Annotated in this window: 102 protein-coding genes, 2 tRNA genes, 3 pseudogenes and 2 riboswitches (1 of these 109 only partly in view); of the genes and pseudogenes, 66 read left to right on the top strand and 41 right to left on the bottom strand. The window is 65.4% G+C overall.

Features of this window, described 5'->3' with window-relative positions; genetic code table 11:
• The 4 genes in view from ACMHYJ_RS12590 to glyQ are tightly spaced (each overlapping or abutting the next) and all read right to left on the bottom strand, a layout consistent with a single transcriptional unit that may run on beyond the window.
• Window positions 1-391, bottom strand: the 5' portion of a protein-coding gene (locus ACMHYJ_RS12590) for a lysophospholipid acyltransferase family protein (protein ID WP_414246518.1). The gene continues 362 nt to the left of window position 1, outside the view; 391 of the gene's 753 nt are visible here — the first part of the coding sequence; the start codon lies at window positions 389-391; its stop codon lies off the left edge, out of view.
• On the bottom strand, window positions 388-942 hold the full coding sequence (gene gmhB, locus ACMHYJ_RS12585) for a D-glycero-beta-D-manno-heptose 1,7-bisphosphate 7-phosphatase (protein ID WP_414246517.1): 555 nt from the start codon (window positions 940-942) through the stop codon (window positions 388-390). Before gmhB ends, ACMHYJ_RS12590 begins: the two co-directional genes overlap by 4 nt.
• Window positions 939-3071, bottom strand: coding sequence for a glycine--tRNA ligase subunit beta (gene glyS / locus ACMHYJ_RS12580; RefSeq protein ID WP_414246516.1), 2133 nt, complete (start codon window positions 3069-3071; stop codon window positions 939-941). The genes gmhB and glyS overlap by 4 nt, the downstream gene beginning before the upstream one ends.
• Window positions 3068-3961, bottom strand: a complete 894-nt coding sequence (gene glyQ / locus ACMHYJ_RS12575; RefSeq protein WP_414246515.1) for a glycine--tRNA ligase subunit alpha — start codon at window positions 3959-3961, stop codon at window positions 3068-3070. Before glyQ ends, glyS begins: the two co-directional genes overlap by 4 nt.
• A gap of 103 nt (window positions 3962-4064) precedes the next feature.
• On the opposite strand from glyQ, the gene ACMHYJ_RS12570 reads away from it, so the two are divergent.
• The 3 genes from ACMHYJ_RS12570 to ACMHYJ_RS12560 are packed head-to-tail and all read left to right on the top strand — an operon-like array spanning window position 4065 to window position 6676.
• Complete coding sequence (locus ACMHYJ_RS12570; protein ID WP_414246514.1) at window positions 4065-4832, top strand: crotonase/enoyl-CoA hydratase family protein; 768 nt, start codon at window positions 4065-4067, stop codon at window positions 4830-4832.
• A gap of 10 nt (window positions 4833-4842) precedes the next feature.
• Window positions 4843-5661: an HpcH/HpaI aldolase/citrate lyase family protein gene (locus ACMHYJ_RS12565; protein ID WP_414246513.1), complete on the top strand. Its 819-nt coding sequence runs from the start codon at window positions 4843-4845 to the stop codon at window positions 5659-5661.
• A 43-nt stretch (window positions 5662-5704) separates the two neighbouring features.
• Window positions 5705-6676 (top strand): thymidylate synthase, encoded by a 972-nt coding sequence (locus tag ACMHYJ_RS12560; RefSeq protein ID WP_414246512.1) that lies wholly within the window; start codon window positions 5705-5707, stop codon window positions 6674-6676.
• An 85-nt stretch (window positions 6677-6761) separates the two neighbouring features.
• Here the strand turns inward: ACMHYJ_RS12560 and ACMHYJ_RS12555 are convergent, their stop codons facing one another.
• Window positions 6762-7184 (bottom strand): OsmC family protein, encoded by a 423-nt coding sequence (locus ACMHYJ_RS12555; protein ID WP_414246511.1) that lies wholly within the window; start codon window positions 7182-7184, stop codon window positions 6762-6764.
• A gap of 227 nt (window positions 7185-7411) precedes the next feature.
• Between ACMHYJ_RS12555 and ACMHYJ_RS12550 the strand changes: the two genes are divergently transcribed.
• The 14 genes and pseudogenes from ACMHYJ_RS12550 (at window position 7412) to ACMHYJ_RS12485 (ending at window position 22366) form a co-directional block, all read left to right on the top strand.
• The gene (locus ACMHYJ_RS12550; protein WP_414246510.1) at window positions 7412-9085 is read left to right on the top strand and encodes a cbb3-type cytochrome c oxidase subunit I; all 1674 of its coding nucleotides are present in this window, start codon (window positions 7412-7414) and stop codon (window positions 9083-9085) included.
• A 2-nt stretch (window positions 9086-9087) separates the two neighbouring features.
• A complete protein-coding gene (locus tag ACMHYJ_RS12545) occupies window positions 9088-9732 on the top strand; it encodes a cbb3-type cytochrome c oxidase subunit II (protein ID WP_414246509.1) in 645 nt (214 codons plus the stop codon).
• On the top strand, window positions 9725-10312 hold the full coding sequence (locus ACMHYJ_RS12540; protein ID WP_414246508.1) for a c-type cytochrome: 588 nt from the start codon (window positions 9725-9727) through the stop codon (window positions 10310-10312). The genes ACMHYJ_RS12545 and ACMHYJ_RS12540 overlap by 8 nt, the downstream gene beginning before the upstream one ends.
• A 15-nt stretch (window positions 10313-10327) precedes the next feature.
• On the top strand, window positions 10328-10972 hold the full coding sequence (locus ACMHYJ_RS12535; RefSeq protein ID WP_414246507.1) for an SCO family protein: 645 nt from the start codon (window positions 10328-10330) through the stop codon (window positions 10970-10972).
• Window positions 10969-11748: a hypothetical protein gene (locus ACMHYJ_RS12530; protein ID WP_414246506.1), complete on the top strand. Its 780-nt coding sequence runs from the start codon at window positions 10969-10971 to the stop codon at window positions 11746-11748. Before ACMHYJ_RS12535 ends, ACMHYJ_RS12530 begins: the two co-directional genes overlap by 4 nt.
• Window positions 11749-11758: 10 nt before the next feature.
• Window positions 11759-12436: a 2-polyprenyl-3-methyl-6-methoxy-1,4-benzoquinone monooxygenase gene (coq7, locus tag ACMHYJ_RS12525; RefSeq protein ID WP_414246505.1), complete on the top strand. Its 678-nt coding sequence runs from the start codon at window positions 11759-11761 to the stop codon at window positions 12434-12436.
• Window positions 12437-12843: 407 nt separating this feature from the next.
• Window positions 12844-13926, top strand: a complete 1083-nt coding sequence (locus ACMHYJ_RS12520; RefSeq protein WP_414246530.1) for an MraY family glycosyltransferase — start codon at window positions 12844-12846, stop codon at window positions 13924-13926.
• A 42-nt stretch (window positions 13927-13968) separates the two neighbouring features.
• Window positions 13969-15243: a Vi polysaccharide biosynthesis UDP-N-acetylglucosamine C-6 dehydrogenase TviB gene (gene tviB, locus ACMHYJ_RS12515; RefSeq protein WP_414246504.1), complete on the top strand. Its 1275-nt coding sequence runs from the start codon at window positions 13969-13971 to the stop codon at window positions 15241-15243.
• 9 nt (window positions 15244-15252) lie between these two features.
• Window positions 15253-16278 carry an SDR family oxidoreductase gene (locus ACMHYJ_RS12510; protein ID WP_414246503.1) on the top strand — a complete coding sequence of 342 codons (1026 nt, stop codon included), beginning with the start codon at window positions 15253-15255 and terminating at the stop codon, window positions 16276-16278.
• The gene (gene murJ, locus ACMHYJ_RS12505; protein WP_414246529.1) at window positions 16278-17636 is read left to right on the top strand and encodes a murein biosynthesis integral membrane protein MurJ; all 1359 of its coding nucleotides are present in this window, start codon (window positions 16278-16280) and stop codon (window positions 17634-17636) included. Before ACMHYJ_RS12510 ends, murJ begins: the two co-directional genes overlap by 1 nt.
• Complete coding sequence (locus ACMHYJ_RS12500; protein ID WP_414246502.1) at window positions 17636-18760, top strand: glycosyltransferase family 4 protein; 1125 nt, start codon at window positions 17636-17638, stop codon at window positions 18758-18760. The genes murJ and ACMHYJ_RS12500 overlap by 1 nt, the downstream gene beginning before the upstream one ends.
• Window positions 18761-19888: pseudogene (locus ACMHYJ_RS12495) on the top strand (glycosyltransferase family 4 protein); the annotation flags it as partial.
• 111 nt (window positions 19889-19999) lie between these two features.
• A pseudogene (locus ACMHYJ_RS12490) lies at window positions 20000-20992 on the top strand (glycosyltransferase); the annotation flags it as partial.
• A gap of 231 nt (window positions 20993-21223) precedes the next feature.
• Window positions 21224-22366: a glycosyltransferase family 4 protein gene (locus tag ACMHYJ_RS12485; RefSeq protein ID WP_414246528.1), complete on the top strand. Its 1143-nt coding sequence runs from the start codon at window positions 21224-21226 to the stop codon at window positions 22364-22366.
• A 78-nt stretch (window positions 22367-22444) separates the two neighbouring features.
• On the opposite strand, the gene ACMHYJ_RS12480 is transcribed toward ACMHYJ_RS12485, so the two are convergent.
• Window positions 22445-23830 (bottom strand): phosphomannomutase/phosphoglucomutase, encoded by a 1386-nt coding sequence (locus ACMHYJ_RS12480; protein ID WP_414246501.1) that lies wholly within the window; start codon window positions 23828-23830, stop codon window positions 22445-22447.
• Window positions 23831-24003: 173 nt separating this feature from the next.
• Here ACMHYJ_RS12480 and ACMHYJ_RS12475 point away from each other — a divergent pair, with 173 nt between their 5' ends.
• The gene (locus ACMHYJ_RS12475) at window positions 24004-25419 is read left to right on the top strand and encodes an FAD-binding oxidoreductase (protein ID WP_414246500.1); all 1416 of its coding nucleotides are present in this window, start codon (window positions 24004-24006) and stop codon (window positions 25417-25419) included.
• Window positions 25420-25972: 553 nt separating this feature from the next.
• On the opposite strand, the gene ACMHYJ_RS12470 is transcribed toward ACMHYJ_RS12475, so the two are convergent.
• Together ACMHYJ_RS12470 and mutM are read right to left on the bottom strand one after the other, a co-directional pair.
• The gene (locus ACMHYJ_RS12470) at window positions 25973-26317 is read right to left on the bottom strand and encodes a RidA family protein (protein WP_414246499.1); all 345 of its coding nucleotides are present in this window, start codon (window positions 26315-26317) and stop codon (window positions 25973-25975) included.
• A gap of 215 nt (window positions 26318-26532) precedes the next feature.
• Window positions 26533-27360, bottom strand: a complete 828-nt coding sequence (mutM, locus tag ACMHYJ_RS12465; RefSeq protein WP_414246498.1) for a bifunctional DNA-formamidopyrimidine glycosylase/DNA-(apurinic or apyrimidinic site) lyase — start codon at window positions 27358-27360, stop codon at window positions 26533-26535.
• 85 nt (window positions 27361-27445) lie between these two features.
• On the opposite strand from mutM, the gene ACMHYJ_RS12460 reads away from it, so the two are divergent.
• From ACMHYJ_RS12460 to ACMHYJ_RS12390, 15 genes and pseudogenes are all read left to right on the top strand, one after another.
• Window positions 27446-29221 carry a tetratricopeptide repeat protein gene (locus ACMHYJ_RS12460; protein ID WP_414246497.1) on the top strand — a complete coding sequence of 592 codons (1776 nt, stop codon included), beginning with the start codon at window positions 27446-27448 and terminating at the stop codon, window positions 29219-29221.
• A complete protein-coding gene (lolB, locus tag ACMHYJ_RS12455; protein WP_414246496.1) occupies window positions 29218-29799 on the top strand; it encodes a lipoprotein insertase outer membrane protein LolB in 582 nt (193 codons plus the stop codon). Before ACMHYJ_RS12460 ends, lolB begins: the two co-directional genes overlap by 4 nt.
• Complete coding sequence (gene ispE / locus ACMHYJ_RS12450; RefSeq protein WP_414246495.1) at window positions 29799-30776, top strand: 4-(cytidine 5'-diphospho)-2-C-methyl-D-erythritol kinase; 978 nt, start codon at window positions 29799-29801, stop codon at window positions 30774-30776. Before lolB ends, ispE begins: the two co-directional genes overlap by 1 nt.
• 1 nt (window position 30777) lies before the next feature.
• Window positions 30778-30854, top strand: a tRNA-Gln gene (locus ACMHYJ_RS12445).
• Between the two features lie 94 nt (window positions 30855-30948).
• On the top strand, window positions 30949-31899 hold the full coding sequence (locus ACMHYJ_RS12440) for a ribose-phosphate pyrophosphokinase (RefSeq protein WP_414246494.1): 951 nt from the start codon (window positions 30949-30951) through the stop codon (window positions 31897-31899).
• A 133-nt stretch (window positions 31900-32032) separates the two neighbouring features.
• Window positions 32033-32641, top strand: coding sequence for a 50S ribosomal protein L25/general stress protein Ctc (locus tag ACMHYJ_RS12435; RefSeq protein ID WP_414246493.1), 609 nt, complete (start codon window positions 32033-32035; stop codon window positions 32639-32641).
• 281 nt (window positions 32642-32922) lie between these two features.
• Window positions 32923-33525, top strand: a complete 603-nt coding sequence (gene pth / locus ACMHYJ_RS12430; RefSeq protein WP_414246492.1) for an aminoacyl-tRNA hydrolase — start codon at window positions 32923-32925, stop codon at window positions 33523-33525.
• A gap of 182 nt (window positions 33526-33707) precedes the next feature.
• Complete coding sequence (locus ACMHYJ_RS12425) at window positions 33708-34505, top strand: type II CAAX prenyl endopeptidase Rce1 family protein (protein WP_414246491.1); 798 nt, start codon at window positions 33708-33710, stop codon at window positions 34503-34505.
• A 78-nt stretch (window positions 34506-34583) separates the two neighbouring features.
• Window positions 34584-34814, top strand: a complete 231-nt coding sequence (locus ACMHYJ_RS12420; RefSeq protein ID WP_414246490.1) for a helix-turn-helix domain-containing protein — start codon at window positions 34584-34586, stop codon at window positions 34812-34814.
• Window positions 34771-35862, top strand: a complete 1092-nt coding sequence (gene ychF / locus ACMHYJ_RS12415) for a redox-regulated ATPase YchF (RefSeq protein ID WP_414246489.1) — start codon at window positions 34771-34773, stop codon at window positions 35860-35862. Before ACMHYJ_RS12420 ends, ychF begins: the two co-directional genes overlap by 44 nt.
• A 39-nt stretch (window positions 35863-35901) precedes the next feature.
• A pseudogene (locus ACMHYJ_RS12410) lies at window positions 35902-36039 on the top strand (group II intron reverse transcriptase/maturase); the annotation flags it as partial.
• Between the two features lie 123 nt (window positions 36040-36162).
• Window positions 36163-36552, top strand: coding sequence for a type II toxin-antitoxin system RelE/ParE family toxin (locus ACMHYJ_RS12405; RefSeq protein ID WP_414246488.1), 390 nt, complete (start codon window positions 36163-36165; stop codon window positions 36550-36552).
• Window positions 36530-36847, top strand: coding sequence for a helix-turn-helix domain-containing protein (locus ACMHYJ_RS12400; RefSeq protein WP_414246487.1), 318 nt, complete (start codon window positions 36530-36532; stop codon window positions 36845-36847). Before ACMHYJ_RS12405 ends, ACMHYJ_RS12400 begins: the two co-directional genes overlap by 23 nt.
• Window positions 36848-36885: 38 nt before the next feature.
• Window positions 36886-37149, top strand: coding sequence for a hypothetical protein (locus ACMHYJ_RS12395; protein WP_414246486.1), 264 nt, complete (start codon window positions 36886-36888; stop codon window positions 37147-37149).
• Between the two features lie 155 nt (window positions 37150-37304).
• Window positions 37305-37913, top strand: coding sequence for a GNAT family N-acetyltransferase (locus ACMHYJ_RS12390; protein ID WP_414246485.1), 609 nt, complete (start codon window positions 37305-37307; stop codon window positions 37911-37913).
• Window positions 37914-38009: 96 nt separating this feature from the next.
• Here ACMHYJ_RS12390 and ACMHYJ_RS12385 read toward each other — a convergent pair whose 3' ends face one another.
• The 5 genes from ACMHYJ_RS12385 to ACMHYJ_RS12365 all read right to left on the bottom strand — a co-directional run bounded on the left by ACMHYJ_RS12385 (window position 38010) and on the right by ACMHYJ_RS12365 (window position 44433).
• Window positions 38010-38651: a trimeric intracellular cation channel family protein gene (locus ACMHYJ_RS12385; protein ID WP_414246484.1), complete on the bottom strand. Its 642-nt coding sequence runs from the start codon at window positions 38649-38651 to the stop codon at window positions 38010-38012.
• 70 nt (window positions 38652-38721) lie between these two features.
• Complete coding sequence (locus tag ACMHYJ_RS12380; RefSeq protein WP_414246483.1) at window positions 38722-39744, bottom strand: ABC transporter ATP-binding protein; 1023 nt, start codon at window positions 39742-39744, stop codon at window positions 38722-38724.
• 13 nt (window positions 39745-39757) lie between these two features.
• Window positions 39758-41308 (bottom strand): ABC transporter permease, encoded by a 1551-nt coding sequence (locus ACMHYJ_RS12375; protein WP_414246482.1) that lies wholly within the window; start codon window positions 41306-41308, stop codon window positions 39758-39760.
• Complete coding sequence (locus ACMHYJ_RS12370) at window positions 41305-42336, bottom strand: extracellular solute-binding protein (protein ID WP_414246481.1); 1032 nt, start codon at window positions 42334-42336, stop codon at window positions 41305-41307. The genes ACMHYJ_RS12375 and ACMHYJ_RS12370 overlap by 4 nt, the downstream gene beginning before the upstream one ends.
• Window positions 42337-42420: 84 nt before the next feature.
• Entirely contained in the window at window positions 42421-44433 is a 2013-nt protein-coding gene (locus tag ACMHYJ_RS12365; protein WP_414246480.1) for a methyl-accepting chemotaxis protein, read from the bottom strand.
• A 289-nt stretch (window positions 44434-44722) separates the two neighbouring features.
• Here ACMHYJ_RS12365 and htpG point away from each other — a divergent pair, with 289 nt between their 5' ends.
• From htpG to fghA, 3 genes are all read left to right on the top strand, one after another.
• The gene (gene htpG / locus ACMHYJ_RS12360; protein WP_414246479.1) at window positions 44723-46627 is read left to right on the top strand and encodes a molecular chaperone HtpG; all 1905 of its coding nucleotides are present in this window, start codon (window positions 44723-44725) and stop codon (window positions 46625-46627) included.
• Window positions 46628-46781: 154 nt separating this feature from the next.
• Window positions 46782-47891 (top strand): S-(hydroxymethyl)glutathione dehydrogenase/class III alcohol dehydrogenase, encoded by a 1110-nt coding sequence (locus tag ACMHYJ_RS12355; protein ID WP_414246478.1) that lies wholly within the window; start codon window positions 46782-46784, stop codon window positions 47889-47891.
• Window positions 47892-47993: 102 nt separating this feature from the next.
• Window positions 47994-48830: an S-formylglutathione hydrolase gene (gene fghA, locus ACMHYJ_RS12350; RefSeq protein ID WP_414246527.1), complete on the top strand. Its 837-nt coding sequence runs from the start codon at window positions 47994-47996 to the stop codon at window positions 48828-48830.
• Window positions 48831-48900: 70 nt separating this feature from the next.
• Here fghA and ampD read toward each other — a convergent pair whose 3' ends face one another.
• Genes ampD through ACMHYJ_RS12335 form a run of 3 tightly spaced genes read right to left on the bottom strand, consistent with a single transcriptional unit; the run spans window position 48901 to window position 50622 of the window.
• Window positions 48901-49530: a 1,6-anhydro-N-acetylmuramyl-L-alanine amidase AmpD gene (gene ampD / locus ACMHYJ_RS12345; RefSeq protein ID WP_414246477.1), complete on the bottom strand. Its 630-nt coding sequence runs from the start codon at window positions 49528-49530 to the stop codon at window positions 48901-48903.
• A complete protein-coding gene (locus ACMHYJ_RS12340) occupies window positions 49530-49778 on the bottom strand; it encodes a PP0621 family protein (protein WP_414246476.1) in 249 nt (82 codons plus the stop codon). The genes ampD and ACMHYJ_RS12340 overlap by 1 nt, the downstream gene beginning before the upstream one ends.
• Window positions 49771-50622, bottom strand: a complete 852-nt coding sequence (locus ACMHYJ_RS12335; RefSeq protein WP_414246475.1) for an inner membrane protein YpjD — start codon at window positions 50620-50622, stop codon at window positions 49771-49773. Before ACMHYJ_RS12335 ends, ACMHYJ_RS12340 begins: the two co-directional genes overlap by 8 nt.
• Before the next feature lie 92 nt (window positions 50623-50714).
• On the opposite strand from ACMHYJ_RS12335, the gene ffh reads away from it, so the two are divergent.
• Window positions 50715-52130, top strand: coding sequence for a signal recognition particle protein (ffh, locus tag ACMHYJ_RS12330; RefSeq protein ID WP_414246474.1), 1416 nt, complete (start codon window positions 50715-50717; stop codon window positions 52128-52130).
• A gap of 27 nt (window positions 52131-52157) precedes the next feature.
• Here the strand turns inward: ffh and bfr are convergent, their stop codons facing one another.
• From bfr to trmB, 4 genes are all read right to left on the bottom strand, one after another.
• Entirely contained in the window at window positions 52158-52622 is a 465-nt protein-coding gene (gene bfr, locus ACMHYJ_RS12325; RefSeq protein ID WP_414246473.1) for a bacterioferritin, read from the bottom strand.
• Between the two features lie 388 nt (window positions 52623-53010).
• Window positions 53011-53211, bottom strand: coding sequence for a sulfur carrier protein ThiS (thiS, locus tag ACMHYJ_RS12320; RefSeq protein WP_414246526.1), 201 nt, complete (start codon window positions 53209-53211; stop codon window positions 53011-53013).
• An 18-nt stretch (window positions 53212-53229) separates the two neighbouring features.
• A complete protein-coding gene (gene pip, locus ACMHYJ_RS12315; RefSeq protein WP_414246472.1) occupies window positions 53230-54162 on the bottom strand; it encodes a prolyl aminopeptidase in 933 nt (310 codons plus the stop codon).
• Window positions 54162-54914 carry a tRNA (guanosine(46)-N7)-methyltransferase TrmB gene (trmB, locus tag ACMHYJ_RS12310; protein ID WP_414246471.1) on the bottom strand — a complete coding sequence of 251 codons (753 nt, stop codon included), beginning with the start codon at window positions 54912-54914 and terminating at the stop codon, window positions 54162-54164. Before trmB ends, pip begins: the two co-directional genes overlap by 1 nt.
• An 83-nt stretch (window positions 54915-54997) precedes the next feature.
• Between trmB and ACMHYJ_RS12305 the strand changes: the two genes are divergently transcribed.
• Window positions 54998-55071, top strand: a tRNA-Gly gene (locus ACMHYJ_RS12305).
• A gap of 105 nt (window positions 55072-55176) precedes the next feature.
• On the opposite strand, the gene ACMHYJ_RS12300 is transcribed toward ACMHYJ_RS12305, so the two are convergent.
• On the bottom strand, window positions 55177-55602 hold the full coding sequence (locus ACMHYJ_RS12300; RefSeq protein WP_414246470.1) for a hypothetical protein: 426 nt from the start codon (window positions 55600-55602) through the stop codon (window positions 55177-55179).
• Window positions 55603-56111: 509 nt separating this feature from the next.
• Here ACMHYJ_RS12300 and ACMHYJ_RS12295 point away from each other — a divergent pair.
• Both ACMHYJ_RS12295 and ACMHYJ_RS12290 read left to right on the top strand, forming a co-directional pair.
• Window positions 56112-56663, top strand: a complete 552-nt coding sequence (locus ACMHYJ_RS12295) for a GNAT family N-acetyltransferase (RefSeq protein WP_414246469.1) — start codon at window positions 56112-56114, stop codon at window positions 56661-56663.
• Between the two features lie 47 nt (window positions 56664-56710).
• Window positions 56711-57139 carry an Arm DNA-binding domain-containing protein gene (locus ACMHYJ_RS12290; RefSeq protein WP_414246468.1) on the top strand — a complete coding sequence of 143 codons (429 nt, stop codon included), beginning with the start codon at window positions 56711-56713 and terminating at the stop codon, window positions 57137-57139.
• Here the strand turns inward: ACMHYJ_RS12290 and wrbA are convergent.
• Window positions 57034-57627, bottom strand: coding sequence for an NAD(P)H:quinone oxidoreductase (wrbA, locus tag ACMHYJ_RS12285; RefSeq protein ID WP_414246467.1), 594 nt, complete (start codon window positions 57625-57627; stop codon window positions 57034-57036). The genes ACMHYJ_RS12290 and wrbA overlap by 106 nt on opposite strands.
• A 51-nt stretch (window positions 57628-57678) precedes the next feature.
• Window positions 57679-58683 carry a glutathione S-transferase family protein gene (locus ACMHYJ_RS12280; RefSeq protein ID WP_414246466.1) on the bottom strand — a complete coding sequence of 335 codons (1005 nt, stop codon included), beginning with the start codon at window positions 58681-58683 and terminating at the stop codon, window positions 57679-57681.
• Between the two features lie 165 nt (window positions 58684-58848).
• Here ACMHYJ_RS12280 and ACMHYJ_RS12275 point away from each other — a divergent pair, with 165 nt between their 5' ends.
• From ACMHYJ_RS12275 to ACMHYJ_RS12265, 3 genes are all read left to right on the top strand, one after another.
• Window positions 58849-59763 carry a LysR substrate-binding domain-containing protein gene (locus ACMHYJ_RS12275; RefSeq protein ID WP_414246465.1) on the top strand — a complete coding sequence of 305 codons (915 nt, stop codon included), beginning with the start codon at window positions 58849-58851 and terminating at the stop codon, window positions 59761-59763.
• A gap of 201 nt (window positions 59764-59964) precedes the next feature.
• Window positions 59965-62079, top strand: a complete 2115-nt coding sequence (locus tag ACMHYJ_RS12270) for a TonB-dependent siderophore receptor (RefSeq protein ID WP_414246464.1) — start codon at window positions 59965-59967, stop codon at window positions 62077-62079.
• A 4-nt stretch (window positions 62080-62083) separates the two neighbouring features.
• Window positions 62084-63385, top strand: a complete 1302-nt coding sequence (locus ACMHYJ_RS12265) for an MFS transporter (protein ID WP_414246463.1) — start codon at window positions 62084-62086, stop codon at window positions 63383-63385.
• Window positions 63386-63391: 6 nt separating this feature from the next.
• On the opposite strand, the gene ACMHYJ_RS12260 is transcribed toward ACMHYJ_RS12265, so the two are convergent.
• Complete coding sequence (locus ACMHYJ_RS12260; protein WP_414246462.1) at window positions 63392-65494, bottom strand: prolyl oligopeptidase family serine peptidase; 2103 nt, start codon at window positions 65492-65494, stop codon at window positions 63392-63394.
• A 41-nt stretch (window positions 65495-65535) separates the two neighbouring features.
• Here ACMHYJ_RS12260 and ACMHYJ_RS12255 point away from each other — a divergent pair, with 41 nt between their 5' ends.
• Window positions 65536-65994: a hypothetical protein gene (locus ACMHYJ_RS12255; protein ID WP_414246461.1), complete on the top strand. Its 459-nt coding sequence runs from the start codon at window positions 65536-65538 to the stop codon at window positions 65992-65994.
• 72 nt (window positions 65995-66066) lie between these two features.
• Window positions 66067-67131: a DUF72 domain-containing protein gene (locus ACMHYJ_RS12250; protein WP_414246460.1), complete on the top strand. Its 1065-nt coding sequence runs from the start codon at window positions 66067-66069 to the stop codon at window positions 67129-67131.
• A gap of 72 nt (window positions 67132-67203) precedes the next feature.
• Here the strand turns inward: ACMHYJ_RS12250 and ACMHYJ_RS12245 are convergent, their stop codons facing one another.
• Entirely contained in the window at window positions 67204-67824 is a 621-nt protein-coding gene (locus ACMHYJ_RS12245) for a DNA-3-methyladenine glycosylase I (RefSeq protein ID WP_414246459.1), read from the bottom strand.
• 237 nt (window positions 67825-68061) lie between these two features.
• On the opposite strand from ACMHYJ_RS12245, the gene ACMHYJ_RS12240 reads away from it, so the two are divergent.
• Complete coding sequence (locus ACMHYJ_RS12240; protein WP_414246458.1) at window positions 68062-68547, top strand: META domain-containing protein; 486 nt, start codon at window positions 68062-68064, stop codon at window positions 68545-68547.
• A gap of 28 nt (window positions 68548-68575) precedes the next feature.
• Here ACMHYJ_RS12240 and ACMHYJ_RS12235 read toward each other — a convergent pair whose 3' ends face one another.
• Window positions 68576-71173 (bottom strand): heavy metal translocating P-type ATPase, encoded by a 2598-nt coding sequence (locus tag ACMHYJ_RS12235; protein ID WP_414246457.1) that lies wholly within the window; start codon window positions 71171-71173, stop codon window positions 68576-68578.
• A 184-nt stretch (window positions 71174-71357) separates the two neighbouring features.
• On the opposite strand from ACMHYJ_RS12235, the gene cadR reads away from it, so the two are divergent.
• Complete coding sequence (gene cadR / locus ACMHYJ_RS12230) at window positions 71358-71786, top strand: Cd(II)/Pb(II)-responsive transcriptional regulator (protein ID WP_414246456.1); 429 nt, start codon at window positions 71358-71360, stop codon at window positions 71784-71786.
• 102 nt (window positions 71787-71888) lie between these two features.
• Here the strand turns inward: cadR and ACMHYJ_RS12225 are convergent, their stop codons facing one another.
• Window positions 71889-72776: a cation diffusion facilitator family transporter gene (locus ACMHYJ_RS12225; RefSeq protein WP_414246455.1), complete on the bottom strand. Its 888-nt coding sequence runs from the start codon at window positions 72774-72776 to the stop codon at window positions 71889-71891.
• Window positions 72777-72860: 84 nt separating this feature from the next.
• Between ACMHYJ_RS12225 and kch the strand changes: the two genes are divergently transcribed.
• Window positions 72861-74069, top strand: a complete 1209-nt coding sequence (kch, locus tag ACMHYJ_RS12220) for a voltage-gated potassium channel protein (RefSeq protein WP_414246454.1) — start codon at window positions 72861-72863, stop codon at window positions 74067-74069.
• On the opposite strand, the gene metG is transcribed toward kch, so the two are convergent.
• Both metG and ACMHYJ_RS12210 read right to left on the bottom strand, forming a co-directional pair.
• Complete coding sequence (metG, locus tag ACMHYJ_RS12215; RefSeq protein WP_414246453.1) at window positions 74063-76132, bottom strand: methionine--tRNA ligase; 2070 nt, start codon at window positions 76130-76132, stop codon at window positions 74063-74065. The genes kch and metG overlap by 7 nt on opposite strands.
• 188 nt (window positions 76133-76320) lie before the next feature.
• Window positions 76321-76593: a hypothetical protein gene (locus tag ACMHYJ_RS12210; RefSeq protein ID WP_414246452.1), complete on the bottom strand. Its 273-nt coding sequence runs from the start codon at window positions 76591-76593 to the stop codon at window positions 76321-76323.
• A gap of 127 nt (window positions 76594-76720) precedes the next feature.
• Between ACMHYJ_RS12210 and apbC the strand changes: the two genes are divergently transcribed.
• From apbC to ACMHYJ_RS12150, 12 genes are all read left to right on the top strand, one after another.
• The gene (gene apbC / locus ACMHYJ_RS12205) at window positions 76721-77806 is read left to right on the top strand and encodes an iron-sulfur cluster carrier protein ApbC (protein WP_414246451.1); all 1086 of its coding nucleotides are present in this window, start codon (window positions 76721-76723) and stop codon (window positions 77804-77806) included.
• Between the two features lie 101 nt (window positions 77807-77907).
• A complete protein-coding gene (locus ACMHYJ_RS12200; RefSeq protein ID WP_414246525.1) occupies window positions 77908-79650 on the top strand; it encodes an autotransporter assembly complex protein TamA in 1743 nt (580 codons plus the stop codon).
• The gene (locus ACMHYJ_RS12195; protein ID WP_414246450.1) at window positions 79647-83198 is read left to right on the top strand and encodes a translocation/assembly module TamB domain-containing protein; all 3552 of its coding nucleotides are present in this window, start codon (window positions 79647-79649) and stop codon (window positions 83196-83198) included. The genes ACMHYJ_RS12200 and ACMHYJ_RS12195 overlap by 4 nt, the downstream gene beginning before the upstream one ends.
• A gap of 95 nt (window positions 83199-83293) precedes the next feature.
• A complete protein-coding gene (gene dcd, locus ACMHYJ_RS12190) occupies window positions 83294-83860 on the top strand; it encodes a dCTP deaminase (protein WP_414246449.1) in 567 nt (188 codons plus the stop codon).
• 149 nt (window positions 83861-84009) lie between these two features.
• Window positions 84010-86274 carry an Orn/Lys/Arg decarboxylase N-terminal domain-containing protein gene (locus ACMHYJ_RS12185; protein ID WP_414246448.1) on the top strand — a complete coding sequence of 755 codons (2265 nt, stop codon included), beginning with the start codon at window positions 84010-84012 and terminating at the stop codon, window positions 86272-86274.
• 143 nt (window positions 86275-86417) lie between these two features.
• Complete coding sequence (locus ACMHYJ_RS12180; protein ID WP_414246447.1) at window positions 86418-87716, top strand: NAD(P)/FAD-dependent oxidoreductase; 1299 nt, start codon at window positions 86418-86420, stop codon at window positions 87714-87716.
• A gap of 157 nt (window positions 87717-87873) precedes the next feature.
• The gene (locus ACMHYJ_RS12175; protein WP_414246446.1) at window positions 87874-89883 is read left to right on the top strand and encodes a methyl-accepting chemotaxis protein; all 2010 of its coding nucleotides are present in this window, start codon (window positions 87874-87876) and stop codon (window positions 89881-89883) included.
• Window positions 89884-89932: 49 nt separating this feature from the next.
• Window positions 89933-91150 carry a CaiB/BaiF CoA transferase family protein gene (locus ACMHYJ_RS12170; RefSeq protein ID WP_414246445.1) on the top strand — a complete coding sequence of 406 codons (1218 nt, stop codon included), beginning with the start codon at window positions 89933-89935 and terminating at the stop codon, window positions 91148-91150.
• A gap of 46 nt (window positions 91151-91196) precedes the next feature.
• Window positions 91197-91295: riboswitch (glycine riboswitch) on the top strand.
• Between the two features lie 13 nt (window positions 91296-91308).
• A riboswitch (glycine riboswitch) is annotated at window positions 91309-91410 on the top strand.
• A gap of 37 nt (window positions 91411-91447) precedes the next feature.
• A complete protein-coding gene (gene gcvT, locus ACMHYJ_RS12165) occupies window positions 91448-92530 on the top strand; it encodes a glycine cleavage system aminomethyltransferase GcvT (protein ID WP_414246444.1) in 1083 nt (360 codons plus the stop codon).
• Between the two features lie 88 nt (window positions 92531-92618).
• Window positions 92619-92990 carry a glycine cleavage system protein GcvH gene (gene gcvH, locus ACMHYJ_RS12160; RefSeq protein WP_414246443.1) on the top strand — a complete coding sequence of 124 codons (372 nt, stop codon included), beginning with the start codon at window positions 92619-92621 and terminating at the stop codon, window positions 92988-92990.
• Window positions 92991-93077: 87 nt separating this feature from the next.
• On the top strand, window positions 93078-95939 hold the full coding sequence (gcvP, locus tag ACMHYJ_RS12155) for an aminomethyl-transferring glycine dehydrogenase (RefSeq protein WP_414246442.1): 2862 nt from the start codon (window positions 93078-93080) through the stop codon (window positions 95937-95939).
• A 385-nt stretch (window positions 95940-96324) separates the two neighbouring features.
• The gene (locus tag ACMHYJ_RS12150; RefSeq protein ID WP_414246441.1) at window positions 96325-96537 is read left to right on the top strand and encodes a tautomerase family protein; all 213 of its coding nucleotides are present in this window, start codon (window positions 96325-96327) and stop codon (window positions 96535-96537) included.
• Window positions 96538-96644: 107 nt separating this feature from the next.
• Here ACMHYJ_RS12150 and ACMHYJ_RS12145 read toward each other — a convergent pair whose 3' ends face one another.
• The 5 genes from ACMHYJ_RS12145 to hda form a co-directional block, all read right to left on the bottom strand.
• Entirely contained in the window at window positions 96645-97145 is a 501-nt protein-coding gene (locus ACMHYJ_RS12145; protein WP_414246440.1) for a dihydrofolate reductase, read from the bottom strand.
• Window positions 97142-97687, bottom strand: a complete 546-nt coding sequence (gene folK / locus ACMHYJ_RS12140) for a 2-amino-4-hydroxy-6-hydroxymethyldihydropteridine diphosphokinase (protein WP_414246439.1) — start codon at window positions 97685-97687, stop codon at window positions 97142-97144. The genes ACMHYJ_RS12145 and folK overlap by 4 nt, the downstream gene beginning before the upstream one ends.
• Window positions 97684-99063 (bottom strand): polynucleotide adenylyltransferase PcnB, encoded by a 1380-nt coding sequence (pcnB, locus tag ACMHYJ_RS12135; RefSeq protein ID WP_414246438.1) that lies wholly within the window; start codon window positions 99061-99063, stop codon window positions 97684-97686. Before pcnB ends, folK begins: the two co-directional genes overlap by 4 nt.
• Before the next feature lie 10 nt (window positions 99064-99073).
• Window positions 99074-99778: an HAD family hydrolase gene (locus tag ACMHYJ_RS12130; RefSeq protein ID WP_414246437.1), complete on the bottom strand. Its 705-nt coding sequence runs from the start codon at window positions 99776-99778 to the stop codon at window positions 99074-99076.
• 136 nt (window positions 99779-99914) lie between these two features.
• Window positions 99915-100598 carry a DnaA regulatory inactivator Hda gene (hda, locus tag ACMHYJ_RS12125; RefSeq protein ID WP_414246436.1) on the bottom strand — a complete coding sequence of 228 codons (684 nt, stop codon included), beginning with the start codon at window positions 100596-100598 and terminating at the stop codon, window positions 99915-99917.
• 91 nt (window positions 100599-100689) lie between these two features.
• Here hda and purM point away from each other — a divergent pair, with 91 nt between their 5' ends.
• A complete protein-coding gene (purM, locus tag ACMHYJ_RS12120; RefSeq protein WP_414246435.1) occupies window positions 100690-101739 on the top strand; it encodes a phosphoribosylformylglycinamidine cyclo-ligase in 1050 nt (349 codons plus the stop codon).
• A gap of 1 nt (window position 101740) precedes the next feature.
• On the opposite strand, the gene ACMHYJ_RS12115 is transcribed toward purM, so the two are convergent.
• The 4 genes from ACMHYJ_RS12115 to mutL are packed head-to-tail and all read right to left on the bottom strand — an operon-like array spanning window position 101741 to window position 105294.
• A complete protein-coding gene (locus tag ACMHYJ_RS12115; RefSeq protein WP_414246434.1) occupies window positions 101741-101920 on the bottom strand; it encodes a hypothetical protein in 180 nt (59 codons plus the stop codon).
• A gap of 5 nt (window positions 101921-101925) precedes the next feature.
• The gene (locus ACMHYJ_RS12110) at window positions 101926-102198 is read right to left on the bottom strand and encodes a hypothetical protein (RefSeq protein WP_414246433.1); all 273 of its coding nucleotides are present in this window, start codon (window positions 102196-102198) and stop codon (window positions 101926-101928) included.
• 28 nt (window positions 102199-102226) lie between these two features.
• A complete protein-coding gene (gene miaA / locus ACMHYJ_RS12105) occupies window positions 102227-103180 on the bottom strand; it encodes a tRNA (adenosine(37)-N6)-dimethylallyltransferase MiaA (RefSeq protein ID WP_414246432.1) in 954 nt (317 codons plus the stop codon).
• A 2-nt stretch (window positions 103181-103182) separates the two neighbouring features.
• On the bottom strand, window positions 103183-105294 hold the full coding sequence (gene mutL / locus ACMHYJ_RS12100; RefSeq protein ID WP_414246431.1) for a DNA mismatch repair endonuclease MutL: 2112 nt from the start codon (window positions 105292-105294) through the stop codon (window positions 103183-103185).
• A 261-nt stretch (window positions 105295-105555) separates the two neighbouring features.
• Between mutL and ACMHYJ_RS12095 the strand changes: the two genes are divergently transcribed.
• From ACMHYJ_RS12095 to ACMHYJ_RS12080, 4 genes are all read left to right on the top strand, one after another.
• The gene (locus ACMHYJ_RS12095; protein ID WP_414246430.1) at window positions 105556-106197 is read left to right on the top strand and encodes a VTT domain-containing protein; all 642 of its coding nucleotides are present in this window, start codon (window positions 105556-105558) and stop codon (window positions 106195-106197) included.
• Window positions 106198-106319: 122 nt separating this feature from the next.
• Window positions 106320-107210: an AEC family transporter gene (locus ACMHYJ_RS12090; RefSeq protein WP_414246429.1), complete on the top strand. Its 891-nt coding sequence runs from the start codon at window positions 106320-106322 to the stop codon at window positions 107208-107210.
• Between the two features lie 201 nt (window positions 107211-107411).
• Window positions 107412-107684, top strand: a complete 273-nt coding sequence (locus tag ACMHYJ_RS12085; RefSeq protein WP_414246428.1) for an antitoxin of toxin-antitoxin stability system — start codon at window positions 107412-107414, stop codon at window positions 107682-107684.
• A 2-nt stretch (window positions 107685-107686) separates the two neighbouring features.
• Entirely contained in the window at window positions 107687-108058 is a 372-nt protein-coding gene (locus ACMHYJ_RS12080; RefSeq protein WP_414246427.1) for a type II toxin-antitoxin system RelE/ParE family toxin, read from the top strand.
• A 19-nt stretch (window positions 108059-108077) separates the two neighbouring features.
• Here ACMHYJ_RS12080 and ACMHYJ_RS12075 read toward each other — a convergent pair whose 3' ends face one another.
• A complete protein-coding gene (locus ACMHYJ_RS12075) occupies window positions 108078-109439 on the bottom strand; it encodes an N-acetylmuramoyl-L-alanine amidase (RefSeq protein ID WP_414246426.1) in 1362 nt (453 codons plus the stop codon).
• Entirely contained in the window at window positions 109376-109912 is a 537-nt protein-coding gene (gene tsaE, locus ACMHYJ_RS12070) for a tRNA (adenosine(37)-N6)-threonylcarbamoyltransferase complex ATPase subunit type 1 TsaE (RefSeq protein ID WP_414246425.1), read from the bottom strand. The genes ACMHYJ_RS12075 and tsaE overlap by 64 nt, the downstream gene beginning before the upstream one ends.
• Window positions 109913-110225: 313 nt before the next feature.
• Between tsaE and ACMHYJ_RS12065 the strand changes: the two genes are divergently transcribed.
• The gene (locus ACMHYJ_RS12065; protein ID WP_414246424.1) at window positions 110226-111350 is read left to right on the top strand and encodes a porin; all 1125 of its coding nucleotides are present in this window, start codon (window positions 110226-110228) and stop codon (window positions 111348-111350) included.
• Between the two features lie 175 nt (window positions 111351-111525).
• Here the strand turns inward: ACMHYJ_RS12065 and ACMHYJ_RS12060 are convergent.
• The coding region (locus ACMHYJ_RS12060; protein WP_414246423.1) for a hypothetical protein at window positions 111526-112335 on the bottom strand (810 nt) is incomplete at its 5' end.

Raw genomic sequence — 112335 nt, 5'->3', positions numbered from 1 at the left:
GCTCGAAGGCTTCGCGGCCTTTGGCGCGGTCGATGGGGATCATGCTGAGTAGGGCCAGGCTCCAGCCGAAGAAGGGCACATGATGCAGTTCTTTTTTGTATACGAACACGACGTCGCGCGGCAGTTTGACGGCGAAATACAGGGTCTCCCAGGCGGACTGGTGCTTGGACAGAATGATGGCGGGCCCATTGGGCAGATGTTCGGTGCCGCGCGCCTGGTAGCGGATGCCCAGTATCCAGCGGGCGCCCCACAGGGCCAGGGCCGGCCAGCCCAGGGTCAGGCGGTAGCGCCAGGCCAGGGGCAGGGGGGCCCACAGCACGCAGCAGAAGGCATAGGGGATGATGGTCACGGTCAAGAAGACCATGTAGAGGGCGGAGCGCAAAAAGGTCATGGGGCGGCTTTCAAGAGGGCGTCGACGACGGCGGCCAGGTCGTCGCAGACGACCGTGCCGGCGGGCAGTTCTCCGCAGGTGCCGGAGGTTTCCCAGGTTTTGCGGCCTTTGCCCGTCAGCACCAGCCAGGGGCTGCAGCCCACGCTGGCGCCGGCCTGCAGGTCGCGCAGGCTGTCTCCCACCAGGGGGATGCCTTCCAGGCGGACGTCCAGGCGTCTGGCGATGTCCAACAGCATGCCGGGCTTGGGCTTGCGGCAGTCGCATTGCGCGCCGGGCCCGTGGGGGCAGAAAAAGATGGCGTCGATGCGCCCGCCCACCTCGCTGGCCGCTTGGCGCATGCGCTGATGGATGTCCCCCAGGGTTTCCATGGTGAACAGGCCGCGCGCCAGCCCGGACTGGTTGCTGGCCACGACCACGCGCCAACCGGCCTGGCTCAGGCGGCCGATGGCCTCCAGGCTGCCGGGGATGGGCACCCATTCGTCGGGCGATTTGATGTAGGCGTCGCTGTCTTCGTTGATAACGCCGTCGCGGTCCAGGATGATGAGTTTCACTGCGCCAGCCTGGAGAGATCGGCCACCTGGTTCATCAACTGGTGCAGCGATTGCAGCAGGGCCAGGCGATTGGTGCGGGTGGCGGGGTCGTCGGCCATGACCATGACCTCGGTGAAGAACGTATCCACGGCGGCGCGGGCCTGGGCCAGAATGGCCAGGCTGTGGGTGAAGTCGCCTGCCTGCAGGGCGGCCTGCGCCTGGGGCGCCAGTTGGGTGATGGCCTGGGCCAGTTGGCGTTCGGCGGGTTCGGCCAGCAGCGCCAGATCGAATGCCGGCAGGGTCTGGTCGGCCTTTTTCAGCAAGTTGCTGACGCGCTTGTTGGCGGCGGCCAGGGACTCCGCTTCGGGCAGGCGGGAGAATTCCTGGCAGGCCTGAACCCGGGCGGCCACTTGGTGCAGCGGTGGGCGCAGGGCCAGCACCGCGTCGATGGCCGCCCGCTCGTATTGCCCCGCCAATTGGTGGCGGTAGCGCTCGAAGATGAAGTCCTGGACTTGCGCCTGCGTGTCCTTGGCCAGGGATCCGGCCGGGAAGTTGGATTCTGCCTGGGCCAGCAGCGCGCCGAGATTGGCGGGGCTGTCCTGGCTGGCCTGCAGCCAGCCGCCGGCCGTCAATTGCTCGTAGGCGCTGATCAGGCCCAGGGCGGCCCGGCGCAGGCCGTAGGGGTCGCGTTCGCCGGTGGGGGCCAGGCCGATGCCCCAGATGCCCATCAGGGTTTCGGCGCGCTCGGCCATGAACAGGATGGCGGCCGTCAGGGTGTCGTCGGCGACGGGTTCGTCGAGGCGGATGCGGTATTGGTCGCGCAGGGCGCGCACCACGTCCGCGGGATAGCCGTCGTGCTGGGCATAGTAGGCCCCCATGATCCCTTGCAGCTCGGGGAATTCGCCCACCATCTGGGTGCCCAGGTCGGCGTGGGCCAGCATGCCCGCCTGGGCGGCCGTCTTGGCGTCGCCCCCCAGCAGGGGGGCCAGCCAGCGGGCCATCTTGCGCACGCGCTCGGTGCGCTGCAACTGGGTGCCCAGCTTGTTGTGATAGATGCTGTTGCTCAGGTCGGCCACGCGGTCGGCCAGCGGCGTCTTCAGGTCGGCCTGGTAGAAGAACTGTGCGTCCGCCAGGCGCGGGCGCACCACCCGCTGGTTGCCTTCGATGATCTGGCGGGGATCGTCGGGCTGCATATTGCTGACGATCAGGAAACGGTGCGTCAGGCGGCGGCTGGCCGGATCGAACAGGGGGAAGTATTTTTGGTTCAGCCGCATGGTCAGGATCAGGCATTCCGGCGGCACGGACAGGAATCCGGTGTCGAACTGCCCCACGTAGACCGTGGGCCATTCGACCAGGGCCGTGACCTCGTCCAGCAGGGCCTGGGTTTCGGGGTCGTGCCCGATCGTGGCCTGCAGGCCGTCGGCGGCATCGGCCAACTGCTGTGCAATGCGCGCGCGGCGCTGCTGGAAACTGGGCACGACATAGCCCTGTGCGCCCAGCACGCCGGCCCAGTCGTCGGCCGACGGGATGGACAGGGGCGCGGGGCACAGGAAGCGGTGGCCGCGGGTGAGGCGATCCGCCCGCAGGCCCAGCACCTGCACCGGCACCACGCGTTCGCCCCACAAAGCCAGCAGGTGGTGGGCGGGGCGCACGAATTTGACGCTGGTGCGGCCATCGGCCAGCTGATACTGCATGACCTTGGGGATGGGCAGGTGGGTCACGGCGTAGTCCAGGGCCTGCTGCAGGCCGTCGGCCAGGGCGGCGCCCGCCGCCGTGCCTTCGGCGTACAGCACGGTCTGCTTGCCGTCGTCCCGCCGGGAGAGATCCGCGGGCCGCAGGTGCGCCAGGCCTTTGGCCTGCAGTTTTTTCAGCAGCGCGGGGGTGGCGTTGCCGTCGGCGTCCAGCCCGATGCCGGCCGGCATGAGTTTTTCGGTATAGGGCTGGTCGGGAGCCTGATCCAGCACGGCGCTGAAATGCACCGCCAGCCGGCGCGGGGTCGCGTACACCGTATGCGCGCAGCCCTTGGCCAGCAGGTGCTGTTTGTCGAGCATCTGCCGGATGCCGTCGGCAAAGGCTTCACCCAGGGCCGGCAGGGCCTTGGGGGGCAGTTCTTCGGTCAGGAGTTCGACCAGCAGGGCTTGCGTGCTCATGCCTGGGCCTCCAGCATGGGAAAGCCGAGCTTTTCGCGTGAATCGTAATAAGCCTGGGCGACCGCGCGCGACAGGTTGCGGATGCGGCCGATGTAGGTGGCGCGTTCGGTGACGCTGATGGCGCCTCGGGCATCTAGCAGGTTGAAGGCGTGGGCCGCCTTCAGGGTGGCTTCGTAGGCGGGCAGGGCCAGGGGCACGTCGATCAGCCGCTTGGCTTCGGCCTCGTAGTCGTTGAAATGGGTCAGCAGCATGGGGGTGGCAGCGTATTCGAAGTTATAGGTGGACTGTTCGACCTCGTTCTGGTGGAACACGTCGCGGTAGTGAACCGTCCGGCCATCGGGGGCCTGTGTCCAGACCAGGTCGTAGACCGATTCGACCCCCTGAAGGTACATGGCCAGGCGTTCCAGGCCGTAGGTGATTTCGCCCATGGTGGGGTTGCAGTCCAGCCCGCCGACCTGCTGGAAATATGTGAACTGCGTGACTTCCATGCCGTTGAGCCAGACCTCCCAGCCCAGGCCCCAGGCGCCCAGAGTGGGGTTTTCCCAGTCGTCCTCGACAAAGCGGATGTCGTGTTGCATGGGGTCGATTCCCAGGGCTTTCAGCGAGCCAATGTACAGATCCAGGATGTCGGGCGGGGCGGGCTTGAGCACCACCTGGAACTGGTAATAGTGCTGCAGGCGGTTGGGGTTGTCGCCATAGCGCCCGTCCTTGGGGCGGCGCGAGGGCTGCACATACGCTGCGCGCCAGGGCTCGGGGCCGATGGCGCGCAGAAACGTGGCCGTGTGGGATGTGCCGGCCCCGACCTCCATGTCGTAGGGCTGCAGCAGGGTGCAGCCCTGGCGGTCCCAGTATTGCTGGAGCGATAAAATAAGCTGTTGGAATGTGAGCATGGCGTGGCGGGGTTTGGCAGGGGTTTTATCCGAATCTCGGGTACAGTGCAGGCTGTGCCCAAAACGGCCATTTTATCCACTTCTGTTTTTTGTCGGAGAAATCATGAGCGATTGCCTGGAAATTCAACGGCTGGACGGGGTTCTGGTCATGCGCCTCAACCGCCCGCAGGCGCGCAATGCCATCGACCTGGACACCGCCCAGGCTCTCGCGGCCGCACTGGACGAACTGGATGCCGATCCGCAATGGCGCTTGGGGATACTGACCGGCGCGGGCGGCAATTTTTGCGCCGGCATGGATCTGAAGGCCTTTGCGGCCACGGGCCAGCGCCCCTACGTGGGCGACCGGGGCTTTGCCGGCTTGTGCGAACGCCCCCCCGAGAAGCCCCTGATCGCCGCCATCGAAGGCTATGCGCTGGCCGGCGGTTGCGAGCTCGCCCTGGCCTGCGACCTGATCGTGGCCTCGCGCGAGGCGCGCTTCGGCCTGCCCGAGGTCAAGCGGGGTCTGGTGCCGGGGTCCGGCGGCCTGTTGCGCCTGCCGGCGCGCATTCCCTACCACATCGCCATGGAAGCCGTGCTGACCGGCGATTTTTTCCCGGCGGAGCGCTTGCACCAGCTGGGTTTCGTCAATCGCCTGGCCGAACCGGGGCAGGCCCTGGACGCCGCGCTGGAACTGGCGCGCGGCATCGCGGCCAATGGCCCGTTGGCCGTGCGCACGGCGAAAGCCGTCCTGGCCCAGTCGCGCAATTGGCGGCCGGACGACATGTTCGACCTGCAGCGCCCCCGTATCGCCCACATCTTCACCTCTGCCGATGCCCATGAGGGCGCCACCGCTTTTGCCGAGAAGCGGGCCCCCGTGTGGCAAGGCAAATAAGGAGCCCGTCATGCACAAGACCCTGATGCGCAGTGCCCTGTTCGTGCCGGCCAGCCGGCCGGATCGTTTCGCCAAGGCGGTGGCCAGTGGGGCGGACGCCGTCATCATCGACCTTGAAGACGCCGTCGCCCCGGAGGCCAAATCCGCAGGCCGCGATGCGCTGGCCAATTATGCCGCCGCCCACCCCGACGAAGCCTTGTGGGTGCGCATCAATGACGGCACCACGGCCTGGTTCGAGGACGACCTGGCGGTGTGCCGCGCCTTGCCTTCGGTGGCGGGCATCGTCCTGCCCAAGGCGCAGACGGCGGATCACGTCTATATCGTTTCGGGGGCGGGCAAGCCCCTGATGCCCGCCATCGAATCCGCCTCCGGCTTGCGGGTGCTGGATCGGATCGCGGCCGCCAACGGGGTGGTGCGCCTGACTTTCGGCATTCTGGATCTGATGGTCGAATTCGGCGCGCGGCCCCATACCGAAGGCGGGGGCCGCATCCTGGATCAGATCCGCTTTCAGATTTTGCAGGCCAGCCGCATGCATGGCCTGGCCGACCCGCTGGACACGGTTTACGCGGACTTTTCCGATACCGGCGGCCTGACCCGTTCGGCTGAATTGGCGCGCGACATGGGGTTTGGCGGCATGCTGTGCATTCATCCCAAGCAAGTGCCGGTGGTGCATCAGGTGTACCGGCCTTTGCCGGAAGAACTGGATTGGGCGCGGCGTGTGGTGGATCACGCCGATCAGACCGGCGAATACGCCTTCCGGCTGGATGGCCGGATGGTGGATCTGGCCCTGATCGAGCGCGCCCGCCGGGTGCTGGAGCGCGCCGCCTGAGCCCCGCCGCCCATTCTTTCTTCTTCAACTGGAAGCCATCGGCATGCAAGCCTACCTGGATCTCGTGCAGTCCATTTTCGACCAGGGCGCCTGGCAGGAGAACCGCACCGGCGTGCGCACGCTCAGTCTGCCGGGCGCAAGCCTGCGGTTCGATCTACAAGAGGGATTCCCCGCCGTCACCACCAAGCGTCTGGCGTTCAAGTCGGCCATCGGCGAACTCGTGGGGTTTTTGCGGGGGGCCGACAGCGCGGCGGATTTTCGCCGGCTGGGCTGCCGCGTATGGGATCAGAACGCCAACGAAAACCAGGCCTGGCTGGACAGCCCCTGGCGCGATGGGCTGGACGACCTGGGGCCGGTGTATGGCGTGCAGTGGCGCCAGTGGCCCGCCTACAAGTTGCTGCCGGCTGGCGGGGAGGCGCGTATCCAGGCCGCCCAGGCCGATGGGTATCGCTTGGTCGGGCCGGTGCAAGACCAGGGCCAGGCCTGCGTGCTGCTGTACAAACCCATCGACCAACTGCGCCGTTGCCTGGATGCCCTGATTCACGATCCCGGCAGCCGGCGCATCCTGTTTCATGGCTGGAACTGGGCGCAACTGGAAGAAATGGCCTTGCCGCCCTGCCACCTGCTGTACCAGTTTCTGGCCAACCCGGGGACGGGTGAAGTGTCTTTGTGCCTGTACGTGCGCAGCAACGACGTGGGCCTGGGCACCCCGTTCAACCTGGCGGAAGGCGCGGCGCTGTTGCATCTGGTGGCCCGTCTGACCGGCTACCGGCCGCGCTGGTTCACTTATTTCATCGGCGATGCGCACATCTACGAAACCCACGTCGAGATGTTGCGTGAACAACTGCGCCGGGCGCCGTACCCGGCCCCGCGGCTGCGGCTCTCTGAGCGTATCCCGGCTTATGCCGAAACCGGGGTGTTGCAGCCCGAATGGCTGGCGCGCGTCGAGCCGGCCGATTTTTCGCTGGAAGGCTACCAGCATCACCCGCCGCTGACCGCCCCGATGGCGGTGTAGGGCAGTCCCGGCCCGCGCCGGGTTTTTTCCGGGTGCGGCGCAGTTTTCCGGGTGCGGCGTGTTTTCTTGGTCCGCGCGGGAGGGGTCATGCGTCGATCAGGGTGATCGCATGCGTGATTTCGGCGGTTTTTTCCAGCATCGCCACGGCGGAACAATACTTGGTGTGCGACAGCTGCACGGCGCGCTCGACCGCTGCCGGGGGCAGGTTCTTGCCGGTGACCCGGAATTCGAAGTGGATACGGGTAAAGACCTTGGGGTCGGTGTCCGCGCGCTGGCCGGTCAGCTTGACCTGGCAGCCGGTAATGGCATGGCGCCCGCGCTTGAGGATCAGCACGACGTCATAGGCCGCGCAGCCGCCCGCCCCGGTCAGCAGGGTTTCCATGGGCCGGGGGGCCAGGTTCTGGCCGCCGCCGTCCGGCGCGCCGTCCATGGCCAGCACATGGCCGCTGCCGGTGCGGGAAACAAACAGCATGCCTTCCGGGCCTTGCCAATCCAGGGTGCATTCCATGGTGTCGTCCTTTTGTCTGTCAATCCGTCATATTAAGTGTTTTCCCTAGTCTTTTGCCAGGGGAAAGGAGAGGAGAATCCTGGAAAGGCCCCTGGTCGATGGGGGCTTTTCAGTCTGGTTTAAGGTGTCAGATTTATCATAGATCAAAACTAACGCTACAATTCCGGGTTACCACCGCATGGATTTTGCCTGTGCGTGGCCTTTGATTGTCCTTCACTGGAAGCGCTGTGGATACCGTCACCGTATTACTCATGACCTTCATATTGTCCGTCACCGGGCTGGGTATTTTTATCTGGTCTCTGCGGCGGAACCTGTTCGACGACAACCCCGCAGCGGCAGGGGTCATTTTTTCGACGGGCGAGATCGGCCACGTCGAAGACCCGTCCGCCACGCCCGAGCAGCGGGCCGGCCTGCAGCAGGTTGTCACCGATGGCGGCAAGGCCGTGATCGATCCCTCCCTGGCCGACAAGCTCAAAGTCGAACTCGCCGAGCGCATGGAGGCCGACCAATCCACGGCCTTCGTCACCTTCGTGTTCCTGAGCTGTGCGATTGTCTGGCTGGTGGCGGCCTCCACCTTTGGCCTGATCAGCTCCATCAAGCTGCACAACCCCGAATTCCTCACCGAATACGCCTGGCTGACGTTTGGCCGCACGCGCACGCTGCACCTGAACATGGTGGCCTACGGCTGGTGCCCCATGGCGGCTTTCGGGATCGCCATCTGGGTGCTGCCCCGCCTGCTCAAGACCCGCCTGTACGGCGGCCGCTATGCCCTGCTGGGCTGTGTGCTCTGGAACACCGGCCTGCTGGCGGGGCTGGGCGCGATCGCCATGGGGATCAACGATGGCCTCGAATGGCTCGAAGTCCCCTGGCAGATCAGCATCCTGATCGTCCTGGGCGGCGCCTGCATCGCGTTTCCGCTGGTGTTCACGCTGCGCAACCGCAAGGTCGATCACCTGTACGTGTCCATCTGGTACATGGGGGCCGCCCTGTTCTGGTTCCCGGTGCTGTACCTGGTGGGCAAGGTGCCCGGGGTGCACTTCGGGGTCGAACAGGCCGCCATGAACTGGTGGTTCGGCCACAACGTGCTGGGGCTGTACTACACCCCCATCGCCCTGGCCACGGTGTATTACTTCTTGCCGAAGATCATCGGCCGGCCCATCCAGTCCTATAACCTGTCGCTCATCGGTTTCTGGGCGCTGGCCTTTTTCTACGGCCAGGTCGGCGGCCACCACCTGGTGGGCGGTCCCGTGCCGCACTGGCTGATCTCCCTGTCCATCGTGCAGTCCATGATGATGATCATCCCGGTGCTGGCCTTCTCGGTCAACCAGCACCTCACCATGCGCGGCCACTTCAAGACCATGTATTATTCGCCCACGCTGCGCTTCATCGTCGTCGGGGCCATGATGTACACCCTCAGCTCCTTCGAAGGTTCCCTCGAAGCCCTGCGCTCGGTCAGCCAGGTGGCGCACTTCACGCACTTCACCGTGGCCCACGCCCACCTGGGGCTGTATGCCTTCTTCTCCATCGTCATGTTCGGCGCCATTTACTTCGTCATGCCGCGCGTCATGTCCTGGGAGTGGCCTTACCCCAAGCTCATCAGCCTGCACTTCTGGCTGGTGACGCTGGGCATCGGCGTGTATTTCGTCGGCCTGTCCATCGGCGGCTGGCTGCAGGGCCTGGCTATGCTGGATGCCACCAAGCCGTTCATGGATTCGGTGCTGGTCACCATGCCGTATCTTGAAGCCCGTTCCCTGGGCGGCACCATGATGACCCTGGGTCACCTGGTGTTCGCGGCGCACTTCGTTGCAATGGCCTTGCGCCACGGCGCCCATCGCGTGGGCCCCGCCCTGTTGCATACCCGTTCGTCTCAGCCTGAAGTTCAGGCGATTGCAGGTGCCTGATCATGGAAAGCGAATACAAACTCCTTAGCGGGGCGATGGTCACTCTCGCCCTGGCCACGGCCACCCTGGTGGTGGTGCCCTATTTGCAGCTCCAGACGGTTCAGCCGTCCCCGGGGCTCAAGCCCTACACCGAGCAGCAGCTGCGCGGCCGCCAGGTCTACATCGAAATGGGCTGTGTCTACTGCCATTCGCAGCAGCCGCGCAGCCAGTCCTTCGCCCCCGATTTCCAACGCGGGTGGGGACGCGCGCCCGTGGCGGGCGATTATTACTATGATCACCCGCATTTGCTGGGCACCATGCGCACCGGGCCCGATCTGTTCAACATCGGGGCGCGCCAGCCCAGCGTCGACTGGAACCTGGGCCACCTGTACCAGCCGCGGGCCTATACCCCGGGCAGCAATATGCCCGCCTTCCCCTTTATGTTCGAGCTCAAGGACAAAGCCGATCCAGGCGATAAGGTGGTGAATCTGCCGCCCAGCTATGCGCCGCCCAATGGTCAGGTCGTCGTCGCCACGCCGGATGCCCTGGCGCTGGTGGATTACCTGATCGGCCTGAATCACACGTATCCGGTTCATCCCGATGCGACCTTGCCCACGACGGTAAAAGATCAGCTGGAACCAGCCGCCGAAGGAGCCGCAAATGAGTAATAAGAAATTTACACAGCAGCGCCGCGAGCAGCCTGAACCCTACGAGGGCAATCACCCGATTCCCTGGGTCGTGCTGGGCATCATCGGCGCCCTGTTGCTGTGGGCCGTCTGGCATTTGTACAGCACGTATACGCCCATGCCGCCGTCGGTGGGCGACGATCGTATCGCCGCCGACTTCATGGTGCCGGTCAGCGCCGATGGCGGCCAGCTGTATACCGCCAATTGTGTCGCCTGTCACCAGGCCAATGGGGCGGGCGTGCCCGGGGTTTTCCCCCCGCTGTCCAAATCCGAATGGGTGGATGATGGCGATGGCAGTGTCATGGTGCGCATCGTGTTGCATGGCATCCATGGCCCGCTCACGGTCGAAGGCGCCCAGTACAACGGCGAAATGCCGCACTTCCAGGATAAGTTCTCCGATGAGGAAGTCGCCGCCATCGTGACCCATGTCCGCAGCAGTTTCGGCAATACCGCCTCGGCGGTCGATGCCCAGTTGGTGGCCCAGATTCGCGAGGCTTCCAAGGATCAGACCACGCCCTGGAAAGGCGACGAAGATCTGCGTCCCCTGCTGGGTCAGCAATAAGGCATTGCGGATGTCATGCGGTGGGTTTTCGCGCTGGTGCTTTCCCTGGTGGCGGGTGTCGGGGCACTGTATGGCCTGACCAGCGGCTTTACCGCCCTGACCGCCGAAACCGCCCGCCGCCAGGCCATCGCGGCGCGGCCCCAGGTCTTGCCGCCCGTCCGGGTGCTGGATGCGGCGGGCGGCGTTTTGCCGCTGCAACAAGACCTGCGGCGCGATGGCCGGGTCGCCATCGTCAATTTCTTCTATACGCGCTGCAATGCCCTGTGCCTTGCCCAGGGGTCGCTGACCGAACAGCTTCAGCAAGCCATCCGTGCGGAGGGCCTGCAAGACAAAATCCGCTTGATCAGCCTGAGCTTCGATGCGCGCGACCGGGCCGACGATCTGGCGCGCTATGGCGCGCGCATGGGGGCCGACCCGGGCATCTGGCAGTTTCTGACCCTGACTGAGGCCGATTCGCGCCAGGCCCTGCTGGATCAATTCGGTCTCGTCGTCGTGCCTGCGCCGCTGGGCGAATTCGAACACAATGCCGCCTTGCATCTGGTCACGCCGGATGGCCGGCTGGTGCGCATCTTCGATCTGGACGAGCCCGGCCTGGCCTTGAAGACCGCCCAGGCGCTGGCCGATTCGCCCCGTCCGGCGGTTTCCGAGGGGCCGTCATGAAGGCGCCGCATGTTGCGCCGGACGCGGGGCCCGCGCCGGACGCCACCGTCGGGATGCATGCGCCGGCTGGCCGTGTGCCGCCCCCCGCTTCGGCGCGGCCCGCGTGGCGCGGCCCGGCTGCCGTCGGCGTGGCCTCCCTGGCGCTGTCCCTGATCTGCCTGGCTGTGGCGCTGGGCCTGCGCGGGCCTTTGACCGCCTTGATGAGCCTGCACATGCTGGTGCAGATTCCCTTGTTGACGCTGGCCGGGGTATTGGCCGAGCAAGCCTGGCATGCCTGGTGCATCACCCGGCCCGCGCACCGGACTTCGGCGGCCATCAGCCGCCGCCGGGCGCAGCAAGGCCAGCCCGATCTGATGTGGCGGCCCACTTCCGGGCGGCGCATCCGCTGGTCCTATAACGCCTATGGCATCCCCGGCCTGCTGCTGGTCAGCCTGGTCGGGGCGGGCTGGATGATTCCCAAGGCACTGGACGATGCGCTGGTGGACTGGCGAGTGGCTGCGTTCAAGTATCTGGGCCTGCCCCTGTGCGGTTGGATATTGCGCTCGTCCGTGCGGCGGGCCAACGTGGTCATCAAGCTGTTTTTCCTGGGCAATTTCTGCTGGATGAGCGCGATTGTCGGCATGGTCTACCTGGATCAGCCCATCCGTCTGTGCAATGCCTATCTGCAGGACGACCAGGACTGGGCCGGCCGCGGGCTGGTCGTGCTGGCCATCGTGTTACCCTCATGCTGGTTGATTGCGTCAATCAAGCCGATCTGGCGTTTCTTGAACCGATAAGGGGGTCATCATGGATCATGCGGTCCAATCTCATCCGCAGTCGTGGCAACGTCGCTCAGGGCCTTTGGACGCCCTGCTGGCCGAGGTCGGACGCGCTCTGCAAGTGCTGGACGGCACGGTGGCGCACGACCGCCCGTACCCCGCCGGCGCGGCCCGGGCCGACGATCCGGTCTTGTCCGATCCCGAGGCGCGGCATGTGGCGGGGCTGATGCGGGTCAACCATGTGGGCGAAATCTGCGCCCAGGCCTTGTATCGCGGTCAGGCCCTGCTGTGCAAGGACGAACGCATCCGCCAGGTGCTGCTGCAGGCCGCCGCCGAGGAAGTCGATCACCTGGCCTGGTGCCGTCAGCGCCTGGACGAGCTCCACGACCGGCCCAGCCTATTGAATCCCCTGTGGTATGCCGGGTCGTTTGGCCTGGGTCTGCTGGCCAGCCGGGCGGGCATTCCCTATAACCTGGGCTTCATGGCCGAAACCGAGCGCCAGGTCGAAGAACACCTGGACGGCCACCTGGCGGCGCTGCCGGAACAAGACCGTCGCTCGCGCCAGGTCGTCACCCAGATGCGCGACGACGAAATCGGTCACCGCACCACGGCAGAAGATCACGGGGCGGCGCCCTTGCCAGCGCCCGTGCGGGGCGCCATGCGCCTGATGTCGCGCATCATGACCACCACGGCCTACCGGATTTGATCGAATAGGAGCTAAGGATTACCCTAGGGCGTGTCAAAAACACAACAAACCTATGGCTGTCATCTATTGACATCAAAAAAATCTTGCATCGCAACAAACTTAGCCTATATAATTTGCTTATCGGATGTCGAAACATGATTGCAGCGGGAAAACCCTAAATCATGATGGCTCGGGCCCCAGGCCCTGGTAGCCCGACATGCCCAGGTTGTCTCCTCCACCCTCCTCCTTTGGTGGATTTAGCCCAGGATCTTCGGATCTTGGGCTTTTTTTTTACGATTGTTTCCTGGGGGCCACAGCATGGGTTACAGATATCGCCGATAATCTGGCTTTGCCTATTTGGGATTGTCTTGAATACCGCCAGTCTGTCTGCTTCGTTTAGCTGGCCCTTGATCGGGGTGGTGGCCTTCATGGTGGGCGGGCTGATCGTCATGTCCGAACGCTGGCACGGCCGCTTCACGGGCGACAGCGACATGCACAAGCCCCAGGCCATGCACAAGCGCGCCGCCCCGCGGGTAGGCGGGCTGGCGGTGGTGGCCGGCAGCTTGGCCGGGCTGCTGGTGCTGGGGCCGCACAACATGACGCTCACCTGGCTGTGGCCCGCCCTGTTCGTGGCCGCCTTGCCGGTGTTCGTGGCGGGCCTGCTCGAAGACATCACCAAGGACATTGGCTCGGGCAAGCGCCTGCTGGCCGCCTTCGTGTCGGCGGGGATCGCCTGGTGGGTATTGGGCGGCGTATCGCGCGTGGGCCTGTCCTGGGCCGATGCCCTGTTGTCCAACTGGCCGGTGGTGTCCCTGGTGTTCACCATGGTGGCTGTGGGGGGCTGTACCCACGCGCTCAACATCATCGACGGCATGAATGGTCTGGCCGGCATGATCGCCACCTTGATGGCCGTGTCGCTGGCCCTGGTGGCCCTGCAGGTGCAGGACATCCCCATTTTCCTGATCGCCACGGCCCTGGCCTCGGCCACGCTGGGCTTCCTGGTCTGGAACTTTCCCTTCGGACGGGTGTTCCTGGGGGATGGCGGAGCCTATTTCCTGGGGTTCATGCTGGCCGAACTCGCCGTCCAGCTGGTGGTGCGCAACCCCGGGGTGTCGCCGTTCTATGCCCTGGCGGTCTTGTTCTATCCGGTCTTTGAAACCCTGTTTTCCATCTGGCGGCGCAAGTTCAAGCGCGGCGTGCCGGTGGATCAGCCCGATGCCCTGCACCTGCACCAACTGGTGTTCCGGCGGCTGGTGCGGGTCACCTTCAGCCGCGACAGCCGCCACGCGGTGCCCGCCTTGTGCAATGCCATGACGTCCCCCTACCTTTGGGTGCTGGCCCTGATCGGCCTGGTGCCCGCCACCATCTGGTGGGACAACGCCTGGTATCTGTGCCTCAGCATGGCGCTGTTCGCGGGGGTGTATATCTGGCTGTACATCCGCCTGGTCACCTGGCGCCGGCCTCGCTGGCTGCTGCTGCCCACCCTGGGCCGCCGGGGGCGGCGCGATTAAAATGCTTTCGATCAATACGGCAAGCCTGCCGGGGAGAATTTCATGAACATTCAAGACGTCCGTCTGGCCGTTGTCGGCCTGGGGTATGTCGGCCTGCCGCTGGCCGTCGAATTCGGCAAGCAGCGCGAAGTGCTGGGTTTTGACGTCAATGTGCGCCGCATCGAAGAACTGCGCGCCGGCCGCGACCACACGCTGGAGGTCTCGGGCGCGGAACTCGCCCAGGCGGCCTATCTGCGCTATGCCAGCGACATGGCCGAGCTGGCGGCGGCCAATGTCTTCATCGTGACGGTGCCCACCCCCATCGACCGCTACAAGCAGCCGGATCTGTCTCCCCTGGTGCGCGCCAGCGAAACCATCGGCCGGGTGTTGAAACGCGGCGATATCGTCATCTACGAATCCACGGTGTATCCGGGGGCCACCGAGGAAGTCTGCGTGCCGGTGCTCGAAGAAACCTCGGGCCTGCAGTTCAACGAGGACTTCTTCGCGGGCTACAGCCCCGAGCGCATCAATCCGGGCGACAAGCAGCACCGGGTGTCCACCATCCGCAAGGTCACGTCCGGCTCCACGCCGGAAACCGCCGACCTCGTCGATACGCTGTATCGCCAGATCATCACGGCGGGCACCCACAAGGCGTCTTCCATCAAGGTGGCGGAAGCCGCCAAGGTCATCGAGAACACCCAGCGCGACGTCAACATCGCCCTGATCAACGAGCTGGCATTGATCTTCAACCGCCTGGGCATCGACACCCTGGATGTGCTGGAGGCCGCCGGCACCAAATGGAATTTCCTGCCGTTCCGGCCCGGTCTGGTGGGCGGCCACTGCATCGGGGTCGATCCCTACTACCTGACCCACAAGGCCCAGTCCATCGGCTATCACCCCGAAATCATCCTGGCGGGCCGCCGCCTGAATGACTCCATGGGGGGGTATGTGGTGTCGCAGCTGGTCAAGGCCATGACCCAGCGCCGCATTCAGGTGCAGGCCTCGCATGTGCTGGTGATGGGGCTGACCTTCAAGGAAAATTGCCCCGATCTGCGCAACACCCGGGTGGTGGACATCGTGCGCGAACTCGGCGAATACCGCATTACCGTGGATGTCTACGATCCCTGGGTGGATCCCGCCGAGGCCGAGCACGAATACGGCATCACCCCGGTGGAACAGCCCGACCCGGGTGCGTATGATGGCATCATCATCGCCGTGGCGCACGAGCAGTTCGCCGCGATGGGCGCCGAGGCCATTCGCGCGCTGGGCAAGCCCGACCACATCCTGTACGACCTGAAATACGTGCTGGATGCCAACCAATCCGATCTACGTCTGTAAGAGAGCACCGTGACGACACGCTACGAAGCCCTGCGCACCGAATTGCAAGCCCAACCCCGTACTTGGCTGGTCACGGGCTGCGCCGGTTTCATTGGTTCCAATCTGCTGGAAAGCCTGCTGGCGCTGGGGCAGACCGTGGTGGGGCTGGATGACTTCTCCACCGGCTATCAGCACAATCTGGACGAAGTCCAGGCGCGGGTCGATCCCGCGCAATGGGCGCGGTTCCGCTTCATCGAGGGCGATATCCGCAACCTGGACACCTGCCGCCAGGCGGTGGTCGGGGTGCGGCACGTCCTGCACCAGGCGGCGCTGGGGTCGGTGCCCCGATCCCTGGTCGATCCCCTCACCACCAACGCCGTCAACGTGGGCGGCCAGCTGAACATGCTGGTGGCGGCGCGCGATGCCCAGGTGCAATCCTTCGTATATGCCGCGTCCAGTTCCACCTATGGCGACCACCCCGGCCTGCCCAAGGTCGAAGACCACATCGGCAAGCCGCTGTCGCCCTATGCCGTCACCAAATATGTGAATGAACTCTACGCCGAGGTGTTTGCCCGGGCCTATGACTTCCAGACGGTCGGCCTGCGCTATTTCAATGTCTTTGGCCAGCGCCAGGACCCGGACGGCGCCTATGCGGCGGTGATCCCCAAGTGGGTGGCCGCCATGATCCTCGACCAGGACGTCGTCATCAACGGCGACGGCGAGACCAGCCGCGATTTCTGCTACATCGACAATGTCGTGCAGGCCAATCTGCTGGCCTCGCTGGCCGGGCCGGAAGGCCGCAACCAGGTCTATAACGTCGCCTTCAATGCGCGCACCAGCCTGAACCAGCTGTTCGACCTGCTGCGCGATACCCTGGCGCGCAATCAGGTGGTCTATACCCGGGCGCCGCGCCATGGCGATTTCCGCGCGGGCGACGTGCGCCATTCCCAGGCGGACGTCGGCAAGGCGGGCGATCTTCTGGGTTATCGGCCGCAGTTCAGCATCCAGCAGGGGCTGGATATCGCCATGCCCTGGTATATCCAGTTCTTGCGTTGATTTCCGCCCTGAAGCGCCGCCTGGCGGCGCTGCACGCGGATCATCGGCGGATTGCGCTGGGCGCGGCGCGGGTAGCCTTTTTCCTGCTGATGGGCAAGGCCGTCGGGGCGTTCAAGGAAATGGCCGTGGCGTATCGCTACGGCGTCAGCGACGTGGTGGACGCCTATCAGTTCACCCTGACCCTGGCCAACTGGCTGCCCGTCACACTGGTGGGCGCGTGCTCGGTGGTGCTGATTCCCGCCCTGGTGCGCAGCCGCCGGGGCGAGTCCGGCGCGCATGGCCGGTTCCTGGGCGAATTGCAGGCCTGGGCCCTGGCGCTGGGGGTGCTGGCGGCGGGCGGCCTGCTATTGGCCTGGCCCATGGTGTTGCAGGTGGCCGGACAGGGCTTGTCGGAAGACGTCCGCTCCATGTCGCGCCTGCTGATCCTGGGCTTTGCCCCGGCCGCCCTGTGCACGATCTGGACCGGCTTGAGCGCGGCTCGCCTGCGCGCCCACGAACGCCATATCAATACGCTGCTGGACAGCGTGCCGGCTTTGATGATCCTGGTGTGGGTGCTGGCCGCGCCGCCGGGGGCCGGGGTGATGCCGCTGCTGTGGGGGACGGTGCTGGGCTATGCCTTGCAGTCCTGGTGGCAGCGGCGGCTGGCCCAGCGGGCCGACGGGGTGCCCACCCGGCTGCGCCTGAGCCGCCGGGCGCCGCCCTGGTCCAGCCTGGCCGCCGCCGCCGGCATCATGCTGGTGGGGCAGCTGGCGATGAGCCTGGTCGGCCCCATCGACCAGTACACCGCCGCCGAACTGGGCAATAACGCCAATGCCACACTGGGCTATGCCGCCCGCCTGCTGTCTCTGCTGATCGGCCTGGGGGCCGCGTCGGTGGGGCGGGCGGCCCTGCCGGTGCTGGCGGATATTCAGGGCCGGGGGGATGCCGCCCACGCGCGCGCCATGGCGCTGAAATGGTCGGGCGCCCTGCTGGGCATCGGCGTGGTCGTGGTGCTGTTGGGCTGGTGGCTGGCGCCCTGGGGGGTGGGCCTGCTGTTCGAGCGCGGCGCTTTTACTGCGCAGGACACCCAGGCGGTGGCCCATGTGCTGCGCTGGGGGCTGTTGCAGCTGCCGTTCTTTTTCGGTGTGCTGATCCTGGTGCAGTTGCTGGCCAGCCAGAACCGCTACGGCTGGATGGCGGCCATCGCCGTGGGCAATTTCGTGGTCAAGGCCGTGCTCAACACCGTCTTGGCCCCCCGGATGGGGGTGGCCGGCATCATGCTCGCCACCAGTGTGATGTATGCGATGTCGTATATGGGCTATTTATTGCTGGCTTGGCGCGTGCCGCCCAATGCCGCGCCGGTCAAAGGGGGGCGTTGATGCCGGCGCGATCCGACCTGGTGATTGTGATTCATTCCCTGCGCGGGGGCGGGGCCGAGCGCGTAGCCGTGGACATGGCGGCCTACTGGCAGGCACGCGGCTGCCAGGTCTGCCTGGTCACCCAGACCGATGCCGGCCAGGACGCCTATCCTGTGCCCGAGGGCGTGCGGCGCCACGCGCTGGGGCTGGCGGGCGATAGCCGCGGCCCCTGGATGGCGCTATGGGGCAATCTGCGCCGTTTTCTGGCGCTGCGCCGTTTGTTGCGGCGGCAGCGCCCGGCCGTGGTGCTGGGCATGATGACGCGCGGATCCGTGCTGTCGGTGCTGGCGGCGCGGGGGCTGCCCTGCCGGGTGATCGCCACCGAGCACACCCATCCGCCCATCCAGGCGTTGCCGCCCGCCTGGCAGCGCCTGCGGCGCTGGGCCTATCCCCGGGCGCACGCCGTGATCGCCCTGACCCAGGGGTCGGCGCAATGGCTGGATGCGCATGTGCCCGGAGTGCGGGCGCAGGTGATTCCCAATGCCGTGCACTGGCCGCCCGCCGACGAAGCGCCGCGTGTCGAGCCCGCCCGGCCGCCCGGCCGCAAGCGTCTGCTGGCGGTGGGCCGCCTGCATCCCGTCAAGGGCTTCGACTGCCTGCTGCACGCCTTCGCCCAGTTGGCCGATTTCTGCCCCGATTGGGATTTGACCATCCTGGGAGAAGGCCCGGAACGGGCAGCCTTGGAGGCCTTGCGCGATACTCTGGGTTTGCGGGCGCGTGTCAGCCTGCCGGGGCGGGTGGGCAATATGGGGGCATGGTATGCGGCGGCTGACCTGTATGTGCTCAGTTCCCGGGCCGAGGGGCTGTCCAACACCCTGCTGGAAGCCATGGCCGGCGGTTTACCGTGCGTGGCCTTCGATTGCGATACCGGCCCGCGTGAAATCATCCGCGACGGCATCGACGGCGTGCTGGTGCGGCCTGTGCAGGACGCCGATGCCCTGGCCGGACACCTGGCCGCGCTGATGACCGATCCGGCCCTGCGCGCACAGTATGCGGATCGGGCGCTGGATGTGCGCGACCGCTTCGGCACGGCGCGTATCATGGCGCTGTGGCAGCAAATCTTTCAAGGACAAAGGCTGGTCTGAATGCACATTCTGTTTCTCGTCAGTTCCCTGCATGGCGGCGGGGCCGAGCGGGTGGCGGCCACGCTGGCCAATGCCTGGGTGCGGCGGGGCGACCAGGTCACCTTGCTGTGCTGCTATTCCGGGCGCGGCCAGTGCCTGCAGACGCTGGACTCTCGCGTGCGCCTGATCTGGTTGGCCGACCAGCTGCAGGGCCCCGCCTGGCTGCGTCCGGTCGGCAAACTGTTGGCCTTGCGCCGTCTGGCCCGCACGCTGCGGCCCGATCGTGTGCTGTCCTTTCTGACCAACGTCAATGTCACCGCCTTGCTGGCCCTGCGCGGCCTGGGTCTGCCGCTGGTGGTCAGCGAGCGCACCGACCCGGCCCATAGCGTCAACTTGGAAAAACCGCTGCGCTGGCTGCGCCGTTGGACCTACCCCTGGGCCCGGCGGGTGGTGGTGCAAACCCCGCACAGCCTGCCGCACTTGTTGCGGGTGGCTCCCCGGGTGCGCCGTCTGGTCGCCATCCCCAATCCCCTGCCCGACGGCTTGCCCGCCGCGCGGGATCACGAACCACCCGGGCCGGCGGCGGCCGGCGACAGCCCGCCCGAGCGTCGGCGGTATCGGTGGGTGGCCTTGGGCCGTTTCAGCCCCATCAAGCAATTCGACCGCCTGATCGCGGTGTTTGCCACGCTGGCGGCGGATTATCCCGATTGGGATCTGGTGATCCATGGCGACGGCGCGCAGCGCGCCGCGTGCCAGGCGCAGGTCGAGGCCCTGGGCCTGGCCGGGCGCATTCAATTGCCTGGCTACAGCCAGACGCCTTGGGCCGATCTGGCGGCGGCCCATGCCTTCGTCCTGAACTCGCGCGTCGAAGGTTTTCCGAATGCCTTGCTGGAAGCCATGGCGCTGGGCTTGCCCTGCGTGGCGACCGACTGCCCTTCCGGGCCGGCGGAACTGACCCTCGACGGCCGGCTGGCCACTCTGGTGCCCCTGGGCGACGAACCCGCCTTGGCGCGGGCGCTGGCGGCCGTGATGCGGGCCAGCCCCGCCCAGCGCGAAGCCTGGGGGCGGGCCGGGGCGGCTTCGGTGCGGGCGCGCTTCAGCCTGGATGCCGTGCTGGCCGCCTGGGATCGCGCCTGGGAGGCCGGGGCGACGGCGGACGCGGCGCCTGGCCCGGGGGGCGTCCAGCCGCCAGGCCGGGCGGCCCTTCCGGCAGCGGACGAGGCCGCCGCCGTAGCGCCGATTCAGCCCGGCGAGCTGCATGTGGCGCATATTATTTCCGGCTTGTTGCATGGCGGCGCGGAAACCGTCCTGCAGCGCCTGGCGACGGCGCCGTGCCCACCGGGGGCGGCCGTGCGCCATACGGTGATCTCCATGACCGGCGAAGGTGTGTTGGGCGGCGCACTGCGGGCGGCCGGGGTGGATGTCGTCACCCTGGACATGCATGGAGCCTGGGGCCGCGCACGCGGCCTGTGGCGCCTGTATCGTCACCTGCGGCGCTTGCGTCCCGACGTGGTTCAGACCTGGATGTACCATGCCGACCTGCTGGGCGGCCTCGTGGCGCGCCTGGCCGGGGTGCGGGCCGTGGCCTGGGGGATTCGCAATTCCGGCGTCAGCCTGGCCGAAAGCAGCCGCTCCTCGCGGGTGGCGGCCTGGCTGTGCGCCCGGCTTTCGGGGTGGGTGCCGGCCGTCATCGTGGCCTGCGCCCGGCGGGCCGCCCGAGTGCACCAGGGCTGGGGGTATCGGGCGGATCGCCTGATGGTCATCCCCAATGGCTACGATCTATCTCTTTGGCAGCCGGATGCCGCCGCCCGGGCCGCCGCCCGCGCCCAGTGGGGGGTCTCGGATGACGCGCTGCTGCTGGGCTGCGTGGCCCGCTGGAACCCGCTGAAGGATCATGCCAACCTGCTGGCGGCCCTGGCGATCAGCCTGCAGCGGCACCCGCAGCTGCGCTGCGTCCTGATCGGCCTGGGCCTGTCGCGCGACAATGCCGCGCTGGTGGCCCGGGCGCGTGATCTGGGCGTGCTGGAGCGCTTGATTTTCCTGGGGCGGCGCGACGATGTCCCGGCCTTGATGCCCGCGCTGGACATTCATGTGCTGTCCAGCAAGGCGGAAGGCTTCCCCAATGTCGTCGCCGAGGCCATGGCCTGCGGGGTGGCTTGCGTGGTCACGGACGTGGGCGATGCCGCCGAGATCGTGGACGGCGAGGGCTGGGTCGTCCCGCCGGGCGACCCGGCGGCCCTGGCGCAGGGCCTGGATCAGGCCATCGCCGCCGTGCGGGGGCCGGACTGGGCGGCGCGGCGCGAACGGGCGCGGGCTTCGGTGGCGCGGCGCTACGGCTTGCCGGCCATGGCGGATCGCTATGCCCAGGTCTGGCGGCGCTTGGCCCGGGATTATCCGACCGCGCCCCGGCGGGGCGGTCGGTGGGGATGGCCGCCGGTGGCTGGGGGCGCGTCGGCCCATGATGCCCGGCCGCCTGGCCTGGGCTTGCCGTCCGCGGCAAACCATCCCCGTTTATTGTTTTTCATCACCAACCCGGCCTTTTTGGTGTCCCACCGCTTGCCGGTGGCGCTGGCCGCCCGGGATGCGGGGTACGAGGTTCACGTGGCGTCCATGGGCGGGCCGGCGGTGGCCCAGCTGGAAGCCCAGGGGCTGATCCATCATGTCTTGCCCTTGTCGCGCACCAGCATGCGGCCCTGGACGGAAGCCCGCAGCCTGTGGGCGATCTGGCGCTTGTTCCGGCGCGTGCGGCCCGATCTGGTGCATGCCGTCACCTTGAAGTCGGTGTTGTACGGCGGGATCGCCGCCCGCGCCGCGCGGGTGCCGGCCTATGTGGCGGCTATTTCCGGCCTGGGGTATGTCTTCATCCAGGGCGGCGCCAAGCGCCGCTGGCTGCGGGGCCTGGCGCTGGTTCTGTATCGTCTGGCCCTGGGGCATGCGCACAGCCGGGTGATTTTCCAGAATCCGGCCGACCGCGACGTGCTGTTGTCCGCCCGGGCAGTGCGGCCCGGCCAGGTGGCCATGCTGCGCGGGTCGGGGGTGGATCTGGATCGCTTCGCCCCGGCCCCCTGGCCGGAAGGGCCGGTGACGGTGGCCATGGCCTCGCGCTTGTTGCACGACAAGGGGGTGCGCGAATTCGTCGAGGCCGCGCGCTTGTCGGCGGCGCGAGGGGGCCAGCTGCGTTGGCGTCTGGCGGGTAGTCTGGATCTGGATAACCCCGCTTCGGTGCGGGCCGCCGAATTGCGCGCTTGGCAGGATGAAGGGATTGTCGATTACGTGGGAGAGTGCGCCGATGTGGCGGGCTTTTATGCCCAGGCGCACATCGTCGTCCTGCCGTCTTACCGCGAGGGCCTGCCCAAGTCCCTGATCGAAGCCGCCGCGTGCGGCCGCCCGGTGGTCACCACCGACGTCCCCGGTTGTCGGGATGCCATCGAACCGGATGTCAGCGGCCTGCTGGTGCCGGTGCGCGATGCGCGGGCCCTGGCCGATGCCGTGGACCGGCTCGCCGGGGATGCGCCGATGCGGGCGCGCATGGGCGCGGCGGGCCGGGCCTTGGCCGAGCGCGATTATGGTCTGCAGAATATCGTGCAGGGCCACCTGGTGATTTACGCCGGCTTGTTGGGGCGTTGACCGGCGCGGCCTGGTGCTGCGCCGTCCATCGGGCAATCCGGCGGCGGCCCGCCGTCGGGCCGAGGCGTTCTTGGGAAATCAGAACGGCAGGGCCAGCCCGGGCTGCAGGGCCTGGAGCGCTGCGCGAAATTCGGCCTGGATGCGGGCCAGGGCAGCGGGCGTATCGCCTTCAAAGCGCAGCACCACCACGGGGGTGGTGTTGGACGCCCGGGCCAGGCCGAAACCATCGGGGTATTCGGCCCGGATGCCGTCGATGGTGATGCGCGCCGTCGCCCCGGGAAACCGGCCTTCGGCCTGCAGCCGGGCCACGAAGGCATGGGGCTGGCCCTCGGCCATGGGCAGCTTGAGTTCGGGCGTGGATATCCCCTGGGGCAGGGCTTCCAGCACGTGGCCGGGATCGGCGCTGCGCGACAGGATTTCCAGCAGGCGGGCGCCGGCATACAGGCCGTCGTCGAAGCCGTACCAGCGTTCCTTGAAAAAGAGATGGCCGCTCATTTCGCCCGCCAGGGGCGCGCCGGTGTCGGCCAGGCGGGCCTTGATCAGGGAGTGGCCGGTCTGCGACATCAGCGGGACGCCTCCCGCCTCGCGGATGGCCTGGCCCAGGTGGCGGCTGCACTTGACGTCGAAGATAATGGAGGCGCCCGGCACGCGCTGAAGAATGTCGCGGGCGAACAGCACCATCTGGCGGTCGGGCCAGATGATCTGGCCGGATTTGGTGACCACGCCCAGGCGGTCGGCGTCGCCGTCGAAGGCCAGGCCGATTTCGCAATCGCTGTCCCGCAGGTGGTGGATCAGGTCCTGCAGGTTCCTGGGGTCGGCGGGGTCCGGGTGGTGGTTGGGAAAGGTGCCGTCCACCGTGCAGTAGCGTTCGTCCACCGTGCAGCCCAGCGCGCGGTACAGACGGCCGGCGGCGACAGCCCCCACGCCATTGCCGCAGTCGATGGCGATGCGCATGGGCCGGGCCAGCCGGATGTGGTGGGCGATGCGTTCGATGTAGGTGTCGATGAGATCCTTGGGGCGGGCTTGCCCGGCCGGTATTCCGCCGGGCGGCTGGATGCCGGCCATGCGCTGGCGCAGCGCCTGGATGTCGGCCCCGTGCAGGGTGCGGCCGGCCATCATCATCTTGAAGCCGTTGTAGTCCGGGGGATTGTGGCTGCCGGTGATGGCTACCCCGGAGCCGCTGCCGTCTTCGTGGGCCGCAAAATACACCAGGGGGGTGTGCACCAGGCCGACGTCGATGGTGTCGATGCCGCCGGCGTGCAGGCCCGCCTGCAGGGCCGTGGACAGGCCGGGGCTACTGAGCCGCCCGTCGTGGCCCACGACCAGGCTGCGCACGCCTTCCTGGCGGGCCAGCGCGGCCAGGGCCAGGCCCAGGCGGTGGGCGAAAAAATCGTTCAATTGGTCGGGGACAGTGCCGCGGATATCGTAGGCTTTGAAGACAGCGGCGGGCAGGGTGTCGGACACGGCGGTTCTCGTTTCAGGAGGCAGGATGCGATAGGGCTTATTATCGCTGATTAAAATGGGTTGCTTTTGCCGGGCAGTCATGTGGGCGCGGCAAGGCGGTGCGCGTCCCGCGTGCGGGACATTGTCATGGTGCTTGGCCTGCTGGCGCGGGCTGGATAGGAAACAAACGGGTTATGGAACATCTGGATGCATTGCGGGCGGTCGTGGGCGCGGCGCAGGTACTCACCGGGGCGGATGCTCAGGGTTATGAGGTGGATTGGCGGGAACGCTACCGGGGGCGGGCGCTGGCCGTGGTGCGACCGGCCCATGTGGACGAGGTCGCCGCCGTGGTGCGCTATTGTGCCCAGGCCGGGCTGCCGGTGATCCCCCAGGGGGGCAATACCGGGCTGTGCGGCGGGGCCACCCCGGATGATTCGGGGCGGGCGGTGATTGTTTCGCTGCAGCGCTTGAACCAGATCCGCCATATTGATACGGACAACGACACCATGGATGTCGAGGCGGGCTGCATCCTGCAGTCGGTGCAGCAGGCGGCGCGGGACGCGGGACGCCTGTTTCCGTTGAGCCTGGCCGCCGAGGGCAGCTGCACGATCGGGGGCAACCTGGCCACCAATGCGGGGGGCACGCAGGTGTTGCGTTATGGCAACATGCGCGAGCTGACCCTGGGGCTGGAGGTCGTCACGGCCCAGGGCGACATCTGGCATGGCCTGCGGGGCCTGCGCAAGGACAATACGGGTTACGACCTGCGCGATCTGTATATCGGCAGCGAAGGCACGCTGGGCATCATCACGGCGGCCACCTTGAAACTGCATCCGCTGCCGGTGGCGCGCTGCACGGCCTTGCTGGCGCTGGATTCCATTGCATCGGCGATTGCCGTGCTGGGGCGGGCGCGGGCGGGCCTGGGGCCGTCGCTGACGGGCTTCGAGCTGATGGCGGGCAATTGCCTGCAGGCGGTGGTGCGCTGTTTTCCGCAGCAGCGCCTGCCTTTCGATGGGCCGTCGGCCGATTTGCCCTGGTATGCCCTGCTGGAAATTTCCGACAGCGAATCCGAGGCCCATGCGCGGGAACGCTTCGAGGTCGTGGTGGGGGATGCGCTGGAAGCGGGCGAGGTGCAGGATGCGGTCATTGCCGAATCCATGGCGCAAAGCCATGCTTTGTGGCATTTGCGCGAGAGTATTCCGCTGGCCGAAAAGGAAATGGGCAAGAGCATCAAGCACGATGTGTCGATTCCGGTGTCGCGCATGGCCGAGTTCGTCGAGCACACCAATGTGGCGCTGCAGGCGGCTTTCCCGGGGATTGTGAATGTGATTTTCGGGCATTTGGGGGATGGCAACCTGCATTACAACGTGGCGCGCGGGACGGATTGGGCCGAGGGGGCTTTGCTGGCGCGCCAGGATGATGTATATGCCTTGGTGCATGACCGGGTGCATGCGGTGGGCGGGTCGATCAGCGCCGAGCACGGGGTGGGGCAGTTGAAGCGGGATGCCTTGCCGCTGTACAAGGATCCGGTGGAGATGGCGCTGATGCGGCGCATCAAGGGGGCGTTGGATCCGGACGGGGTGATGAATCCGGGGAAGGTGCTGGTTGTTTGAGCGCTGGGGGGGATGTTGCCGGGGGCGGTTTTTTTTGGGGAAGCTCGTCGGGGTGGCCTGGGCCGGGGGGCGCAGGTCGCGGTTTGGCGGCTTCGCCGAGGATGTTGGGGTTTGCTCCAACAGCGCCCCCCGGCCCAGGCCACCCCGACAGCCGAAAAAAGTGGCGTTGTTGGCGGCTTCGCTGGGCGTATTGGGTGGGTTCCCACGGTGCTTCTTGGCCTGGGCCAGCCCGACCGCCGGAAAAAGTGACGTTGTGGGCGGCCTCGCTGGGCGTATTGTGAGGGCGAGCTCCCGCAGTGCTTCTTGGCCCCGGCCGCCCGACCGCCGAAAAGCGTGACGTTTCTGGTGGCTTCGCTGGCCGTATTGTGGGGGTAGGCTCCCGCAGTGCTTCTCGGCCCCGGTCAGCCCGCCCGCCGACAAGCGTGACGTTTCTGGCGGCTTCGCTGGCCGTATTGTGGGGGCGGGCTCCCGCAGCGCTTCTTGGCCCCGGCCGCTTGACCGCCGGGCCGCGTGGGGTGGTCTGTGTCGACGGGGGCCGGGGTGGTGCGGGCGGTCAGTCCAGGGCGGCGACGATGATGACTTCGAATTTCAGGTCGGGGGTGGCCAGGCGGGCTTCGCCGGTGGCGCGGGTAGGCGGGTTGGCGGGGTCGATCCAGGCTTCCCAGACGGTGTTCATGGCCGCGAAGTCGGCCATGTCGCGCAGCCAGATGGTGGCTTGCAGGATTTTCGATTTGCTGCTGCCGACCTGGGTCAGCAGGGCGTCCACCGCAGCCAGGGCGGAGCGGGCCTGGGCCTGGACGTCGGCGCCGTCGCCCGTCTGGCCGGACAGGTATACCGTGTTGCCGTGGATGACGGCGCCGCTCATGCGGGGGCCGGGTTCGATGCGTTGGATGGTCATGACAAAAGATTCCAGTCAGTGGTTAACGGCGCCATGATACCTGAACGGCCCGTCGCGCCGACTGGCTGTTCTCGGGTGGCTCCGGGGGCCGTATATCCGGTCTTTCCCGTACTGTCCGAGGGCCGTGTGCCTGGCCGTTCCCGGGTGGTGCGTGTTCAGCGTGCCCGGCCGTTCCCGGGGGGGGCGGGTGCCGTGTAGCCGGCGGTTGCGCCGGCTTATCGCTTCTGGCAGCCGGGGCAGAAATAAGTGGCCCGCTGGCCCTGGACGATGCGTCGGATGGCCTGGCCGCAGCGGGGGCAGGGCTGGCCCGCGCGTTCGTAGACGGCGGCGTGCAGGGTGAAGTACGCGCCGGGGGCGCCTTGGGCATTGACATAATCGCGCAGGGTGCTGCCGCCGGATTCCAGGGCCTGGCCCAAGGTCTGCAGGATGGCGGCGTGCAGGCGGGCGCAGCGCGGACGCGAGAGCCGTGTGCCGGGGGTGCGGGGGTCGATGCCCGCCAGGTACAGGGATTCGGAGGCGTAGATGTTGCCCACGCCCACCACGATGTGCCCGCCCAGCAGCAGCGTCTTGATGGCTTGCCGGCGGGGCTGCACCCCGGCATGCAGCTGGGCCGGGGTAAAGTCCGCGCTGAAGGGCTCCACGCCCAGCTTGGCCAGCAGGGGGTGCGTGCCGATGGGGCCGGCGTTGGCGGGATGCCACAGGACGGCGCCAAAGCGGCGTGGGTCGTGCAGCAGGAAGCGGGCGTCGTCGAACAACCATTCAACGTGGTCGTGCTTGCGCCGGGGCTCGTCCAGCGGCACGCGGCGCAAGGAGCCCGACATCCCCAGGTGGACGATCTGCGTGCCCTGGGCGAAGCGGATCAGCAGGTATTTCCCCCGGCGCTCGCAGGCCAGAACGGTCTGGCCTGCCAGCAGGCCGGGCAAATCGGCGGGCACGGGCCAGCGCAGGCGGGGCTCGTAGACCTGGAATTTCCGCACGGCGCGGCCGGGCATGATCGTGGCAATTCCACGACGGGTGGTTTCGACTTCTGGCAGTTCTGGCATGGCGGGGTGATAACATCCTCTTTTGATGAAGCAATTTTGCCACCAGACGCGGGCATTTCTCGCGTTGCGGCCCTGGTTACCGCCGATGAGAATCTCTGCCTCTGTCATGCCTTTGGTGCTGGCGCTTGCCGCGCTGCCCCAGATGAGCTGGGCCGCGCCACCGGCGCCCGCGCCGGCAGATGCGGTTGAAACCATCCGGCTGCGCCCGGGCGAACCCCCTGCGGTCAGCCTGACGCCCGAGCTGCTGTACCGCCTTTTGGTGGCGGAACTCTCCGCCCAGCAGGGCTTGTATGACGATGCGGCCCAGGGGCTTTTGTCGCTTGCGCGCGACACTCTGGACCCGCGCCTGGGGCAGCGGGCCTTCCAGATGTCGATGTCGGGCCGCAACCTGGCCTTGGCTTTGCAAGCTGCCCGCGAATGGGCCCGCCTGGACCCGGACAACCCGGAAGCCGTTGCGGCCTCTTTGGCATTGTCGGCTTCCAGCGGCCAGACGGATGGCCTGTCCCGCACGCTGGCCCGGCGCATCGACACGGCCGAAGACAAGGACCAGGCCATCGTGCAGGCCGCCGGCATCGTATCGAAAATGAGCGATAAGCGCTTGGCCCTGGAGGTGCTGGACAAGGCCGTGGCCGGGGTTCTGGATACTTCGGCCCTGGCGCACCTGGCCTTGGCCGATATCGCCTGGGCGGCGGGCGAACCCCGGCGCGCGCTGGATGAGTCCTACCGCGCGCAGGCCCTCGATCCGGCATCCCTGGATGCCGCCGAGCGTATTTTGGAATATGGCCTGCGCATCGAACCCCGTCAGGCCGTGCGGGATACTTATCGTTATCTGGACCAGCATCCCGGCCACCGCGGCCTGCGCCTGCTGCTGGTCAGCCGCCTGACCGGTCAGGGGCAGTTCGACGAGGCCCTGAAGCTGCTGCACGAGATGCGGCGCCAGGCCCCGGAAGATTTCGACCTGCTGTACACCGAGGCCGAAGTCAACGCCCGGGCCGGCCGCTATGCCGCAGCCAAGTCCTTGCTGGATGAATACATCACCATCCAGCAGCAGCGCCGACGCTCGCTGGCCGAAGGCGCTTCCAGCGCCCAGGCCGACGTGTCCGATGCGCGCTTGCTGCTGGTGCAGATTGCCGAGCGCCAGGACGACCTGAAAGAAGCCATCCGCCAGCTGCATGCCATCGACGAGCCCAGCCTGCGCTTCCAGGCCCAGACGCACGAGGCCGTCCTGTACGGCAAGCTGGGCAATCTCCCCAAGGCCCAGGCCGTGCTCGGGGCGATCAAGCCCGTGGATCGGCGCGAGCGGGTGGTCATTCAGTTGACGCTGGCGTCTGTGTTCCGCGAGGCGGGGCGCACGGACCAGGCGGTGGACACCCTCAAGGCTGCCGATCTGGAAATGCCGGATACGCCGGAAATCAAATACGAATTGGGCATGCTGTTGCACCAGCAGGGCCAGACCGCCGAATTTGAAACGCTGATGAAGCGCGTCATCGAGCTCGACCCGGACGATGCCAATGCGTATAACTCGCTGGGCTATACCTACGTCGATGCCGACCGCAACCTGCCCGAGGCCCGGGATTTGCTGGAACGCGCCCTGGATCTCGACCCGGAAAACCCCTTCATCCTGGACAGCGTGGGCTGGTATCTTTTCCGCACGGGCGACTACGAAGGGGCTTTGGAATACCTGCGGCGGTCCTATGCCCAGATGCCGGCGGCCGATGTCGCGGCCCACTTGGGCGAGACCCTCTGGATGTTGCAGCGCCGCAACCAGGCCCGCCAGGTCTGGGCCGAAGGCCTGAAGGCCGACCCGGACAACGACACCCTGAACGCCACCCTGCGGCGACTGGGGGTCAGCCTGCCATGAGGCTGTCCGGCCGCAATCCATTCGCGCGCTGGTGCGTGGCGCTGGGCCTGGCGGTATGGCTGGCCGGCTGCGCCACACCCGCCCGCATCGCGGGCCAGGGCTCGGCCTTCGAGCGCGTGGGGCGCTTTGCGGTCAACCTGCAGCCTGTGGCCCAGCCGTCCTACGCCGCGCAGGGCGGGTTTTCCTGGCGCGATGACGGCCAGGTGCTGCGCCTGGACCTCAGCACCCCCCTGGGCAGTGTGCTGGCCCGCTTGCGGGTGGCGCCGGGACAGGCCATCCTGGTGCGCAACGACGGCAGCCGGGAATCCGCCCCCAGCCCGGATCAACTGCTGGCCCAGGTCTGGGGCCATCCCATGCCGGTCGCCGGCCTGCGCTATTGGGTCCAGGGCCGGGCCGCCCCGGGCCTGCCGGCCACGGATCTGCGGCGCGACGCCCAAGGTCGCCTGATGGTCTTGCGGCAGGACGGCTGGGAGATTCGGCTCTCCGATTACGATGACCAGGGGCCTGGGCGGGTGCGCCTGTCGCGCCAGGACGCCCAGGGGCAATGGCGTCTGCAGCTGATTGTGGACCCGTCCTGATGACCACCGCCCTGCCAGGACAGCCGGCGGCGCCTTCGGGCGCCTCGACGCCGCTTCACGAAGGGTTCGGCGCGCTGCCCCTGACCACCTTGCTGGATGTGCCCGCTCCGGCCAAGATCAATCTGTTCCTGCACGTGGTGGGCCGCCGCGCCGATGGCTATCATCAGTTGCAGACCGTTTTTCGTTTCATCGACCTGTGCGATCGTCTGGATTTCGACCGTACCCCGGATGGCGACATCGGCCGCGATGGCGACGGGGTGGACGGCCTGCCGCCAGCGCACGACCTCGTTTTGCGGGCTGCCCATGCCCTGCGGCAGGCCACCGGCACGCGCTACGGGGCGCGCATCCGTTATCGCAAGGCCATTCCCGCAGGGGGCGGGCTGGGCGGCGGGTCCAGCGATGCGGCCACCACCCTGATCGCCTTGAACCGCCTGTGGGGCACGGGTCTGCGGCGTGCGGACCTGCAGCGCCTGGCCCTGGCCCTGGGGGCCGATGTGCCGGTTTTTGTCTTTGGCCGGGCCGCCTTCGCCCAGGGCGTGGGCGAAGTTCTGGCCCCGGTCGCGCTGCCGCCGCAAGTGTATTGGGTGCTGCGCCCGGCCGTGTCGGTGCAGACGGCGGCGGTGTTCAAAGCTCCCGATTTGACAAGAGACTCAGAATCGGTAAAAATCTCGGTCTTTGCTGATTGGCAAACACAACACAGCGGCCTGTTTGGCCGCAACGACCTGGAAACGGTCGTGTGTCGGCAGCATCCCATGGTGGCCCGGTTATTGGCCGCCTTGCATGGGGCAGGTCTGGCGGCGCGCATGACGGGTTCTGGTTCTTGTGTGTTTGCAGGTTTTTCTGATGTCCGGCAGGCCCGGATGCAAAGAAACCGGATTATCAGTAAAATACATGACCTGCCCGATGTGGTTGTCACCGGCAACTGGCTGTGCCAGGGGTTGGCGGATCATCCGCTCAGGACATGGGTAATGGATTAGTTGGGGAATCGCCAAGCTGGTTAAGGCACTGGATTTTGATTCCAGCATGCGAAGGTTCGAATCCTTCTTCCCCAGCCATCACCTTGCAAAAACATTCAATCCAGGCTGTTGAACACACCCGCACAGGGCCAGTCGTCAACAGCCTTGTCATTTGACACATTGGTTCGATACCATGGCACAAGACAGATTCATGATTTTCACCGGCACGGCCAATCCCAGGCTGGCGGTGGATGTGGTCAATCATCTGGATATGTCCTTGGGCAAGATGACCGTCGGCCGTTTTTCCGACGGCGAAGTCATGGTCGAGATCAATGAAAACGTCCGCGGCAAGGACGTCTTCGTCTTGCAGCCCACCTGTGCGCCCACCAACGACAACCTGATGGAAATCATGGTCATGGTCGATGCCCTGCGCCGGGCCTCCGCGCGCAACATCACCGCCGCCATCCCGTATTTCGGCTATGCCCGCCAGGATCGCCGCCCCCGCTCGGCGCGGGTGTCCATCTCGGCCAAGGTCGTGGCCAATATGCTGCAGTCCGTCGGGGTCGACCGCATCATGATGATGGACCTGCACGCCGACCAGATCCAGGGGTTCTTCGACATCCCGGTGGACAATATCTACGCCGGCCCCATTCTGCTGGGCGACATCTGGAGCCGCAATTTCCAGAACCTGGTGGTGGTTTCGCCCGATATCGGCGGGGTGGTGCGCGCGCGCGCCCTGGCCAAGCAGCTGGAATCCGATCTGGCCATCATCGACAAGCGCCGCCCGCGCGCCAACGTGTCCGAAGTCATGAACATCATCGGCGACGTCAACGGCCGTACCTGCCTGATCATGGACGACATGGTCGATACCGCCGGCACATTGTGCAAGGCCGCCCAGGCGCTCAAGGATCGCGGCGCGGGCTCGGTCTACGCCTATTGCACCCATCCGGTGCTGTCGGGCGAGGCCGTGTCGCGCATCCAGGAATCCGCCCTGGACGAGCTGGTCGTCACCGATACGATCCCCTTGTCCGAATCCGCCCGCCAATGCGCCAAAATCCGCCAGTTGTCCTGCGCATCGCTGCTGGGTGAAACCATTTTGCGCATCGCCACGGCCGAGTCCGTCAGTTCGCTGTTCGCCGACTGATTCCGCCGGTGGCTGGCCTCCGCTTGTCGGGGCGGGGGCGCCTTGATTTCTGCCCCCTGCTGGTCGCGGCGGGGGGTGTTTTGCAGCCCAGGCTGTTTTTTTATGGGGCCACAGCCCCCAAACGGAGTTTTCCATGAAATTCACCGCCACTTCGCGTAGCGTCCAGGGTTCGAGTGCGAGCCGCCGCCTGCGCCGCGCCGGTCGGGTGCCCGCCATCGTCTATGGCGGCAAGTCCGCCCCCGCCAACCTCGAACTCGACCACAACGAAATCTTCCACGCCCTGAACAAAGAAGAATTCCATGCCTCCATCCTGGATATGAACCTGGACGGCAAGATCGAGCCGGTGCTGGTGCGCGCCGTGCAATGGCACCCCTACAAGCCCCAAGTCCTGCATGTGGACTTCCAGCGTGTGGACGCCTCCCAGGCCGTCAGCACCAAGGTCCCGGTGCACTACCTCAACGCCGACCAAAGCCCCGCCGTCAAGCTGGCTGGTCAGGTCGTCACCCACGGCCCCACCGAACTCGACATCACTTGCCTGCCGGCCAATCTGCCGCAGTTCATCGAAGTCGATCTGGGCCACATGATCGGCAATTCCCGCGTGCACCTGGCTGACATCACCCTGCCCAAGGGCGTCAAGTACGTGCCCCATGGCGAAGACGTCAACCCCTTGCTGGCCCAGGCCGCCGCGCCCAAGGGTTCGGCTGCCGATGACGCCGCTGCCGACACCCCGGCTGCTGAGTAAGCCTCCGGGCGGCCCGGTGCGCCGCCTGGTTTCGCGGGAGAGTCCTGTGGGGTTGGCCTGCTGCGGATAGTCGTCATCCGCCTCTCGCCAGAGCAACAGGATTCTTTTCCCGCCGACGCCGCGCGGCATGGGCCTTGGCCGGCCCGGCTCCGTGTCGATTTTTGATGCCCGCTTGCAGATGCCTGATCGCATCGGCCGGCGGGCATCTGTTCATTGGGACGAATGCCAGGACGGCAAAAGACTCGCCTGGCGTAAGATACGTACTTTTAAGAGCTGCTTCGATGACGACGCCCATTCGGCTGATCGTGGGCCTGGGCAATCCCGGCCCCGAATACGAAACCACCCGGCATAATGCCGGATTCTGGCTGGCCGACCACTTCGCCGATGATCTGCACGCGGGGTTTACGCTGGACAAATCCTTTTTTGCCTGGGTGGCGCGGGCGCGCCATGCGGGACAGGCCGTCATCCTCGCCAAGCCCGCGACCTTCATGAACCGATCCGGTCAAGCCGTCGGCGCGTTGGCACGCTTTTACAAACTGCAGCCTGAAGAAATCCTGGTTCTGCACGACGAAATGGATTTATTGCCGGGTGCCGTCAAGCTGAAGTTTGGCGGTGGGCATGCCGGGCACAACGGCTTGCGCGATATCCAGGCTGCTTTGGGGACGCCCAAGTTCTGGCGGCTGCGCATCGGCATCGGCCACCCGCGCAGCCTGGGTCTGGCCCAATCGGTCGTCAATTTTGTGCTGCACCCCCCGCGTCAGCAGGATATGCCCGCCATCGACGAAGTCATCCGTCGTTGCCGGGTCGAGCTGCCCGCGCTGCTGGATGGCATGTTCGATCGCGCAACCGAGCGTCTGCATCAGGGCAATCGCATCGACGCCTGAACGGGCGTGCGGGCCGTCGGCGCCGATGCTCTGTCGCTGTGTGTGGCTCGCCGCGGGAGCCTGTTTCCTTTCGGATGCGCGGCTTTTCGCTCGGCTGTTCAGAGACCCTGGGGAAAGTGCGTGTAGCTCGGGTCGCGCGGGCAATGGCATGATATCTTCCGAACTGCCCTCGGAGGAGATCAATGACTGTGCTTGCCTTGCTGCATCGGCCATCCGGCCTGCCCACCATGGGCCAGGAAATCGTGGATTTCCTGCGCTTCGTGGCCAATCCCCGGCCCGGCCCCCGACTGGGGGCGCATCGCCTCGGGCCTGGCATGCCGGTTGATTTTGCACTCAATGCCCCCTTGTGGCGGCTGGTGCACTGGGCCGTCCTGCTGTGGATGGTCAATATCTTCGTCTTCGCCCCGCTGGCCCTGTCTGCCGCCGAGGCCTCGGGCGCGCAGCATCGCCTGGACATTCACAACCTGCCTTGGCTCGCCGCCCTGGTCTGGGCGCCCATCGTCGAGGAGCTCACTTTTCGCTTCGCCCTGCGCCGGCCGGCAATGCTGCTGTGGTTCGTGCCGTTCATGGCCTGGATCATGGTATTGGGGCCGGGGCCGGTACCGGTGCTGCTGGTGGCCGTGGCCCTGTTGCTGGCGCTGGCCCCTCAGTGGTATCCCCCCGGTTATCGTTGGCAGGCCGGCTGGGCCGCGTCCTGGCGCTGGCGCCGCCGGGTGCGGCGCTGGTATCCGGCGCTGTTCCATCTGGCGGCCGCAGCCTTTGCGGCGGTCCACCTGTATAACTTCCGCCATACCTCCGTCAATCTTGTACTGATGACGCTGCTGGTGCTGCCGCAGTGGGTGACCGGCCTGGTGCTGGGCTGGATGCGGGTCAAGCGCGGCATTGGCGCATCCATGGCGCTGCATGCCATTTTCAATGGCGGGCCCTTGTTGCTGATCGGTCTGGTGCTGCACTTCGCCCCCCAGCTGGCCGCGTATTAGTATCCTGTTCGGCTGTTTCAAATACTTATCTTCAGCGTCCGGGTTCGCCATGCTGCGGTTTAAACGGACAGTACTAAAATGCAACGCCTCCAAGCCTTCAAATACAAACTTCAGCCCGACGGCCAGCAGCAGCGCCAGATGCGCCGCTACGCTGGCTGCGGCTGGTTACCGTTTTTTCCAGCCCGCCGTCGCGTCAGGCTGTACATCCAGGCTTTCCACTACAATAGCAGCCTGATTTTTCACCTTATTTTTTCTCAGGAACTCCATGGCACTGCAATGCGGCATTGTTGGCCTGCCCAACGTCGGTAAATCTACCCTGTTCAACGCCCTGACCAAGGCGGGCATCGCCGCAGAAAACTACCCCTTCTGCACCATCGAGCCCAACGTGGGCGTGGTCGAGGTCCCCGATCCGCGCCTGGTCCAACTGGCCGATATCGTCAAGCCCGAACGGGTCGTCCCCGCCGTAGTCGAATTCGTTGACATCGCCGGCCTGGTGGCCGGGGCCTCCAAGGGCGAGGGTCTGGGCAACCAATTCCTGGCCAACATCCGTGAAACCGACGCCATCGTCCATGTGGTGCGCTGTTTTGAAGACGACAACGTGGTACACGTGGCGGGCCGGGTGGACCCGGTGTCCGACATTGAAGTCATCAACACCGAACTGGCGCTGGCCGACTTGGCCACAGCGGAAAAAATCCTGCAGAAAAACCGCAAGCTGGCCAATTCCGGCGACAAAGAGGCCATCCGTCTGGCCGCCTTGCTGGAACGCATCGTGGCGGCCCTGGACGCGGGCCAATCGGTGCGCAGCCTGGGTCTGGACGACGAAGACCAGGCCGCCATCCGGGGCTATTGTTTCATCACTGCCAAGCGCGCCATGTATGTGGCCAATGTGCGCGACGATGGCTTTGAAAACAACCCGCACTTGAAAGCGGTGCAGCATTATGCTGCCGCCGAACATGCTCCCGTGGTGGCGGTGTGCGCCGCCATCGAGGCCGAAATCGCCGACCTGGACGACGAAGACAAAACGGTTTTTCTGGAAGACATGGGCATGACCGAGCCCGGCCTGGACCGTGTCATCCGCGCCAGCTACCAACTGCTGGGCCTGCAGACTTATTTCACCGCCGGCGTGAAGGAAGTGCGCGCCTGGACGGTGCGCGTCGGCGCCACCGCGCCGCAGGCGGCGGGCGTCATCCATACGGACTTTGAGCGCGGCTTCATCCGTGCGCAAACCATCGGCTTCGACGACTACCTCGCCTGCAAGGGTGAGCACGGCGCCAAGGAAGCCGGCAAGATGCGGGCCGAAGGCAAGGACTACGTAGTGAAGGATGGGGATGTGTTGAATTTTTTGTTTAACGTTTAAGCGGAACGTACTGTTCATCCACGTTCATTCGAGTTCGGAATACTTGCCGCGCAATCGTATGTGCAGTCTGGTCGCCGTATCGTGGTGGATGTGGGCCTGGAGAAATTCTTCGACCGAGTCAACCACGACATTCTGATCGACCGCCTACAGAAACGCATTCCTGACGCTGGAGTCATGTGTGCGGCTCCTGCCTGTGGATGAAGTGCCATTTTGGCATGACACTGAGGGGGTAAGCACCCTTGCGATTAATACTGTTATATGTAACACTAAGCGTTATAGGTAATTTACCGAGGCCAGTACGTGAGGGTTTTCAAGAACGCTTGGTTCGAGCGCTTTGCCCGCAAGCAGGGCATCGCGGACAAGGCGCTTCTGGAAGCCATCGAGCGCGCCGAGCGGGGCTTGGTTGATGCTGATCTTGGTGGCGGTGTCATCAAGCAGCGCGTGGCGCGGCCTGGGCAGGGCAAGTCTGGCGGTTTCCGCACTATCATCCTATACCGCACGGCGGAGCGGGCTTTCTTCGTGTACGGGTTCGCCAAGAGCGACCGCGACAACATCGACGATGACGAAGATGCCAGTTTCAAGAAGGCGGCGGAGCATGTGCTGGGGCTGTCGGAAACGCATCTGGCGGAGCTGATAGGCAAGGGGCAATTGACGGAGGTACACGATCATGGCGAAAAATTACCGGAGTGAGGCCTACGCGGCTATCCACGAGACGATGGAGGCCCTGCATGAGATCGGCGCCATCGACAAGCAGACCATGCGCGAGTTCGACGAAAGCTGCCTGACGCCGGTGCAACCCATGCCGCCCGAGCGCATACGCGCGCTGCGCGAGCGTGAGCACCTGTCGCAGCCCATCTTTGCCCTCTACCTGAACGTGAGCAAGAACCTTGTCTCCGACTGGGAGCGCGGCGTGAAGAAGCCTGGCGGCCCGGCCCTGCGCCTGCTGACCGTGGTGGAAAAGAACGGCATCCAGGCGATTGCTTGATCGGTTAGATGAATTTCGGACGTTAAGAGAGGATGTTTATGGAGCACTTTGCTGTTGGACTTGTTTCCGTCGTTTTTGCGGTCGCATTACCTGTGGTTTATCTTTTTAGTTTTCAGGCACGTCGCCTTGGTGCTTGGTCGAAGCGGCAGGACGGCCCGAAGGATCGCGTATGGTTTTTCCTGCTTTTGTTTGTGATTGTGGGCTTTTGCTTTGGCAGCTTCGCGCAGCCTTTGTGGGACACTGGTGTCGAATGTCAGGCAGCAGGGCAGCCGTTGGTTTCATGCGTTTTTTCGCTTAGGTAACATGATGATGCGCATTTTCAAAAGTGGGTATGAAAGTGGGTGCAAAATGACCATTCAAGGCGGTGCAGCAAGCAATGATGCGGTTTTCAGTCCGTTCTTCCCGTTCAACGTGTGACCCAGCGATGATCCGCACGTCAACCCAGCACACAACCCCCATGCCCAACCCCTTTCCACCCCTGCAGCCCATCACCTTGCAAGGCCACGGCGTGCGCCTGGCGCCACTCTCCCCGGATCATATCCCCGGCTTGCGGGACGCCGCCGCGGACGGCCAGCTGTGGCGGCTGCGCGTGACCTCGGTGCCCGAACCCGCCGAGACCGAGGCCTATGTCGCCACCGCCTTGCAGGGCCTGGCCGAGGGCCACATGCTGCCGTTTGCCGTACTGGATGCCGATACCGGCGCGGTGCTGGGCACCACGCGCTACCACGATATCCTGCCCGCCGTGGCCCGGCTGGAAATCGGCTACACCTGGTATGCCTTGTCCCGGCAGCGCACGCAGGTCAATACCGCCTGCAAGCTGTTGCTGCTGCAGTATGCGTTTGAAGCCCTGAACGCCGCCGTGGTGGGCTGGCGCACGGACAATTTCAACCAGGCGTCGCAACGCGCCATCGAGCGCCTGGGGGCCAAGCGCGATGGCGTCATCCGCCACCATGCCCCGCGCCGGGATGGCACGGTGCGCGACACCGTGATGTACAGCTTGTTGGCGGGCGAATGGCCCGAAGTGCGGGCGCATCTATTGTATAAACTGGCGAGCCGTCCCGCCTGAGCCAGGCCTGATTTTCTATATTTTTCGCACAACACCACACCGCATAACACAACACCGCACCGCTTCATCCCGGCCTCGCCAGGCGCCGGGCCGGAATCAGTGCAAATCCCGGGTATACACGAATTTCGGCATGCTCCAGCAAAAGCGCAGGGCCAGCAGCCGCAGGGCCAGGCCGATCAGCAGCGATCCGCCCACCACCAGGTTGTGGTTCCAGAACAGTGCCAGGCCGGCCAGGTACAGGGCCCCGCTGACGATCGACACCGTAGCGTAGAGTTCCGCCCGAAACAGCAGCGGGACTTCATTGCACAGCACATCGCGCAATACCCCGCCGACACAGCCCGTGATCATGCCCGAAACGATGGCCACGCCCCAGGGCAGGCTCAACCCCAGAGCGATATCCACGCCGATGATGGTGAAGACCACCAGGCCCACGGCATCCAGAAACAAGAACAAATGGCGCAGGGAATGCGCGAAGCGGGCGATGGCGATGGTGACCAGCGCCGCGCCGCCGGTGACCAGCAGGTAATGGGGGTGCGCAATCCAGGACAAGGGGTGGTGGTTCAGCAGCACGTCGCGCACCGATCCGCCGCCCAGGGCGGTGACGCAGCCCAGCATGACCACCCCCAGCCAATCCATTTCCCGGCGGCCGGCCGCCAGGGCGGCGGTCATGGCTTCGGCCGCGATGGCGATCAGGAACAGAACATGCAGAAAATCGCTGGTGATGTCGGGGGCGGGCACGGAAAACTCCTGGAATGAGGGGCGAACGGGAAGGGCTTGCGGCGGGGCGCATTGCCCCGCGTGGGCTGTCTCAGGTCTGGGGATATGCCATACAGGCCCCTTGCAGACAGAGGAAGCCGTCCGCCCCCAGGGCGGGGGCGGACAAAGAAGACACGCGCAGATCCAGGCACAAGTCTGCCAGATCCACTCCGATCAGGGTGTGATCCCCCCGGAAAGAACGGTAGCTGACTTTGGCGGGCGCCCCGTCCCCTTGAGCCGCCCATTGGATTTGTTCGGGTCGGATCATGATCAGGCAGGCCTCGCCGGGCGGCGGGCTGCCGGGGTGCAGGGCCACGGCCCCCAGGGCGCAATGGGCCTGGGATGGGCCGGCGCCGTGGCCCGCCAGGAAAATCGCCGCGCCGGTCAGGCGGGCCACGGCCGGGCTGGCGGGTTGCCAGTACACGCGCTCGGGTTGATCGCACTGCATGATGCCGCCGGCCTGCATGACGGCCAGCTGGTCGGAAACGGCAAAGGCCTCGCCCGGGTCGTGCGTGACCAGCACCGTGGTGGTGCCGGTTTGCCGCAGGACGTGGACGACTTCTTCGCACAGGCTGCGGCGCAAGTCCAGATCCAGGGCGTTGAAGGGCTCATCCAGCAGCACCAGGGACGGCCCGGGGGCCAGTGCCCGGGCCAGGGCTACGCGCTGCTGCTGGCCGCCGGAGAGTTCATGGGGATAGCGCGCCCCCAGGCCGGACAGGCCGGTCAGGGCCAGGACTTCGTTGACCCGCTGGCGGCGGCCGGCGTGGCGCGGCAGGCCGAAGCGGATATTGCCTTCCACTGTCAGGTGGGGAAACAGCGTGCCTTCCTGGGGGACGTAGCCGATGTTGCGCTGCTCGGGCGGGACAAAGGCGCGGGCGGACGCCATGATCCGGTCGCCAAAGGCGATTTCACCTTCGTCCAGGGGGTCGAAGCCGGCCATCAGGCGCAGCAAGGTGGTCTTGCCGCAACCAGACGGCCCTAGCAGCGCCATGACCGAGCCTTCGGGAATGCTCAAGTGGATGCCGCGCAGGACTTCGGTTTGGCCAAAGCGCTTGTGCAGGCCGCGGAGTGTCATGGCGGTCATGGGATCAGCGATTGTGGTGCAGCATGCGCCGCGTGAACACCCAGACGGGCACGATGGAAACCAGCACCAGCAAGGCGGCGAAGGGCGCGGCGGCGGCGTATTCGGCATCCGCCGTGTAGGACCAGACCTCGGTGGCCAGGGTGACGGTGCCCGTGGGGGCCAGCATCAGGGTGGCGGTCAGTTCGCGCACGATTTCCAGCATCATCAAGGCCAGGGCGGCCCCGATGCCGGGGGCGATATTGGGCAGGATCACGGTCAGGAAGACATGGAAAGGCCGTCTGCCCAGGCTGCGGGCGATGGCTTCGATCTGGGGCGGAACCAGTTCGACCGAGGCCCGCAGGGACGACTGGGCCAGGGGCAGGAACAAAATGGCGTAGGCCGCCAGCAGCACGCCGACCCCCTGGTACAAGGCGGGGGCCAGCCGGATGGATAGGAACACCAGGGCCAGTGCCACCACCACGCCGGGCAGACCATGCACGATGTAGGGCAGGCGCTCGGCCAGTTGGGCCAGGCGGCCCCGTTGGCGGGCCGCCAGCAGCACCAGGGGAATGGCCAGAAGGCTGGTCAACACCGCGCCCGCGCCGGCCAGGGCCAGGGTGCCCTGGATGGCGGGCAGGATCTGGGCATGGCCCTGCCCTGCCGAATGGCCATGCGCCAGCCAATAGGCCAGGGTCGCCAGGGGCACCCCCAGCGCGACCATGCCCAGCAGGCCGAACAGAGCCAGCACGGGCCAGCGGGCGTGGCCCAGGGGGATCGGCCGGGCGGGGCGGGTGGCCCCGCGGCCCACGCGGGCAATGCGGCGGCCCGCGCGCAGGCGCATTTCGGCCCAGGCCGCCGGGATGCACAACAGCATCAGCACGATGGACTGCATGGCGGCGGATGCGCTGTCGAATTGCAATTCGTAGGACTCGAAAATGGCCGTGGTGAAGGTTTGCACGCGCAACAAGGCCAGCGCCCCGAATTCGGCGAACATATGGGTCAGAACCAGCAGGGCCCCGCTGCCCAGGGCGGGCGCCAACTGGGGCAGCAGGGCACGGCCGAATGCCCGCCAGGGGCCGTGTCCCAAGGATCGGCAGACATCTTCCAGGCCGGGATCTGTACCCCGCAGCGCCGCCGCCACGGGCAGGTAGACCAGGGGGTAGCTGGACAGCGACAGGATAAAAATTGCCCCCGCCAGATTTTGGAAGGCGATGTCGATGGATGCCCAGGCGTAGCTGGAGACAAAGGCCGGCACGGCCAGCGGCAGGCCGGCGGCCACGCGCCAGGCGCGCCGGCCCGGCAGGTCGCTGCGCTCTACGCACCAGGCCACCCCCAGGCCGATCAGGGAAGACAGCAGCATCACCCCCAGGGCCAGCGTCACGGTATTGCCCAGGAGTTCGAGCGTGCGGGGGCGGAAGATTTCCTCGATGACGCCGCGCGGGCCGGTTTGCAGCGTGCGCAGCGCGATATACACCAGCGGCAGGCACACCAGGGCCACGGGCAGCAGGGCCGCCAGCCCCATCCAGGCCGGCGGCGAGGCGGGCTGGCGGCCCGCCATCAGGCCCAGCCGGATCACGCCAGCCCGGCCTCGCGGCGCAGGGTCAGGGCATCGGCGGCGTCGCCCAGATCGGCGGGCGAGACAGCGGGCGGGTGCAGTTGGTCGAAGGGCTTCAGGGCGAAGGGGGTTTTGACCCCCGGGCGCAGGGGGTATTCGGCCACGGTGTCCACCATGGCGTCCTGGCCCGCCTGGCTGACCATGAAGGCCAGCAGCTGCTGGGCGGCGTCGGCGTGGGCGGCGGTTTTCAGCACCCCGGCCGCCGAGCAGGTGATCAGGCCGCCGGGGTCTTGCGGGCCGGCGTAGTGCAGGGCGGACTTCATTTTGTCGGCGCCGACTTCGTTGGCCACGATGTACCAGTAGTAGTTATTGACCAGCGCCGTGGCGATTTCGCCGCGCTCGACGGCCCGCATGGCGGCCATATTGCCGTTGTAGATGCGGCCGTATTGCTTCAGGCCCTTGAGCCAGCCCAGGGCCGCATCGCGCCCCCGCAGTAATTTGATGGCGATGATTTGTTCTTGGAAGGCGCCGCTGGTGGGCACGAAACCCACGCGGTCTTTCCAGGCGGCGGTGGCCATGTCCATCACGGATGCGGGCAGCTCGGCGGCCTGCACCATGTCCTGGTTGTATACCGTGACGCGGGAACGGGCTGTGATGCCCGTCCAGGTGTGATCGCGGGCCGTATAGCGGGGCAGGATTTGGCCGAGGGTGGCGTCCGGCAGCGGGGCCAGCAGATTTTTTTCGGCCAGCGCGGCCACCGGGGGGCTTTCTTCGGCGAAAAACACGTCGGCCGGCGATCGGCTGCCTTCCTCGATGATCTGGTTGGCCAGCTGCGTGCTGCTGCCTTTGCGGATATCCACCTGGATGCCGGTGGCCTGGGTAAATGCGGCCACCAGCGCGGCGGTGGTCTTGGCATGTTGGCCGTTGTACAGGATCAGGGTTTTGGCGTCTGCCGCCCGGGCGCTGTGCAGGGCGGGGAACCCCAGCAGGGCTCCCGCGCTCAGTATTGCGCCATGGCGCAGAAAGTCTCGGCGGGAGGATGTTTTCATCGGATTCTCGAAAAATGATTTACTTTATTGTAAGTCGAACGAGAACCATTATCCTTACGAATAGCTGTACACCCTGCCGGCGCATCATCCCGGCAGGCGCGGCACAGCGGTCTGTCGGGCCGCTGCCGGGCCGCCGGCCAAGTGGTCGTCCCGGCCTGTCTGAAACACGGCCACACTGCCCGCCAGCCGGTCGGCCTGTTCACTGAGCGAATCCGCCGCGGCGGCGGCTTCTTCGACCAGGGCGGCGTTCTGCTGGGTGACCTGATCCATTTGCGTGACGGCCAGGTTGACTTGGTCGATGCCGGTGGACTGCTCGTTGGAGGCCGAGGCGATCTCGCCCATGATGCGGGTGACGCGATCCACCGCGGCCAGGACTTCTTGCATGATGGCGCCGGCATCGTCCGCCTGCCGGGTGCCCGCCTGGACTTCGTGCGAGGACGTTTCGATCAGTTGCTTGATCTCGCGCGCGGCTTCGGCGGAGCGCTGGGCCAGCGCCCGGACTTCGGACGCCACGACGGCGAATCCCTTGCCTTGTTCGCCCGCCCGGGCGGCCTCGACGGCCGCGTTCAGCGCCAGGATGTTGGTCTGGAAGGCAATGCTGTCGATCACGCCGATGATGTCGGTGATGCGGTTGGAACTGTCGGCGATGCGCTGCATGGTGGCCACCATGTTTTCGACCGCCTGTTCGCCGCGCTGGGCCGTCCCGGATGCCCCGGTGGCCAGCTCGTTGGCCTGGCGGGCATTGTCGGCGTTCTGGCGCACGGTGCTGGCAAGTTCTTCCATGCTGGCGGCGGTTTCCTGCAGAGAGGCCGCTTGTTGTTCGGTGCGGCTGGACAGGTCGGTGTTGCCGACCGCGATTTCGTGGGCGCCGGTGTGGATTTCGCCCACGCTATAGCGCACCTGGCGGATCATTTGCCGCAAGGCGTCCTGGGTGCCGTGCAGGCTGTGCAAGAGTTGGTGGACTTCGTTGCGGCTATGGGTCGGACTGGCCGGAACGTCCTGGCTGAGATCGCCCGCCCCCAGACGCCGCATGCCGGTGACCACGGTGTGCACGGGAGCCAGGGTGCGTCGCGCCAGCCAGAAAATGGCGAAGGCGATCAACAGGGTGCCCCCCAGCATCAGGGCCAATTGAATCCACATCTGGCGGTCGCTGGCGGCCAGGTAGCTGTCCATGGGGCCGAAGGCGTAGATCATCCAGTTCCAGTTGGGGATGGTTTTCCAGGACAGGAAGATGGATTCGTCGTTGATGATGGTTTGTTTGGCGCCGATGGGCGCGCTGCGAAACGAGGCGTCCAGGATGGCGAAGTCCGCTGCGGGATTGCCCGCACTGAGCAGATCGCCGGGCTTGCCGAAATTACCCGCCACCCGCACCCAGTCCTTGTGGTCGTCGCTGGGGCGCAGCACGAACAACTGCCCGTGGCCCGCCAGCTTGGTTTGGGTCAGGTCTTTCAGGACGGGGTCGATTTGGGCGCTGATGTCCAGCCGGTTGACGATGCCGCCGTAAATGGCCCCCTGGGCGTCCTTGAGCGGGTTGGTCGTGGCCAGATGCCAGCGATCCCCGACCAATTGCGGGATGTGGATGACTGCGCCCTTGTCGAACGCCTGGGCGATGGGGTCGCTGGGGGGCAGCACCTGCCCCAGGGCATAGGCGGGTTGATCCTGGTAGGCGCTGGCGATGCGCATCCAGCCCTTGGGCGTGCGGGCATAAATGGCGGCGGTCATGCCCGTCACGCTGCGCATCAGGGCCTGGTCGCCGTTCAGAACCTTGTCGCCTGCCTTGAAGACGGGCATACCGTTTTCCGTTTGTTCCGAGGGGCGGGGCGTGTCGCCCATATACCGCATCAGCACCGGATACAGCGACTGGCTGCGATCGCGGCCGATGTCGAAGATAAGCTGCAGGATGCGGTCGGAATCCTGCATCCCCATTTGATTGGCCGCGCTGACGTTGGCCACGGCGGTCTGGCGGCTTTGCCAGGTAATCAGCGACGCCAGGATGGCCATGACCAGAATAGTGGTCAAGGTGGCGGTCAGGAACAACTGGGTCGCCAGGGGGGCGTGGGCTATTTTTCCCGCCCGGACTGTTTTCTGAAGGGCCATGGCTGTCTCCTTTGACGGAACCGGGATGATGATTGTTTTGCGGCTGCGCCCGTTTATCGCCACTTTACCGGGATTGTTTTGAGGCGTGAATAGCCTGGCACTTATAGTGGGTATGACGGATGCGGCATGGGGCTGCGCCCCCGTCCCGGCCCGCGCAACGGGTGTGCCGCCGGGCCAGGGGGGCGGGCGTCATCCGCCGCGCCGCCGGCCCTCTTGAAAAAAAAACAACCGGCCTCATCTGTCAGCATAGTCCTTCTTTTTGATTTAAACCGCCATCGCAAGACGCACCATGAGCCAAACCGATACCTCCACCGCCGAAACCCTGGGTTTCCAGGCCGAAGTCAAGCAACTGCTGCACTTGATGATCCATTCCTTGTACAGCAACAAGGAAATTTTCTTGCGCGAACTCGTGTCCAATGCCTCGGATGCCTGCGACAAATTGCGCTTTGAAGCCATCGACCACCCCGATCTGCTGGAGGCCGACAGCACGCTGCGCATCCAGGTCGAATTCGACGAGGCTGCGCGCACCCTCACGATTACCGATAACGGCATCGGCCTGTCGCGCGACGAAGCCATTGCCAACCTGGGCACGATTGCGCGCTCGGGCACGCGTGAATTCTTTTCCCAACTGACCGGCGACAAGCAAAAAGACGCCCAGTTGATCGGCCAGTTCGGCGTGGGGTTTTATTCGTCCTTCATCGTGGCCGAAAAAGTCAGCGTCAGCAGCCGCCGGGCCGGCTTGCCGGCGGCCGAGGGCGTGCTGTGGGAATCCGATGGCCAGGGCGAGTTTTCCGTGGCCGCCGTCGAGCGTGAAGCGCGGGGCACATCGGTCACCCTGACCCTGCGCGCCGACGAAGATGAATTTTTGTCGGGCTGGAAACTGCGCGAAGTGCTGCGCCGCTATTCGGATCATATCTCGCTGCCCATCCAGATGAAGAAGGAAGAATGGGATGCTGAAAAATCAGCGCAGGTGACCACCGAAGAATGGGAAACCGTCAACCAGGCCAATGCCTTGTGGACGCGATCCAAATCCGACATCACCGACGAGCAGTACAAAGAATTCTACAAGCACGTTGCCCACGATTTCGAAGACCCCCTGGCCTGGACGCACAACCGCGTCGAGGGCCGCAGCGAATACACCCAGCTGCTGTATCTCCCCAAACGCGCCCCCTTCGACCTGTATGATCGTGATGCCCGCCGCGGGGTCAAGCTGTACATCAAGCGCGTTTTCATCATGGACGACGCCGAACAACTGCTGCCGGCCTATCTGCGCTTTGTGCGCGGGGTCGTGGATTCAGCCGACCTGCCGCTGAATGTCTCGCGCGAAATCCTGCAGGAAAGCCGCGATGTGCGCTCGATCCGCGAAGGTTGCGCCAAGCGCATTCTGGGGCTGTTGGACGACCTGGTCGAGAACAAGCCGGATGAATACGCTGAATTCTGGGATCAATTCGGCCAGGTGCTGAAAGAAGGCATCGGCGAAGACCCCGCCAACAAGGATCGTATCGCGGGCCTGCTGCGCTTTGCCAGCACGCAGGCGGACAGTCCGGCCCAGACCGTGTCCTTGTCCAATTACATTGGCCGCATGAAAGAAGGCCAGGACAAAATCTACTACCTGTCGGCCGATTCCTACGCGGCGGCGGCGCATAGTCCGCACCTGGAAGTCTTCCGCCGCAAGGGGCTGGAAGTCCTGCTGCTGTCCGATCGCGTGGACGAATGGATGCTGTCCTATCTGCGCGAATTCGAAGGCAAATCCCTGGTGTCCGTCGCCAAGGGCGGTCTGGATCTGGACGCTCTGGCCGACGAAGAAGAAAAGAAACAGCAGGCCGAAGCCGCCGAAGCGTTCAAGCCCACCATCGAACGCCTGCAGGCCGCCTTGGGCGAACGCGTCAAGGAAGTCCGCGCCACCGCGCGTCTGGTGGATTCGCCTGCCTGCGTGGTGGTGGACGAAAACGAACTCAGCCCGCATCTGCTGCGCATGCTGAAAGCCGCCGGCCAGGAGGCCCCCGACGTCAAGCCGATCCTGGAAGTCAATCCGCAGCATGCGCTGGTCAAGCGCATGGAGTCCCAGCCGGATGACGCCTTTGGCGACTGGGCCGAACTGCTGCTGGATCAGGCGATGCTGGCCGAAGGCGCGGCATTGAAGGATCCGGCGGCATTCGTGAAACGGATGAATGGCCTGCTGCTGAACGCCTGAGTTTTCCGGCGGTTCCTGGGTGGCCCGCCTGTCCGCCCACCGGCCTGCGGCTGTCCCGGATAGGGGCCGCCGCAGGCCGGTTTGTCTTTCGTGCGCCATCTGGCCATAATCAACACTTGAATCCGTATCACCTCATACACCGGAGACCGCATTGATGAAATCCCGCGCCGCCGTTGCCTTCGAAGCTGGCAAGCCCCTGCAGATCGTCGAAATCGACGTCGAACCCCCGCGCAAGGGTGAAGTCCTGGTCAAAATCACCCATACCGGGGTCTGCCACACCGATGCCTTCACCTTGAGCGGGGATGATCCCGAAGGCGTCTTCCCCGCCGTGCTGGGTCACGAAGGGGCTGGGGTTGTGGTCGAAGTCGGCGAGGGTGTCACCAGCGTGGCGCCCGGCGACCACGTCATCCCCTTGTACACCGCCGAATGCGGCGAGTGCCTGTTTTGCAAATCCGGCAAGACCAACCTGTGCGTGGCCGTGCGCGCCACTCAAGGCAAGGGCGTCATGCCCGATGGCACCACGCGGTTTTCATACCAGGGTCAGCCCATTTATCACTACATGGGGTGTTCCACGTTCAGCGAATACACCGTGGTGGCCGAGGTTTCCCTGGCCAAGATCGACCCCCAGGCCAACCCGGAACAGGTCTGCCTGCTGGGCTGCGGGGTGACCACCGGCATCGGGGCCGTGCGCAACACGGCCAAGGTGCAGCCGGGTGATACCGTGGCCGTGTTCGGCCTGGGCGGCATCGGTCTGGCGGTGGTGCAGGGGGCCCGTCAGGCGGGCGCGGGACGCATCATTGCCGTGGATACCAACCCGGACAAATTCGCCCTGGCCCAGGTGTTCGGGGCCACGGATTGCGTCAATCCCAAAGACCACGCCGAACCCATCCAGCAAGTCATCGTCGGCATGACGGGCTGGGGGGTGGATCACAGCTTCGAGTGCATCGGCAATGTCAACGTGATGCGCGCCGCGCTGGAATCCGCCCACCGGGGCTGGGGCCAGTCCATCGTCATCGGCGTGGCCGGGGCCGGCCAGGAAATCTCCACCCGGCCCTTCCAACTGGTGACCGGCCGCTCCTGGCGCGGCACCGCCTTTGGCGGGGTCAAGGGGCGTTCCCAGTTGCCGGGCATGGTGCAAGAAGCCATGCGGGGCGATATCGACCTGGCCCCCTTTGTCACGCATACCATGGGGCTGGGCGACATCAACCAGGCCTTCGATCTCATGCACGCGGGCAAGTCCATCCGTTCGGTCGTGCATTACTGATCCCGGCGCGCTGGCCTCGGTGGGCGCCCCGCCCGCCGATGCGGCGCGCCCGGCCTTATTTGCAAGAGGAAAAATCTCATGACGACCACCGATCCGATCGGCCTGACGCGTATCGAGCAGCACGCCAGCTTCGGCGGCCGCCAGGAAGTCTGGCAGCATGCGTCCGCCGCACTGGCCTGCCCCATGCGCTTTGCCGTGTATCTGCCCCCGGCCGCCGTGCGCGGGGAGCCCTGCCCGGTGCTGTACTGGCTGTCCGGCCTGACCTGCACCGAGCAAAACTTCATCGCCAAGGCCGGGGCCCAGGCCCATGCGGCGCGGTATGGCCTGATCCTGGTGGCGCCCGACACCAGCCCGCGCGGCGAGGCCGTGGCCGATGACCCCGCCTACGACCTGGGGCAGGGCGCGGGTTTTTATCTGAATGCCACCCAGGCCCCGTGGGCGGCCCACTACCGCATGCAGGATTATGTGGCGGACGAACTGCCCGCCCTGGTCGAACAGCATTTTCCCGCCTTGCCGGTACGCGCCATTGCGGGGCATTCGATGGGGGGGCATGGGGCCTTGGTGACGGCGTTGCGCCACCCCGGGCGGTATCGCAGCGTGTCCGCGTTTTCGCCTATCGTGGCCCCCGGCCAGGTGCCCTGGGGGCAAAAAGCCTTTGCGGCCTATCTGGGCCAAGACCCCGATGCCTGGGCGCAGTGGGATGCCGTCGCCTTGCTTCGCGCCGCGCCCGAACGCCTGCCGATTTTGGTCGACCAGGGGCTGGACGACGAGTTTTTAGCGGGCCAACTGCGCCCCGAACTGCTGGAAGCCGCTTGCCGCGAGGCCGGGCACCCGCTGACGCTGCGCCGTCAGGCGGGTTATGACCACAGCTATTACTTTATTGCCAGCTTTATCGGCGACCACATCGCGCATCACGCTGCCGCCTTGAAGGCGGATTGATGCGTCTGCCCGCGCGGCGGGTGCCGGTTATTCGAGTAGGCCGCCACGGGGATTTCGTCTTGCCCCCTATTCAGAATAGGTCTGGGGCGAGCGGCGCGGCGCCGGCCAGCCGCCCCCATTCGAAAGCGGGACCGGGGTCGGTCTTGCGGCCCGGGGCGATGTGTTCGTGCCCGCAGGCGGCCCGGATGGGGTGGCGGCTGCAAATGGCCGCCGCCAGCGCGTTCAGGGCGGCGTATTGAGCGCCGGTATAGGGGGTGGTGTCCGTACCTTCCAGCTCGATGCCGATGGCATAGTCGTTGCAGCGTTCGCGTCCCTGGAAAGCGGACACCCCCGCGTGCCAGGCCCGCAAAGTGGTGGGCACGAACTGCACGATCCGGCCGTCGCGGCGGATCAGGAAATGGGCGGATACCCGCAGGTCGCGGATGTTTTCGAACCAGGGGTGGGCGGCGATGTCCAGCCGATTCTGGAAAAAATCGATGACTGCGTCGCCCTCGAATACGCCGGGCGGCAGGCTGATGTTGTGGATGACCAGCAGATAGGGATCCTCGTCTTCGGGCCGCCGGTCGTGGTTGGGCGATGGGCGGTGCAGAACCGGCCCCCCGGGGGGCAGCCAGCCGTCGGCTTGGAGGGCCAGGGAAAGCGGCGGGCGGTGGGGCGCAGCGCCCGCGGGCGGCGTGGCGTCTTCTGGGGCCGCGGGCATTATTTGCGCAGCCCCAGACGGGCGTGTTCGGCGCTGCACCAGGTTTTGCCCTGGCTCATGTAGGCTTCGGAGCGCGGCAGGAAAATCCGGCAATGGGCGCAGCGCACCATGGACTCCGCCGCCTCGCGGGACGTGACGTCCCGGCGCCGGGCGTCGGCCTGGCGCGCCTGGGCTTTTTGGTGGCTCAGGACGCGGGAAACAATCAGGACGACCAGGATGATGACCGCCCACAGCAGAAATTTACCCAAGGGTGCCTCTTTGGAGGATGACTTCCAGGACGAAGCGGCTGCCTGAGTAGGACAGCAGCAAGAATGCGAAGCCCGCCAGCGTCCAGCGCAGGGCGATACGCCCGCGCCAGCCCTGGATGCGCCGCCCGGCCAGCAGCACCCCGAACGTGCCCCAGGACAGCAGCGTGAACACGGTTTTGTGATCCATTGGCAGGGCCCGGCCGCCGAGATGCAGCGAGACATGAATCCCCGTGGCCACGGTCAGGGTGAGGATCACGAAACCGATGCCGATCAGGCGGAACAGCAGCTGCTCCAGGGTCAGCAGGGGGGGCATGGCGTCCATGGCGCGGCCCAGCAGGCTTTGCTGGGCTTCGGTTTCGATGGGGCGGTGCAGGTGGCGGTCGAGCACCGTCATCAGCATGGCGTGCAGGGCGGCGACGGTCATCAGGCCGTAGGCCATCATGGCGATCAGCAGATGGATGCGCAAGGCATCGCTGTTGGCGTGCGGCACCAGGTGTCCCTGCGGGAAAATGCCCGCCAGCAGGCTGATGACGGCGGCGGCGGGCAGCAGAACCAGCAGCAGGCTGTCCAGGCGCAGCAGGAAGTTCTCGACCCAGAAGACAATCATGCCCAGCCACATGGCGGTGGACAGGGCCAAGGCCCAGCCCAGGGTCAGGCCGGAGGGCACGATCACGGCGCTGGCCAGGCCGATGCCCTGCAGCGCAATCGCCCCCAGCAGGCAGCCGCGGCCGATCATGCCGCTGGGGTGCAACGCTTGCGCGCGCGCGATGGGGCGCCATAGCGCCAAGCCCAGCATGGCATAGGCCAGCGCGGCAAGCAAGTGAAATACAATGCTGACTGACATAGTCCTGTCGGTGTCCGGCGCACGGCGTGCGCCCTCAAAGCCTCCATTTTATGCGCTACCCGGCAGATCAACCAGTTTTGTGGAAATCCGCCATGCTCGATAACCTCACTTCCCGTCTGTCGCGCATCGTCAAGACGATGCGCGGCGAGGCCCGCCTGACCGAATCCAATACGCAGGACATGCTGCGCGAGGTTCGTCTGGCCCTGCTGGAGGCCGACGTGGCCCTGCCCGTGGTGCGCGAATTCGTGGGCCGCGTCAAAGAGGCCGCCCTGGGGCAGGAAGTCGTCGGCAGCTTGAACCCCGGGCAGGCGCTGGTGGGCGTGGTGCACAAAGAACTCACTCGCCTGATGGGCGGCGACCTGGGCGCCGAGGCGGGCGAGCTCTCCCTGGCCGCGCAGCCGCCGGCGGTCATCTTGATGGCGGGCCTGCAAGGGGCCGGGAAAACCACCACCACGGGCAAGCTGGCCAAATGGCTGTCCGAAGGCAATCATGTCCAGCACGGGCGCAAGACCAGCCGCAAGAAGGTGCTGGTGGTCAGTGCCGACGTCTACCGGCCAGCCGCCATTGACCAGCTGAAAACCGTGGCGGCCCAGGTGGGGGTGGATTTTCTGCCCACCCGCACCGACCAGAAGCCCCAGGATATCGCCCGCGATGCGCTGGATCACGCCCGGCGTCATCACTATGATGTGTTGATCGTCGACACGGCGGGCCGCTTGGGCATCGACCAGGCCATGATGGATGAAATCCGCGCGCTGCACGGCCTGCTGACCCCCATCGAAACCCTGTTCGTGGTGGATGCCATGCAGGGCCAGGATGCGGTCAACGTCGCCCGCGCATTTTCCGACGCCCTGCCGCTGACCGGCGTGGTCATGACCAAGCTGGATGGCGATGCCCGGGGCGGGGCCGCCCTGTCCGTGCGCCAGGTGACGGGCAAGCCGCTTAAGTTCGTGGGTATTTCCGAAAAACTGGACGGCCTGGAGCCTTTCCATCCCGAACGCATGGCCCAGCGCATCCTGGGCATGGGCGATATCGTTTCCCTGGTCGAGCAGGCCCAGAAAAACATCGACATCGCCGAAGCGCAAAAGCTGGCGGCCCGCCTGAAATCGGGCGACCGCTTCGATCTGAACGATTTTCGAGACCAGCTTCAGCAGGTGAAAAAGCTGGGCGACATGGGGTCGCTGCTGGAAAAACTGCCCGCCCAGTTTGCCCAGGCTGCGGCCCAGGTGCAGGGCGGCCAGGCCGAAAAGCAGCTGGCCCGCACCGAAGGCATCCTGAACTCGATGACCCCCCAGGAACGCGCCAAGCCCGAACTCATCAAGGCGTCGCGCAAGCGCCGCATCGCGGCGGGCTCCGGCGTGCCCGTCCAGGAAGTCAACCGCTTGCTGAAGCAGTTCGAGCAAATGCAGGGCATGATGAAGCAGATGAAAAAAGGCGGCATGGCCAAGATGATGCGCGCCATGGGCGGGATGAAAGGGCTGGCCGGGCTGGGGCGCGGCGGGTTCCGTTAAAGACCCGCCGCCCGCGTGTCGCGGGGGTCAGGTTTGGGTCTGCAGATAGTTTTGCAGGCCCATGCTTTCGATCAGGCCGAGCTGTTGTTCCAGCCAGTAGGCGTGGTCGGACTCGGTGTCTTTCAGCTGCAGCAGCAACAGGTCGCGGCTGACGAAATCCCCGTGTTTTTCACACAGGGCGATGCCCTGGCGCAAGGATGCGCGCACCTCGTATTCCAGATCCAGATCGGCGCGCAGCATGCCCGGCACATCGGCGCGGGGGGTAAAGGCGCTGGGCCGCATATCGGGCTCGCCTTCCAGCATCAGGATGCGCTGCAGCAGACTGTCGGCGTGCTGGGTTTCTTCCTGCATTTCGTGGTCGTTGCGCGTGAACAGCTTGTTCAGGCCCATGTCCTGGTAGCGGCGCGAATGGATGAAATACTGGTCGCGCGCCGCGAGTTCGTCGCGCAGCTGGCGGATCAGGTAGTCGAGAACTTCGGGGTGGCCTTTCATGGGAATGCTCTCAAAAGGGAGGATGGGGATAGTATGCCATGTCGCAGGGGTTGTCTTGGGGGGACATCCCTCCACCTCGTCGCTTGCAGGCGGCTCGAGTTCGATCGGCGGGAAAGGGTTCGCAGGGACTTGTCTTGGGGTGGGGCATCTCCCCACCTCGCCGCTTGCAGGCGGCTCGGATTCGATCGGCAGACAAGGGTCCGCAGGGGCTTGTCTTGGTTTGTGGCATCCCTCCACCTCGCCGCCTGCAGGCGGCTCGGATTCGATCGGCAGAAAAGGGTCCGCAGGGACTTGTCTTGGGGTGGGGCATCTCTCCACCTCGCCGCTTGCAAGCGGCTCGGATTCGATCGGCAGAAAAGGGTCCGCAGGGACCCTTTTCTGTCCGATCTCATCCACCGCCCACGGCGATGACGATTTCCAGGTGGTCGTTGTCGGCCAGCGGGGTGGTGGCATGCTGGCTGCGCGGCACGATGTCGCCGTTGCGTTCCACGGCGATGCGCTTATCCTGGTAGCCCAGGTGGATCACCAGGTCTTGCACTGTGCGGACATTGTCCAGCGGGGTGGCGTGGCCGTTTAATTGAATGGTCAGGCTCATGGCGGGTCTCGGTCAGGCGAAGCGGTCGGTGGCGGCCAGCAGTTGCTTCAGGATGCCGGGCTCGTCGAAGGCGTGGCCGGCGTCGGGGATCATGTGGAAATCGGCCTGGGGCCAGGCGCGGTGCAGATCCCAGGCCGAACGCGCCGGCGTGCAGGCATCGTAGCGGCCCTGCACGATGACGCCGGGGATATCGGCCAGCTTGTGCGCATCGCGCAGCAGTTGGCCTTCTTCCATGAAGCCTTTGTTCACGAAATAGTGGTTCTCGATGCGGGCAAAGGCCAGGGCCGCCTGGTCGGCGGCGTGGGCCTGGATGTGCTCCGGGTTGGGCAGCAGGCTGATGGTTTGGCTTTCCCATTGAGTCCAGGCGTGGGCGGCCTGCAGCTGGGCCTGGGGGTCGTCGCCTGTCAAGCGATGGTGATAGGCGGCAATCAGGTCGTCGCGCTCGGCTTCGGGGATGGGGGCCAGGTAGTCTTCCCAGATGTCGGGGAACAGCCATGAGGCGCCTTCCTGGTAGAACCAGCGCAGTTCGGCCTGGCGCAGCAGGAAGATGCCGCGCACAATCAAGGCGCGCACCTGCCGGGGATGGGTTTCGGCATAAGCCAGGGCCAGGGTGGATCCCCAGGATCCGCCGAACACCACCATTTTTTCCGCTTTCAGGACTTCGGTGCGCAGGCGCTCGATGTCGGCTACCAGATCCCAGGTGGTATTGTGTTCCAGGCAGGCCGATGGGGTGGAGCGTCCGCAGCCGCGCTGGTCGAACAGCAGGACGTTGTAGCGGCTGGGGTCGAACACCCGACGGTGGGCGGGGGAGCACCCTGCGCCCGGCCCGCCATGCAGGAACACGGCGGGTGTGCCTTCGGGGTTGCCGCACAGTTCCCAGTACACGCGGTGGCCATGTCCGGCATCCAGGTGGCCCTGGGCATAAGGTTGAATTTCTGGATACATTAATCTGCCTTTGTGTCAAGTGCGCCGGCGGTTTCGGGGCGGCGCGTGAAAATCAGATCCCAGACCCCGTGGCCCAGGCGCAGGCCCCGGTTTTCGAATTTTGTCAGGGGGCGGTAGTCCGGGCGGGGCGCATAGCCCGCGCAGGTGTTTTGCAGCGCCGGTTCGCCGGACAGGACATCCAGCATCTGCTCGGCATAGTGCTGCCAATCGGTGGCGCAGTGGAGGTACGCCCCGGGTGCCAGCCGGCTGGCCAGCAGCTGGATAAAGGGCGGCTGGATCAGGCGGCGCTTGTGATGGCGTTTTTTGGGCCAGGGGTCGGGGAAATAAATATGCGCGCCGGCCAAAGACCCCGGTGCGATCATGTCGCGCAGCACTTCCACGGCATCGTGCTGGATGATGCGGATATTGTCCAGTTCGTTTTCGTGGATGCGCTTCAGCAAGGCGCCCACGCCCGCATTGAACACTTCGACCCCCAGAAAATTATCGCCAGGCCGCGCCTGGGCGATCTGCTGGGTGGTTTCTCCCATGCCGAAGCCAATTTCCAGGATAGTCGGTGCGGGCCGTCCAAAGGCCGCCGCCAAATCCAACAGGCTGTTCTGGTAGGCAATGGACCAGCGCGGCAGCCAGTGGGCAAGGGCTTGTTCCTGGCTGGGCGTGATGTGGGCGCGGCGATGGACGAAACTGCGGATGTGCGTGCTGCCCGAAGGCGATTGCGCCGTGACGACGAGTGGGGGGGATTTGAGTGGATTCAAAATAGTGTAAACTACAGAGCTTCAACAGGTTTGCAGGGTTTGATTTTACCCACAAATCCTTGCGCATCAATAAATTGCGCAGTGCGGGTGTAGTTCAATGGTAGAACGGCGGCTTCCCAAGCCTCAAGCGTGGGTTCGATTCCCATCACCCGCTCCAGAATTCAAGACAGGTTCAGGATCTGATCTGGGCTTTTTTCGTGGCTCGGCATTCACCAGAAACAGTTGGCTCTACCGCTGGGTATTTGCTCCGCAGTGTGTCGGCTTATCTGATTCGCAGTTCTGATGTGTCAAGCTGGAATTCATCGTAGATTTCGAGCTTTTTCATGATGGCTGGCAGAACTTGATGAATAGTCCGCATCCCAATGAGTAATTCATTCATGTATATGTCTGGATGAAGGCGTGAAGAATCGAACCCGAGGCTTTCTGTTTCGGCAGCAGACCCTAGTTCATCTCCTGAATCGTAGACCAAGCGCAGAAGTTCTGCGCGCAGAGGGATACCCGCGCGAAAGGCCTTGTCCTTGGCGAGGGAAAGCCAATCTTCATAGTCATGTAGAACCTGGCGTTTGAAGCTGCGAGCGTTCGGCGCGAACTGTTCGTCTATTTCTACTTTGCAGGCGGCTAGATCCATCAGGCATGAAAAGATATTGCATGCCGATGTGTTCATCAGATCCAGTTCGTCGTCATCCACCAGTTCTGCGACGTAGGCGGCATAGAACCCGTACACATCGTTCAGTGCCTTATAAATCGAATAGATAAGAACCGAGTAGGGGGTCTGCTCGAACCGTTCTCATCTTTTTGCCGTGCCCCACGGAGCTTGCCCAACGGATGAAGGTGGGATCTATGTCGCCGTTTTCATGACAGCGTTTTAAAGGGATGATTACCCCGTCATGGGCCGCTGTCCTTTATCTGATAGGCTGGTGTCGAACACAGATGCAACGACCAGCAGGCGGACAGTGTCGGCGTAGGCTCTATTCATGGGGTTTCAGCATCAGAAGGGAGCCATCATTCAGTCGGCTCATTCAGCGGCTGGCGCTGCCTGCGCGGACAGGATGTTGAGCTTGCAGGGCGTTCATCCACCGCGCTGATCTCTTCGCCAACTACGGGCCACCGCAGGTGTATCGTGTCCTACTGCCCAGGCAGTGTAATGACATCGACAGTACGAAATGCCAAAACTCGCCTAATCACAGGAGATTGGCCATGTCCACTGTATTGGGTGTCTCGCCTGCCAAGCGTGAAACACTGAATATCCGCATCAAACCTGAAGAGCGTAGCTTGATTGATCGTGCCGCCAAGGTACGGGGCAAGAACCGCACGGATTTCGTACTGGAAGCCGCGCGTGCAGCGGCCGAGGAAGCGTTGCTGGATCAGGCTGTCATCGCTGCCGACCAGGAGGCATATACTGCTTTCCTGGCCCGCCTGGACATGCACGCGCTGGCCTCAAGTGCGGTCATCAGCGCCGAGGCTTCTGGCCGCTTTCGCCGCAATATGCCTGACCCGATTCCAGTGGTGGTTCTTCGCAGGCTGGCCGTTGATCAATCCTTGCAGGGTCGGGGTTTTGGCAGGGCGCTGGTGCAAGACGCTGGTCGTCGTGTCATTCAGGCTGCTGATGCCATCGGTATTCGTGGCATGTTGGTGCACGCGCTTTCTCCAGAAGCCAAGGTTTTCTACGAGTGTATCGGCTTCGAACCCTCTGCGCTCGACCCCATGACCTTGATGACCACTTTGGCCGATCTGAAAGCCAGCCTGTAGTGGTATGGCTGCTTGCGTATGATGGGTCGCGCTCCATCTCCCCGCTAATGCAACGCCCAGAGAACACAGAAGAGCAACGACTTGAGGAATACGAGGCGTTTAACTTCGACGGCCTTTCACGCTACGTTTCCGCCATCGGCTCCAAGGCATGGCATTTCCGTTATTCATGGGTCGGAAGGCGCGGACGTTTCATCCTGGGCGTCTATCCCGCGCTTTCGCTCAAGGATGCCCGCGCGTTTTGGCCAGGACATCTCGACGGCACGCCGCACACGCCGCCTGAGCCAGGAAGACCTGGCGCAGCGCATAGGCACCTCGCTGAGTACCGTGCGGCGCATACGGTTCGCCCACGGCGCCATGCGCCGGCAGGGCCTTACGCTGCGATTTTTCCGGCGAACTCGACCAGCCGCCGGGTCTGGAAGCGCACCGAGGCCAGCACCGCGTCGTTGACGTCGCCCATGGTGGCGCTGGCCCCGTAGGGATTGCCGCCGGAGGCGAAGATCACTGGGTCGGCGTAACCGGGCGGGACGATAATGCTGCCCCAGTGCATGAAGGTGGTGTACAGGCCATTCAGGGTCGATTCCTGGCCGCCGTGTGTGTTTTGCGCGCTGGTCATGGCGCTGACGGCCTTGTTGCCCAGGTGACCTTGTTGCCATGCGGGGCCCAGCGTGTCGATGAAGGCGCGCAACTGGCTGGCCACTGTGCCGAAGCGTGTGGGGGCGCTGAACAAGAAGGCGTTGGCCCAGACTAGGTCTTCGGGTGCGGCTTCCGGGATATGCGCGGTTCTCTCGGCCTGATCGTGCCAGGCCGGCACCGATTTCACAACGTCGGCAGGCGCGGTTTCGCGCACCTTGCGCAGGCGCACTTCGGCGCCAGCTTGCTCGGCGGCCTGGGCGGCGGCCTCCGCCATGGCGTGGTTGGTGCCGTAGGCACTGTAGTAAACGATGGCCAGTTTGACCTTGCTCATGCGGGTTCTCCTTGGGGGTTGAAAACGGGGATCGGGGATGGCTGTCGGCGCTCAGGCGCCACGGATGACGCAGGGGCCCAGCCGTTCGCGCCCGTGCGGCGCGGAAAAGTCTTGCCGAGGGCCGATGGGGACAATGCCGTGCGGGTTGATGCCGGGGTGGCTGCGGAAATAGTGATGGCGGATGTGATCCATGTGCACGGTGTCGGCGACGCCGGGCATCTGGTGGATGTCGCGCAACAGGCCCGACAGGTTCGGATAGTCGGCGATGCGTTTTCTGTCGCACTTGAAGTGCGTGGCGTATACCGCGTCGAAGCGCAGCAGCGTGGTCCACAGGCGCAGGTCGGCCTCTGTCAGTACGTTGCCCAGCAGGTATCGGCCCTGGCCCAGGCGCTGTTCCAGCATGTCCAGCGTATCGAACAGCGCCGTCGCCGCTTCGTCGTAGGCGGCCTGGGTGGTGGCGAACCCGGCGCGGTAGACCCCGTTGTTCACGTTGGCGTACACCAGCGCGTTCACGGCGTCGATGGATGTGCGCAGGTCGGCCGGGTAGTAGTCGCCGGGCCGTGCCCCGACGCCGTCGAAGGCGCTGCCCAGCATGCGGATGATCTCCGAGGATTCGTTGTTGACAATGGTTTGGCGCTGTGTGTCCCATAGCACCGGCACCGTGACGCGGCCGGTATAGTGCGGGTCGGCTTTTTGGTAAAGCTGGTACAGCCTGTCCAGACCGTACAGCGGGTCGCCACTGGCGGCGGCAAAGCCCGTGCGGAATTCCCAGCCGTTTTCCAGCATCAACGGGTGCACGGACGAAACGCCGATATGCGGTTCCAACCCTTTCCAGGCGCGCATGATCAAGGTGCGGTGCGCCCAAGGGCAGGCGTATGATACGACCAGGTGGTAGCGGCCCGGTTCGGCCTTGAAGCCGGCGTCGCCGCTTGGGCCGGCGCTGCCGTCGGGCGTGATCCAGCTGCGGTACTGGCTGGCCTTGCGTTCAAAACGCCCGCCGGTGCTGCGGGTGTCGTACCACTGGTCGTGCCACTGGCCGTCTATCAATAATCCCATGGTGTGTGTCCCTTTCCTGGCCGAATCCGGTCAGGGTTCCTGGTGTCTAAGTCATGGTATTTATGATGGACTTGGGACAAAGAATGAGCAATAGTGGAAAAATACCTATACTGTCCTGAAAATAGGATGATGTGCCTTTCTGGTTTTTCCTCTGATCGGATCAGCATGCAAAATCTCGACGATCTGGCGTATTTCGCGTTGGTGGCGGAACACGGCGGTTTTGCCGCCGCCGAACGCGCCAGCGGCATCCCGAAATCCAAACTCAGCCGGCGGATGGCCGAACTGGAGTCTCGGTTGGGCGTGCGCTTGGCGCAACGCAGCACGCGCCGTTTTGCACTGACATCGGTGGGCCAGCAGGTCGTGCAGCATGCGTGCGCCATGCTGGCCGAAGCCGAGGCGGTGCACACGCTGGCGCATGAGCAAATACATGAGCCGCGTGGGCGTGTGCGTCTGGCCTGTCCGCCGGCGCTGCTGCACGCGGTGGTGGGGCCGCTGCTGTCCGCCTTCGCCAAGGCCTGGCCGCAGGTGCAGCTGCAGATCGAAGCGACCAACCGCAACGTCGATGTCTGGCAGGATGGCGTCGATCTGGTGCTGCGCGTCCGCGCGCCCGACGCCGTCTTGCCGCAGGATGAAGTGGTGCGTCTGCTGGCGCCCAGCGAGCATGTGCTGGCTGCTGCGCCTGCGCTGCTGGCGGGCGCGCCGCCTTTGTCCGCGCCCGAGGATCTGCGCGCGCTGCCCACGCTGGGCCTGGGCAATTCGCCGGAGGCCCGGGCTTGGTGCCTGCGCCATGCCGACGGCCGGCAGATTGAATACCGGCATGATCCCAGGCTGGTGGTCGACGACATGAGCGTGCTGCTGTGCGCGGCCACGGATGGGGTGGGCTGCGCCGTGCTGCCGCGCCTGATGCTGCGCGATGCGTTGGCCAGCGGCCGGCTGCGGATCGTGCTGCCGGATTGGGCCCCGCCGCCCGGTGTCGTCCAACTGGCCTATGCCAGCCGCAGCGGCCAGCGCGCGGCGGTGCGCAGGCTTATCGACAGCCTGGCCGATGGTTTTGCGCAATGGGTTGAGCAGGGGGAGTGATCCGCCGCTCACGGCGGTTTTTTTGTGACTATTTTCTTGAAATGAGAACTATTTCCGTCTAAAATTCTCCGATCATTTCGGGCTGGCCCGTCCATCATCGGCAGGGGGAAAAAATCGCATGGATACTTTCAATGCGCGGATGCTTGTTGCCAGGCATCTGCTTCGTCACGCGCATTTCAATCGGCATCTCACGGAGGCGGCGTGCTAAAACAAATCCATACACCAATCTTCAGGGGAATTGCGGCGGGCTGGTGCGTGGCGCTGTTGCTGTCGCCGCCCGCGCATGGGCAGACGGCCGATGCGGCGGGCGGCGGCATGCCGTCCGATGGCGCGGCCTCGAACGCGAATGCGCCGGGGGTGGCCGAGCTCAGTGCGGTCACCGTGGTCGGCACGGTGGGGGATTTGCAGAGTCTGGATTTCTACGCCCCGAACTCCAGCGCCGTGATCAGCCAGCAGGACATCGAGGCGCTGGACGCCCGCAAGCTGGACGAGGCGCTGCAATACCAGGCCGGCATCCTGAGCGAGCCCTTCGGGCCGGACAACAAAGTGGATTGGTTCAAGATCCGGGGGTTTGATGCGTCCATGGCGCTGGACGGCACGCCGACCACGCCCAACGGCTATTTTGTCTGGAAATCCGAGGTCTTCGGGCTGGAATCCATCGAGGTGCTCAAGGGGCCCGATTCCCTGGTGTATGGGGCCTCCGAGACCGGCGGGGTGGTCAACCTCGTCACCAAGCGGCCCCACAAGCAAGAATCCCTGCGGATGAATCTGGAAGGCGGCACGGGCACCCGGGCGGGGCTTGGCCTGGATTACAACGGGGTCGCCAACGAGGCCGGCAATGTCTATTACCGGCTCGTCGCCCAGGCGCGCCGCGCCGACGGTATGCAGCACGACACGAACATGAAAAGCTACTACCTGGCTCCCAGCGTGACGTTCGACTTCAGCGACCGCACGTCGCTGACGCTGCTGGCCAGCGTTCAGCACGAAGACGGGGTGCCCACCAACGGCTTCCTGCCGGGCTATGGCACGATCATCGACACGCCTTATGGCAAGATCAGCCGCCGGTTGAATGCGGGCGAACCCAGTTTCGATCAGCTCAAGCGCACCCAGGTCGCGGCGGGCTGGCTGTTTCGCCATCAGTTCTCGGATGATTGGACGTACACGCAAAACTACAAGTTCACCCGCCTGAGCCTGGATCAACACAATGTGTTCGCGTATGGGTCGGATGGCGACCGGGAACTGCTGCGCGGTTATACCTATACGGACGGCAGTACGCGAAACCATTACATCGACAACCGCATCGCGGGCAAGGTGCGCCTGGGCGACTCGGTGGAACTATTGCCCGCCGTGGGCTTCGACTATCTGAAATCCGATACCAGCGGTCAGAACAACGGCTTCGGCCTGGCCCCCAACCTGGACATGTTCTCGCCGGTGTATGGCAAGGATTTCCCGGTGTCGGCAACCCCCTATGATCTGAATACCCGGCAGGTGGGCGTATATGCCTCTACCCAGCTGCGCCTGGGCTCGCACTGGAACTTCAATGCCGGCGCGCGGCGTGACCACGCCTGGGGCGATGGCCTGATCAGCGGTGCGGATGCGGGCTATGACGCCAGCCACACCAGCGTGAATGTGGGCGTGATGTACATCAGCGACTACGGGGTTTCGCCTTACCTCAGCTATTCCGAATCCTTCAAGCCGCTGCCCGGCGTGGATGCGCGCGGCAACGCCTACCTGCCGTATGTCGGCAAGCAGAAGGAAGCCGGCATCAAGCTGGAGCCCGATTGGCTGGATGGAACCATCACGCTGGCCTACTTCGATATCGAAGAACAGAACGCCTTGGTCGCCGATTCGTCCAATATCCAGACCCAAAGCGGCAAGCGCACCAACCGGGGGGTGGAACTGCAGGGCGATTTCAAGGTCACCGAAAATACGACGATGAAGGTGGCTTATACCTACAATCACTCCCGTCAGGATGTCAACGGCGGTGAAACCATCCGCACGCCTCTGATCCCCAAAAATCAAGCCAGCCTGTGGGTCAGCCACCGCTTCAGCCTGCCGCAAGGCGCCGGCCTGACGCTGGCCGCGGGGGTGCGCTATAACGGCCCGACCGAAGACCAGCAGTATTATTCCGGTGACAGCATCCCGGGCTATACCATGCTGGACGCCATGGCGCGCTACCAGATTGATCGCCGCTGGGCTTTCCAGATCAATGCGCGCAACCTGACCGACCGGACCTACATCAGCGGTTGCGACTTCTATTGCTACTACGGCAGCGGCAGGGTGGTGGACGCTCAACTGCAATATCAATGGCAGTAACGCGATGGCCGTAGCGGACGCGGCCCCTGTCCAGGCGCCCGCCGCCTGGACGCTGCAAGGGCTGCTGACGGTGGTCTTCCTGGGGGTGGCCGCCGGGCTGCAATTGGTGGACATCGGCGTGCAGGCCGTGTCGCTCTCGGCCATCCAGCGCAGCTTTCAGGTCAGCGACACCGCCATCGGCGCTTTGCAGGGCTTGGCGGGGGTGCTGGTCGGCAGCGCCCTGGCCATTCCACTGGCGCGCTTTGGCGATCAGTTTTCGCGCAAACGCATGCTGCTGTGCCTGATTGCCGCCTCGTCGGCGCTGATGGCGATCAGCGGGCTGGCCCCGAATTTTCCTGTTTTTTTCCTGGGGCGCTCGACGGCGGGAATTGCCGAGTTCGCCATGGTGCCGCTAGTGTATTCCATGATTCCCGACCTCGCGCCCGAACGCCACCGGGTCGCGGCGAATCTGGGCTTTGCCGCCCTGATGGCGGCGGGGGCCAGTGGCGGCTTTTATTTCAGCGGCGCGATCCTGGCCGCCGCCGATGCGGTGTATGCCGGGCCGCTGGAGCCTTGGCGCAAAGGGTTCTTGCTGCTCTCCCTGGCCGGACTGCCTTTGCTTCTGCTGGGCCTGGCGACCGCCGATCCCGCGCGGCGCGCCGGGGCGGCAGCGGCCGCCGCCGGCGCGTCGCTGCGCCATTTTCTGTCGCGGCAACGGCGCGCCATCGGCTTGTTCGTCGGGGTGGCCGGGTGTTTGATGATTGCGGTACAGGCGCTGAATCAGTTGCTGACACTCGCGCTGGAACGCCGGTTCAGCGCCGATCCCGCCGCTATCGGCTACGCCATCGGCATCATCATCCTGGTGACCAGCGTGGGCTGCCTGCCGGTGGCGGGCTTGCTGGATCGGTGGCTGGGCCGCGCTTTCGGCCAGGCCGTCCGGCCTCTGATCATGGGGCTGTCGGTGTTGCTGGCCTTGCCCGCCATGCTGTTGATGGCCATGGTGCAGACGCTGGATTGGGCCCTGGTGGTGGCGGGGGGATTTCTGTTCATGACCTGCACGGCCAATGCCCTGGTGCCCACCATGCTGCAGGATCTGGCGCCGGCCCCGCTGCGGGCGCGGGTTTTCGCATTATGGAGCTTTGTCGTGTCGGTTTTCAGCGCGACGGGGCCTTTGCTCGCCGGGATGGTGTCGGACTACTGGTTCAGCCAGCGCCTGCTGGATGCCATTGTTGCGGTGGCCGTGCCCGCCCTGGCCTTGTCCGCCGTCTGCGCCGCCGGGGCCTTTCGGCAAGGACGGGCGGCGGGCCGACCGCTGGCGGGGGCTTGAGCGGGTTCAGCCCACGGACACTGCCGCGCACCGGCAGGCGAATGCCCACAACAAGGCTGTCGAGGCGAAGACCTGATCTTGATCGTCGCTTTCCTGATGGCCGCTGTCGGGATTCAGAAGCAGGATCGCGGGCTGCTTGCCGCTTGTTCGGTGGCGGATGTTGGCAATCAATTTGGCGGGTTCCCAATAGGGGACGCGGTCGTCTTTCAGGCCCGCCGTGCACAGCAGCGGCGGATAGGCCGCAGGCTTGACGTTTTCGTAAGGAGAAATGGCGGCGATGCTGTCGTAGGCTTGCGGGTCGGCAAGCGGGTCGCCCCAGTCGGGCCGCAGCAGCGGCACCAGCGGGTGGTCGGCGTCGCTCAGGGTGTTGAGCATGTCGACAAAAGGCACTTGCGCGATCACGCCCGCCCAGAGTTCGGGGGCCTGGTTCATGGCGGCGCAGACCAGCAGGCCGCCCGCCGACACGCCGTGCGCCACGATCCGGCCGGGGGCGGCGTAGCCGATGTCCAGCAGGTGGCGTGCGCAGGCGATGAAATCGGCCATGGAATTGCATTTTTTTTCCCGGCATCCGTCCTGATACCAGCGCCAGCCCTTTTCCGAGCCGCCGCGCACGTGCGCGATGGCGTAGCGAAAGCCCGCGTCGACCAGCACGGCCGCCGGCCAGGAAAACAGCGGTTCGTTGGCAATGCCATAGGCGCCGTATCCGGTCAGCAGCACGGGCAGCGGCGTGTCCGCCGGCGTGTCTTTGCGGGACAGCACCGTCAGCGGGATCTGTGCGCCGTCCGGGGCGATGGCGTGAAGGCGTTCAAGCCGATAGCGGGCGGGGTCGAAACGGCCCGGCGCCGCCCGCCCGGTTTCATGGCAGTGGCCGCTGGCCAGGTCGATATCCAGCCAGCGGATCGGGGCGGCCGGGGTCTGGTGCGTGACGCGGATCTGCCTGGCGGCGTAGGGTTGCGCGGGCGCCAGGGCCAGGCTGTAGGCGGGGTCGTCGAAGGCGATGACGGTTTCCTGCCCGTCTGGGCGCATGACCACCAGGCGGTGCAGCGTGCCGTGCCGTTCAAGGCGCACCAGCGCAGCGGCAAATGGGTGCACGGCAATGATCGGCGTCCCGGGGCGGTGCGGCACCAGTTCGGCCTGAACCGCGCAGGTTTGCGGGTCCAGGCAGAGCAGTTTGCGGTCGAAGGCGCCGTCAGCATTGGTCACCATCAGCAAGCGCCCGTTCCATTCGTCGATGTCGTAGCGGATGCCGCGCACGCGGGGCCGCACCACGCGGGGCGGGGCCGTTTCCGCGTCCGCGGCAATCAACCGGACTTCGCCCGTATCGGGGCCGGCCAGCGTCAGCAGGATGAAACCGCCGGCGGCGCTGCGCGCCACCTGCATGAAAATCGCGGGATCGCTTTCTTCGTACAGAAGCACGGTATCGCCGTCCGCTGTGCCGGTGCGGTACAGGCGCGTGGGGCGATTATGTGTGTCGCGCCAGATCCAGAACAAGAACCGCGACGAGGGCGAAAAAACAAAGCCGCCATAGCCGTAGGCATCGGATTCGACCAGGGTGCGGATGCGGTCCGTGGCGATATCCAGCAGGCAGAGGCGGTGGCGGTCGTTGCCGATGATGTCCTCGGCCCAGATGAAATAGCGGTCATCGGGGCTGGGCTGGTGGTCGGTGGCGCGATAGTACGCGTGCCCGCGGGCGCGCTCGGCTTCGTCCAGCAGCGGCTGCGCCCGGCCTTGGCTGTCGACGCGGGAGAACCGGCGGTGCGACCCGCCGGCGGGCCGGTCGCAGCGGTAGCGCCAGCCGCCGGCCGTGGCGGCCGCCGCTGGCGGCGCGGCGGCAGCGGGCGGCCGATCCGACAGGCGGTCGAGAAACCATCGGGCATCGGCTTGCTGCGGCGCCAGGACGTGGGCGGCATAGCGCATTTCTGCCTGCAGATGCGCCCGCAGGTCGGGCGGCAGCCCGTCCAGTGTCCGGGTGCCCGATGCCGGGATGTATTGCATCCAGGCATAGGCGTCGGTGCGTTCGCGCCCGAGTTGCTTGCGCACCAAGGCCTTGCGGGACGCCTTGGGCGCCGGAGACAGCGGGGGATTAAACTGGGCGGATGGCTTCATCATGTGGGTCATCATAGTCGCAACCCGCGAATGGGCGCGCCGCGTTGGCGCAGCGGCGGGCAACACAGGGAAAATCCGCACAAGGGCGAATCATGCTTGTCTATGGGTACCGGCTTCGTTTTTATGGGGCACTGCTGCTGCTTTGCGCGGCCATATATTTTTTTCCGACGCGTTTTCTGGTGACGGTGCTGGGTCATGGGGTCGTTGCCTATCTGCCCTTATCCCTTGTGTTTTTGTTGATGGGGACCTTCGTGGCGTCGTTCCGGGATGTGGAAAAACAACGGACGGTGCTGGGTGTGCCCACGCCGGTGTTTTGCATTGGGCTGGCCATCGTGGGGTGCGGCATGGTGGCTGCGTATTTTCTTTCGCCTGGGCTGCAATGGCCCAGGTTGGGGATATTGCTGGTGCTTGCCGCCGCTGAAATCCTCCTGATTCGCCACGAGGCCAGGCGCCGCCTGGATCGGCGCCGGGCGGCGGCCGTCCGGGAATCCGCGCATGAATGAGCGGCGGCCGATGACCAGGGCCAAGGCCGGCGGGTGCGGGCGCGCTGGCGGCGGTGCGCGGGCGGGCTTTTGATGTCGGCCAGGGGGCAAGGCAGCCTGTTTGGCGAAGACTCCGTTCCGCTGTCCGGGTCGCGCCCTGATGCGCGTGCGGATGCGGCGCCCGCCGCGCGCCGGCGGACGGGGGCTGTGGTGCGCCCCGCGTCCGGCATCGAGGCGTGGCGCGCGCTGGCCCGGCAGTTGCCCGCCTCCTTGCGCTTCGGGGTGTCCACCTGGTCGTATCCGGGCTGGGACGGCCTGGTCTGGGATGGCGACTACACCCCGCAGGCGCTGTCCAGGCACGGCCTGGCCGCCTATCACCAGCATCCCTTGTTGCGCACGGTTTGCGTGGATCGCACTTTTTGGCGGCCTTTGACGGCGGGCCAGTATGCCGCCTATGCCGGCCAGGTCGATGCGCACTTCCGCTTCGTGGTCAAATGTCCCGCCGGCATTACCGATGCCCAGGTGCGCGATGATGAGGGCAAAGGATATCGCGCCAATCCGGGGTTTCTCGACCCGCGCCTGGCCGTCGAGCAATTCGTCCTGCCGACGCTGGACGGTCTGGGAGATCGGCTGGGGGTGTTGGTTTTCCAACTGAGCCCTTTGCCCTGGGGCTGGTTCAGCCGCCCGGGGGTGCTGCTGGATCGCCTGGGGCGGCTGTTGTCCGCCGTCCGACAGGCCCTGGCGGCGCGGGCCGACGTGATTGTCGCCGTGGAAGTCCGGGATCCGGAGTTGTTGGGGCAGGCGCTGGCGGATACGCTGGGCGCGCATGGGGCGACCTTCTGCCTGGGCCTGCACGGCAAGATGCCGCCCATCGAGGCGCAACTGCCGCTGCTGCGAGCCCTGTGGCCCGGCCCGCTGGTGTGTCGCTGGAACCTGAATCGCGCCTTCGGGGCGCATGGCTACGCCGCCGCGCAGAAAAAGCACGAACCTTTTGATGCCTTGATCAGCGAAGACCCGCACACACGCGCTGTGCTGGCGCGCACCATTCGCGGCATCGCGGACGCGGGCCAGGCGGCCTACGTCACCATCAGCAACGATGCCGAGGGCTGCGCGCCGTTGTCCATCCAGAGGCTGGCCCAGGCGGTTGCGGCGGCATAGCGGCCATCCATGCAGCGCCGAATGGCGAGACCCGGCGCCGACGATAAGCATTCGGATGCGCCAGACAGGACACTAAAACATGGGATGAATACTGAGCGCCATCAGGGCCGACAGCTGACACAGTGGCCTGCCGGATGCCTGTTGCAGGGTGTTGAAGAAATCCTGCACGGTTTGCAGGTCGCGTTGGCTGGTGGGCGTGCCCCGCACCACCCCTGCGGCTTCCAGACGCGCCACGACATGACTGGTCAGGAAAAACGTATCCTTGCCCGCCAGGCGCAAAAAACCGGCCCCCGAGCGGCCGCCCAGGCGGGCGCCGCGCTTGGCCAGCACGCGCCACAGGCCGATGGTATCCGTGTCCGGCCAATCGGCAATGAAATCCCCGAAGCTGCCGCCGTGTTCCTGGCGGAGGTCCAGGATGAACCGGGCGTTTTTCGGGATGCTCCGCAGCTTGGCCAAGTGGCGGATGATCCGTGGGTTTTGCAAGTGGTGTTGCAGGTCGGCGTCGCCGAGCCGCGCCATGGCCTCGGGCGGAAAGCCCGAAAACGCGTCTTCGAAGGCGGGCCACTTGGCATTGACCATGCTGTGCTGCATACCCGCCTGGAATACCCGCTGGGTCATGGCCGACAGATAGCGATCGTCGCCCTGCTGCCGCAGCTGTTCGGGCGGCAGCGCCTGCGGCAGATGCGCCTCCATGGCCTGATCCGACTCAAAACGCGCGCGAACCGTTTCATATAGCCAAGGGTAGAGATCCGTTGGATGAGGGGGCGTGGGGGTCAAGACTGTATTCTCCGTGTGGGCCGCCGATCGGCCTGGAAACCATCTTCCGGCGCAATACAATATACTGGTTTGCTGTTTTGAATGGCTCGGCAGCCCTGCCGCCGACCTGGTTTCCATCCGCTTCCGGCCCGCAGCCCGCCCACCCACGATCGCATGAAAAAAATCCTTATCGCCTGTGCTTTTTCCGCGTTGCTGGGGGCGTGCGCCCAGATGCCCGGGGTTTCCGCGCCCGCCGCCGTGGCGGCTCAACCGATTCTGGATGCGGCGACCCTGTCGGCGTACCACTGGTATCTGGTCAAGGCCGAAGACGGCCGTGGCCGGGATATCCCCGCTTTGCAACCCGGGGTGGAGGGCGTGCTGTACCTGGCCTTCGACGACCAGTCCATGCAGGTGCGCGGCGGCTGCAACCAGCAGTTCGGCGGCTATGCCCTGCAGGCCGATGCCTTGCGGCTCAAGGGGCTGGCGTCCACCATGAAGGCCTGCGCGCCCAAGCTCATGGCCCTGGATCAAGCGATCGCCGCGCGCTTTAAGGGCGATCTGGCCGCCGGCCTGCTGGGCGGTGGCCAGTCCCCCGTGCTGGTGCTGACCACGGTGGATGGCGATGTGCTGACCCTCGAAGGCAAGGCAACGGGGCAATAATACGGCTGCGGGGGCTGCCCAGGCGGCTTTATGGCGTCGAGGCGGTCTTGACGTGCCGCGGGTGGGTTCCGATCCCGCCGTCTTCATCCCCCTGCCAGCGCAGCAGCCGCAGCCCGTTGCCCACCACCAGCAGGCTGGCTCCCACGTCGGCGAACACGGCCATCCACATCGTCCCCAGGCCGATCACCGTCAAGATCAGGAACACGGCCTTGATCCCCAGCGCCAGGGCGATGTTCTGCACCAGAATGCGGTGCGTGGCCCGCGACAGGCCGATGAACCAGGGGATTTTGCGCAGATCGTCGTCCATCAGGGCGACGTCGGCGGTTTCAATCGCGGCGTCCGTGCCCATGGCCCCCATGGCGAAGCCGATGTCCGCTCGCGCCAGGGCTGGGGCGTCGTTGATGCCGTCGCCCACCATACCCACGGCCTGGCCCTCGGCGGCCAAGCGGGCCACGGCCTGCAGCTTGTCTTCGGGCAACAGGTTGCCTTCGGCATGGTCGATGCCCACCTGGGCAGCAATGGCGGCGGCCGTGTGGGGGTTGTCGCCCGACAGCATGGCGGTGCGCACGCCTTGCCGGTGCAGTGCCTGGATGGCGGCGGCGCTGTCGGGTTTGACGGTGTCGGCCACGGCGTACAGGGCCAGCACCCGGCGCGTGTCGGTCAGCATCACTACGGTTTTGCCTTGTCGTTCCAAGGCGTCCAGCCGGGCTTCCAGGGCGGGTGAGCACAGGCCGTTTTCGTGGATCAGGCGGTGGTTGCCCAACTGGTAGCGTTCGTCCGCCACACTGGCCTGGGTGCCGCGCCCCGGCAGGGCGGAAAAATCGGTGATTTGAATGTCCGGGGCGCCGGCATCGGGCGTGGTTGTCTCCGGCATCGCATTCTTTTGCGCCGCATCTCCTTGCACCGCATTTCTTTGCGCTGCATCTCCTCGTGTCATACCTCCTTGTGCCGCATCCGCCTGCATTGCCGCATCCGATGCCGCGGCTTGCGCCGCATCCCTGATCCGGCCTGTGGCCCTCAGCCCCTGGGCAATCGCCCGTGACACCGGGTGATCAGAATGGCTCGCCAGGCGGGTAGCCAGGGCATGCACCCAGGCCGCGTCCTGATCGCCCAGCAGGCATTGATCCGTCAATACCGGGCGGCCATGGGTCAACGTGCCCGTCTTGTCCAGGGCAATCCAGCGCAGCAGGCGGCCTTGTTCCAGATGGATGCCGCCTTTGATCAGCACGCCGTGGCGGGCGGCGGCGGCCAGGCCGCTGACGATGGACACCGGGGTGGAGATCACCAGGGCGCAGGGGCAGGCGATCACCAGCAGCACCAGGGCTTTGTAGATCCAGTCGTACCAGCCGCCCAGCCCCAGCAGCGGCGGGGCGACCGCGATGGCAAAGGCCAGCAGCACCACCACCGGCGTATAAATGCGGGCGAAACGGTCGACAAAACGCTGCGTGGGCGCGCGGGCGGATTGGGCGGATTCAATCGCGCGGATGATGCGCGCCAGCGTGGATTCTCCGGCGGGATGGCTGACCCGGTATTCCAGGGTGCCCGCGCCATTGATGGTGCCGGCATATACCGGATCGCCCGGGGTTTTGTCGATGGGCAGGCTTTCCCCGGTAATGGGAGATTGGTCAATGGCGGATTGGCCGGTCAGGATGATGCCATCCAGGGCGATGCGTTCGCCGGGGCGCACCCGCACCCGTGCATTGACGGCCACGGCGCTGGCGGGCTGATCCCGCCATTGGCCGTCTTCTTGCCGCACGCTGGCCTGATCCGGGGCCAGTCGCATCAGGCCCTGGATGGCATGGCGGGCGCGATCCAGCGACAGGGCCTCGATGCGTTCGGCCAGTTCGTACAGCACCATGACCATGGCGGCTTCGGCCCACTGGCCCAGCAGCAGGGCCCCGGTCACGGCGATGCTCATCAGGGCATTGATGTTCAGCTGCCCGTGGCGGATGGCTGTCCAGCCCTTCCGGTAGGTGCCGGTGCCGGCCGCCAGCACGGCCAGCACGGCCAAAATGGCCGGGACGACCTCGGGGCTGTCCAGCCAATGGGCGGCTTCCGCCGCCAGGGCGGCCGCTCCGGCGGCGGCCAGGGGCCACCAGGGTTTTGCGGGTTCCGGGATGGGCGCGGCCTGATCCGTGGCCTGTTCGGGCGTAAAACCCAGATCCCGGATGGCCTGCAGGATGCGGCCCAGGGATTCAGGGGTATGGATGACGGTCAGCATCCGCTGCATCAGGTTGAATTCCAGGTGCCGCACCTGGGGCAGACGGCCCAGCGCCTGGCGGATCAGGGCGGCTTCGGTGGGACAGTCCATCTGCAGGATGCGCAGCTGGGTGTGTTGGCTGCCGTTTTCAATCACTGGCGCATTCAACGGCCCGGCGCCGGGCATGGGGTCGCCGCTGGGGCAGCAAGATGGCGCGGCGCTTGCCGCATCCCGCGCGCCGCAACAGTCCTGAGAGGCGTCATCGGGGCGGCAAGCGGGGGCGGACGCTGGCGTCTTGGGGGGACGACAGGCCGGGTCGGCATGGTCGTGGCGATGATCGTGGTCGTGGCGGTGGCCGGCATCCTGCGCGTGCGCATGGCCTGCATCGACGAGACCGCTGGCAGGTTGGTGCGGGTGAGTGGGCATGGTCATCATCCATCAAACGATTTATGATGCCAGTAGACACCTTGTAGTTACTTCAAGGTCAAGCGTCATCCGCGCCGCTCGCGGTGCGGCAGGCCAATACACAGTGCGGCAGGCCAATCCATGATGTCTGCTCGTCCACGCGGCGTGCCGGCGCGTGGGGCGGGCCTGCCTGATTGGGGAACACATGAAAATCGGCGAACTGGCCCGTGCGGCCCATTGCTCAACGGAAACCATCCGTTTTTACGAAAAAACCGGCCTGCTGCCCGCGCCCGAGCGCACGGACGGCAATTACCGCCACTATGGGCCTGCGCACCTGGATCGTCTGCGGTTCATCCGCAATTGCCGGGGGCTGGACATGACCCACGACGAAATCCGCGCCCTGCTGGCCATGATCGACCACCCCGCCCAGGATTGCGGAACCATCAACCATCTGCTGGATGAACACATCGCCCACGTGCAGGTGCGCCTGCGGGAGCTTCAGGATTTGCGTGGGCAGCTGATTCAGCTGCGCGAACAATGCCCGACGGAGCAGGCGGTGGGGGCGTGCGGCATTGTGCAGGGGCTCAACCACATGGAAGCCACGCAGGCCCCCTTGCACAGCACGCATTTATAAGGTCGGGGAAACGGCTGGCCGGCATCGCCCGGGCAATGTCCAGCCAGGCCGGGGCGGCCCGTTCGATGCCGTCAGGTCTGGGGGAGGCCCCCGGCGCCCCCGCTATACCGGGTCAAAATGCGTCATCACATCCAGCACGGGCAAATCCGCCATCACGCGCTCACGGGCGGCCACCGCGATGGCGTGGCCGGCCTCGATGGTCAGTTGACCATCCATTTCGATGTCGACCTCCACCCAGATCATGTCGCCCATTTTGCGGGTGCGCAGGTCGTGGATGCCGCGCACGCCCGGGGTGCCCAGGATGCGTTCGCGGATGGCGGCTTCGGTTTCGTCGTCGGCCGCCCGGTCGACCAGGTCGTTGAATGCCTGCCAGCTGAATTTCCAGCCCATGCGGATGATCATCAGACCGACCACCAGCGCGGCCAGGGGGTCGGCCAGCGGCAGGCCGGCCAGGTTGGCGCCGATCCCCAGCGCCACCACCAGGGACGACGCGGCGTCGGATCGCGCATGCCAGGCATTGGCCACCAGCATGGTGGAGCGCACCCGCCGGGCCACGCGCAGCAGGTAGCGAAACAGCAGCTCTTTGGACAGTAACGCCAGCACGGCGACCAGGAACGCGACGGGGTGCACCACGGGGATGAGCGCCGGCGCCTGCAGGTGCTCGAAGCTGCGCCACAGCATGCCCAGGCCCACCACGGCCAGGATCAGGCCGATCCCCAGGGTGGCGGCGTTTTCAAAGCGCAAATGGCCGTAGGGGTGATCGTCATCGGGGGCCTTGGCGCTGTGCTTGTTGGCAAACAGCACGATGCCGTCGGAAACCAGATCGGACAAGGAATGGATCGCGTCGGCCACCAGGGCCTGGGATTGGGCGAACAGGCCGATCGCCATCTGGAGGGCGGTGAGTGCCAGGTTGACCCAGACACTGACCCAGGTGCTGCGCTGGGCGGCGGCCTGGCGTTCCGGCGTTTCGGGGACGAGGGCGGTGGACATGGGGTGCAGTATACGGGCTGGGCCCTGAAAGACGTGCAGTACACTGACGCACAAGTCAGCCATACACGCCATACGAATATCCGCATGCGATTCTCCCCTCCCGCCTGGATGGCGCGCGGCCTGCGCCTGATGCGCCAGTTGCCTTGGCATTGGTTGATTGCGGCCTTGGTGGCGGCGGATGGCTATCTGTTTTTGCAACCCTTGTGGCAGATGGTGTCGCAGGAGGGCCTGCTGCGCGCGCTGCAGGTGCGCGACGGGGCGTCCGTGGCGGCGTTCCTGGATTCGGGCGGTATCGCGCAAATGACGCGCTTGATGCTGGGTCTGGGGGTGCAGGTCATGGCGGTGGGCCTGCTGTACCGTGCCCGCATCGCCTGGGTCATCAGCGTGCTGCTGCTGGCCGTGGTGGCCGCGCTGTCCTTGTGGTGGGGGCAAACCCATGCCGCCCTGCTGGTGTACACCGTGCTGCTGGTGCTGGTGCTGCTGGTCTGCTGGAAGCATTTCAACCGGGCCAGCTTGACGGCCGGCAGCCTGTTTGCCGCGCTCAGTGTGTTCAGCCTGCTGGTGTACTCGGTTTTTGGCGTCTTGTACCTGGGCGAAGAATATTCACCGCCCATCACCGACCCGCTGACGGCTTTTTATTTTTCCATTGTCTCGATGTCCACGGTGGGGTATGGCGACATCAGCCCCCACAGCGATGCCGCCCGCTTGTTCACGGTGTCCATCATCATCCTGGGGATCACGGTTTTCGCCACGTCCGTCAGCGCCGTGGTGGGGCCTTTGATCGGGGGTAATCTCCAACGCCTGATGCACGGAAGGAGCGCACAGACCATGCGTAAAAATCACATCATCTTGGCGGGCGCCGGTCCGCTGGCGCAAAGCCTGCACGATGCCCTGCGCCAGCGGGGGCACGAAGTCACCGTCATCCTGCCCGCCGCGGACGGCCACCCCTATGCCGCCGGCGCCGACGTGCTGGAAGGCGATGCCTCGGATACGGATTTGCTGCGCCAGGCGGGGGCCGCCCAGGCCCGGTATATTTTGGCCCTGCGCAACGACGACGCAGAAAACGCGTTCATTGTGATGGCGGGGCGCGAAGCCAAGGGCCCGGACACCCAACTGGTGGCTTTGGTGAATTCGCCCGCGCACCTGGCCAAGCTGCGCATGGTCAGCCCGGATATCGTGATTTCGCTGCAGGCGCTGGGCAGTGAAATCCTGGCTCGCACCTTAAGCGGCGAGGCCATTGACGAAGCCTTGATCACGCGCTTGTTGTTTGGCGAGAAAGCGGGCGATCAGTGAATCCGCATCCCCGGCTGCGCCCCTTCCCAGGGTTCCAGCACATAGATGCCGGGGTTATTTTTTTCGTCGGCGTGGCTGGCGGCCAGCACCATGCCTTCGGAAACGCCGAAGCGCATCTTGCGCGGGGCCAGATTGGCCACCAGCACCGTCAGTTTGCCGGCCAGGTCTTCGGGCTGGTACATGGATTTGATCCCTGAAAACACCTGCCGCAGGCGGCCTTCGCCGGCATCCAGCGACAGGCGCAGCAGCTTGTCCGACCCGTCCACGGCGGTGCATTCGACGATGCGGGCGATGCGCAGGTCGATGCGGGAAAAATCCTTGATGTCGATGGTTTCGGCGATGGCTTCGCCGCCCGGCAGGGGGGCGGGTGTTTCGGCGGGTTCGAACAGGGCGTCGAGCAGGGCCGGATCCACCCGCTGCATCAGGTGCTTGAAGGCATTGATGTGCCCGGGCAGGTCGGCGGCATCGGCCCAGGCATACGGTTGCGGACGGCCAAAGAGTTCCTGGGCCACGCGCTGCGTCAAGGCGGGCAGCACGGGGGACAGCATCACGGACAAGGCCTGGAAACCCGCCAGGGCGCGCGAACAGATATCTTGCAGGGCGGTTTTCTGGGCCGCATCCGCCTGGGCGATGCCTTTGGCCAGCACCCAGGGCTGGGCGCTGTCGAAGGCCTGGTTGATCTTGTCGGCCTGGGCCATGATGCGCCGGATGGCGCGGCCGTATTCGCGGGCCTCGAAGTCGGCCTGAACCTGGCCGGCGCAGGCGCGCAGTTCGGCTTGCAGGGCATCCGTGTCGCCCGCGTAGGCCAGGGCGCCGTCGAAGTGGCGCGTGATGAAGGTGGCCGCCCGGCTGGCGATGTTGACGTACTTGCCGATCAGGTCGCTGTTCACGCGGGCGACGAAATCGTCCGGGTTGAAGTCCAGGTCTTCGACGTGGGCGTTGAGTTTGGCGGCGATGTAGTAGCGCAGCCATTCGGCGTCCATGCCGATGTCCAGGTAGCGCAGGGGGGAAATCCCCGTGCCCCGGCTCTTGGACATTTTTTCGCCGCTGACGGTGATGAAACCGTGGACGTGCAGCATGTCCGGGGTTTTGCGCCCGGAAAACTTCAGCATGGCGGGCCAGAACAGCGCATGGAAGTAGACGATGTCCTTGCCGATGAAGTGCACCTGCTCGGTGTCGCCGTCCGGGGCCAGCAAGGCGTCGTAGTCCAGCCCCTGCTTTTTGCAATAGGCCTGCAGCGACGCTAGGTAGCCCACCGGCGCATCCAGCCAGACGTAGAAATACTTGCCCGGCGCGTCCGGGATGGGGATGCCGAAATAGGGTTCGTCGCGGGAAATATCCCAGTCGGCCAGATTGGCCGCGTCGCCATCCGTGGTGCCCAGCCATTCGCGGGTCTTGCCCAGCACTTCGGCCTGCAGACGGGGGGTGCCGTCGGCGCGCTGGTCGGTGGTCCATGCCTGCAGGAACGCCACGCAGCGCGGGTCGGACAGGCGGAAGAAAAAGTGCTCCGAGCTGCGCAGCACGGGGCGCGCCTGGGTCAGGGTGGAATACGGCTCGATCAGTTCGGTGGGGCTGTAGACGGCGCTGCAGACCTCACAGGAATCGCCGTATTGGTCTTTGGCGTGGCAGCGCGGGCATTCGCCCTTGATGTAGCGGTCCGGCAGGAACATGCCCTTGACCGGGTCGTAGAATTGCTCGATCTCGCGGCTGTCGATGAACCCGGCGGCTTTCAGGGCGCGGTAGATGTCTTGCGACAGCTGGATGTTCTCCGGGGAATCCGTGCAGTGCCAGTGGTCGAAGCGCACGTGGAAGCCGTCCAGGTACTTCGGCCGTTCGCTGGCGTAGCGGGCCACCAGGGCCTGGGGGGTGATGCCTTCGGCTTCGGCCTTCAGCATGATGGGCGCGCCGTGGGCGTCGTCCGCCCCCACGAAGTGCACCGTGTGGCCGGCCATGCGCATGGCGCGCACCCAGGTGTCGGCCTGGATGTATTCCATGATGTGGCCGATATGGAATGAACCGTTGGCGTAGGGCAGGGCGGTGGTGACAAAGATCGTGCGCGACATGGAGGCCAGGGAAAGGAATCAAAAGAAATTGATTCTAGCAGCCTGTGCGCGAAACCGCGCTTGTGGGCGAGTCTCCTGCGGGTTGGCGCCCCCGATGCCGGCAAATGCCGGATCGCGGCGTTTCCGTGTCCGCCGCGATGAACGCGCGCGGAGCGCCGGAGCCGGCAACAACGATGCGGCCTTCCTGTTCAGGGAATTTCCCGCATTTCAATATCGGTGACGTCCTGCGGCTTGTGCTGGGCCGGCTTGGCCCAGACACCCGGCTGCGACGGCATGGGCGGGCGGCGGCGTTCGGCCCAGTAGGCCTTGACGCCAAAGGGGCGGCCCTGCAGGCGCGCCACGATGTACAGGACGCCGATGGCCAACAGGGTGGAGGCCATGAACACCAGGGCCATGATCAGGCCGAAAAAGGCCAGGATCAAAAACAGGGCGGCGCGCAGGGCTTGCTGGATGATTTTCATAATGATGGGACCGCTGGGGCCGAAAAAAGTTGCAGCGTGGTGCTGATGTCCATATTGGGGTCAATCGGCGGATTTCCAGGGGAATCCGCTATGCTTGTGGTTTCGATGTTTTTCGGCTGGATATTTCATGAGCACGACCCCCCAGGACATCCGCGCGGCCTTGTCGCGGGTGATCAACCCGGATACCCGCAAGACACTGGCGGTGACCGAACCCGAACTGCAAATTACCGCAGCGGGCGCAGTCTTCGATATCACTGTAACCCTGGGCTATCCCATATTCAATGGCGAAGCCGCCTTGCGCCAGGTGATCGAATCCGCCCTGGCCGCCGCCCAGGTGCCGCTGGGCGCGCTGGATTTCCAATCCCGGATCGCCACCCACGCCGTGCAGCGCGGCCTGCGCCCCCTGGATTCCGTGCGCAACATCATCGCCGTGGCCTCGGGCAAGGGCGGGGTGGGCAAAAGCACCACATCGGTCAACCTGGCTCTGGCCCTGCATGCCCAAGGGGCGCGGGTGGGCTTGCTGGATGCCGACATCTACGGCCCCAGCGTGCCCATCATGCTGGGCCTGTCCGGCAAGCCCAAAAGCGTCGACGGCAAGAGCATGGAGCCCATGGTCGGCCACGGCCTGCAGGCCAATTCCATCGGTTTCTTGATGGACGACGACGGTCCGGCCATCTGGCGCGGGCCCATGGTCACCCAGGCATTGACGCAGTTGCTGTCGCTTACCAAATGGGACAATTTGGATTACTTAATCGTGGACATGCCGCCCGGAACCGGCGATATTGCCCTGACCATGGCGCAAAAGGTCCCGCTGACGGGGGCGGTCATCGTCACCACGCCCCAGGATCTCGCCTTGGCCGATGCCCGCAAGGGCCTGATCATGTTCCAGAAGGTGGATGTCCCGGTGCTGGGTATTGTCGAAAACATGTCGATGCATGTGTGCTCCAACTGCGGGCACACCGAAGCCATTTTTGGCCAGGATGGCGGCCGCCAACTGGCGGCCGCCTACCACTTGCCCTGGCTGGGGGGGCTGCCTCTGCAGCTGGATATCCGTGAACAAACCGATTCCGGCCGGCCCAGCGTGGTGGCTGCGCCCGACGGCCAGGCCGCCGGGCTGTATCACCAGATTGCCCGCCAGTTGGCGATCCATGTGGCGGGCCAGCCGCTGGATGATTCGGGTACTCGGCCACGGGTCGTGGCACGCGGCACTTGATGCGGTCGGGGTGGGGCCAGCGCTGTTTCGGGGGCGGCTCATGGGCCGACCCCCGTTTGCGTTGCGGGCTGTGCGGGGCGGCGCTGCTGGTTCTGCTGTGGATGCACCCCGCCCGGGCGGCGGCCCCTCAGGTCATCATCGACCCCGGCGGGGCGCCCCCCAAAGTGTTGCAATCCATTACAGAAGCCGTGGGGGCCATCACGCGCCTGGTCGAGGACCAGGACGTGCGCGAAGTCTCGCGCCTGCGCCGCCGCGCCTGGGACGCCGTGCAGGCGGCCCTGCGGACGCAAGGCTATTTTGCCGCCCAGGTCGACCTGGATGTCACCCCGGGCGCGCCCGATGGGGGCGAATACTGGGACATCACCATCGACCCCGGCGAGCGGGCGCGGGTGCGGCAGCTGGGGCTGTCCTTCAACGGGGCCTTGAACACGCCGCCCTATGCCGACCGGCGGCAGGCGCTGCGCGACAGCTGGCTGCTCAAGCCCCCCATGCCCTTCATCAATGACGACTGGTCCACCGCCAAGGCCGATCTTCTGGATGCCGTGAACCAGCGGGATTTTTATTTCGCCCGGCTGCACCCGACACAGGCGATCGTCGATCCGCAGACCGCCCGGGCGGATCTGTCCGTGACCGTGGACAGCGGGCCGCCGGTGCGATTCGGCGAACTGCGGGTCATTGGCTTGAAACGCGTGCCCGAATCCCTGATCCGGCGCTATGTCCGCTATCAGCCGGGCGACCCTTATGACCAGGGTTTGCTGGAAAACTGGCAGCAGTCCTTGCAGTCGACCACATTTTTCCGGGGCGCTTTTGTCACGCTGGCCGACGCCGATGCGGTATCGCCCCAGGCGGTGGCCGGGCATGCGCCCGTCACCCTGCCGATCCAGGTCCAGGTCACCGAAGCGCCGGCGCGGTACGCCAGCGCGTCGCTGGGGGCCGACAGCGACCATGGGGTGCGGGTCGAGGGCCTGTACCGGCAAAATGTGATCTGGGATCTGCCTGTCTGGATTGAAACCGGGGCCGGGGTGGATACCAAGCGCCAGCGGGCGTTTTTCGATGTGCACCTGCCGCCTTCCGTAGATGATTACCGCGACAGCTTCGGACTGCTGTATGACCATTCGGATATCGAGGGCCAGGAAACCAGCCGCGCCGCACTGGGATGGAAACGCTTCCAGCAGCGCAAGGCCGCCGGCGACAGCCGTGTGGAATATGAAACCGCCCTGGGCCTGTTGGTGGCCTATGACAAAAATCGCATCGACGGCGGCGGGCGCTACGAAGTCCCTACCTGGGCGGCCACCTGGCAGTGGCTGCGCCGCGATGTCGATGCCAAATACGATCCGCGTGAAGGCAATCTGGTTGAATTCGGCGTGGGCTTGGGCACGACCCTGGATGATGGCCGGCCCTTTTACCGCGCCAGCCTGCGCGCCCAGCAGTGGTGGCCCATTGGCGAGTGGGATGTGCTGACTCTGCGGGGCGAAGTCGGCAAGGTCTGGTCCCGGACCGACCGCCTGCCGCAGGATTTTTCCTGGCGCACCGGGGGGTCGCGCAGCATCCGCGGCTACCGCTACCAAAGCATCGGTTTGCAGCGGGGCGATGCCGTGGTGGGGGCGCCGGTGCTGGGCGTGGTCAGTCTAGAATATACGCATTACTTCACCGAAATGCTGGGGGGCAATGTGTTTATGGATGCCGGTGATGCCGCGCCCTCGTTCGGACAGTTCGATTGGCATCTGGGCTATGGGCTGGGGCTGGCCGTGCGCACTCCGGCGGGGCCGTTCAACGTGGATGTCGCCTGGGCCCAGAAAGACCGTCGCCTGCGTCTGCAGTTTTCCATGGGGATTGCGTTTTGACGGCACGCTTGTCCTGGCTGGGACGAGCAGGCCGCGGCCTGCGTTTCCTGGCGCTGTGGGGCTTGCCCCCCTTGGTGCTGGCCTTGGCGCTGGCATTGGGGTTTTTATGGTGGTGCGTCTCCAGCACGGCGGGCACGCGCTGGCTGCTGCACACGGTGGCCGCCCAGTTCGATGGCCAGGTGCAGGGGGTCAGCGGCTCCATCCGGCGCGGGCTGTACGTCCAGGGCCTGTCGCTCGCCTTGCCCGATATGGACGTGCGCCTTGTGGGCCTGCACCTCAAGGCCCTGTGGCCCGAACTCCTGGATCGCCGCCTGCACATCAACGATCTGTCCGCCGTGCGTCTGGATGTGACGATGCGGCCCGCCGCGCCCGAACCCCCGTCCGAGGACGCTTTCCAGATGCCCGCTCTGCCTCTGGGGTTGCGGGTGGACCGCCTGTCCTTGGGGGGGCTGGGATTGCACGGAGCGGCCCGGCTGCCGGTCGAGGTGCTTTCGGTATCGACCGCCCTGACGCTGGACGCCCGGACGGCGACGATCGCCCTGGACCAGCTGCGCATGGTCCACGATCAGGCCCTGCTGACCCTGAATGGCAATCTGGCCTTGCGGGGCTTGGCGGCGCCGTGGCCCTTCGAGCTGAACCTGCATGGGACCGCCCAGGATCGCAGCCCGCAGTCGCCGGTGTGCCTGCGCCAGCAGTGGGCCGCGCTGTCGGCCCCGGACACTGCCGCTCCGGTTCCCGCCGCGACGCCCTGCCGCGTCGATCTGGACGTGCGTCTGGCCGGCACGCTGCAGTCCTTTCAATTGCAAGCCCAGGGGCAGGGCGAAGGCATGTCGCTGCGGGTGGATGCGCAGATTCTGCCCGCCCAGGCGTTTCCCCTGGGCCGGACGTCGCTGGACCTGACGCTGCCCGGCCAGGCGGGCCTGACTCTGCAGGTGCAGCCCGGCGCGCCGGGGGCGGATGGCCTGCGTCCCGTGCAGGCCGATTGGGCGTTGCAGCGCCTGGATCTGGGCCCGTGGCTGGCGTCGCGTGGCCTGGGGACGACCATTCTGGACCTGCAAGGCCGGCTGCAGGCCCACCTCACCCCGGATCACCATCTTCAGAGCCTGGGCCTGCAGCTGGATATCCACCCGGCCAGCCGCTGGAATGGGCAGCCGCTGGCCGGACAGATCAGCCTGGCGCAGGCCGCGCGCGCTCAAGGGCCTTTGCTGGATGAAAACGATCCGCTGGCCGATTGGCAGGCGGTGCGGGTGCGGGGGTTGCGGCTGGCGGTGGACGCCGGCCGCAATCAGCTGCATCTGGAGGGCGATGTGTCGGTGGACCGGACGCAATTGGCCTTGCAGGCCATCGCGCCGGCATTGGACGCCTTGTGGCCCGGCCTGCCGGGCGGCGGGCGGCTTTCCCTGGATGTGCAAGGCGCCCTGGCCGGCCAGCAGATCAAGCTGCAGGGTCAGTATGCCCCTGCGGGCGCCCAGGCCGCGCAGCCCGGGCAGGCCCCCGTCGATGTGGATCTGGCGCTGGACGGCGGCTGGTCCGCCGAGCGCGGCTGGCAAGGCGGCGTGCGCCGCCTGCTGGTGCGGCATGCCGGGATGCGCCTGGATGCCCAGGGCCCTTGGCCTGTGCAGCTGGCCGCCGATGGCGCCTGGCGCGTGGGCCGGGGGGTGCTGGACCTGCAGCTCGACGGCCAGCCTTTGCTGCAGGTGCGCCACGAGATGTCCAGCGGCCAGGCCGGCCGTTGGGATACCCAGGGGCGCATCGACCCGCTGGTGATCACGCCCGGGCGTATCGAAGCCGTCCAGGCCTGGCTGGGCCGGCTGGGGGCCGCCCCGGATGAGCGCGCGCAGGCCGGCGGGGTGCATACCCTGCTGTCGGCCCAGGCGCGCGACAGCCGCCTGGCCCTGGCCCTGGATTGGCGGTTGCGCCGCGACCCGGCGCTGGGTGGCGACATCCGCCTGCGGCGCCTGGACGGGGACCTGACCGTCCCCGGCGATGTGCCCATCGAATTGGGCCTGGAGGCCACGCAGCTCGACTTGCACCTGCAGCCCGTGAACGACACCCTCAGCCAGGCCCGGCTGGATGCGCGGGTGGACACGCGCAAAATGGGCCGCCTGCGGCTGCAGGCCCAGTCCCCGGTGCATGTGTCGCCCGAGGGCGTGCCGGGCATCCGGGACCAGGATGAAAAACGTGTGCATCTGGTGGCCGAATCCGACGATCTGGCCTGGATCAACCTGCTGCTGGACGGGGAGATGGAGATCGGCGGCACCGTGCATGCCGATGTCCAGGGGCGCAGCCGCCCCGATGGCCAGTGGCTGCTCAGTGGCCCGGTGCGGGGCGAGGCCCTGCGTTTCATGCTGGTCGACCAGGGCGTGCGGCTGTTGGACGGCACGCTGCAGGCGCATTTCGATGAAACCGCCCTGATCCTGGACCACCTGAAATTTCCGGCCACCCGGCGCGTGACGCCCAAGGAATGGCGGACCGCCACCTGGATCGCGGAAGATCCCGACGCCCAGGACGGCGACCTGGATCTGAAAGGGCGCTGGGATCTCGGCGCCGGCGATGGCCAGGCGGAGATCGTGTTTCATCGTTATCCGATTTTGCAGCGAGCCGACCGCTACGCCATGATCAGCGGCGACCTGCGGGTGTCGGCAGCCTTGCCGCGCGTGGGCCTGACGGGCCGGATCGTGGCCGACGCGGGCTGGTTCGACCTGGACATGCTGAACAACATCCCCGCGCTGGACAGCGATGTGGTGGTGCTGAAGCCCGGCGAAAAACAGGCTGTCGAATCCTCCCCGCCCCTGGATATGGACGCCGACCTGTCCGTCGATCTCGGCCCCCGCTTCTACATCACGGGCTATGGCCTGGATTCCGGTCTGGTGGGCAATCTGGATCTGCGTCTGCACGATGGCAAGCTCTCGGCCCTGGGGGCTTTGCGCACCCGGGGCGGGGCCATCGACGCCTATGGCCAGCATTTGCAGCTGCGCCGCGGCACCATCACGTTCCAGGGCGACATCATGAATCCGGTACTGGACATCCAGGCCCTGCGCACCAATGTGGCGGTACAGGCCGGTGTGCAGGTGGCGGGCACGGCGCGACGCCCGCGCATTGATCTGGTGTCCATCCCCGAAGTCAGCGAGACCGAAAAACTCACCTGGCTGCTGCTGGGCCACGGCCCGGACGAAGGGGGCGGGGACATGTCCCTGCTGTTTTCCGTAGGCAGCTCGTTCCTGTCCGGCGGCGAGCCCTTTTACAAGCGCTTCGGGCTGGATGAACTCAGCATCCGGTCCGGCGAATTGGGCAGCACCGGCAGTATCTTGCCGGTGCAAAGCGTGGTAAGCGGCCTGGACAGCGGGGTCAGCCCCATCGAACAGCGCTTCGTGATGGCCAGCAAGACCCTCGGCAAGGACATCAAACTGAGCCTGGAGCAGGCCCTGGCCCAGACAGGCACGGTGGCCCGGGTCAGTTATCGCCTGATGCGCGGCCTGCGGGCCGAGATGACGGCGGGCACCGTCAGCGGGCTGGCGCTGGTATACCGCTGGATCTCCATGGATTAGGCCCGGGCGGGGCCAGCACGCCGCCGCGCCGGGTCCGGGCATCGACGCTGCGGCGATTTCTTCTAAAATACGGCAATCACGAACCAAGGATGGCCATGAGCATCAAGAACGACCGCTGGATTCGCCGTCAGGCACAGGAATTCGGCATGATACAGCCCTTCGAGGCTGGCCAGGTGCGCGCGGTGGATGGGCAGAAAATTGTCAGCTATGGCACCAGCAGCTATGGCTACGATGTGCGCTGCGCACGCGAATTCAAGATTTTCACCAACATCAACTCGTCTGTTGTAGACCCCAAGGCTTTCGATGCGGGGTCGTTTGTGGACTTTGTCGGCGATGTCTGCATCATCCCGCCCAATTCCTTTGCCTTGGCGCGCACGGTCGAATATTTCCGCATTCCCCGGTCGGTGCTGACGATCTGTCTGGGCAAAAGTACCTATGCCCGCTGTGGCATCATTGTGAACGTCACGCCGCTGGAACCCGAATGGGAAGGCCATGTCACGCTGGAGTTTTCCAACACCACCCCCTTGCCCGCCAAAATCTACGCGGGCGAAGGCTGCGCCCAGATGCTGTTTTTCGAAAGCGATGAAATCTGCGAAACCTCCTACGCCGACCGGGGTGGCAAATACCAGGGCCAGCAGGGGGTGACCCTGCCCCGTACCTAGCATCCTGGCCGGCCGATGCGCATCCAAGGACGCTGACTCGGCCAAATGGGACTCGCGTGTCCTGAACACAGACACACAATTTTGCGGCCAGGCTTCAGGATGCCTGCCGAAGACGGCGGACTGCACAGGCAGCCGCGACGGTGATCGCCATGAAATTTCGTTTTCCTATCGTCATCATTGACGAAGACTATCGCTCCGAGAATGCCTCGGGTTTTGGCATCCGGGCCTTGGCCGCCGCCATCGAGGCCGAGGGCGTCGAGGTCCTGGGTGTGACCAGCTACGGGGATCTCAGCTCGTTTGCGCAGCAGCAAAGCCGCGCCAGCGCCTTCATCCTGTCCATCGACGACGAGGAATTCGACGAGGATTCCCCCGAGGACGTGGCCAACGCCATCAAGAACCTGCGCGCCTTCATTGGCGAATTGCGTTTTCGCAACGAAGACATCCCGATCTACCTGTATGGCGAAACCCGCACCTCGCAGCATATCCCCAACGACATCCTGCGCGAGCTGCACGGCTTCATCCACATGTTCGAGGACACGCCGGAATTCGTCGCCCGCCATATCATCCGCGAGGCCCGCGCCTACCTGGACAGCCTGGCACCGCCGTTTTTCCGCGAACTGCTGGACTACGCGTCCGACGGGTCGTACTCCTGGCACTGTCCGGGGCACTCGGGCGGCGTGGCTTTTCTGAAAAGCCCCGTCGGGCAGATGTTCCACCAATTCTTTGGCGAGAACATGCTGCGCGCCGATGTCTGCAATGCGGTGGACGAACTGGGCCAGTTGCTGGACCATACCGGCCCGGTGGCCGAATCCGAACGCAATGCCGCCCGCATCTTCCACGCGGATCACTGTTTTTTCGTGACCAACGGCACCTCCACGTCCAATAAGATCGTCTGGCACGCCAACGTGGCGGCGGGCGATGTGGTGGTGGTGGACCGCAACTGTCATAAATCCATTCTGCACGCCATCACCATGACGGGGGCCATTCCGGTGTTCCTGCGCCCCACGCGCAATCACCTGGGCATCATCGGGCCGATTCCGCTCGAAGAATTCGATCCCGAGAACATCCGCAAAAAAATCGAGGCCAACCCCTTTGCCCGCGAAGCCGCCAACCCGCGTCCGCGCATCCTGACCCTGACGCAAAGCACCTACGATGGCGTCATCTACAACGTCGAGATGATCAAGGAAAAGCTGGGCTCCGAAATCGACACCCTGCACTTCGACGAAGCCTGGCTGCCGCATGCGGCTTTTCATGAATTCTACGAAGACATGCACGCCATCGGCCCCAACCGGCCCCGCAGCCGCGACACCATGATCTACGCCACCCATTCCACGCACAAGCTGCTGGCCGGGCTGTCGCAGGCATCGCAGATCGTGGTGCAGGATTCCGAGGCCCGCAAGCTGGATCGCAACATCTTCAACGAAGCGTTCTTGATGCACACGTCCACCTCGCCGCAGTACGCCATCATTGCGTCCTGCGACGTGGCCGCCGCCATGATGGAACCTCCCGGCGGCACTGCCCTGGTCGAGGAATCCATCCGCGAGGCCATGGATTTCCGCCGCGCCATGCGCAAGGTCGAATCCGAGTTCGGCAAGAACGACTGGTGGTTCAAGGTCTGGGGGCCCAACCGCCTGGTGGCCGAAGGCATCGGCAACCGCGACGACTGGCTGCTGGCCTCGGGCGATGAATGGCACGGCTTTGGCGACCTGGCCGAAGGCTTCAATATGCTGGACCCGATCAAGGCCACGGTGGTGACGCCGGGCCTGGACATCTCCGGCACGTTCGCCGAGACCGGCATCCCCGCCGCCCTGGTGTCGCGCTATCTGGTCGAGCACGGCGTGGTGGTCGAGAAAACCGGCCTGTATTCCTTTTTCATCCTGTTTACCATCGGCATCACCAAGGGGCGCTGGAACACGCTGCTGACGGCCCTGCAGCAGTTCAAGGACGACTACGACCGCAACCAGCCGCTGTGGCGGGTGCTGCCCGAATTCAGCCGGACGCACAAGCGCTACGAAGGCATGGGCTTGCGCGACCTTTGCCAGGAAATTCACGAGGCCTATCGCCACTATGACTTTGCCCGCCTGACCACGCGGGTGTATCTCAGCGACATGGTGCCCGCCATGCGGCCCGCCGATGCCTACGCCCGCATGGCCCACCGCGAAGTCGAGCGCGTGCCGGTCGATCAACTGGAAGGCCGGGTCACGGGGGTGCTGTTGACCCCGTATCCGCCCGGCATCCCCTTGCTGATTCCCGGTGAGCGCTTCAACCGCGATATCGTCGATTACCTGGCCTTCACACAGGAATTCAACCAGCAGTTCCCCGGGTTCGAGACTGATGTGCATGGCCTGGCCTACGAGGCCGACGACCACGGCCAGCGCCAATATTATGTGGATTGCATCCGCGAGAAGCCGTGAGGCCGGGCGGGATGCTTCGCGGCGGGCCGGGCCGCCGCGGGCGGGCGGGTGCGCCGGGCGCTGCCCGCCCTGGCGGGATCGCGGCGGTCGAGGTGCTGCCGGCCACCGTTCGGTGCCGGGGCGGCGCATGATCGGGACGGGCCATGGCTGATTTTGATGTGGCCGTCATCGGCGCGGGGGCGGCGGGCATGATGGCCGCCGCCGTGGCCGGCCAGCGCGGCCTGCGCGTGGTGCTCATCGACCATGCCCGGCGGCTGGCTGAAAAAATCCGTATTTCGGGTGGGGGGCGCTGCAACTTCACCAATCTGGGCGCCAGCCCCGCCCAGTTCTTGTCGCGCAACCCGGATTTCTGCCGGTCTGCCCTGCGGGGCTATGGCCCGCAGGATTTTCTGGCTTTGCTGCGCCGGCATGGCGTGGCCTGGCACGAAAAACACCGGGGCCAGCTGTTTTGCGACGATTCCAGCGAAGCCATCATCGACGTCCTGCGCCGCGAATGTGACGCGGGGCGGGTGGCCTGGCGCATGCCGTGCCAGGTGCACGCGGTCGCGCGTGAATCGCACGGCTTTACGCTGTCCACCGATGCCGGGGCCATTCGGGCGGCCCAAGTCGTGCTGGCGACGGGAGGTATGGCCATCCCGCAGCTGGGGGCGACCGATTTCAGCCTGCGTGTGGCCCGCCAGTTTGGCCTGCGCATTATCGAACCGCGCCCGGCGCTGGTGCCCCTGACCTTCGATGCCGCGCTGTGGCAGCCGTATGCCGCGCTGTCGGGCGTGGCCTTGCCCGTGTGTCTGTCTTTTTCCGCGCCGCCGGATGCGGCCCCGGCTGCCGTGTCCGGCGGCCAGGCACCCGAACCGCCTCCACCGGCTGGGCGCGGCAAGCCCGGGCGCACGGGGCGCAAGCGCCGGGGGCCGGGGCTGGTTCAATTTCATGAGGATTTGCTGTTCACCCACCGAGGCTTGTCGGGCCCCGGGATTTTGCAGATTTCCAGCTACTGGCAGCCGGGCAGCCCCATCCAGATCGATCTGGCCCCCGGACAGGCCCTGGCCGAGCAACTGGTGGCCGCCAAGTCCGGCAGCCGTCAGACCTTGCTGGCGGCGCTGGCGGCCCACTGGCCCCGGCGGCTGGCCGAGGTCTGGCTGGCCGATCGGGCCGGCCTGCGCCTGGCCGACCAGGCGGATCGCCGCCTGCAGGCCCTGGCGGCCGATATTCATCAATGGACGCTGACGCCATCGGGCACGGCGGGTTACAAAAAGGCCGAGGTCATGCGCGGCGGGGTGGACACGGACGAGCTGGATCAGCGCAGCCTGCAGGCGCATCGTTGCCCGGGCTTGTATGTGATTGGCGAAGCCGTGGATGTCACCGGCTGGCTGGGCGGCTACAACTTCCAGTGGGCCTGGGCGTCCGGGGTGGCCTGTGGCCGGGCGCTGTCGGCGCGCGGGTGATTTTGGCGCGGCGCGCCTTTTGGGTAAGGTGAAACAAGGACATAAAGTGGGTTGATCGGGCAATTGACCGGATTGTCTATGCATTAGAGTGCTGGTTTGATCGGCCGCCCCAAGCAGTCAGGCGCGGTGGTTTTATCTTCATTCCAGGACATCCAATATGCTCTCCAGTCTGTACCCGTCCCGGCTTTCCGGGAAAATATTCGGCGGTATCGTGGTTTTGCTGTTGTTGGTGGTTGGTGTCGTCATGGGCACCCTGTATTGGCGGGGCCAGCCGCAGGTGGTGCAGTCCAGTTCGGCCCTGATCGAACAAACCGGGCAGGCCATTGCGCGCCAGCTGGCCACGCAATTGGCCAGGATTCAGGGGGTCACCGTGAGCCTGGCCCGCTTGGCGGAAGCCCTGCCGCATGACGCAGCGCTTTATCGGCAGGTCGCCCCGGGCCTGATTGACGACCAGGGCAATGCGGCGCTGGTGGGGGGCGGCATCTGGCCCGAGCCGAACCAATTCGCGCCCGGCGTCCAGCGGCACAGTTTCTTCTGGGCGCGCAATGCCCAGGGGAAACTCGAATATACCGACGAATACAATGCCGCCTCGGGGCCGGGGTATCACGATGAAGGCTGGTACGTCAGTGCGCGCGGCAAGCCGGGCAATGCCTGTGTCTGGTCCGAAGCCTACCGCGACCCGGTGTCCGGCGCCTTGATGGTGACCTGCAGTGTGCCGTACCAGTCCGGGCAGGGGTTTGCCGGGGTGGTGACCACGGACATGACTCTGGATAGTTTCGCCAGTTTTCTGGAAAAGAACGGCACCAGCACCGGGGGCTATGCGTTTGCCCTGGATCATCAGGGGCAGGTGCTGTATTTTCCTGGTCTGACGGCCAAGGAATCCGCCCTGAGCCTGAAAGAACTGGTCGGCCAACAAGCCTGGCTGCAGCCGCTTGCCGCCGGCTTGGCCAACCCGGCCCAGGCGCGCCAATTCAGCGTCGACCTGCCGGAAGACCGGCAATTGGGCACTGCGGCCCGCGCCAGCCTGTTTGTGATGCCCGATACGGGCTGGGTCATCGGCATCGTGACGCCCCTGGGCCGATACACGGCCATCGCCCGCGCCATGATGGCCGATATCCTGGTTTTCCTGTTGCCTTTGCTGGTCGCAGCTTTGGCGCTGGCCTGGGTGGGGATCAGAAAAATCATCGGCAGGCTGGATGCGACGCGGCTGGCCTTGAGCGAGATTGCCGAAGGCGATGGCGACCTGACCCGCCGCCTGGCGGAAGACGGCCGTGACGAAATCACGGACATTGCCAAGGCGTTCAATCGCTTCGTCGATAAATTGTCCGGTATTCTCGACGGTGTGCGCCGAAGCAGCCATTCTGTGTCGCAGGCGGCGGCGCAACTGAACGAGGCCCACCAGACCTTGTCTGGAAGCACCACCGAGCAGGCGGCCGCCCTGGAACAAAGCGCCGCCGCCATGGAGGAGCTGAAATCCACGGTGCACCAGAATACCGACAGCATCCATGTGGCCGATGACATGGCCGAGCAAGCCGCCGCGGCGGCGGGGGAAAACAGCGCGACGATGCAGCAGGTCGTTCAGGTCATGGGCGACATTGAGCATTCCTCGCAAAAGGTCGCCGAAATCATCAACGTCATCGACGGCATTTCTTTCCAGACGAATATTCTTGCGCTGAACGCGGCGGTCGAAGCGGCGCGGGCGGGAGAGCAGGGGCGCGGTTTTGCCGTGGTGGCCGGCGAGGTGCGGGCGCTGGCCCAGCGCAGCGCGGCGGCATCCCGCGAGATCAAAGACCTCATCACCGAATCCGTCACCGGCGTCCAGACCGGCGGGGGGCTTGTGCGCCAGGCGGGCCAAAGCCTGGAAGCCTTGACCGCCAACGTGCTGAAAACCCGGACGGCCATCGCTGAAATCCGCTCCGCCGGCGAAGAACAGCGCAAAGGGCTGGATGAAGTCACGCTGGCTGTTACGCAAATGGATCAGGTGGTTCAGCAAAATGCGGCGTTGATGCAGGATGCCGCCGACACGACGCAGTCGCTGCACAGCGATGCCGAACAGTTGGCGACCCTGGTGTCCGCTTTTCAGCTGCAAGACCCGCCGCGGGACCCCGGGGCGCAGGAAAATACCGTGCTGCGCCGGCCTGTGCTCTTGCTGCCGGGCAAGGCTTGAGCGGTTTTTCGGTATGCCATAATGGCCTGATCGCTTGCGGAAAATTGCCATGGAAAAGAATATTGGGGTGCATGAAACCGTGCGGGAAAAACCGCTGGCCGGCATTCGCGTGCTCGAAATGGGCCAATTGATTGCCGGCCCCTTCGCCACCAAGATCCTGGGCGAGTTCGGCGCCGACGTCATCAAGATCGAGCCCCCCGGGCAGGGCGACCCCTTGCGCAACTGGCGTCTGCTGCATCAGGGCACGTCCGTCTGGTGGCAGGTGCAGTCGCGCAATAAAAAATCCCTCACGCTGGATTTGCGCCAGGCGGAAATCCAGGCCGTCGTGCGCCGCCTGGTGGCCGAATGCGATGTGGTCGTCGAAAACTTCAAGCCCGGCACGCTCGAATCCTGGGGTCTGGGCTGGGACGATCTGCGGGCCGTCAATCCGCGCCTGGTCATGCTGCGGGTTTCGGGCTATGGCCAGACCGGCCCCTATCGTGACCGGCCGGGGTTCGGCGTGGTGGCCGAGGCGATGGGCGGCCTGCGCCATCTCAGCGGCGAACCGGGCCGCACGCCGGTGCGGGTGGGCGTGTCCATCGGGGATTCGCTGTCGGCCCTGCACGGCGTCATCGGGGTTCTGCTGGCCCTGCGCGCGCGGGATCGCGACGGCGCAGGCCAGATGATCGACGTGGCGCTGTACGAATCCGTCTTCAACATGATGGAAAGCCTGCTGCCCGAATACGCCGTGTTCGATGCCGTGCGCCAGCCCGCGGGCAGCAGCCTGCCGGGCATAGCCCCCAGCAACGCCTATGCCTGCCGGGACGGTTATGTGCTGATTGCGGGCAATGGCGACAGTATCTTCCGGCGCCTGATGCAGGCCATCGGCCGCGACGACCTGGGCAACGATCCCGCGCTGGCCCATAACGCCGGCCGGGTCGCCCAGGTCGCCCGCATCGACGCGGCCATCGGCGAGTGGGCGGCGGCGCGCAGCCAGGACGAAGCCCTGGATCGGCTCAACCAGGCGCGCATCCCCGCGGGCCGCATTTACGATATCGCCGACATCGCGGCCGACCCGCACTACCGGGCGCGCGGGATGATCCTGGATCAGTCCCTGCCCGACGGCACGCCTTGCCAGGTGCCGGGCATCGTGCCCAAGCTGTCGGCCACCCCCGGCGGCATAGATTTTCCCGCCCCCGGGCTGGGCCAGCACACCGATGCCATCCTGGATCGGTTGGGGATAGACGACGATACCCGGGCGCGTTGGCGGCAGCTGGGCTATATCTGATTGTTAATCCGCCCGGTTTCAGGGTATATTTTGCCTTTGCTGTCACCCGATGCGGGTGGGAGAGCGCCCCCGGGGGTTTTTCCGGTGGCCGCCGAAGGCGCAATTCGCCCAGAATCGCTCAGGCACCCCGTACCATCCGCATGATGCGCGTTCGCGCGTCGCAGCATTCTGGAGAGACTCCCCCCATTCGCTGGGGGCGGGCGCCGAAGGTGAACCCCCCGCATGGGGCAACTCTCAGGCAAAAGGACAGAAGGGCGCTGCCGGTCACTGACGCCGTCCCTTTGTTTTGGAGCCTTCATGCCTTCACAGACCCCTCTTTTTGACACCCACACCGCCTTGGGCGCGAAAATCGTAGATTTTGGCGGCTGGGACATGCCCCTGGCCTATGGTTCGCAGCTGGAAGAACACCACGCCGTGCGTCAATCCGCCGGCGTGTTCGATGTCTCGCACATGCTGAATGTCGATGTGCAGGGCGCATCGGCCCCCGATTTTCTGCGCCATCTGCTGGCCAATGATGTCGCCAAGATTGCCGGGATTCCCGGCAAGGCCCTGTACTCCTGCATGCTGCGGCCCGATGGCGGCGTCATCGACGACCTGATCGTGTATTTCTTCGCCTCCGACCTTTGGCGCGTGGTCGTCAATGCCGGCACGGCCGACAAAGACCTGGCCTGGATGCAGCAGCAGGCCCAGGCGTTTGACGTCACCATCACCCCGCGCCGCGACCTGGCCATGGTCGCCGTGCAGGGCCCCAAGGCCCGCGAGATCGTCTGGTCCGTGCACCCCGAATGGCAGGCGCCCACGCAGGATCTGAAACCCTTCACCGGCACCCTGGTCAATGAAAACACCCTGGTGGCCCGCACCGGCTACACCGGGGAAGACGGCTTCGAAATCGTCCTGCCCGTCACCGCCGTGAAGGCGTTCTGGGATGCCTTGCTGGCCGCCGGGGTGCATCCCTGCGGCCTGGGCGCGCGCGATACCCTGCGCCTGGAAGCCGGCATGAATCTCTACGGCCAGGACATGGACGAAAGCGTCCACCCGCTGGAGTCCGGCCTGGCCTGGACGCTGTCCTTCAAGGACGACACGCGCGACTTCATCGGCCGCGCCGCCTTGCAGGCCGCCGACCGATCCCGCGAGCTCGTCGGGGTCAAGTTGCTGGATCGCGGCATCATGCGCAGCCACATGAAAATCCGCACGCCGCATGGCGAAGGCGAAATCACCAGCGGCACCATGGCGCCCACCCTGGGTTTTTCCGTCGGCCTGGCGCGCGTGCCCGTCGGCAGTCAGCCCGGCGATGCGGCCGAAGTCGAAATCCGGGGCAAGTGGCTGGCGGCCGAAATCGTGCGTCCGCCATTCGTGCGCAACGGCAAGGCCCTGGTCTGATTCGCCCAAACCCGGTAGCCTGTCATCGTCGGGCTGCCGGCATCCATCTACATTTTCTTGATACCAACATTTATAACGGGGTAACACCATGTCCATTCCCAATGACCGCAAATACACGGAATCGCACGAGTGGGTCAAAGCCGACGGCGATTGTTTTCTGGTGGGCATCACCGATGACGCCCAGGATCAGCTGGGCGATCTGGTCTTCGTCGGCGATGTCCAGGTCGGCGCGCATCTGGCGGCGGGCGACACCGCGGCCGTGATCGAGTCCGTCAAGGCCGCCTCCGACATCTATGCGCCCATCGCCGGCGAAATCGTGGCCTTCAACGAAGCCCTGGACGAGCAGCCCGCCCTGGTCAACGAAGCCGCCTATGACCAATGGATCTTCAAAATCCGCCCGGATAACGCGGCGGACGTCGATGCCCTGATGGATGCGGCCGCTTATCAGGCCCAGGCCTGATCATGCCCCGGCCCTGCCGCTGACGGCGGGGCCCCGATCATCGGGGGTTCTGTCCAGAATCCCCTGTCCGACCCTGGAGTACACCCCATGCTGCGCGACCCCGCCACGCATTCCGAATTCATCGCCCGTCACATCGGGCCATCCGATGCCGACCAGCAAGCCATGTTGTCCGCCATCGGGGCGTCCAGCCTGGACGCTCTGATCACCGAAGTCGTCCCGGAAAACATCCTGTCCGAAGTCCCCTACCTGGATCTGCCCGGCCCCTTGGGCGAGGTCGAGGCCCTGGCCGATCTCAAAGCCATCGCGTCGCGTAACCAGGTCATGCGCAGCTACATTGGCCAAGGCTACTATGGCACCTATGTGCCGCATGTCATCTTGCGCAATATCCTCGAAAACCCCGCCTGGTACACCGCCTATACGCCGTATCAGCCGGAAATCTCCCAGGGCCGCCTTGAAGCCCTGCTGATTTTCCAGACCCTGGTCACCGACCTGACCGGCCTGGACATCGCCAACTCGTCCCTGCTGGACGAAGCCACCGCCGCCGCCGAGGCCATGACCCTGGCGCGCCGCGTGTCGCGCGCCAAAACCAATCAGTTCTTTGTCTCCAGCCACATCCATCCGCAGACCCTGGAGGTCGTCCGTACCCGCGCCGCGGGCCTGGGCATCGATCTGGTGGTGGGCGACGAAGCCGACGGCCTGCCCGAGTGCTTCGGCGTGCTGCTGCAATACCCCCACAGCCTGGGCGGCGTGGCCGATTACCGCGCCCTGACCCAAGCGGCGCATGACGCCGGGGCGGTGGTGGCCGTGGCCACCGATCTGCTCTCCCTGGCGCTGCTGGCGCCGCCGGGCGAATGGGGCGCGGACATCGCGGTCGGGTCCACCCAGCGCTTTGGCGTGCCCATGGGGTATGGCGGGCCGCACGCAGGCTTCATGGCGTGCAAAGACGCCTACAAGCGCAATCTGCCGGGCCGCCTGATCGGGGTCTCTCAAGACGCCCAAGGCCAGCCCGCGCTGCGCCTGGCCCTGCAAACACGCGAACAACACATCCGGCGCGAAAAAGCCACCTCCAATATCTGCACGGCCCAGGTTCTGTTGGCGGTGATGGCCGCCATGTATGCGGTCTGGCACGGCCCCGACGGCATCCGCCGCATTGCCCAACGGGTGGCCACCCACACCACGCAGCTGGCCGCCGCGCTGCGGGCCATGGGGGTGTCCGTGTGCAACGACACCTGGTTTGACACCCTGCAACTGGATACCGGCGACCGCACCCAGTCCGTGCTGGACGCCGCCGTCGATGGCGGCATCAACCTGCGCCGGGTCGATGATGCCCACGTCGCCCTGTCGCTGGACGAAACCGTTGGCCAGACCGACATCGAAACCCTGCTGGGCATCTTGGCGGCGGGCCTGGGCGTCCAACGCGCCGCGCTGGATTTTTCCGCCGATGCCGACGGCATCCCCGCCGCCCTGCGCCGCCAGGGCCCCATCATGGCGCATCCCGCGTTTTCCAAGGTCAAATCCGAAACCGACATGCTGCGTTACCTGCGCAGCCTGGCCGATAAGGATCTTTCCTTGGATCGCACCATGATTCCGCTGGGCTCATGCACCATGAAGCTCAATGCCACGGCCGAAATGATTCCCATCACCTGGCCCGAATTCGCCCATATGCATCCCTTCGCCCCGGCGGGCCAAGCCCAGGGCTACCAGGAGATGATCGCCCGGCTGTCTTCCGCGCTGTGTGAAATCACCGGCTACGACCGCGTCAGCCTGCAGCCCAATTCCGGCGCGCAGGGCGAATACGCCGGCCTGCTGGCCATTCGCGGCTACCACCAGGCCAATGGCGAACACCAGCGCGATGTCTGCCTGATTCCCGCCTCGGCGCACGGCACCAACCCCGCCTCGGCGCACTTGGCCGGTATGGATGTCGTGGTGGTGGCCTCCGACGATAACGGCAACATCGACATGGCGGATCTGCGGGCCAAGATCGACCAAGTGGGCGACAAGCTGGCCGCGCTGATGATCACCTATCCGTCCACCCATGGGGTGTTCGAGACCACGGTCACGGAAATCTGCGCGCTGATCCATGATGCCGGCGGCCAGGTCTATCTGGACGGCGCCAACATGAACGCCATGGTCGGCGTGGCGCGCCCCGGCCGCTTCGGCTCGGATGTGTCTCACCTGAACCTGCACAAAACCTTCTGCATCCCCCACGGCGGCGGCGGCCCGGGCGTGGGCCCGGTGGCCGTGCGCGCCCACTTGGCGCCGTATCTGCCGGGCGTGGTCGGTGAAGACGGCCGTTTGCCGGCCGGCCAGTCCGGCCCAGTGTCGGCGGCGCCGTTTGGTTCGGCCAGCATTCTGCCGATTTCCACCATGTACATCATGATGATGGGGGCGACAGGCTTGCGCCGCGCCACCCAGGTGGCCATCCTCAATGCCAATTACCTGGCGACCCGCCTGGCGCCGCATTATCCGATTCTGTACGCGGCGGCCAATGGCCGAGTGGCGCACGAATGCATCCTGGATATCCGTCCCATCAAGGAATCCAGCGGCATCGACGCCGAGGATATCGCCAAGCGCTTGATGGATTACGGTTTCCACGCGCCCACCATGAGCTTTCCGGTGGCGGGCACCCTGATGGTGGAGCCCACCGAATCCGAGGGCGTGGACGAGCTGGATCGCTTCATTGATGCCATGATCGCCATCCGCCAGGAAATCGCCGCCGTCGAACGCGGCGAACAGCCCCTGGAAGACAACGTCCTGGTCAACGCCCCACACCCGGCGCATGTGCTGCTGGCGCAAGACTGGCCGCATCCCTACACGCGCGAACAGGCGGCTTATCCGCTGCCCGGCATGGCCGCCAATAAATATTGGCCGCCCGTGTCGCGGGTGGACAACGCCTGGGGCGACCGCAACCTCAGCTGCGCCTGCCCGCCCGTCGAAGCCTATGCGTAATCGGCTGCTGGCCGATGCCTAATGGGCGGATAGCCGCATGACGCAGTACGCCCGGGACTGGTTTTCTTAACGAGTCCCGGGCGTGTTTTTTTGTGTTCTGTCGATTTGGCTTATCGTTGACCTGTTCGGAGAACTCGTCATTGTGGGGTATTCGGACGCCTCGTCGTTGAGGGACTGGTCGAATATCTCCTTGTTGATGTGTTGGTGGAATACCTCATCGTTGAGACAGGGGGCGGACGTGCACAGCCCACAAATCGCAACATAAGAACCCGCGACAACACAACGGCAAACCACGGCAAACGCGCAATCTCCCCGGTCTTCGAGACAACAGGAGTAACATCCCAGCGGCAACCCCTTCCATTCACCCCCAAATAGGAAACACCCCATGCCCTACGTCAACATCAAAATCACCCGCGAAGGCGTGACCGCCGAACAAAAGCAACGCCTGATGCAGGGCGCCACCCAGCTGCTGGTGGATGTGCTGGGAAAAAACCCGAAAACCACCTTTGTCGTCATCGAAGAAGTCGATACCGACAATTGGGGGATCGCCGGCGAACCCGTCACCGCCATCCGGGCGCGAGAAAAATCGGGGGCTTGAGCCTGGTGTCCTGTCTGGCTGAGTCGGCTGCGTGTCAAGTCATCAAGCCAAGCAGATAGAACCTTGGCCGTCGCACGGCCACCCCTTCGCCGCGCGGTCGCTGCCGGTCAGATCCGCCGATACACCACGAAGTCATAGCGCAGACCGTTTTCCGCGGGTTGGGCCTGGCGCTCGGCTTCTTGCCATTGCCCGGCAGGCAGGGCGGGAAACCAGGTATCGCCTTCGATTTGTGCGTGGATTTCGGTGGCGATCACGGCATGGGCCAGCGGCAGGGCCAGCTTGAAAATTTGCTCTCCGCCAATCACACAGACCACGGCCGCATCGGCGCAGCTGGCCAGCGCCGCATCCAGGCTGGCGAAGCATTCCGCCCCCGGCGCGCTGAAACCCGCATCGCGCGTCAGCACCAGATTGCGCCGGCCCGGCAAGGGCCGGCCCAGTGACCGCCAGGTCTTGCGGCCCATCACAATCGGATGGCCCAGCGTGCTGCGCTTGAAATGCGCCAGGTCGCCGGGCAGGTGCCAAGGCATGCCGCCGTCGCGGCCGATCACCCGATTTTCGGTATAGGCCACCACCAGGCGGATCATGGGCGAGGGGCAGGGCTGTGTCATGGGCAGGGTCGAATGGCTTGTCCGGCGCAGGCGGCCAGCAGGGTGGGTAAATCCCCCTGGGGCAGCACCAGGCCCGGGGCCAGGTCCATCAGGGGGCGCAAGACAAAAGCGCGTTCGTGCATGCGGGGGTGCGGCACGGTCAGTTGCGGCAGGTCGATGAACAGTCCAGCGTACCACAGCAGATCCAGATCCAGCGTGCGCGGCGCGTTGCGATAGGGGCGCAGGCGTCCGTGGGCCTGTTCGATGGCCTGCAGGGCACCCAACAAGGCCGATGCGGTCAGCCGGGTCTGGATTTCCGCCACGGCATTGACGTAGTCCGGGCCGGCGCACCCCACCGGGGCCGTGCCATAGAACGGCGACAGGCGCAGGGCCACGACGCCGGGCACTGCGGCCAGCGCCTGGCCGGCGGCTTTCAAAGTGGCATGGGCATCGCCCAGATTGGCTCCCAGCCCGATGAACGCCAGGCTGGGCGCTGCTGATTCAAGCAATTGCGCGGAGGCCGGCAACGCGTCGGCCGCCGCAGGGCTGTTTCCCGGTGTCATGCGTCTGAGGCTTCTGTGCCGCCGTCCTGGCCGGTGGTGGATTTGCGCCGCCGCCGCCGTTTGCGGTTGGCGTTGCCGGCGCCGATGCGCCGCGCCCCGGCGTGGCCGGCCTGCCAGATGTCGATCATTTCGCTGCGGCGTTCGTCGCCGCTGTTGGCCAGATCCATCCACCATTGCGCCAACACGCTGTCCACTTCGCGGGATTCGGCGCGCAACTGCAGGAAATCCACGGCCGCCCGAAAGCGGGGCTGTTCCATCATGCGCCAGATCGAGCGCACCGTGGCGCGCTCGAAACGCGCCTGCATCAGCCAGATTTCGCGCATGTCGGCCTGGTGGCGGCGCTGGATGGCCAGCTTGTGCATTTGTTCCTGGATGACGGAATCGGCGGCCTGGATGAGGGCTTCGTTGCGCGGCATGTCCTGGGCCATCAGCTTGGCCCAGCGTTTCTGAACCAGGCGCCACAGCAGGGCCGCGAACAGGAAACTGGGGCTGATGGGCTTGCCGGCGCGCACGCGCGCATCGGTGCGCGACAGCGCGATTTCCACGAAGGCCTCGCCGCCGTCTTCTTCGAAAATCCGGTCGATCAGGGGGATCAGGCTTTTGGTCAGGCCCGAGCGGCGCAGTTCGCGCAGGCAGTCCATGGCGTGCCCGCAGGTCAGCAGTTTCAGGGTTTCGTCGAACAGCCGCGAGGCGGGAACGTGTTCGATCAGCGCCGCCAGCGGGGCGATGGGGGCTTCGGTGGCCGGGTCGATGCGGGCCCCCAGCTTGGCCTGGAAGCGCAGTGCGCGCAGCATGCGCACCGGGTCTTCGCGGTAGCGTGTTTCCGGGTCGCCGATCATGCGCACCACCCGGTTTTTCAGGTCGGCCACCCCTTGGTGGAAGTCGATGACTTCTTCCTTGAGCGGGTCGTAATACAGCGCATTGATGGTGAAATCGCGGCGGGCGGCGTCTTCTTCGTGGGTGCCGAACTCATTGTCGCGCAGGATGCGGCCATGGGCGTCGGTTTCTTGGTCGCCCGATGCCGGCGCCCGGAAGGTGGAGGTTTCAATGATTTCCTGGCCGAACACCACGTGCACCAGCTGGAAGCGCCGGCCGATGATGCGGGCCCGGCGAAACAGCGGCCGGATCTGGTTGGGCGTGGCATTGGTGGCGACGTCGAAATCCTTGGGCTGCAGGCCGACGATGAGGTCGCGCACCGCCCCGCCGACGATATAGGCGTCGAAGCCATGCTGGTTCAGGACTTCGCAGACCTTGATGGCATGGCGCGACACCAGGCGGCGGTCGATGCCGTGCTTGTCATGGGATAGGCGCACCGGGCCACTGGGCGGCGCGGCGAACAGGCGGGAAACGAAAGTTTTGATGGTCTGCTTCAGCATGGCGCGTATTTTAGGACTTTGTGTCCCGCATGTCCGCAAACAAGTCCAGAATACGCCAATTTCGGCCCTGGGCCAGTTCGCGCAGGGCGGGGCTGGGATTGGTGGCCACCGGATGCGAAACAGCTTCGAGCAGGGGGAGGTCGTTCATCGAGTCGCTGTAGAACCAGGATTCCGTGAAATTTTCCAGTTGCAGATCCAGTGTGCGCAGCCAGTCGCGCACCCGCAGCACCTTGCCCGCCTTGAAGCTCGGGGTGCCGTCTATGCGCCCTGTGTAGCGGCCTTCGGCGTCGCGCTGCGGAATGGTGGCGATCAGGTGGTCGAAGCCCAGGGCCTGGGCGATCGGCGCGGTGACAAAGGCGTTGGTGGCCGTAACGATGGCGCACAGGCCGCCGCGCACTTGGTGGTCGGCCACCAGGGCCTGGGCGGCGGGCAGCAGGCCGGGCCGCACGACTTCGCGCATGTAGTCCTGGTGCCAGGCCGCCAGGTCTTCCGGCGGCCCCAGGCGCAGCAGGCCCAGCATGAAATCGGCCGCTTCGTCGGCCGACAGCGTGCCTTCGTTGTAGCGCCGCATCAGGTCGTCGTTGCGTCGGCGGGCCGCGTCGGGGTCGCCCGCCCGCCCGGTGCGGGCGAGAAATTCCGCCCATTGATAATCGCTGTCGAAGGGCAGCAAAGTGTGATCCAGGTCGAACAGGGCCAGATGGGAATAGGTGTGCATGGATATTCTGGTAAAAAAACCGGTCTTCCGTGGTGGCGGTCGATCCGTAGCGGGTTCAGGGGGCCGCGGCGTGCTTGCGCACAGCGGGCATCGGGAAACCTGCGCGGGCGAGTCGGATACGCGCGGGTTGCCGGGGTCAGTGTGTATCGGCCAGCAGTTCCTTCAATAGGGGCAGGGTCACCGGCCGGTGCCGCGCCAGGGAATACTGATCCAGGCGGTCGATCAGGCTGCTCAGACGTTCCATGTCGCGGTCGTGGTGGATCAGAATCCAATGCAGCACGTCGTCGGGCAGGGCCAGCCCGCGCTGCTGGGCGCGGTCGCGCAGCGCCTGAGCGCGGTCTTCGTCGGACAGCTGTTCGATGCGAAACACCAGATCCCAGCCCAGGCGGGTGCGCAGGTCTTCGCGCAGCGGCATCGTCAGGGGCGCGCGGTCGCCCGCGGTCAGCAGGGCAAAGGCATCGGCCGTGCTGGCCGTGGCCCGCCAGCGATTGAACAGGGCGAATAAAGCGGCTTGAGCCGCTTCGTTCAGATCATTGACGTCATCGACAGCCACCAGGTTCAGGCTGCGGTCTTCATCGGTGGCCAGGCCCTGCAGCCAGTGCGCCGGGGTGCGGGCGTCCAGGTAATGGCCGCCTTGGGCCTGCACGCAGGCGCGCAGCAGATGGCTGCGCCCCGATCCGACCCCGCCCCAGAGATACAGGGCGTGGCCGGGAGCCAGGCCGCGCACAGCATCCAGGGCCGCCTGGTTGGGGCCTGCAACAAAACCGTCCAGGGAGGGCAGCGTCCCGGGCAGGATATCCAGTAATAGTTGCTGTGTCATGCCATGCGTGTCATGCGGTGTGGCTGGCCGGGTTAAAATCAGGCCACTATTGTCCAAACCTGCAATTCTTGCACATTCGGCGGCTTTTCTCATGACACAAGGCACTTCCCCCTCCCTGACATACCGCGACGCGGGTGTCGATATCGACGCCGGCGACGCCCTGGTCGACCGCATCAAACCTCTGGCGGCCCGCACCCTGCGTCCGGGCGTCATGGCCGGCATCGGCGGTTTCGGGGCTTTGTTCCAGGTGCCCCCGCATCTGAAAGAACCCATCCTGGTGTCCGGCACCGACGGCGTGGGCACCAAGCTGCGCCTGGCTTTCGAATGGCAGCGCCACGACACCGTCGGCATCGACCTCGTCGCCATGAGCGTCAACGACATTCTCGTCCAGGGGGCCGAACCCCTGTATTTTCTGGATTATTTTGCCTGCGGCAAGCTGTCCGTCGATACCGCCGCCCAGGTGGTGGGCGGCATTGCCCAGGGCTGCGAACAGGCCGGCTGCGCCCTGATCGGCGGAGAAACCGCCGAAATGCCCGGCATGTACCCCGATGGCGAATACGATCTGGCCGGTTTTGCCGTGGGGGCCGTCGAAAAATCCAAACTCATCGACGGCGCCGGCATCCAGATGGGCGACACGCTGCTGGGGCTGGCCTCCAGCGGCGCGCATTCCAACGGCTATTCCCTGGTGCGCAAGATTCTGCAGCATGCCCATGCCCGGCCCGACCAGGATATGGGCGGCCGCCCCCTGGGCGACGTGGTCATGCAGCCCACCCGCATCTACGTCAAATCGGTGCTGGCCGCGCTGGCCGCGCACGGCACCGCCATCAAGGGGCTGGCCCACATCACCGGCGGCGGCCTGCTCGAAAACATCCCGCGCATCCTGCGCGACGGCCTGTGCGCCCAGGTGCACCGCGATGCCTGGCAATGGCCCGCGCTGTTTCAGTGGCTGCAAGCCCAAGGCGGGGTGTCCGACCACGAAATGGCCCGTGTCTTCAACTGCGGCATCGGCATGGTGCTGGTGGTCGATACCGCCCAGGCCGGCGCCATTGCCGCCACCTTGCAGGCCGGTGGCGAAACCGTCTACACCCTGGGGCAGGTCGTTCCGCAGCAGGCGGGCGGCCCCAAAACCATCGTAGTCTGATTCAGCCTGAATGGCGGTGCGTGTTTAATTGCACCGCCGTTTCCCAGCGTGTTTCCATTCGGATTAAACGCTTTTCGTGATCTTCCAGGATGCCGGTCAGTTTTTGCAGACTGATGTGGGTGCGTTCGACTTTGTTTGATAACTGCAAGGCAGCTTTTACGGCGTTGGCAGCGTCGCTCATGAGGCTCATTGGGATTCCTTGCGGGCAGCGGCGCGAAGCTGCTGGATTCTGGTCTGGGTGTCTTCGATGGCTTGCAGGCTGGCGTCCAGGGCTTTATCTGCCCGTTTGGTGGCTTGGCGTAACTGATGCGTCAATAGACGCAGGGTAGCGGTTTCTGCCGGGGGATGGAATTGGCGGCGGATAAGCTCCGATACGTCGATATTTTGCAGGCGGGCTTGTCGTAGCAGAAACGCCTTGAATGTCGGGCTGGTGGCCACAGTCAGGTGTTCAGTTTTCATGATGTCAGCTCCAGAGGCGGCAATGGCCTTATCGTAGATGATCCGGCAGGTATTGACTGCAGAACTGCGTTATTTCCGACACGGCCTGCGTGGACAGGCAGTCCACGATATGGCGTTCGGGCAGCGCACGCAGCCAGGTGATCTGGCGCTTGGCCAGTTGGCGGGTGGCGGCGATGGCCTGTTCGATGGCCGTGTCCAGGGAGACCCGCCCGTCCAGGTGATCCCACAGTTGCCGGTAGCCCACGCAGCGGATGGCGGGCAGCCCCGGGTGCAGATCCGGGCGGGCGTGCAGGGCGCGCACTTCATCCAGCAGGCCCAGAGCCAGCATGGCCTGGTAGCGCTGGGCGATGCGGGTGTGCAGCACCGCGCGGTCGGATGGTTCCAGGCTGATGGTCACGAAGCGCCAACCCGGCAAGACGGGCCGGGCCGGTTGGGCCAGCCAGTCGCTCATGGTGCGGCCGCTGCTGTGCCAGATTTCCAGGGCGCGTTGCAGCCGCTGGCTGTCGTTGGGGGCCAGCCGGGCGGCTGTGGCGGGATCCACACGGGCCAGTTCGGCGTGCAGGGCGGGCCAGCCCCGGGCGCGGGCCTGGGCGTCCAGCGCCGCGCGGGTGGCCGGATCGGCGGAGGGCAGCGCGTTCAGCCCCTCGCGCAGCGCCTTGTAATACAGCATGGTGCCCCCGCACAGCACCGGCATGCGGCCTCGCGCGCGGATGGTTTGCGTCAGGGCGGCGGCGTCGCGGGCGAATTCTGCCGCCGAATACGCCTGGGCGGGATCGCGGATATCCAGCAGGTGGTGCGGCACCCGGGCCTGCTCTTGGTGGCTGGGCTTGGCTGTGCCGATGTCCATCCCCCGGTAAATTGTCGCCGAATCCATGATGATCAGTTCGATCGGCCAACGCTGCGCCAGCGCCAAAGACGCGGCCGACTTGCCTGACGCCGTCGGCCCCGCCAGGCACAGCAAGGTGGGCTGGGCATCGGCCATGCTTACTGGCCCCGCATGAATAGTTTGTCCAGGTCGGACAGGCTCCACTGAAACCAGGTGGGGCGGCCGTGGTTGCACTGGTCGGCGCGCTCGGTGCGCTCCATCTGGCGCAGCAAGGCGTTCATTTCATCCAGGTTCAGGCGGCGGTTGGCGCGGATCGCCCCGTGGCAGGCCATGGTGGACAGCAGTTCGTTGCGCTGTTGCGTCAGGCGGGCCGATTGTCCGAAGCGTTCGACATCGGCCAGCACCCCGCGCGCCAGGGCTTCGATGTCGCCTTGCGCCAGCAGCGCGGGCACTGCCCGCACCGCCAGCGAGGCCGGGCCGGTGGCGCGGATGCGCAGGCCCAGGCTGTCCAGCGTGTCCTGGTGTTCCTGGGCGATGGCCACTTGGGTTTCGCTGGCGCTGAAGACCACCGGCACCAGCAGTTCTTGGGTGGGCAGCGGGGCGGCTTTCGGGGGTATCGTCTGGGGAGGGCGGCCGTTATCGGTTCCCGGCTGCATGCGGGCTTCGGCGCTGGTTTCGGCGGTTGTTCCTGCGTCTTGTGCCGCAGCGGGCGCCGTGCCGTCGTGTGGCAGCGATGCGGCATCCAGCGCCGCTTTCAAGCGTTCGTAGACCACGCGTTCATGTGCCGCGTGCATGTCCACCAGCACCAGGCCGCGTGCATTTTGCGCCAGGATGTAAATGCCGTGCAGTTGGCCCAGCGCCATGCCCAGGGGGAATTCGTCGCTATCCCCCGCATCGGCGGGGGCGTGTCCCGCGACGGTTCCTGGCCGGGTCGTCCCCCCCGGTTGCGGCGCGGCCCGCCGCGCCAGCCCCTTGTCCGCCTCCCGGTGCGCGCTGTCCGCCCATCCGCCGGGCGGCGCCGCCGGGGCCCCGCCATCGTCGGGCAAGGGCCGGTACAGCGCCTGCCAGTCCAGCGTGGCCTGGGCGTCATGCAGTGCGAAGCGCTGCTGCACCGGCACCCGCGCCGGGTACGGCGGGCGGCGTGGCGCCGCGCCGGGTGGATTGCCCGCCGTTACGCCAAGCGACAGCCCCGGCCAGGCTGCCTGGCCGGCCGCGTCGGTTGTTGTGGCCGGCCCGGGTTCACCGGCGCTGGGGGCGGGCGGCGTATCGGCGGCTTCGCCCGCAGTGCCGCCGCGCTGGGCCAGGGCCTGCCCCAGCGCCTGGGCGACATAGCGGTGGATGGCTCCGCTGTCCCGGAACCGCACTTCGCTCTTGGCGGGATGCACGTTCACATCCACTCCGGCGGGATCCAGATTCAAAAACAGCACATAGGCGGGCTGGCGGTCTCCGTGCAACACATCGGCGTAGGCCTGGCGGATGGCGTGCGACACCGTGCGGTCGCGCACATAGCGGCCATTCACATACAGATATTGGCGGTCGGCCCGGGGCCGCGCGAACGTGGGGCGGGTGATGCAGCCTTCCAGGGTGATCAGGCCCTGGTCGGCCGACACCGGCAGGCTTTGCGCCTGGAATTCGGCCCCCAACACGTCGTGGATGCGTCCCAGGATGTCGGTCACTGGCCAATGCCGCTGAGGCTTGTCGTTGTGGAACACGCGCAGCGCGACTTCCGGGTGGGCCAGGGCGATGCGCTCGATGGCCGCCAGGCAGTGGCCGTATTCCGTGGCTTCGGCGCGCAGAAACTTGCGCCGCGCCGGGATGTGATCGAACAATTGCCGCACCTCCACCCGCGTGCCCGTGGGGCCGGCCGCCGGGCTGGGGGCGGCCTGATCCACCGTCATTTGCCAAGCCTGGTCGGCATCCGCCGTGCGGGAGGTCAAGATCAATTGCGCCACCGAGGCGATCGACGCCAGGGCTTCGCCGCGAAACCCCATGGTGGCCACGGATTCCAGTTCGGCCAGGGTGGCGATCTTGCTGGTGGCGTGGCGCCGCAAGGCCAGCGCCAGCTGATCCGGCGGGATGCCGTGGCCATCGTCGGCCACCAGAATGCGCCGGATGCCGCCACCGTCCAGGCGGACTTCAATGGCCCGGCTGCCCGCATCCAGGGCGTTTTCCAGCAGTTCCTTCAGGACGGAGGCGGGGCGTTCGATGACCTCGCCAGCCGCAATCTGGCTGATCAGGGTGTCGGGCAGGGCGGAAATAGGACGCGTCATGAAGGACTGGGGGAGTGCGGGTTCCGGCGAACAGGAGAAAGGCTAAAAACGATTATAGTGATAGGATTCCGGTGCATCGCGTTTTGGGGTTTGTCCCGCATCGGCAAGCTGTTTTTTCAAGCGCGTGCTCCGCGCCGCGTCCGCCTGGAAGTTCCCGTGTGCCGCCTGGCTGATTCCAGGGATCAAACCCAAGTGATCAAGCCAACCAGATGGCGCACGGGTTGGCCAGCCCCCTGATTTTCAAGGATCATCAAGCCTATCATGGCCGAATTTTTTCATTTGCTGCTGAACATCGACCAATCCCTGGGGGTTTGGGTGGCCCAGTACGGGGCCTGGATCTACCTGATCCTGGCCCTGATCATTTTCGGCGAAACCGGGCTGGTCGTGCTGCCGTTTTTACCCGGGGATTCTTTGCTGTTCATTGCCGGGGCCTTCGGGGCCAACGGCCAGTTGGATCCGGTTCTGATGGCGGTCATTCTGATCGTCGCGGCGATCCTGGGCAATAGCGTCAACTATGCCGTGGGCCGCTATATCGGCCCCAAGGTGTTTTCGCACGATTACCGTTTCCTGGATCGCAAGGCTTTGCTCAAAACCCACGCTTTCTACGAAAAACACGGCGGCAAGACCATCATCCTGTCGCGTTTCCTGCCTTTGTTCCGCACTTTTGCGCCCTTTGTCGCGGGGGTGGCCGGCATGCGGCTGGCCCTGTTCCAGCTTTACAACGTCATCGGCGCCGTCGTCTGGATTGCGGGCCTGATCACGCTGGGTTATTTCTTCGGCAACGTGCCCATCATCAAGGAGCACCTGAACACCATTGTTCTGATCGGCGTGGGGGCGGCCGCCGTCCCCGCCGCGCTGGGGGTGTTGTGGAAACTGCTGCGCCGCCGGCCCGGCGCGGTTTGAGCGTGGCGCGCGGCACGACGGGTCTGCCCGCTTGTTTCAGCAAGGTGCTTGCGCAGCGGCGCGTGTTGCCTGTGCGCCCTGCCGTTTCGATGGTGGCGGTACATGCTGGGTAATGCCTGATCATGGCTGTCATTTTCCTGATCCTGCCGGATTTCCTGCTGATCGCCCTGGGCTGGCTGTTGCTGCATCGCTTCGGTTTTGACCGGCACTTCTTCGTCCAGGCCGAAAAACTGGTGTATTTCGTGCTGTTTCCGGCCCTGCTGTTCCATTCCATCACGCGCGCGCCCATGGCCCTGGGCAGCGCCACGGTGTTGCTGGCCGCCACCCTGGGGGTCATGCTGGGGGGCATTGCCTTGGCCTGGCTGGGCCGTGTGGTGGTGCGTCCCGACGCGGGGGCCCATGCGGCCACCGCCCAGTGCGCCTTTCGTTTCAACAGCTACCTGGCCTTGTCGTTGGCAACGGGCCTAGACTGGGCCGAAGCCCAGGCCACCATGGCCGTCATCCTGGGCTTCGCCGTGCCCATCAGCAATGTCGGGGCCGTGCATGCCCTGGCCAGCCGCCATGGGGGGCGGCTGTGGCGCCAGTTGGCGGTCAACCCGTTTGTCCTGTCCACGCTCGCGGCCCTGGCGGTCAATCTCCTGCAGATTCCCGTGCCCCAGGTGCTGGATCGGGCGCTGGGGGGCCTGGGGGCTTGCGCGATTGCGCTGGGCCTGCTGTGTGTGGGGGCCACCCTGTCGCTGCGGGGCGGCCGCCAGCATGCTGCCCTGATGGCCTGGATGATCAGCGCGAAACTGTTGCTGCTGCCCCTGTGGACATTGGCCCTGGCATGGCTCATGCAACTGTCCGCCATGGAATCCGCCGTCTTGCTGCTGTTTTCCGCCGTCCCCACCTCATCCGCCGCCCACGTCCTAGCCGCCCGCATGGGGGGCGATGGCCGCCTGGTCGCGGTCACCATGTCCCTGGGCACCCTGCTGTCCGCCCTGACCATCCCCGTCTGGCTGGGTTTGGTTTAGCTGGGCATTTGGTTGGATGGGGGGCTGGCCGCGCAATACATTGCCCAGCACCTGGGCATTCACGAGTCGGTCGCACCCTTTTTGTCGCCTGTCGCGGGGTGTTGCCTGACTGAGGGCTGATGCGACAGCACGAGACAATTTCAGTGTGACTAGTACTAACAAGGTATATACTTCATTGGTCTGTTTGCAAAGGAGCACACCATGTCGAAAGCAGCTGTTTTCACGATGAAGTTGGAGCCGGAACTGCGTGCCGACTTCATGGCCGAAGCAGCCAGCGAAGATCGGCCCGCCTCCCAGGTCATGCGCGAGCTGATGCGCGGCTACATCGAGCAGCGTCGCCAGGCCCGCGAATACGACGAATACCTGCAGCGCAAGGTCGAAGCCGGCCGCGCCTCGATGCGTGCCGGCCAAGGCCGGTCGAATGATGAAGTTGAAGCCGCGTTCGCCGCCAGGCGCAAGCAAGCGGCAGGCTAGGCGTGATAGTCATCTGGACGCCGGAAGCGGAACGGGATCGCGTCGATATTTGGGACTACATCGCGGCCGACAACCCCAGCGCGGCCATTCGCATGGATGAGCTTTTCAGCGATGCGGCCGCCCGGCTGGCCGCGCATCCGAAGATGGGCAAGGCAGGCCAGATCGCAGGCACTCGAGAACTGATACCACACGAAAGCTATAGGCTGGTGTATGAGATCGACAGAGGCGCGGTTTGGGTGCTGGCCCTGGTTCATACCGCCCGTCAATGGCCACCAATTAGTGCGTGGGCGCATGGAGTTATTGTGTGCGCCCACGGCCTCGGCCGTGCTGGCTGCGGCGGTGGGCGGTTAGAGTGGAGAATGACGGACGGATAAAAACGTCATGGGGAATGGATCAGGCGCGTCGCGCCAGGGCCGGATTGGCGGCGAAGTAATCCTGCACGCCGCTCAACACCGCGGCGGCGATTTTCTGCTGGTGCGCGGGCGTGCGCAGCAGAGACTCCTCCTGGGGGTTGCTGATGAATGCGGTTTCGATCAGGATCGACGGGATGTCCGGCGCCTTCAGCACGGCAAATCCGGCGCGCTCGATGCGGTTTTTGTGCAGGCGATTGATCTTGCCGATTTCCTGCAACACCTGGGAGCCCACCCGGATGGAGTCGTTGATCTGCGCCCCGGTGGATAAATCCAGCAGCACCTTGGCCACCTGGCGGTTGTGCGATCCCAGATTGACGCCGCCGATCAGATCGGCGTCGTTTTCTTTCTTGGCCAGCCAACGGGCCGCCGAGCTGGTGGCGCCGTTTTCGGATAGCGCCCATACCGACGAGCCCCGGGCGGAGGGCTTGATCCAGGCGTCCGCGTGGATGGAGATGAACAGGTCGGCTTGCACCCGCCGCGCTTTCTGCACCCGGACGTTCAGGGGCACGAAGTAATCGCGGTCGCGTGTCAAGTAGGCCCGCATGTTGGGCTGTGCGTCGATCAGTTTCTTGAGGCGTTGGGCGATCTGCAGCACGATGTCTTTTTCACGGGTGCCACGCTTGCCGATGGCGCCCGGGTCTTCGCCGCCATGGCCGGGATCCAGGGCAACCAGGATCGGCCGGTCGGCGCGGGGGCTGGGTGTCGTGGGCTTGGGGGCCGTCGCCACGGGCGGCGGGACGGGTTGTTTGGGCGGCGGCAGTTTCTGGCCGTCCACCGAGGGGATCGGCGCCTCGATGGGGCTGTTTTGCGCCAGGCTTTCCAAAATGCCCGCCAGGGGGTCGTTTTGCGCGTCCTTCAGCAGCGCCATCAGCGGGTCTTGCGCCACCTTGGGATACAAATCCAGCACCAGCCGGTACTTGTATTCGCCAATGGGTTTCAGGGTGAACACCTGGGGCGCCACGTCCTGCTTCAGGTCGAACACCAGCCGCACCACGTTGGGCTGGTTCTGCCCCACGCGCACCGCGCTGATGTACGGGTCGTTGGGTTTGATCTGCGACACGAGCCGGTTGATGGCGGGGCTCAGGCGCAAGCCCTGGATGTCCAGCACCAACCGGTCGGGGCCATCCAATGTGAAGTGCTCGGCCTTCAGGTCGCGATCCATTTCCAGGGTGACGCGGGTGTATTCGTCGGCGGGCCAGGTGCGTACTGCCAGAATGGTGGCCGCGTGCGCCAGGCGGGGCACCACCGGCAGCAACAGCAGCGAGCAGCCGCCTGCAATCAGTTTGCGCCGCAGGGGGGCGGATGGGGGAGGTGGGGCGATGGGGTCAGGTGCTGTAGCCATAGCTGTCCTTTTTCGCTGCAGGCGCGTAGCCATGCGCATCGGCCGTCCCCGGCGTATTCCAGAAAAATGTCCAGATCGGGGGGCGGCAGGCGAGTGCCGGCTTGTTCGGGCCATTCGATCAATACGACTGCCTGATCGGCCAAGAGCTCGTCAAAGCCCGCGTCGCGCCATTCGTGCGCATCGCTAAATCTATAAAAATCAAAATGATAGAAATGCAAGCTAGAGACATTATAGCTTTCAAGCAGCGCATAGCTAGGGCTTTTGATACGGCCGGCGACCCCGGCGGCGCGCAAGAATGCCCGCGCCAGGCTGGTTTTGCCCGCGCCCAGTTCGCCGCGCAGATGGATGCGGCCGCCCGCCGGCAAGGAAAGCGGCGGCTGCCCGCAGACCAGGCCGGCCAGTTGCGCGGCCAGCGCCGTCGTGGCGTTTTCGTCCGGTAAAGCCCATGGCATGGGGGAAGTGGCAATTGTCATGGTGTCTCGCGGTCTCGGGGTGGACGTATTGTATGCTCGCTGTGGCCGGGCCGATGAGCGCACGTGGAGGCCCTGCGTTTCGCGCACCGCCGCCCCGGCTGTGTGCTGGACACAAACCTTCCTGACAGCGTCAAGTTGTTGTGGTTCTGCAACGTCTTGACGGGAAACTACAGGGTTTAGGTCACTCGGCATGGCATAAGGTTCAGTTTTTTGATGCAATACCAACAACTTCCCTTTGCGGAGTTAGAAAGAGCAGCAGCACAGGATGATGTTGGCCTGCTCTGATTCTCACAAATCTACGGAGATTTCTTACATGAAAAAGACTCTGCTCGCTGCTGCTCTGCTGGCCGGTTTTGCCACCGCTGGCGTTGCTCAAGCAGAAACGTCCGTGACGCTGTACGGTATCGTGGATACCGGCTATGGCTACTCGAATTACAAGTACAACGCCGACATTCTGGGTTTTGATGTCGAAGCCCGTGCCCGTACCTCCGGTCTGGTCAGCGGCATCGTCAACGGCAACCGCTGGGGTCTGAAGGGTTCCGAAGATCTGGGCGACGGCCTGCGCGCCATTTTCCAACTGGAACAAGGCTTTGATCTGGGCAGCGGCAACTCCGCCAGCTCCCTTCAGTTCCATCGTCAATCCTACGTCGGTCTGTCCAGCGACAACTGGGGTACCTTCACCATGGGCCGCCAATACGCCGCTGGCGTGAACGCCGGTGACATGGCCGTCAACGGCTGGTCCTTGGGCGATATGGACAAGGTCTTCGGTGGCGTGGGCTACGGCAACCGCATCGACAACTCCTTCAAGTACACCACGCCTGACCTGGCTGGCTTCAAGTTCATCGCCTTGTACGGCTCCGGTGGCAGCGACACCATCGAGCGCCTCAACGGTGAAAGCTTCCCGGGCAGCGCCGAGCGCAATGCCCGCGTGTCCGCCGCCATCACGTATGCCAATGGCCCGATCAGCGGCGCCCTCAGCTACGATCGTCAAGGCAACACGGGTGTTGAAGACGCGATCACCAGCTGGAACATCAACGGCGCCTACGACTTCGAAGTCGTGAAGCTGTCCTTGGCCTATGGTCAAGACCGCCATGGCAAACTGGGCTGGGGCGGTGACGCCGGCGGCTTTGTTGACACCAACGGCGCCCTGGCCCTGTCCTACCGTGACTTCAAGTCCAACAACTACCACGTTGGCCTGAGCGCCCCCGTGGGCGGCGGCACCCTGTATGCCGGCTGGAACTACTCCACGTCCAACCTGGGCGACGGCGACAAGTGGGGCGACTTGGCTGGCAGCATCAGCACCTACCACGTCAACTACTTCTACCCCCTGTCCAAGCGCACTGGTGTTTACACCTACGCGTCGTATGCCAAGAACCTTGGCTACCTCGACGGCCTGAAGGGTACGGAAGCCGGTGTCGGCCTGAACCACAAGTTCTAATTGTCATGCGTGGCGCGTCCACGCGGCAATGCAGCCTGCCCAGGCAGGCTGTTCAGAGCACCAAGGGCTTTCGGGTTCTTGGGCAAAAAAACCACCTCTTGGGGTGGTTTTTTTGTTGCTGCTTCATGTGGCAAACGGGCTGCACTAAAGCACCCCGGCGGGTTCGTCCGAATGGTCAATCCCGAAACACGTCATCCAGTTCGGTGGCGTCCACGAAATTCAGCAACCAGGTTTCCAGCTGCGTTGCTGTGGCGGCCTGGATGCGCCGGGCGATGGCGTCAGGCTGCGGGCCGAAGCGGCGCTGTATCTGCAGCAGCAAGGTCCTCGACTGGCCTTCCACACTGCCTTCAACTTTGCCTTCGACAAGCCCTTCGGCAAACCACTTGTCGCGGCCGGCGCGTTCAATCAGCGTGACATACGTCATCTCATTCTCCTTGGTCAAGGCTTCGACCGCCTGTAAAAAATCCGCTTCCAGGTCTTCGGGCAGCGCAATCATCCATTCGATCAGGCGGTACACCTGCATGGCCACCATGGGATCGTAGCCATAATGCTGCAGCCGGCGCACCAGCTGTAATTTGGGCCCCAGCCGCGTGCGTTTGTCCCGGTGGCCGTTGGCCTGCAGCTGCGCCATGACGACCACGGCAAAGGGGTTGGCCGGGGCCAGGGCTTCCAGCGCGTCCCAGCGGCTGCGCCATGTCTCCAATTCTACGACAGGAAAGCGGAAGCGCACCCCCTGGCCCTGGTATTCGTCGGTGTAAAAGACTTCGCGGCCCACCCCGTGACTGTCCAGCAGAATGCCCAGGCTGTAGACCCGGGGCGGCCGATCCAGTCGCCGCTGCTGCATGAGGCGCGACTGGATGCGAAAGCGGTATTCGTACAGGCGCCAGGCAAAGGTTTGCAGGGCTTGCGTGTCATCGCCGGTGTAATACTGACCCACCCTGTCGGAGTAAATCTGACCCACCTGGGTAATGATGGTGGCTTTTTG

It is taken from the genome of Castellaniella hirudinis (assembly GCF_047468865.1).
Taxonomy (GTDB): Bacteria; Pseudomonadota; Gammaproteobacteria; order Burkholderiales; family Burkholderiaceae_B; genus Castellaniella; species Castellaniella hirudinis_A.
The sequence above is the reverse complement of the archived record's forward strand: the minus strand, read 5'-3'. Positions and strand labels throughout refer to the sequence as shown.

Excerpts from the sequence above, each read along its gene's own strand:
- glyS (WP_414246516.1), bottom strand. The coding sequence starts at position 3,071 with ATGAGCACGCAAGCCCTGCTGGTCGAACTCCTGACCGAAGAACTGCCC.
- glyQ (WP_414246515.1), bottom strand. The coding sequence starts at position 3,961 with ATGCTCACATTCCAACAGCTTATTTTATCGCTCCAGCAATACTGGGAC.
- ACMHYJ_RS12570 (WP_414246514.1), top strand. The coding sequence starts at position 4,065 with ATGAGCGATTGCCTGGAAATTCAACGGCTGGACGGGGTTCTGGTCATG.
- ACMHYJ_RS12565 (WP_414246513.1), top strand. The coding sequence starts at position 4,843 with ATGCACAAGACCCTGATGCGCAGTGCCCTGTTCGTGCCGGCCAGCCGG.
- ACMHYJ_RS12560 (WP_414246512.1), top strand. The coding sequence starts at position 5,705 with ATGCAAGCCTACCTGGATCTCGTGCAGTCCATTTTCGACCAGGGCGCC.
- ACMHYJ_RS12555 (WP_414246511.1), bottom strand. The coding sequence starts at position 7,184 with ATGGAATGCACCCTGGATTGGCAAGGCCCGGAAGGCATGCTGTTTGTT.
- ACMHYJ_RS12545 (WP_414246509.1), top strand. The coding sequence starts at position 9,088 with ATGGAAAGCGAATACAAACTCCTTAGCGGGGCGATGGTCACTCTCGCC.
- ACMHYJ_RS12540 (WP_414246508.1), top strand. The coding sequence starts at position 9,725 with ATGAGTAATAAGAAATTTACACAGCAGCGCCGCGAGCAGCCTGAACCC.
- ACMHYJ_RS12535 (WP_414246507.1), top strand. The coding sequence starts at position 10,328 with ATGCGGTGGGTTTTCGCGCTGGTGCTTTCCCTGGTGGCGGGTGTCGGG.
- ACMHYJ_RS12530 (WP_414246506.1), top strand. The coding sequence starts at position 10,969 with ATGAAGGCGCCGCATGTTGCGCCGGACGCGGGGCCCGCGCCGGACGCC.
- coq7 (WP_414246505.1), top strand. The coding sequence starts at position 11,759 with ATGGATCATGCGGTCCAATCTCATCCGCAGTCGTGGCAACGTCGCTCA.
- ACMHYJ_RS12520 (WP_414246530.1), top strand. The coding sequence starts at position 12,844 with ATGGTGGGCGGGCTGATCGTCATGTCCGAACGCTGGCACGGCCGCTTC.
- tviB (WP_414246504.1), top strand. The coding sequence starts at position 13,969 with ATGAACATTCAAGACGTCCGTCTGGCCGTTGTCGGCCTGGGGTATGTC.
- ACMHYJ_RS12500 (WP_414246502.1), top strand. The coding sequence starts at position 17,636 with ATGCCGGCGCGATCCGACCTGGTGATTGTGATTCATTCCCTGCGCGGG.
- ACMHYJ_RS12475 (WP_414246500.1), top strand. The coding sequence starts at position 24,004 with ATGGAACATCTGGATGCATTGCGGGCGGTCGTGGGCGCGGCGCAGGTA.
- ACMHYJ_RS12470 (WP_414246499.1), bottom strand. The coding sequence starts at position 26,317 with ATGACCATCCAACGCATCGAACCCGGCCCCCGCATGAGCGGCGCCGTC.
- mutM (WP_414246498.1), bottom strand. The coding sequence starts at position 27,360 with ATGCCAGAACTGCCAGAAGTCGAAACCACCCGTCGTGGAATTGCCACG.
- ACMHYJ_RS12460 (WP_414246497.1), top strand. The coding sequence starts at position 27,446 with ATGAGAATCTCTGCCTCTGTCATGCCTTTGGTGCTGGCGCTTGCCGCG.
- lolB (WP_414246496.1), top strand. The coding sequence starts at position 29,218 with ATGAGGCTGTCCGGCCGCAATCCATTCGCGCGCTGGTGCGTGGCGCTG.
- ispE (WP_414246495.1), top strand. The coding sequence starts at position 29,799 with ATGACCACCGCCCTGCCAGGACAGCCGGCGGCGCCTTCGGGCGCCTCG.
- ACMHYJ_RS12440 (WP_414246494.1), top strand. The coding sequence starts at position 30,949 with ATGGCACAAGACAGATTCATGATTTTCACCGGCACGGCCAATCCCAGG.
- ACMHYJ_RS12435 (WP_414246493.1), top strand. The coding sequence starts at position 32,033 with ATGAAATTCACCGCCACTTCGCGTAGCGTCCAGGGTTCGAGTGCGAGC.
- pth (WP_414246492.1), top strand. The coding sequence starts at position 32,923 with ATGACGACGCCCATTCGGCTGATCGTGGGCCTGGGCAATCCCGGCCCC.
- ACMHYJ_RS12425 (WP_414246491.1), top strand. The coding sequence starts at position 33,708 with ATGACTGTGCTTGCCTTGCTGCATCGGCCATCCGGCCTGCCCACCATG.
- ACMHYJ_RS12420 (WP_414246490.1), top strand. The coding sequence starts at position 34,584 with ATGCAACGCCTCCAAGCCTTCAAATACAAACTTCAGCCCGACGGCCAG.
- ychF (WP_414246489.1), top strand. The coding sequence starts at position 34,771 with ATGGCACTGCAATGCGGCATTGTTGGCCTGCCCAACGTCGGTAAATCT.
- ACMHYJ_RS12400 (WP_414246487.1), top strand. The coding sequence starts at position 36,530 with ATGGCGAAAAATTACCGGAGTGAGGCCTACGCGGCTATCCACGAGACG.
- ACMHYJ_RS12395 (WP_414246486.1), top strand. The coding sequence starts at position 36,886 with ATGGAGCACTTTGCTGTTGGACTTGTTTCCGTCGTTTTTGCGGTCGCA.
- ACMHYJ_RS12390 (WP_414246485.1), top strand. The coding sequence starts at position 37,305 with ATGCCCAACCCCTTTCCACCCCTGCAGCCCATCACCTTGCAAGGCCAC.
- ACMHYJ_RS12380 (WP_414246483.1), bottom strand. The coding sequence starts at position 39,744 with ATGACACTCCGCGGCCTGCACAAGCGCTTTGGCCAAACCGAAGTCCTG.
- ACMHYJ_RS12370 (WP_414246481.1), bottom strand. The coding sequence starts at position 42,336 with ATGAAAACATCCTCCCGCCGAGACTTTCTGCGCCATGGCGCAATACTG.
- ACMHYJ_RS12365 (WP_414246480.1), bottom strand. The coding sequence starts at position 44,433 with ATGGCCCTTCAGAAAACAGTCCGGGCGGGAAAAATAGCCCACGCCCCC.
- htpG (WP_414246479.1), top strand. The coding sequence starts at position 44,723 with ATGAGCCAAACCGATACCTCCACCGCCGAAACCCTGGGTTTCCAGGCC.
- ACMHYJ_RS12355 (WP_414246478.1), top strand. The coding sequence starts at position 46,782 with ATGAAATCCCGCGCCGCCGTTGCCTTCGAAGCTGGCAAGCCCCTGCAG.
- ampD (WP_414246477.1), bottom strand. The coding sequence starts at position 49,530 with ATGCCCGCGGCCCCAGAAGACGCCACGCCGCCCGCGGGCGCTGCGCCC.
- ACMHYJ_RS12335 (WP_414246475.1), bottom strand. The coding sequence starts at position 50,622 with ATGTCAGTCAGCATTGTATTTCACTTGCTTGCCGCGCTGGCCTATGCC.
- ffh (WP_414246474.1), top strand. The coding sequence starts at position 50,715 with ATGCTCGATAACCTCACTTCCCGTCTGTCGCGCATCGTCAAGACGATG.
- bfr (WP_414246473.1), bottom strand. The coding sequence starts at position 52,622 with ATGAAAGGCCACCCCGAAGTTCTCGACTACCTGATCCGCCAGCTGCGC.
- pip (WP_414246472.1), bottom strand. The coding sequence starts at position 54,162 with ATGTATCCAGAAATTCAACCTTATGCCCAGGGCCACCTGGATGCCGGA.
- ACMHYJ_RS12295 (WP_414246469.1), top strand. The coding sequence starts at position 56,112 with ATGTCCACTGTATTGGGTGTCTCGCCTGCCAAGCGTGAAACACTGAAT.
- ACMHYJ_RS12290 (WP_414246468.1), top strand. The coding sequence starts at position 56,711 with ATGCAACGCCCAGAGAACACAGAAGAGCAACGACTTGAGGAATACGAG.
- wrbA (WP_414246467.1), bottom strand. The coding sequence starts at position 57,627 with ATGAGCAAGGTCAAACTGGCCATCGTTTACTACAGTGCCTACGGCACC.
- ACMHYJ_RS12280 (WP_414246466.1), bottom strand. The coding sequence starts at position 58,683 with ATGGGATTATTGATAGACGGCCAGTGGCACGACCAGTGGTACGACACC.
- ACMHYJ_RS12275 (WP_414246465.1), top strand. The coding sequence starts at position 58,849 with ATGCAAAATCTCGACGATCTGGCGTATTTCGCGTTGGTGGCGGAACAC.
- ACMHYJ_RS12265 (WP_414246463.1), top strand. The coding sequence starts at position 62,084 with ATGGCCGTAGCGGACGCGGCCCCTGTCCAGGCGCCCGCCGCCTGGACG.
- ACMHYJ_RS12260 (WP_414246462.1), bottom strand. The coding sequence starts at position 65,494 with ATGATGAAGCCATCCGCCCAGTTTAATCCCCCGCTGTCTCCGGCGCCC.
- ACMHYJ_RS12250 (WP_414246460.1), top strand. The coding sequence starts at position 66,067 with ATGTCGGCCAGGGGGCAAGGCAGCCTGTTTGGCGAAGACTCCGTTCCG.
- ACMHYJ_RS12245 (WP_414246459.1), bottom strand. The coding sequence starts at position 67,824 with ATGGAGGCGCATCTGCCGCAGGCGCTGCCGCCCGAACAGCTGCGGCAG.
- ACMHYJ_RS12240 (WP_414246458.1), top strand. The coding sequence starts at position 68,062 with ATGAAAAAAATCCTTATCGCCTGTGCTTTTTCCGCGTTGCTGGGGGCG.
- ACMHYJ_RS12235 (WP_414246457.1), bottom strand. The coding sequence starts at position 71,173 with ATGCCCACTCACCCGCACCAACCTGCCAGCGGTCTCGTCGATGCAGGC.
- cadR (WP_414246456.1), top strand. The coding sequence starts at position 71,358 with ATGAAAATCGGCGAACTGGCCCGTGCGGCCCATTGCTCAACGGAAACC.
- ACMHYJ_RS12225 (WP_414246455.1), bottom strand. The coding sequence starts at position 72,776 with ATGTCCACCGCCCTCGTCCCCGAAACGCCGGAACGCCAGGCCGCCGCC.
- kch (WP_414246454.1), top strand. The coding sequence starts at position 72,861 with ATGCGATTCTCCCCTCCCGCCTGGATGGCGCGCGGCCTGCGCCTGATG.
- metG (WP_414246453.1), bottom strand. The coding sequence starts at position 76,132 with ATGTCGCGCACGATCTTTGTCACCACCGCCCTGCCCTACGCCAACGGT.
- ACMHYJ_RS12210 (WP_414246452.1), bottom strand. The coding sequence starts at position 76,593 with ATGAAAATCATCCAGCAAGCCCTGCGCGCCGCCCTGTTTTTGATCCTG.
- apbC (WP_414246451.1), top strand. The coding sequence starts at position 76,721 with ATGAGCACGACCCCCCAGGACATCCGCGCGGCCTTGTCGCGGGTGATC.
- ACMHYJ_RS12200 (WP_414246525.1), top strand. The coding sequence starts at position 77,908 with ATGCACCCCGCCCGGGCGGCGGCCCCTCAGGTCATCATCGACCCCGGC.
- dcd (WP_414246449.1), top strand. The coding sequence starts at position 83,294 with ATGAGCATCAAGAACGACCGCTGGATTCGCCGTCAGGCACAGGAATTC.
- ACMHYJ_RS12185 (WP_414246448.1), top strand. The coding sequence starts at position 84,010 with ATGAAATTTCGTTTTCCTATCGTCATCATTGACGAAGACTATCGCTCC.
- ACMHYJ_RS12180 (WP_414246447.1), top strand. The coding sequence starts at position 86,418 with ATGGCTGATTTTGATGTGGCCGTCATCGGCGCGGGGGCGGCGGGCATG.
- ACMHYJ_RS12175 (WP_414246446.1), top strand. The coding sequence starts at position 87,874 with ATGCTCTCCAGTCTGTACCCGTCCCGGCTTTCCGGGAAAATATTCGGC.
- ACMHYJ_RS12170 (WP_414246445.1), top strand. The coding sequence starts at position 89,933 with ATGGAAAAGAATATTGGGGTGCATGAAACCGTGCGGGAAAAACCGCTG.
- gcvT (WP_414246444.1), top strand. The coding sequence starts at position 91,448 with ATGCCTTCACAGACCCCTCTTTTTGACACCCACACCGCCTTGGGCGCG.
- gcvH (WP_414246443.1), top strand. The coding sequence starts at position 92,619 with ATGTCCATTCCCAATGACCGCAAATACACGGAATCGCACGAGTGGGTC.
- gcvP (WP_414246442.1), top strand. The coding sequence starts at position 93,078 with ATGCTGCGCGACCCCGCCACGCATTCCGAATTCATCGCCCGTCACATC.
- ACMHYJ_RS12150 (WP_414246441.1), top strand. The coding sequence starts at position 96,325 with ATGCCCTACGTCAACATCAAAATCACCCGCGAAGGCGTGACCGCCGAA.
- ACMHYJ_RS12145 (WP_414246440.1), bottom strand. The coding sequence starts at position 97,145 with ATGACACAGCCCTGCCCCTCGCCCATGATCCGCCTGGTGGTGGCCTAT.
- folK (WP_414246439.1), bottom strand. The coding sequence starts at position 97,687 with ATGACACCGGGAAACAGCCCTGCGGCGGCCGACGCGTTGCCGGCCTCC.
- pcnB (WP_414246438.1), bottom strand. The coding sequence starts at position 99,063 with ATGCTGAAGCAGACCATCAAAACTTTCGTTTCCCGCCTGTTCGCCGCG.
- ACMHYJ_RS12130 (WP_414246437.1), bottom strand. The coding sequence starts at position 99,778 with ATGCACACCTATTCCCATCTGGCCCTGTTCGACCTGGATCACACTTTG.
- hda (WP_414246436.1), bottom strand. The coding sequence starts at position 100,598 with ATGACACAGCAACTATTACTGGATATCCTGCCCGGGACGCTGCCCTCC.
- purM (WP_414246435.1), top strand. The coding sequence starts at position 100,690 with ATGACACAAGGCACTTCCCCCTCCCTGACATACCGCGACGCGGGTGTC.
- ACMHYJ_RS12115 (WP_414246434.1), bottom strand. The coding sequence starts at position 101,920 with ATGAGCGACGCTGCCAACGCCGTAAAAGCTGCCTTGCAGTTATCAAAC.
- ACMHYJ_RS12110 (WP_414246433.1), bottom strand. The coding sequence starts at position 102,198 with ATGAAAACTGAACACCTGACTGTGGCCACCAGCCCGACATTCAAGGCG.
- miaA (WP_414246432.1), bottom strand. The coding sequence starts at position 103,180 with ATGGCCGATGCCCAGCCCACCTTGCTGTGCCTGGCGGGGCCGACGGCG.
- mutL (WP_414246431.1), bottom strand. The coding sequence starts at position 105,294 with ATGACGCGTCCTATTTCCGCCCTGCCCGACACCCTGATCAGCCAGATT.
- ACMHYJ_RS12095 (WP_414246430.1), top strand. The coding sequence starts at position 105,556 with ATGGCCGAATTTTTTCATTTGCTGCTGAACATCGACCAATCCCTGGGG.
- ACMHYJ_RS12090 (WP_414246429.1), top strand. The coding sequence starts at position 106,320 with ATGGCTGTCATTTTCCTGATCCTGCCGGATTTCCTGCTGATCGCCCTG.
- ACMHYJ_RS12085 (WP_414246428.1), top strand. The coding sequence starts at position 107,412 with ATGTCGAAAGCAGCTGTTTTCACGATGAAGTTGGAGCCGGAACTGCGT.
- ACMHYJ_RS12075 (WP_414246426.1), bottom strand. The coding sequence starts at position 109,439 with ATGGCTACAGCACCTGACCCCATCGCCCCACCTCCCCCATCCGCCCCC.
- tsaE (WP_414246425.1), bottom strand. The coding sequence starts at position 109,912 with ATGACAATTGCCACTTCCCCCATGCCATGGGCTTTACCGGACGAAAAC.
- ACMHYJ_RS12065 (WP_414246424.1), top strand. The coding sequence starts at position 110,226 with ATGAAAAAGACTCTGCTCGCTGCTGCTCTGCTGGCCGGTTTTGCCACC.